At 57.5% G+C, this 115,343-nt stretch carries 90 protein-coding genes, 1 tRNA gene and 1 pseudogene (1 of these 92 running past the window's edge); 53 read left to right on the top strand and 39 right to left on the bottom strand.

The genetic code is table 11. The features are described from left to right. Nucleotides 1-56 precede the first annotated feature (56 nt). The 4 genes from NQ492_RS01475 to NQ492_RS01460 all read right to left on the bottom strand — a co-directional run bounded on the left by NQ492_RS01475 (nucleotide 57) and on the right by NQ492_RS01460 (nucleotide 3,980). Nucleotides 57-917: a S8 family serine peptidase gene (locus NQ492_RS01475; RefSeq protein ID WP_231839881.1), complete on the bottom strand. Its 861-nt coding sequence runs from the start codon at nucleotides 915-917 to the stop codon at nucleotides 57-59. 17 nt (nucleotides 918-934) lie between these two features. Beyond that, a complete protein-coding gene (locus NQ492_RS01470) occupies nucleotides 935-1,390 on the bottom strand; it encodes a tail fiber domain-containing protein (RefSeq protein ID WP_237959070.1) in 456 nt (151 codons plus the stop codon). A 319-nt stretch (nucleotides 1,391-1,709) separates the two neighbouring features. After that, nucleotides 1,710-2,093 (bottom strand): hypothetical protein, encoded by a 384-nt coding sequence (locus NQ492_RS01465; RefSeq protein WP_227042945.1) that lies wholly within the window; start codon nucleotides 2,091-2,093, stop codon nucleotides 1,710-1,712. A gap of 261 nt (nucleotides 2,094-2,354) precedes the next feature. Next, on the bottom strand, nucleotides 2,355-3,980 hold the full coding sequence (locus tag NQ492_RS01460; protein WP_009598569.1) for a tetratricopeptide repeat protein: 1,626 nt from the start codon (nucleotides 3,978-3,980) through the stop codon (nucleotides 2,355-2,357). Between the two features lie 987 nt (nucleotides 3,981-4,967). Here NQ492_RS01460 and mobC point away from each other — a divergent pair. The 11 genes and pseudogenes from mobC to NQ492_RS01405 all read left to right on the top strand — a co-directional run bounded on the left by mobC (nucleotide 4,968) and on the right by NQ492_RS01405 (nucleotide 18,717). Beyond that, a pseudogene (mobC, locus tag NQ492_RS01455) lies at nucleotides 4,968-6,986 on the top strand (conjugal transfer protein MobC). Between the two features lie 102 nt (nucleotides 6,987-7,088). Beyond that, entirely contained in the window at nucleotides 7,089-8,444 is a 1,356-nt protein-coding gene (locus NQ492_RS01450) for a DUF4099 domain-containing protein (RefSeq protein WP_015546639.1), read from the top strand. A gap of 4 nt (nucleotides 8,445-8,448) precedes the next feature. Continuing rightward, the gene (locus NQ492_RS01445) at nucleotides 8,449-8,691 is read left to right on the top strand and encodes a DUF4099 domain-containing protein (RefSeq protein ID WP_015546638.1); all 243 of its coding nucleotides are present in this window, start codon (nucleotides 8,449-8,451) and stop codon (nucleotides 8,689-8,691) included. A gap of 157 nt (nucleotides 8,692-8,848) precedes the next feature. Next, the gene (locus NQ492_RS01440; RefSeq protein ID WP_015546637.1) at nucleotides 8,849-9,871 is read left to right on the top strand and encodes a fimbrial protein; all 1,023 of its coding nucleotides are present in this window, start codon (nucleotides 8,849-8,851) and stop codon (nucleotides 9,869-9,871) included. Nucleotides 9,872-9,933: 62 nt separating this feature from the next. Then, on the top strand, nucleotides 9,934-12,513 hold the full coding sequence (locus NQ492_RS01435) for a DUF4906 domain-containing protein (RefSeq protein ID WP_015546636.1): 2,580 nt from the start codon (nucleotides 9,934-9,936) through the stop codon (nucleotides 12,511-12,513). Nucleotides 12,514-12,533: 20 nt separating this feature from the next. Continuing rightward, entirely contained in the window at nucleotides 12,534-13,109 is a 576-nt protein-coding gene (locus NQ492_RS01430) for a DUF3575 domain-containing protein (protein ID WP_259873585.1), read from the top strand. 136 nt (nucleotides 13,110-13,245) lie between these two features. Continuing rightward, nucleotides 13,246-14,160, top strand: a complete 915-nt coding sequence (locus NQ492_RS01425; protein WP_259872901.1) for a transposase — start codon at nucleotides 13,246-13,248, stop codon at nucleotides 14,158-14,160. Nucleotides 14,161-14,186: 26 nt separating this feature from the next. Next, nucleotides 14,187-16,016 (top strand): DUF4906 domain-containing protein, encoded by a 1,830-nt coding sequence (locus tag NQ492_RS01420; RefSeq protein WP_015546635.1) that lies wholly within the window; start codon nucleotides 14,187-14,189, stop codon nucleotides 16,014-16,016. Nucleotides 16,017-16,031: 15 nt separating this feature from the next. Further along, entirely contained in the window at nucleotides 16,032-17,663 is a 1,632-nt protein-coding gene (locus NQ492_RS01415) for a hypothetical protein (RefSeq protein ID WP_015546634.1), read from the top strand. Nucleotides 17,664-17,807: 144 nt separating this feature from the next. Beyond that, the gene (locus tag NQ492_RS01410; protein ID WP_227042201.1) at nucleotides 17,808-18,548 is read left to right on the top strand and encodes a radical SAM protein; all 741 of its coding nucleotides are present in this window, start codon (nucleotides 17,808-17,810) and stop codon (nucleotides 18,546-18,548) included. 4 nt (nucleotides 18,549-18,552) lie between these two features. Further along, a complete protein-coding gene (locus NQ492_RS01405; RefSeq protein ID WP_009598549.1) occupies nucleotides 18,553-18,717 on the top strand; it encodes a hypothetical protein in 165 nt (54 codons plus the stop codon). A gap of 34 nt (nucleotides 18,718-18,751) precedes the next feature. Here the strand turns inward: NQ492_RS01405 and NQ492_RS01400 are convergent, their stop codons facing one another. Then, nucleotides 18,752-19,372, bottom strand: a complete 621-nt coding sequence (locus tag NQ492_RS01400; protein WP_009598546.1) for a hypothetical protein — start codon at nucleotides 19,370-19,372, stop codon at nucleotides 18,752-18,754. A 60-nt stretch (nucleotides 19,373-19,432) separates the two neighbouring features. Beyond that, on the bottom strand, nucleotides 19,433-20,191 hold the full coding sequence (locus tag NQ492_RS01395) for a DUF2971 domain-containing protein (protein ID WP_227042200.1): 759 nt from the start codon (nucleotides 20,189-20,191) through the stop codon (nucleotides 19,433-19,435). 96 nt (nucleotides 20,192-20,287) lie between these two features. On the opposite strand from NQ492_RS01395, the gene NQ492_RS01390 reads away from it, so the two are divergent. Then, nucleotides 20,288-21,154, top strand: a complete 867-nt coding sequence (locus NQ492_RS01390; protein ID WP_014776102.1) for a hypothetical protein — start codon at nucleotides 20,288-20,290, stop codon at nucleotides 21,152-21,154. A 9-nt stretch (nucleotides 21,155-21,163) separates the two neighbouring features. On the opposite strand, the gene NQ492_RS01385 is transcribed toward NQ492_RS01390, so the two are convergent. The 6 genes from NQ492_RS01385 to NQ492_RS01360 form a co-directional block, all read right to left on the bottom strand. Next, on the bottom strand, nucleotides 21,164-22,432 hold the full coding sequence (locus NQ492_RS01385) for a Y-family DNA polymerase (RefSeq protein ID WP_009598553.1): 1,269 nt from the start codon (nucleotides 22,430-22,432) through the stop codon (nucleotides 21,164-21,166). Further along, the gene (locus NQ492_RS01380; protein WP_009598571.1) at nucleotides 22,432-22,872 is read right to left on the bottom strand and encodes a LexA family protein; all 441 of its coding nucleotides are present in this window, start codon (nucleotides 22,870-22,872) and stop codon (nucleotides 22,432-22,434) included. Before NQ492_RS01380 ends, NQ492_RS01385 begins: the two co-directional genes overlap by 1 nt. Before the next feature lie 101 nt (nucleotides 22,873-22,973). Then, nucleotides 22,974-23,513 carry an ORF6N domain-containing protein gene (locus tag NQ492_RS01375; protein ID WP_015546632.1) on the bottom strand — a complete coding sequence of 180 codons (540 nt, stop codon included), beginning with the start codon at nucleotides 23,511-23,513 and terminating at the stop codon, nucleotides 22,974-22,976. Between the two features lie 11 nt (nucleotides 23,514-23,524). Next, nucleotides 23,525-24,739 (bottom strand): site-specific integrase, encoded by a 1,215-nt coding sequence (locus tag NQ492_RS01370; protein ID WP_009598544.1) that lies wholly within the window; start codon nucleotides 24,737-24,739, stop codon nucleotides 23,525-23,527. Nucleotides 24,740-25,027: 288 nt separating this feature from the next. After that, nucleotides 25,028-25,100: transfer RNA gene (locus NQ492_RS01365), tRNA-Lys, on the bottom strand. Nucleotides 25,101-25,206: 106 nt separating this feature from the next. Then, the gene (locus tag NQ492_RS01360; RefSeq protein ID WP_015546631.1) at nucleotides 25,207-26,505 is read right to left on the bottom strand and encodes a glycoside hydrolase family 2 TIM barrel-domain containing protein; all 1,299 of its coding nucleotides are present in this window, start codon (nucleotides 26,503-26,505) and stop codon (nucleotides 25,207-25,209) included. A gap of 51 nt (nucleotides 26,506-26,556) precedes the next feature. Here NQ492_RS01360 and NQ492_RS01355 point away from each other — a divergent pair, with 51 nt between their 5' ends. After that, complete coding sequence (locus tag NQ492_RS01355; protein WP_015546630.1) at nucleotides 26,557-27,009, top strand: type I restriction enzyme HsdR N-terminal domain-containing protein; 453 nt, start codon at nucleotides 26,557-26,559, stop codon at nucleotides 27,007-27,009. A gap of 75 nt (nucleotides 27,010-27,084) precedes the next feature. On the opposite strand, the gene NQ492_RS01350 is transcribed toward NQ492_RS01355, so the two are convergent. From NQ492_RS01350 to plsY, 4 genes are all read right to left on the bottom strand, one after another. Beyond that, the gene (locus NQ492_RS01350; RefSeq protein WP_015546629.1) at nucleotides 27,085-27,825 is read right to left on the bottom strand and encodes a LytR/AlgR family response regulator transcription factor; all 741 of its coding nucleotides are present in this window, start codon (nucleotides 27,823-27,825) and stop codon (nucleotides 27,085-27,087) included. After that, complete coding sequence (locus NQ492_RS01345; RefSeq protein WP_015546628.1) at nucleotides 27,818-28,888, bottom strand: sensor histidine kinase; 1,071 nt, start codon at nucleotides 28,886-28,888, stop codon at nucleotides 27,818-27,820. The genes NQ492_RS01350 and NQ492_RS01345 overlap by 8 nt, the downstream gene beginning before the upstream one ends. Before the next feature lie 230 nt (nucleotides 28,889-29,118). Then, the gene (locus NQ492_RS01340) at nucleotides 29,119-30,819 is read right to left on the bottom strand and encodes an AMP-binding protein (RefSeq protein ID WP_015546627.1); all 1,701 of its coding nucleotides are present in this window, start codon (nucleotides 30,817-30,819) and stop codon (nucleotides 29,119-29,121) included. 119 nt (nucleotides 30,820-30,938) lie between these two features. Then, the gene (gene plsY / locus NQ492_RS01335; protein ID WP_015546626.1) at nucleotides 30,939-31,640 is read right to left on the bottom strand and encodes a glycerol-3-phosphate 1-O-acyltransferase PlsY; all 702 of its coding nucleotides are present in this window, start codon (nucleotides 31,638-31,640) and stop codon (nucleotides 30,939-30,941) included. A gap of 134 nt (nucleotides 31,641-31,774) precedes the next feature. Here plsY and NQ492_RS01330 point away from each other — a divergent pair, with 134 nt between their 5' ends. From NQ492_RS01330 to NQ492_RS01320, 3 genes are read left to right on the top strand one after another with little or no spacing between them, the layout of a single operon-like run. Beyond that, on the top strand, nucleotides 31,775-32,764 hold the full coding sequence (locus tag NQ492_RS01330) for a YitT family protein (RefSeq protein WP_015546625.1): 990 nt from the start codon (nucleotides 31,775-31,777) through the stop codon (nucleotides 32,762-32,764). A gap of 38 nt (nucleotides 32,765-32,802) precedes the next feature. Continuing rightward, entirely contained in the window at nucleotides 32,803-34,167 is a 1,365-nt protein-coding gene (gene miaB, locus NQ492_RS01325) for a tRNA (N6-isopentenyl adenosine(37)-C2)-methylthiotransferase MiaB (protein ID WP_044054153.1), read from the top strand. 34 nt (nucleotides 34,168-34,201) lie between these two features. After that, nucleotides 34,202-35,680, top strand: a complete 1,479-nt coding sequence (locus tag NQ492_RS01320; RefSeq protein ID WP_259873581.1) for a DEAD/DEAH box helicase — start codon at nucleotides 34,202-34,204, stop codon at nucleotides 35,678-35,680. A gap of 140 nt (nucleotides 35,681-35,820) precedes the next feature. Here NQ492_RS01320 and NQ492_RS01315 read toward each other — a convergent pair whose 3' ends face one another. Next, complete coding sequence (locus NQ492_RS01315; protein WP_015546624.1) at nucleotides 35,821-37,314, bottom strand: catalase; 1,494 nt, start codon at nucleotides 37,312-37,314, stop codon at nucleotides 35,821-35,823. A gap of 254 nt (nucleotides 37,315-37,568) precedes the next feature. On the opposite strand from NQ492_RS01315, the gene NQ492_RS01310 reads away from it, so the two are divergent. Further along, the gene (locus NQ492_RS01310) at nucleotides 37,569-37,907 is read left to right on the top strand and encodes a hypothetical protein (RefSeq protein WP_015546623.1); all 339 of its coding nucleotides are present in this window, start codon (nucleotides 37,569-37,571) and stop codon (nucleotides 37,905-37,907) included. Nucleotides 37,908-38,315: 408 nt separating this feature from the next. On the opposite strand, the gene der is transcribed toward NQ492_RS01310, so the two are convergent. Then, nucleotides 38,316-39,620, bottom strand: a complete 1,305-nt coding sequence (gene der, locus NQ492_RS01305; protein ID WP_022061418.1) for a ribosome biogenesis GTPase Der — start codon at nucleotides 39,618-39,620, stop codon at nucleotides 38,316-38,318. Nucleotides 39,621-39,853: 233 nt separating this feature from the next. After that, on the bottom strand, nucleotides 39,854-41,947 hold the full coding sequence (locus NQ492_RS01300) for a cation:proton antiporter (protein ID WP_015546622.1): 2,094 nt from the start codon (nucleotides 41,945-41,947) through the stop codon (nucleotides 39,854-39,856). Nucleotides 41,948-42,387: 440 nt separating this feature from the next. Between NQ492_RS01300 and NQ492_RS01295 the strand changes: the two genes are divergently transcribed. The 6 genes from NQ492_RS01295 (at nucleotide 42,388) to NQ492_RS01270 (ending at nucleotide 49,246) form a co-directional block, all read left to right on the top strand. Continuing rightward, a complete protein-coding gene (locus tag NQ492_RS01295; RefSeq protein ID WP_022061417.1) occupies nucleotides 42,388-43,539 on the top strand; it encodes an MFS transporter in 1,152 nt (383 codons plus the stop codon). A gap of 11 nt (nucleotides 43,540-43,550) precedes the next feature. Next, nucleotides 43,551-44,147 (top strand): porin family protein, encoded by a 597-nt coding sequence (locus tag NQ492_RS01290; RefSeq protein WP_044054743.1) that lies wholly within the window; start codon nucleotides 43,551-43,553, stop codon nucleotides 44,145-44,147. Nucleotides 44,148-44,154: 7 nt separating this feature from the next. Then, nucleotides 44,155-45,126 carry a PhoH family protein gene (locus tag NQ492_RS01285; RefSeq protein ID WP_015546620.1) on the top strand — a complete coding sequence of 324 codons (972 nt, stop codon included), beginning with the start codon at nucleotides 44,155-44,157 and terminating at the stop codon, nucleotides 45,124-45,126. A 139-nt stretch (nucleotides 45,127-45,265) separates the two neighbouring features. Then, a complete protein-coding gene (locus tag NQ492_RS01280; RefSeq protein WP_015546619.1) occupies nucleotides 45,266-46,723 on the top strand; it encodes an aminoacyl-histidine dipeptidase in 1,458 nt (485 codons plus the stop codon). A gap of 7 nt (nucleotides 46,724-46,730) precedes the next feature. Continuing rightward, entirely contained in the window at nucleotides 46,731-47,717 is a 987-nt protein-coding gene (locus tag NQ492_RS01275) for a diacylglycerol/lipid kinase family protein (protein ID WP_022061413.1), read from the top strand. Nucleotides 47,718-48,016: 299 nt separating this feature from the next. Next, nucleotides 48,017-49,246: a site-specific integrase gene (locus NQ492_RS01270; protein ID WP_259873575.1), complete on the top strand. Its 1,230-nt coding sequence runs from the start codon at nucleotides 48,017-48,019 to the stop codon at nucleotides 49,244-49,246. A gap of 271 nt (nucleotides 49,247-49,517) precedes the next feature. On the opposite strand, the gene NQ492_RS01265 is transcribed toward NQ492_RS01270, so the two are convergent. Both NQ492_RS01265 and NQ492_RS01260 read right to left on the bottom strand, forming a co-directional pair. Next, nucleotides 49,518-50,036, bottom strand: a complete 519-nt coding sequence (locus NQ492_RS01265; protein ID WP_259873573.1) for a DUF3408 domain-containing protein — start codon at nucleotides 50,034-50,036, stop codon at nucleotides 49,518-49,520. Nucleotides 50,037-50,112: 76 nt separating this feature from the next. Next, entirely contained in the window at nucleotides 50,113-50,280 is a 168-nt protein-coding gene (locus NQ492_RS01260; protein ID WP_259873571.1) for a hypothetical protein, read from the bottom strand. Between the two features lie 185 nt (nucleotides 50,281-50,465). Here NQ492_RS01260 and NQ492_RS01255 point away from each other — a divergent pair, with 185 nt between their 5' ends. From NQ492_RS01255 to NQ492_RS01235, 5 genes are all read left to right on the top strand, one after another. Beyond that, on the top strand, nucleotides 50,466-50,969 hold the full coding sequence (locus NQ492_RS01255) for a hypothetical protein (protein WP_259873569.1): 504 nt from the start codon (nucleotides 50,466-50,468) through the stop codon (nucleotides 50,967-50,969). After that, the gene (locus NQ492_RS01250; protein WP_014774758.1) at nucleotides 50,966-51,856 is read left to right on the top strand and encodes an IS3 family transposase; all 891 of its coding nucleotides are present in this window, start codon (nucleotides 50,966-50,968) and stop codon (nucleotides 51,854-51,856) included. The genes NQ492_RS01255 and NQ492_RS01250 overlap by 4 nt, the downstream gene beginning before the upstream one ends. Before the next feature lie 279 nt (nucleotides 51,857-52,135). Beyond that, complete coding sequence (locus tag NQ492_RS01245) at nucleotides 52,136-52,558, top strand: plasmid mobilization protein (RefSeq protein WP_259873567.1); 423 nt, start codon at nucleotides 52,136-52,138, stop codon at nucleotides 52,556-52,558. Between the two features lie 106 nt (nucleotides 52,559-52,664). After that, nucleotides 52,665-53,303, top strand: a complete 639-nt coding sequence (locus NQ492_RS01240) for a relaxase/mobilization nuclease domain-containing protein (protein WP_254886404.1) — start codon at nucleotides 52,665-52,667, stop codon at nucleotides 53,301-53,303. 22 nt (nucleotides 53,304-53,325) lie between these two features. After that, nucleotides 53,326-53,769, top strand: a complete 444-nt coding sequence (locus tag NQ492_RS01235; protein ID WP_229028907.1) for a hypothetical protein — start codon at nucleotides 53,326-53,328, stop codon at nucleotides 53,767-53,769. 261 nt (nucleotides 53,770-54,030) lie between these two features. Here NQ492_RS01235 and NQ492_RS01230 read toward each other — a convergent pair whose 3' ends face one another. The 6 genes from NQ492_RS01230 to NQ492_RS01205 form a co-directional block, all read right to left on the bottom strand. Then, entirely contained in the window at nucleotides 54,031-56,223 is a 2,193-nt protein-coding gene (locus NQ492_RS01230; protein WP_044054729.1) for a HEAT repeat domain-containing protein, read from the bottom strand. 12 nt (nucleotides 56,224-56,235) lie between these two features. Further along, nucleotides 56,236-58,464, bottom strand: a complete 2,229-nt coding sequence (locus NQ492_RS01225) for a HEAT repeat domain-containing protein (protein ID WP_044054120.1) — start codon at nucleotides 58,462-58,464, stop codon at nucleotides 56,236-56,238. Between the two features lie 15 nt (nucleotides 58,465-58,479). Then, the gene (locus NQ492_RS01220; RefSeq protein ID WP_015546539.1) at nucleotides 58,480-60,675 is read right to left on the bottom strand and encodes a HEAT repeat domain-containing protein; all 2,196 of its coding nucleotides are present in this window, start codon (nucleotides 60,673-60,675) and stop codon (nucleotides 58,480-58,482) included. A gap of 64 nt (nucleotides 60,676-60,739) precedes the next feature. Then, nucleotides 60,740-62,326 (bottom strand): DUF6850 family outer membrane beta-barrel protein, encoded by a 1,587-nt coding sequence (locus NQ492_RS01215; protein WP_015546540.1) that lies wholly within the window; start codon nucleotides 62,324-62,326, stop codon nucleotides 60,740-60,742. A 24-nt stretch (nucleotides 62,327-62,350) separates the two neighbouring features. Beyond that, entirely contained in the window at nucleotides 62,351-63,646 is a 1,296-nt protein-coding gene (locus NQ492_RS01210) for a DUF4876 domain-containing protein (protein WP_015546541.1), read from the bottom strand. Between the two features lie 21 nt (nucleotides 63,647-63,667). Then, nucleotides 63,668-66,514 carry a TonB-dependent receptor gene (locus NQ492_RS01205; RefSeq protein ID WP_044054121.1) on the bottom strand — a complete coding sequence of 949 codons (2,847 nt, stop codon included), beginning with the start codon at nucleotides 66,512-66,514 and terminating at the stop codon, nucleotides 63,668-63,670. A gap of 755 nt (nucleotides 66,515-67,269) precedes the next feature. Between NQ492_RS01205 and NQ492_RS01200 the strand changes: the two genes are divergently transcribed. The 3 genes from NQ492_RS01200 to uxuA all read left to right on the top strand — a co-directional run bounded on the left by NQ492_RS01200 (nucleotide 67,270) and on the right by uxuA (nucleotide 70,876). Next, nucleotides 67,270-68,343: a LacI family DNA-binding transcriptional regulator gene (locus tag NQ492_RS01200; protein ID WP_015546543.1), complete on the top strand. Its 1,074-nt coding sequence runs from the start codon at nucleotides 67,270-67,272 to the stop codon at nucleotides 68,341-68,343. Nucleotides 68,344-68,348: 5 nt separating this feature from the next. Next, nucleotides 68,349-69,161, top strand: coding sequence for an SDR family oxidoreductase (locus NQ492_RS01195; RefSeq protein ID WP_015546544.1), 813 nt, complete (start codon nucleotides 68,349-68,351; stop codon nucleotides 69,159-69,161). A 536-nt stretch (nucleotides 69,162-69,697) separates the two neighbouring features. Further along, on the top strand, nucleotides 69,698-70,876 hold the full coding sequence (gene uxuA, locus NQ492_RS01190; protein ID WP_015546545.1) for a mannonate dehydratase: 1,179 nt from the start codon (nucleotides 69,698-69,700) through the stop codon (nucleotides 70,874-70,876). A gap of 72 nt (nucleotides 70,877-70,948) precedes the next feature. Here the strand turns inward: uxuA and NQ492_RS01185 are convergent, their stop codons facing one another. After that, a complete protein-coding gene (locus NQ492_RS01185) occupies nucleotides 70,949-71,572 on the bottom strand; it encodes a hypothetical protein (RefSeq protein WP_015546546.1) in 624 nt (207 codons plus the stop codon). Nucleotides 71,573-71,657: 85 nt separating this feature from the next. On the opposite strand from NQ492_RS01185, the gene NQ492_RS01180 reads away from it, so the two are divergent. Next, nucleotides 71,658-72,041, top strand: coding sequence for an MmcQ/YjbR family DNA-binding protein (locus NQ492_RS01180; protein ID WP_015546547.1), 384 nt, complete (start codon nucleotides 71,658-71,660; stop codon nucleotides 72,039-72,041). Between the two features lie 31 nt (nucleotides 72,042-72,072). Next, a complete protein-coding gene (locus tag NQ492_RS01175; protein ID WP_044054731.1) occupies nucleotides 72,073-72,711 on the top strand; it encodes a 3-keto-disaccharide hydrolase in 639 nt (212 codons plus the stop codon). Nucleotides 72,712-73,692: 981 nt separating this feature from the next. Here NQ492_RS01175 and pnuC read toward each other — a convergent pair. From pnuC to NQ492_RS01145, 6 genes are all read right to left on the bottom strand, one after another. Further along, nucleotides 73,693-74,307 carry a nicotinamide riboside transporter PnuC gene (gene pnuC / locus NQ492_RS01170; RefSeq protein WP_015546549.1) on the bottom strand — a complete coding sequence of 205 codons (615 nt, stop codon included), beginning with the start codon at nucleotides 74,305-74,307 and terminating at the stop codon, nucleotides 73,693-73,695. Nucleotides 74,308-74,496: 189 nt separating this feature from the next. Next, a complete protein-coding gene (locus NQ492_RS01165) occupies nucleotides 74,497-76,785 on the bottom strand; it encodes a TonB-dependent receptor (protein WP_015546550.1) in 2,289 nt (762 codons plus the stop codon). 327 nt (nucleotides 76,786-77,112) lie between these two features. Beyond that, complete coding sequence (locus tag NQ492_RS01160) at nucleotides 77,113-78,168, bottom strand: aldose epimerase family protein (protein WP_015546551.1); 1,056 nt, start codon at nucleotides 78,166-78,168, stop codon at nucleotides 77,113-77,115. A 146-nt stretch (nucleotides 78,169-78,314) separates the two neighbouring features. Beyond that, a complete protein-coding gene (gltX, locus tag NQ492_RS01155; RefSeq protein ID WP_044054123.1) occupies nucleotides 78,315-79,850 on the bottom strand; it encodes a glutamate--tRNA ligase in 1,536 nt (511 codons plus the stop codon). A 41-nt stretch (nucleotides 79,851-79,891) separates the two neighbouring features. Continuing rightward, nucleotides 79,892-80,992 (bottom strand): redox-regulated ATPase YchF, encoded by a 1,101-nt coding sequence (gene ychF, locus NQ492_RS01150; protein ID WP_044054124.1) that lies wholly within the window; start codon nucleotides 80,990-80,992, stop codon nucleotides 79,892-79,894. Nucleotides 80,993-81,227: 235 nt separating this feature from the next. Continuing rightward, complete coding sequence (locus tag NQ492_RS01145) at nucleotides 81,228-82,145, bottom strand: endonuclease/exonuclease/phosphatase family protein (RefSeq protein WP_118406485.1); 918 nt, start codon at nucleotides 82,143-82,145, stop codon at nucleotides 81,228-81,230. 160 nt (nucleotides 82,146-82,305) lie between these two features. Here NQ492_RS01145 and NQ492_RS01140 point away from each other — a divergent pair, with 160 nt between their 5' ends. The 14 genes from NQ492_RS01140 (at nucleotide 82,306) to NQ492_RS01075 (ending at nucleotide 102,240) form a co-directional block, all read left to right on the top strand. Further along, nucleotides 82,306-82,890 (top strand): RNA polymerase sigma factor, encoded by a 585-nt coding sequence (locus NQ492_RS01140; RefSeq protein WP_229028713.1) that lies wholly within the window; start codon nucleotides 82,306-82,308, stop codon nucleotides 82,888-82,890. 115 nt (nucleotides 82,891-83,005) lie between these two features. Then, nucleotides 83,006-84,229 carry a FecR family protein gene (locus NQ492_RS01135; protein ID WP_015546553.1) on the top strand — a complete coding sequence of 408 codons (1,224 nt, stop codon included), beginning with the start codon at nucleotides 83,006-83,008 and terminating at the stop codon, nucleotides 84,227-84,229. A 43-nt stretch (nucleotides 84,230-84,272) separates the two neighbouring features. Then, entirely contained in the window at nucleotides 84,273-87,734 is a 3,462-nt protein-coding gene (locus NQ492_RS01130) for a TonB-dependent receptor (protein ID WP_231839876.1), read from the top strand. Between the two features lie 12 nt (nucleotides 87,735-87,746). Further along, a complete protein-coding gene (locus tag NQ492_RS01125; protein WP_015546555.1) occupies nucleotides 87,747-89,633 on the top strand; it encodes a RagB/SusD family nutrient uptake outer membrane protein in 1,887 nt (628 codons plus the stop codon). 19 nt (nucleotides 89,634-89,652) lie between these two features. Beyond that, nucleotides 89,653-90,135 (top strand): DUF1735 domain-containing protein, encoded by a 483-nt coding sequence (locus tag NQ492_RS01120; protein ID WP_015546556.1) that lies wholly within the window; start codon nucleotides 89,653-89,655, stop codon nucleotides 90,133-90,135. Between the two features lie 51 nt (nucleotides 90,136-90,186). After that, nucleotides 90,187-91,668 carry a calcineurin-like phosphoesterase C-terminal domain-containing protein gene (locus NQ492_RS01115; protein WP_015546557.1) on the top strand — a complete coding sequence of 494 codons (1,482 nt, stop codon included), beginning with the start codon at nucleotides 90,187-90,189 and terminating at the stop codon, nucleotides 91,666-91,668. Nucleotides 91,669-91,707: 39 nt separating this feature from the next. Further along, on the top strand, nucleotides 91,708-93,315 hold the full coding sequence (locus NQ492_RS01110; RefSeq protein ID WP_015546558.1) for a BACON domain-containing protein: 1,608 nt from the start codon (nucleotides 91,708-91,710) through the stop codon (nucleotides 93,313-93,315). Between the two features lie 107 nt (nucleotides 93,316-93,422). Beyond that, on the top strand, nucleotides 93,423-95,639 hold the full coding sequence (locus tag NQ492_RS01105) for a glycoside hydrolase family 3 N-terminal domain-containing protein (RefSeq protein WP_083810191.1): 2,217 nt from the start codon (nucleotides 93,423-93,425) through the stop codon (nucleotides 95,637-95,639). A gap of 209 nt (nucleotides 95,640-95,848) precedes the next feature. Beyond that, nucleotides 95,849-97,267 (top strand): hypothetical protein, encoded by a 1,419-nt coding sequence (locus NQ492_RS01100; RefSeq protein WP_015546559.1) that lies wholly within the window; start codon nucleotides 95,849-95,851, stop codon nucleotides 97,265-97,267. Between the two features lie 4 nt (nucleotides 97,268-97,271). Beyond that, a complete protein-coding gene (rsmI, locus tag NQ492_RS01095; RefSeq protein ID WP_015546560.1) occupies nucleotides 97,272-97,976 on the top strand; it encodes a 16S rRNA (cytidine(1402)-2'-O)-methyltransferase in 705 nt (234 codons plus the stop codon). 20 nt (nucleotides 97,977-97,996) lie between these two features. Next, nucleotides 97,997-99,382 (top strand): TIGR00341 family protein, encoded by a 1,386-nt coding sequence (locus NQ492_RS01090; protein WP_015546561.1) that lies wholly within the window; start codon nucleotides 97,997-97,999, stop codon nucleotides 99,380-99,382. A 14-nt stretch (nucleotides 99,383-99,396) separates the two neighbouring features. Continuing rightward, entirely contained in the window at nucleotides 99,397-100,317 is a 921-nt protein-coding gene (locus NQ492_RS01085; protein ID WP_015546562.1) for a lysophospholipid acyltransferase family protein, read from the top strand. Beyond that, the gene (locus NQ492_RS01080; RefSeq protein ID WP_015546563.1) at nucleotides 100,304-101,320 is read left to right on the top strand and encodes a glycosyltransferase family 2 protein; all 1,017 of its coding nucleotides are present in this window, start codon (nucleotides 100,304-100,306) and stop codon (nucleotides 101,318-101,320) included. The genes NQ492_RS01085 and NQ492_RS01080 overlap by 14 nt, the downstream gene beginning before the upstream one ends. 83 nt (nucleotides 101,321-101,403) lie before the next feature. Beyond that, nucleotides 101,404-102,240 (top strand): hypothetical protein, encoded by an 837-nt coding sequence (locus NQ492_RS01075; RefSeq protein WP_015546564.1) that lies wholly within the window; start codon nucleotides 101,404-101,406, stop codon nucleotides 102,238-102,240. Nucleotides 102,241-102,246: 6 nt separating this feature from the next. Here NQ492_RS01075 and NQ492_RS01070 read toward each other — a convergent pair whose 3' ends face one another. The 3 genes from NQ492_RS01070 to NQ492_RS01060 all read right to left on the bottom strand — a co-directional run bounded on the left by NQ492_RS01070 (nucleotide 102,247) and on the right by NQ492_RS01060 (nucleotide 106,373). After that, nucleotides 102,247-103,461, bottom strand: a complete 1,215-nt coding sequence (locus tag NQ492_RS01070; RefSeq protein ID WP_172633808.1) for a sensor histidine kinase — start codon at nucleotides 103,459-103,461, stop codon at nucleotides 102,247-102,249. Nucleotides 103,462-103,591: 130 nt separating this feature from the next. Continuing rightward, nucleotides 103,592-105,268, bottom strand: coding sequence for a glutamine--tRNA ligase/YqeY domain fusion protein (locus tag NQ492_RS01065; protein WP_015546565.1), 1,677 nt, complete (start codon nucleotides 105,266-105,268; stop codon nucleotides 103,592-103,594). Between the two features lies 1 nt (nucleotide 105,269). Then, complete coding sequence (locus tag NQ492_RS01060) at nucleotides 105,270-106,373, bottom strand: hypothetical protein (RefSeq protein ID WP_015546566.1); 1,104 nt, start codon at nucleotides 106,371-106,373, stop codon at nucleotides 105,270-105,272. A gap of 90 nt (nucleotides 106,374-106,463) precedes the next feature. On the opposite strand from NQ492_RS01060, the gene NQ492_RS01055 reads away from it, so the two are divergent. After that, complete coding sequence (locus NQ492_RS01055) at nucleotides 106,464-107,000, top strand: TrmH family RNA methyltransferase (protein WP_015546567.1); 537 nt, start codon at nucleotides 106,464-106,466, stop codon at nucleotides 106,998-107,000. Nucleotides 107,001-107,034: 34 nt separating this feature from the next. Next, nucleotides 107,035-107,850, top strand: coding sequence for a 3-methyl-2-oxobutanoate hydroxymethyltransferase (panB, locus tag NQ492_RS01050; RefSeq protein ID WP_022061504.1), 816 nt, complete (start codon nucleotides 107,035-107,037; stop codon nucleotides 107,848-107,850). Between the two features lie 76 nt (nucleotides 107,851-107,926). Here the strand turns inward: panB and NQ492_RS01045 are convergent, their stop codons facing one another. Further along, nucleotides 107,927-109,093 carry a TlpA disulfide reductase family protein gene (locus NQ492_RS01045; protein ID WP_015546569.1) on the bottom strand — a complete coding sequence of 389 codons (1,167 nt, stop codon included), beginning with the start codon at nucleotides 109,091-109,093 and terminating at the stop codon, nucleotides 107,927-107,929. 161 nt (nucleotides 109,094-109,254) lie between these two features. Here NQ492_RS01045 and guaB point away from each other — a divergent pair, with 161 nt between their 5' ends. From guaB to NQ492_RS01025, 4 genes are all read left to right on the top strand, one after another. Next, nucleotides 109,255-110,733: an IMP dehydrogenase gene (gene guaB, locus NQ492_RS01040; protein ID WP_015546570.1), complete on the top strand. Its 1,479-nt coding sequence runs from the start codon at nucleotides 109,255-109,257 to the stop codon at nucleotides 110,731-110,733. Beyond that, on the top strand, nucleotides 110,734-110,904 hold the full coding sequence (locus NQ492_RS01035) for a hypothetical protein (protein ID WP_015546571.1): 171 nt from the start codon (nucleotides 110,734-110,736) through the stop codon (nucleotides 110,902-110,904). 13 nt (nucleotides 110,905-110,917) lie between these two features. Then, a complete protein-coding gene (gene guaA, locus NQ492_RS01030) occupies nucleotides 110,918-112,444 on the top strand; it encodes a glutamine-hydrolyzing GMP synthase (protein WP_015546572.1) in 1,527 nt (508 codons plus the stop codon). A gap of 320 nt (nucleotides 112,445-112,764) precedes the next feature. Then, nucleotides 112,765-114,297, top strand: a complete 1,533-nt coding sequence (locus NQ492_RS01025) for a bifunctional GNAT family N-acetyltransferase/carbon-nitrogen hydrolase family protein (RefSeq protein ID WP_147620680.1) — start codon at nucleotides 112,765-112,767, stop codon at nucleotides 114,295-114,297. Nucleotides 114,298-115,201: 904 nt separating this feature from the next. Here the strand turns inward: NQ492_RS01025 and NQ492_RS01020 are convergent. Beyond that, on the bottom strand, nucleotides 115,202-115,343 hold the final stretch of the coding sequence (locus tag NQ492_RS01020; RefSeq protein ID WP_015546573.1) for a beta-glucosidase. Its footprint extends 1,964 nt past the window's final position; only the last 142 of its 2,106 coding nucleotides appear in the window; the start codon falls outside the window, past its right edge; the stop codon is at nucleotides 115,202-115,204.

Below are 115,343 nucleotides of genomic sequence, written 5' to 3'. Positions count from 1 at the left end.
AAAATCCTATAAAAACCAAAGGCGGAGAATCCGATTCTCCGCCTTATCGGTAAAAATTACTGTAAAGAAAGTTCTAATGACGAAGTGAGTTCGACGGTAAAAGGTTGAGTGATAATAATACTCTTGGCGTTGGTAAACGTCAGCTTGGCATTGTTCTTAACGGTTACGTTCGTCGCAGATATTTCGCTGCCCGAAACTACCGTATTCGTGGTAACTGTCTTGTCATTGAAATAGACCGTCGTACTTGCATTTTGAGCTTCCATTACGGCAGCATAGGCGTCGATCAGGCCGTAACCAACTTCTGTATGCCATGTGCCGTTCGGTCTGCCGCTAACCGTCGAATAGCTATATCCGCCGACCTTGCGGGCTGTTTTCTCGATGATCGTGGCTACCTCCTTTTGGGTCAGGTTCGGATTTACCGACAGTATCAAAGCCGCTACTCCGGCAACATGCGGGCAAGCCGATGATGTGCCGTTAAAATTTGGCATATAATCGCCCGAAACATACCCGACACTTCCGGTTCGGTCCGTAGTATAAATAAGAACGCCGGGAGCCATTATATCTAACTGCGTTCCGTAATCACTTCCCCACCAGCCTTCGTTATCAATAGTCGTTGAGGATTTACGTTTACCCGAAAGACTTAACGCTCCGACGACGATAATATCGGGCAACGATCTCGCAGGATAGCCCACGGTATTCGAATCATAATTACCTGCAGAAAAAGTTACGACACACCCCAGACCGTTACGTCCATTTGTCATGGCCGACTGTATCGCATCTTCTAACAACTCCGAGAACGTCGATGATCTCCAAGAATTTGAAATAACAGACGCACCGTTTCTCCAAGCCCAATTAAATCCGTCAGCCCTTTTCTGGGGAGCATCCGATGTTCCCATTAATTGATTGCTGATCGACATTAATAATAATCGTTTAATTATTTTCCAGATTTGAGCGCTTCGATTTCTGCTTTCAGGGTTTCGATCTGGCCGTTAAGCTCCTGAATAGACTTCGTAAGCAGCGGAATCAATGCGCTGTAATTTACGACACGGTGGCCCTCGCAATCCACGGCCACGATGTCGGGAAGTACCTGCTCGATCTCCTGGGCAATGAATCCCATTTCTTTGGGATTGGAAACGCCCGTCGAACGTCGGCTGGTCTTGAAATAATGCGCCTTATCGGCCCATTCGAACGACACGGGACGCAGTTGCGTGAGGGTTGCCGTTGCGCTGCCTAACGACTGGATATTTGTTTTCGACGCAGCGTCGGAGTTCGTATAGACGTTGCGGGCGTACAGGTCGATGAAACCGCCGTTCTCCGTATCGTAGAGTACGAGTTTGTCGGAGTTGCTGGAAACGCGCGAATCTGCGGGGCCGAGGTCGAATTTAATCATTCGATTCCCGAATTTCCAGCAATGCGCCCAGCCCTCCCAGTTGGTCATATATCCGTTGTAACGCTCCATAGCGTTATAAACCAAATAGCCGTTCTGATACTTTAATTGCGCATGGCTATTAAATGCGATGAAACACAATACGATTAATGCTAATACTTTTTTTATGGCCTTGAAATTTAAGTTGGTAGTGATTTTTGTGTGAGCAAACAAAGACGTTACTCACAGAGAGTTTTGGTTTAGTGGATTAGCTGTCAGACAAAAAGTTAGTTGCTGCTTCTGTCATCTATTCGTTTCCCCTTTCTTTGTCCTACATTCTATGTCATTCGATAAAAAAATCGCCTGCGAAAACATTTTTGTCTATTGACAGTTCAATCGTGTAAAATCCCGGTTCCAGTTCGGGGATTGGAATGATACTTTTTCCATTGAAAAGGTCGAAACGTTCACATGCAACCGTGCCAAAGTTGCCGGAAATTATCAACTGCCCCGTCTTGCTCTCTGCGCCCGATGCAATGACCTCTACTATACTCATAGAACTATCATAGAATACGAGCGGGATATTTTCCGATAGGCAGACGGGGCCGCCGCCGACTTTTACCTGTTTGACAATAACTGCCGTCTTGCCGCCGCCATAGACCGAATAAATACCTGCGAATAGCATAAACAAACCGACAATTACAGACATTGCGGGAGAGAACTTTTTCATAGGCTTAAATTTGAAAGTGAGTATGAGATATTCGTACATTTCAAAAGTAGAGCGATTGTTTCCGAAAACCAAGAAATCAGAGCCTCTAAAATTTTTCAACCGCAAAGTGATTTCGACTGAAAAACAAACAGTTACGCACACAAAAAAGCCCGAAAATTTTTCAGTTTTCGGGCTTTGCTTTAACGCATTTTAAATCAGCACATTAGCGGTAAATCTTTGATTTAAACAAGTCTGATTGCTAAAGTATTAGTTCTCTGGTATTTACGAAATAATATTGAGAATCGCATTTTTTGTTGTGATACTCGAAGCCATTATTTTCTTTTTCAAATGGAACTTCCGCATGTATATTGTTTTTAGCGTTTCATTGGTAATGACGCTTATTTGTTGCGGTGAAAATCCGGCATAGAGCAGGCAAAGCAATTCCACGAAACATGGCTTGATTTTCGGATATTCGGACTTGAAATTAGAAATCACATTATCGTATTGTTGATTCAGGGTATTCTCTAAATCCGACATTATCGTTTTATCCAAAATCTTTTCGGATAAAATGCCTTTGACTTTCTTGGTAAGAGCCGGGGAATTTTCAAACTCATAATAGGTCTTTGCAAGTTCTTTCAGGACTTGAAAGCGCGTATTAAGCAGTTCACTAATTTTTGCGGCATCGGGTATTTGCAATTTGGTCTTATTCAGTTCTTCAATCAGCGTCAGATATTCCTCAATTCTTTGTTTCTGCATCTTATTTCTGCGGCGGAAGATATAAATAATGCCGCAGATCGCTATGACTGATACCAAAGCGATAATATAAATTACATTTTGTCTTACGCTGGAGCGGTAGCGTTCAAATTCCAAACGCTCGTTTTTATATCGCAGTTCGGTTTCTGCCGCAGAATTATTCATATAGCTTAAATGTATCGAATCACATAAAGCAAGACACTCCTTTTGCATCGAGTAGGCCGCTCGGTAATCTGCATTCATCGTATAGGTTTCGGCAAGGAGAATTTTAGCTGCCGCATCGTTTTCGCGCGGCCCACCAATATTGGCTGAAATCGCTGCGTTCAAATAATATTCGGCGCTGTCCGGTTTATTGATACGCAAATAATATTCTCCCAAAACACAGTAATCATTCGGCGATAAATCATCCGACAACTGGAGAAAACGACCTACATAATTGTAGGTTTCGTTGGTTACGCCTTTGTTCGAAAGAATCCCGATTAGGCAACGCAGGCAGTACACCTGAAAATCCTCATACCCGAATTGTTCGGATAGATTCAATGCTTCCCGATAATCCCGGAGCGCGTTATCGTTATCGTTCTCCATGTAGTAAACAGCGGCAATGGCAGTTTTAGCGCTGACTTGGTGTTTGGTCTTATTTGCGGCCTGATAGTTTTCGTAGGCTTCTTGGTAATAAAACAAAGCCCTTTGATAATTATTCTGCTTCAAATTCAGTTCTCCTAACACGAAGTTACACACTCCGATCAGGTAAGGATCATCTATTAGGTCCTGATACTCCAGCGCTTTAAGATACGATTCGGTTGCTTTCTGATAATTATTTGCGCTGTATTCCATGCGTCCCAGACAATACCAAGAAAGGAACTTTTGCCGATTCGTGCCTTTCCGCAGAAAATAGTTTACGGCAGGACGAAGCATCGAATCGGAATCTATGGTTTGCCCTGTTTTATCCAACGCCAGCGAATAAAGAAGCCCGTAATGCGCTTTTGTCGATTTTTTGCAAATACTGCCGGGAGCAATAGCTTGCAAGGAGCGTAACACGCTGTCCGGATAATCGTTAATTATTTCCTCCGTTCGATTCAGTTCTTCGGATATGTGTTTGCTTTCGGAACACGAATACAAGCATAGAAAGACACAAACATAAATAAATATTTTCATAATCAGCCCACAATAATATTACCCAATATACGAAAAAATAGCGATTCAACCTGCATTTGGTAAAGCTGACATGACATAATTCGTTACATTTGCTATGAGGACTAATTCGGGAGGATCATACAATTCAAAAGGGTCTGCGCATTGCGCGCAGGCCCTTTTCACTCTCTCTTACACTTAAAATCTTCAAAGAAAAAACTCCAAAAACAATCACCTCACAAAGATATGATGCCTACATCTTTGCTTTTGCACTTGCGTTATTCTTCTAACGAATTGAACAAACCTTTATATAACTTGAATCATTGCAAATATAGCTTTTCAGTTCTATAAATCAAACAATTAGCCATAATTATTATTTATCGGAAGCAACACCCGGATCACCCATGCGAATAACGTTTAATTTGCACCGATAACGATATAATTCATAATAATTTAACGGTCATTCTTCGTATTAGGGCAAGAAAAGAAAAACGCGGGGAACGGCGAAAGGAATCAGGCACGGCAAAGAGCCACGAAACAGACAGCCGAACCCCGCGCCGTAAAAGCACGAAGTTCGACCTGTCCCGCCTGTTTCTCAATCAAATTTTTGCCGTTTCGATTCCTTACTGAACAGGCCGCGAGTATGTGGGCGTACCCTTGTTGCAATGACAAAGGTAGCAAAATATCTTAAAAATGTACGGGGAACAATCTGCGGCAGTCAGGTCGTGGAAAACCCGGAAACAGTCAGACCGAACCCCGCACAAACGATGTACGAAGTTCAGCCGTCCCGCCTGCTTCCCATTCAAATTTCCACGTTTGACTGCCGGGAACAGGCTATGATGAATATTCAGGCATGCACCTTTCGAATATTCGCCTACAAAGGTATAGATTTTTTCCGATTCCAGACATATCCCGTAGCCAATTAGGGCGAACGAGGGCGAACGGCAGCCTACAACGTCGGGAATTGTCGCGTCCGACTTACTTTTGCCGCCGAAACCAAAAACTATATTTATGCAACAAGAAGATGATTTGAGGGCGCTGGCAAAGATTGTCGCGTTCATTTTGGCCGTAGGCATTATCTGCAATGTTACCAACATTTATTGGTTCTGTTACGAATGACTGGCCGACAACGGCTGAACATTCGGGATTATCGACCGTATTCTGCATGGATTCCAGCAGACGACGGGATTCTATTCCTCACCCCTCTACTCAAAACTGTTCGCCTTTCTGCTGCTCCTGATCGCCTGTCTGGGTTCACGGGGCGTTAAATCGCAGAAAATCGGCTGGCCGCATATCATCACGGCGGGCTTCGCTGGCTTCTTCCTCTACTTTTTCAACGATTGGCTTTTGCATATACACGCAATGCCCGGCGTGCGCGTGGCATGGTACACCGGAACTCTGTTCGCGGGTTATCTGCTCATGCTTACGGCCGGAATATGGATATGGCGGCTTCTGCGGCACGACCTCTTGGACGACGTTTTCAACGACGAAAACGAATCCTTTATGCAGGAAACACGCCTGCTTTCGGACGAATATTCGGTGAACCTGCCGACGCTGTTCCGTTATCGGGGACAAAATTTTCGCGGCTGGGTGAATATCGCGGTTTTTCGTAGCTGCATGGTGGTCGGCTCACCGGGCAGCGGAAAATCATTCACCGTAATCAATAATTACATCAAACAACTCATCGAGAAAGGATATAGTCTGTATCTCTATGATTTCAAATATCCGGATTTGAGTATGCTGGCTTACAACCACCTGCTGCGTTTCACGCACAAGTACGAAGTAAAGCCGCAGTTCTGCGTGATAAACTTCGACGATCCCCGCCACTCGCACCGCTGCAATCCCATCAATGCCGATTTTCTGACCGACATTGCGGATGCCTATGAAGCTGCTTACGTCATAATGATCGGTCTGAACCGTTCGTGGGCACAGAAGCAGGGCGATTTTTTCGTCGAATCACCCGTCGTGCTGCTCACGGCGATTATCTGGTTTCTGCGTATCTATCAGAACGGGAAATACTGCACCTTCCCCCACGCAATCGAACTGCTGAACAAGAAATACGAGGAGGTTTTCACCATCCTCATGGCCCGGCCCGAACTGGAAAACTATTTGAGTGCGTTCGTCGATGCTTGGCAGGGCGGCGCACAGGAGCAGTTACAGGGACAAATCGCGTCCGCGAAGATCCCGCTGTCACGGATTATCTCGCCCGCGCTCTACTGGGTCATGTCGGGCGACGACTTTTCCCTCGACCTGAACAATCCCCAAGCCCCGAAAATCCTTTGCGTGGGCAGCAACCCCGACCGCCAGAATATCTATTCGGCGGCATTGAGCCTTTACAACTCGCGCATCGTGAAAACCATAAACCGCAAGGGAAAACTCAAATGCGGCGTCGTGATCGACGAGCTGCCGACCATTTTCTTCAAAGGTCTGGACAACCTCATAGCCACGGCCCGAAGCAACCGCGTAGCCGTATGTCTGGGGATGCAGGACTTTTCCCAACTTACACGCGATTACGGCGAACACGAAAGCAAAGTCATACAGAATATCGTAGGAAACGTTATTGCCGGGCAGGTCGTAGGCGACACGGCCCGCATCCTCTCCGAACGCTTCGGAAAAATCGTGCAGCAGCGGCAGTCGCTCAATATCAGCCGTGAAGATAAATCCACGGGGATAAACACCCAGCTTGACAGCGTGATCCCCGCGTCGAAAATCAGCAATCTTTCGCAGGGCGTGTTCGTCGGAGCCGTGGCCGACAACTTCGGGGACAATATTCCGCAGAAAATGTTTCACGCCCAGATTGTCGTCGATGTCGAAAAGGTCAAAGCCGAAGAAAAACAGTATCGTCCGATTCCCGTGCTCTCCGACTTCACCGACGAAAACGGCAAGGACCGAATGGCCGAGGTTATCGAAGCCAACTACTACCGCATAAAGCAGGAAGCGGCCCAGATCGTAGAGGACGAACTGCGACGCATAGCCGACGACCCGAAGCTAAAACACCTGTTTAAAGGCAACGAAACCGTAGCCAATTAGGGCGAACGAGGGCGAACGAGGGCGTAAAGAGTATCTTTTTGATGATGGCGGCTATACATTCGCAGAGCAAACAGTTTCACATAATAACTTAAAATTCAAATTATGGCAGAAGAACAACAACAGTCGCCCGGTGCTGCGCAGCAGCCCAACGACAATTCACTCAACGAGCCGAGTATCGGCATGATGTACGACAAGGACAAAGACCAGGCAAAGGTCTTTTCCCAGAATCCCGACGGGAGTATCGGTACGGTGGACCCGACCCCGGAAAATGAAAGCCTGTTTTTTGTCATGGACAAGAACATTCCGCTGAACTTCTACAAGAATTTGCAGAAGTATCACAACAACCCCACCATCAACGTTTACGTTCTCCCGCGGCGTGCGCTCGGACGCATGAAAGATGCGCTGAAACGGTATTGGAAAAATACCACCCGCGACGACGTGAAGCTCTATTACAACTACAAGATACACCCGGACGGAAAATTCGAGTGCAAGATGAAAACCCGCGGCATCCCCGTTGCCGAAATGCCGTGGGACACGCTCAACCGTATGGGGTACAGCTTCGGCGGGCTGGAAAAGATGAACTATCTCCAAAAGTTGCAGAATTACGAACAAACGGGGATGCACAAGCTCAAATACCATGACGATATAATCAACTATATCGGCGAGGGTAAAATCCGGCTCAAAAAGAGCGGCAACGGCTACAAAGTCGATGTGAAAAGCTATGCCCGGATTCTCGACGAGGGACTTTTCAATCAGAAATTCACCGAAACGGATATGAAGAACCTCGAAATGTACGGAAACCTCGGCCGCGTGCTGGAAACGTCCGAGGGTCCTCTGCTCGTGTCGCGGGACTTCGATACGCGGCAGTTGGATTACACGAACGCTGAAAATGCTTTTGTTCCCCGATACCTGCGCGGCACGGAACTCACACAGGAGGACATCAACAGCTTCCGTCGCGGTGAAGTGCGCGAAATAGCGATTGTAAACAGGGACGGCAGCGTGAACATCGTGCCCTACCAGTACAACGCCGTTTTCCGCAAACCTATGGAGGTATTGACCATTGAGCAGCGGAATGCGCTGGCAACCAAACTGCGCGAGCAGCGCGACATGGAGCGTATCATTTCCTCGATGCCCGAAACCGCCGACGGGCGGACCCAATACCCGCAGACACCCAAGCAATCGGCAGAACAGACCGCCGAGACCGCCGGACAGGTACAAGCATCCGCAGCCGTGCCGGAGCAGAACCAGCAGGGGCAGGCCGCCGAAACGGCCGGGCAGGGGCAGGCTCCCGCACCTGACCTTTTCGGAGCAGGCAAAACCACGCAAGGCAAAACCCCGGTGCAGGGCCAGACATCCCCGCAAGGTCAGAAACAGCCGGGAGCCGGGCAGAAATCACCGCGTCCGGAAGTAGCGACGCCCGCTCCCAAAGCACAGCGGAAAACAGGTCAACACGTTTAGCGCTATGGAAAGATTCGATGAATCGGCTATCGACTGGGTAGCTGCCGCCAAGCGCGGCATAAGTCGCCGGATGCTCAAAGAATACGGTTTTCTGGAATTGCTGCTGGAGGGCGGCACGACACCCGTAATTCCCCTGACGTTAACCCTCGCGGACGTGACTATAAAACTGGACGCCACGCTTCGACTGACCGAGGACTGCGACAAAAACGTGCGTTTCGAAGTCCTCGGTTACGGCTGGGAAGAATAACCCCCTAAATCCTAAAATATGCGAAAGTGACGATTTTCGCCCGGAGAGCACCGAGGGTGCGGACCGGGACAGGACGGCGCGGCCCTGCCGCAGACAACAAACATAGTATCAAAACTTTAATTTACAGCAACTTACATTTAAATTACACCGACTTAACATGAAAAAGATTCTTTTCGCGGCCTTTGCCGCACTTTCGATGATCGCCTGCAACAAAGACGACGCAACGACTATCATTCCCGACATCGACCACACCCCCGACGGCGCAATCGTCGCCATGAGGTTCACCGACGAAACCCCGACCCGTGCGTTCTTTGCCGAAGCCGCGGCCGCCGAAGCGTGGGAGAAATCCCTTTCCTCGCTCTCCGTGTACGTGTTCAACGCCAAAGGCGACCTTATCACCCTGCGCGACTTCACCGCTTCGGAACTCACGGCCCGCACCGCGACGTTCGCCCTGCCGCACGCCACAGCCGGAACGACCTGCGACTTCTACGCCGTAGCCAACATGTCCCTGTCGAGCGTCACCACGAAATCCGCGCTGCTGGCAAAGTTGGAAACATCCGCCGCAGACTATAACGGCACATTCGCAGAGGTGAGCACCCAAGCCAAGCGCAGCGGCGGCTTCGTAATGACGGCTGGAGTGAGCAAGGCCATCGCCGAGGGCGGCACGACATCCGTAGCCCTGACACTCAAACGCACCGTCGCCAAAATCGCCGTGCAGACCTCCGTCGATGCGTCGTTCAATAGCAAGTATTCCGGAACGCTGACCGTAACGGGAACGAAGCTGCTGCGTGCCGCCAGCCAGACGCCGATCATCGTCCCGGCCACACCGACGCCCGGAGCCATGACCTACACCCATACGCAGGCCCCGGCAACGGCATCCGGCAAGTATAACAACCTTTTCTACATCTTCGAAAACGGAGCTTTGGCCGAAGCGAGCCGCGTCGCGCTGGAGATCACCGCGACCTATGACGCCGACGGGAACGCTTCGACAACGGCCGACCGCATGGAAGTCATCTACACCGTTCCCCTCACGGGCAAGGCCGGGGGTGAAATCGCCCGCAACGGCTACTACCGTGTGGCCGCCAACATTACGGGTCTCGTGGGGCAGGATTGCCAAGTCAGCGTGTCGGTCGCCGAGTGGGAAACACCCGTAACGCAGTCGGTCGATCTGGGCGCATAAACAACCTATTCATTAACCGCCGCCCGCACCTTTCGGGGCGCGGGCGGTTATCATAAATCCCGATGAAACAAACCATATTCATTTTGCTCGCCCTCGCTCTTTGCTGGGGCTGCATTACCGACCGCGAACCGATCGCACGGTCGAAAGTGGCCGTAGAACTGACCGTCAGGTCCGCCCCCATGACAACGACGACCCGCGCGACCGACGAAACGACGATCCGCGACCTGAATTTCTACCTCATGGACAAAGCGGGCCGCGTAGTGGTATTCCGCTATCTCACCACGACGACGCTGCACTTCGAATGTCCTCCGGGCGTCTACCTGATGCGCATTGCCGCCAACGTCGGCCGCAGTCTGGGTGAAAGTGCCGACCTTTCCCGATACATGGTAACATACCAGCAGGATTATGACACACTACCGATGTTTTACGAACAGGAAACGACGATCTCATGTTCGTCCGGCGGCGTAGTGCAGTTACCGCCGATAAACGTTAAACGCTTCGTGTCGAAAATCTCCTACAACCTCACCGCAAAACCTGCCGACATGGAACTCAAATCCGTGCAACTGCTCACCGTTCCCAGCACCGCGGCGCTCTTTGCAGGGGACGGCCCGGCATCCGGCAATCCCGACGACTACACCCACGGCCCGGAAATGCTCCTGACGGGACGGCAGGCCGCAGGCAGCTATTACATGCTGCCCAATCTTCAAGGCGTGAGGACCTCGATCACCGACCAGAAGCAGAAGAATGCCGACAATGCGCCCCCTTGTGCATCGTGGCTGCTTATCCGCGCCACGCGGGGCAGTAAGGTGCTGGCCTACTCGGTCTATCTGGGCGAAAACAATACGTCCGATTTCAACGTCCGGGCCAACTGCCATTACAGGCTCAATATAACCCTGCTGAACGACAACACCGCAGACACCCGAATCGCGGCATATACGGCTGCCGTGTACGACGATTTCGACGACGGCAATATCGGCGGCTACAGCGTGTACGACCCGGATTACAGCCTGCATGTCGATATGGTGAACGAAAACAGCTCGCTCGCTATCAGCGGGCGGCTGGAGGTGACACAAGGCGACAGCGACTATTTCGAATTTGACCGTACCGACTGCAATAACAGCTTCGACTTTGAAATCTATAACCCCAAAGGAGGTAATTACTTTTACCTCGATTACGGCCCGTCCGTTTTCACCAAAGACAATTCAACGCTGGCCTACCGCGTAACGCTGACCGACGAATACGGATTCGCACAGTCTTACGATTTCAAACATACGATGGCAAATATAGTTTACGCCCATACTTCCGCAGGCGGGAGCGTCACGGCAGACAGGTGCCTATATACCCAAACTGCGAACGAGGGCGGCGGCAAGCGCACCGCAGCGTTATGCCACGAGGACGGATGCCGACTGACCGCCGCAGCGACGGGGTCCTATGCTTTCGTGGGCTGGTACGCCGACGCCGCATATTCCCGGCTCCTTTCATCGTCGGAGAGCTACAATTATGTCCCCCGCGATTCGCATGCCGACATATATGCCCGTTTTCGGGTCATGGAAACACCCCTCGACAGTAAGGGAACGGCGAACTGCTACATAGCCCCGGCCCTCGACACCCGCTATTCGTTCGATGCGACGGTGCAGGGCAACGGCAAGAATACGACGAATATCTGGCCGCAGCAGCTTCACGGAGTTGCCGCCCGCGTGCTTTGGGAATCGGGGACATTGAGCGAAACGGTTGTCAAAGATGCGGCATACTCAAACGGCCGTATATCCTTTTCGACGGGAGCCGTGCGGGGCAACGCCGTGATCGGGTTGTTCGACGCTGCGGGAAACTGCATCTGGTCGTGGCATATCTGGTCGGTCGATTACGACCCGGCAACCACGGCGCAGACCTATTCATCCGGAGCCGTCTTTATGGACCGCAATATCGGAGCACTCACCACCGACTGCACGCAGCCCTCATCGCGTGGGCTTTACTACCAATGGGGCCGCAAAGACCCTTTCCTCTACCCGGCAACTTGTCAGGATATAGTCACACGCGCCGATGCGGTTTATGCCGAGGGATTCGAATACGCTGTCAGCTATCCCCGAAACGCCGGGACTGAAAGCCCTTATGACAACATGACCGTGGAGTGGTCGATTGCTCACCCGACAACCTTTATGAGCGATGCCCTGTACGAAGATTGGGAAGAGTGGACATCAGTAGCCGATTGGCTTTATAATCATCATCCGAATCTTTGGGGGAACATCACGACAAGCAACAGCAATATCAGCAAGGTAAGCTACAAATCTATCTATGATCCGTGCCCCGTTGGTTGGAAAGTTCCCAGCCCTGAAGATTTTGTCGGAATCGAGCGGGTAAGTCAGTCGTCGCCCTATTATGTAACGATTCATTACAACGGTAATCGCACCACGAATATCCCGACTGGAGGGACTTTCGTTGAAACACGCTTTATGAATAACGGACAGCTCGGACGGCTTTATACCAATGCGCCCTACAATATGCACTGGGGAACGTGGGCTTGTCGATATGGCGATATTTCCTGCACCTCGATTTTTTTCTCGACGGGTTCCGTACCATCATTTATCGGCACAACAGATTATTACCGCTATGCCGCAAATCCTATCCGCTGTATTCGGGAGTAGGCTTCCAAAGAATTACAACCATGAAAAAAAGACACATCATCACCTTAATGCTCTGCCTACTGGCTTTGTGGGGCAAGCCCCATCGGGTCGCAGCGCAGTTTTTCAGCGCCAAAGTAAACGCGTTGGCCGCACTCACCGCAACGGTGAACGTAGGAGTGGATGCCGCCGTCGCGGACAAGTGGACGTTAGACCTTTCCGCCTACTGGAATCCCGTAAACTCCGATTCGTTCAGTTGTCGGCTGTATGCCGCGCAGATCGGCACGAAACGCTGGCTTTACGAAGCGTTCGTGGGCCATTTCATCGGCAGCCAGCTAACCTATGGAAATTACCTGTACGGCGGTTCCCGACGCTACTACAAAGGCGGAATGGCCGGGCTGGGATTCAGCTATGGTTATGCTTGGCTGCTCTCGAAGCGTTGGAACGTCACGGCCGAAATCGGCATCGGGGTCTTTTACATGAAAGACACCCGCCGCGACCGCATCCCGCCCGAATACGAATCCATCTTCATACACCACTACAAGCGGTGGGTTGTAGGCCCCTCGCGGGCAGAGATCAGTTTTAACTACTTATTCCAATCAGCAGTTGAACTGCTGTGATTTATAAGTTTAACTGAGGTCATTTAAGCCTCGGAATTAGTTGTAAATATTTGAAAATCAAGGGATGAAAATACTTGCAAAATCCTTGGAAATCAGTAACTTAAAGTAAAAAAAATACCCCTATTTTTTGCTTGTTATGATTCCCAAGGACAAAGAGTATAGACTAATAAAAATCTATATGTATATCTGCGATATGTACGAACAAAGCCTCAAATACCATTGCCAAAGATACAGCAATAATTCGAAACCGTTGTTCTCCGACGAGGAAATCCTCACGATTTATTTCTTTGTCGGTCATGAGCAGAAGTACACCCTCATCAAGGATATTCACAACTTCGCTAAAGAGTACTTGCGCGACTGGTTCCCGAACCTGGTGTCCTATCAGACATTCAATTACCGTCTCAACAGGATGGCCGGTGCTGTTAGGGAACTGTCCTCGCAGTTATTAAGGATGTTCAGGCCTTCTGACTGTCAGGATGATACCGTGATTGTTGACTCGATGCCGATAATCACATGCTGCGGAAGAAACCGTACAGGCAAGGTCGCCAGAGATATCGCAGACAAAGGATACTGTTCCACCAAGAACCTGTACTATCATGGACTAAAGCTTCACATGGTAGGATATCGCAGGAAAGGGCATCTTCCTCATCCGTGCCAGATAGCGCTCTCTCCTGCCTCCGAGAATGACCTGAAGGTCTTCCAGAGCGAATGCATGCCGGATCTTTTCAACAAGAAGATCTTCGCTGACAAGATATACCGAAGCAATGACTACTGGGAGCAGGAAAGACGCGATAAGGCCAATGAGTTCTACGCTCCCGTCAAGTCAATCAAAGGGGCTCCTGAAGAAGAGAAGCAGAGAAACAAGGCCGCTGATGACATTTATTCTCAAGCCGTTTCATCTGTCAGGGAACCCATTGAAGCGCTATTCAGTTGGCTGAACGAAAAAACAAATATTCAAAGAGCTTCAAAGTGCCGCTCTACTTGCGGACTGCTAATTCATACGATGGGAAAGGTAGCCATCGCATTTTTATATCTTATTTTCAACTACTGATTCAAATTACTTATTCTAAAAGCAGCATGAAAAAACTTATTTATACCGTCGTCTGCATGATGCTTTTTTGCTGCGCCTGCTCGGATGCGGACATAGAGCTTAATCCGGCGACGCAGGCCAAACAGCAGCTTGCAATGACATTCCGCTGCGGGGCCATGTCCCCGACACGCGCCGCGACGAACGACACCCGCATCGACGACATCAATCTGTACTTGTTCCCCGTAAACGGCGGTCAGGCCCGGCACGTCTATATTGCTCCGGTGCGCCCCGTCGTGCTGGAACTGCCCAAAGGCGACTATACGCTTTACGCCATTGCCAACCTCGGACACGACGCGGGCGAGCGGACGCAGGATTTCGTTCGCTCGCTGCGCGTCGAACGGGAGCCTGCGGCCCTCGCGGATGCTCCCTTTCCCATGTCCGCGCAGCAGGCCGTCACCGTGCGCGGCGACACGCAGATCGCCGTATCTTTGGTTCGCGCCGTGGCAAAGGTCAATTTCAGCTACACCGTGGCTGCTGATTTCGCAAAGTCTTTTCATGTGAAGTCCGTGCAGTTTCGCAGCGCACCCCGTTCGGCGGCTCTCTTTGACTTCAGCCGCGCCGAGAGCAGCGAAGCCGTTGCCGACATGCCGCCCGTAGAAACGTCGGCAACGGCCTATGCCGCGACCTGCTATTTATTGGAGAACAGGCAGGGAGAGGTTGCAGGCATCGGCTCCCAGCAGCAGAAAGATCAAACCCGCGCCCCGGAACATGCCACCTACATAGCCATAGCGGGCGAAGCCGACGGAACGCAGGTTGTGTACCGCATCTATCTCGGAGAAAACAACACGACGGATTTCAATGTCGGCCGCAACCGGGTTTACAACATCGACGCCCGCATCCTCGGTCTGAACACCGTGGACTGGCGGGTATCGACGGCAGAACTCACCGTCACGCCATTTGCCGAAAACCATGCACCGGGGGAACCTGCGACAACCGAACTGCGGCTTACATCCACGAACAACCCCGAAAATGTCTATTACTTGTCCTATCATATCGACGCCGGGACGGGGATAGTCGCCATCGACGGCGTGAATCGGAACCCCGGTACGCCTTATCCGTTCTTTTCGGGCAACGGAACAGTAACGGCCGGTATCAGCTATACGCAGGCAGAGCCGGGCGACGTGCGGCTCCGTCTGACGGTTACGGACAAATACGGATTCAGCATGGAGCGTGTGCTGACAACGGTATTCAAAAACCCGGAACTGACGATAACCTATGCCCAGCAGGGAAATGAACTGACGGTTTATGACCGGGCATATATCGACTATACCGTGTCACAACCCGGTTACTCCGGGAACTACACCGTAAAAGTGGAAGGTGTTCCGTCCGTGTACTATGGTCGTTATGGCTCCGACGTTCCCCTGACGACATTCACCCAATACGGGAACGGCACAAATACATTACGGGTGAAGCCAAATATGCTTGGGCCGAACCCGCTGAAAATAACCGTAACCGACACCGACGGCCACAGCGCGGAGATCATCACATCGGTAATGGGTATTAAGACCACCGCCGACCTCCAACCGACATTCAGCACATCGGGGGGCTTGCTCTATGTTACCGTGGAATCTTCGCAGCCCGTAGTGGACGACCTGACCGTGAAAGTGACGGCCAATGCCGACATATATTCTTTCGGTGGGGCCGTGACAAAAAAGCAGTATATCGTAACGGTGAAGATTGAAGCCGACCATACGACAGGAAAAGGGTCTGTATCATTGAGCGGGTTAGGGAGTTACGCCACGTTCACAGTAACGTCTTATTCCGCGGAATTTAAGCGCACATCGGATAACGGATTGGTCGAATATAAATTGCAGTAGAAAATGAAAAGGATAATGAAAACTATTGCCGTATGCTTGGCCGCGTTGCTTTGCGGCTGTTCGATAACCGGGCATCTGGAGCGTCGCCAATACTGCGCCGACGTGTTGCACGTCAGCCGCGAACAGCGCGAACGCGAGCAGCAGACCTACCAGCCGCCCGCCTTGAAGATCGAATGGGACAGCAACCGTTTCTACCTCGTGCCGACCGAAGTACAGGAGAACGGCGAACGTATAATGGCAATGCAGATTCAGCAGGTAACCATACGCGCCAAAGCCCGAACGCTTCCCGAACGGCTGGGAAAGGTCATAATCGACTTCGTGATCGACATGCCCCGGCAGTTGCAGGGCGCATGCCGGAGCGTCATCGTAACCCCCTATCTGCACAAGTACGGCGAAGCGCATGCTTTGCAGGACATCACCATTCGGGGCGGGCTGTTTTCACGGGTGCAGCAGCGCGACTACTGGCAGTTCGGCAAGTATGTCCGGGCTTTCGCACCCGACAGCAGCGCCGAAGCCCGCGCTTTCGCCCGCTTCGTGAAATATCCCTATCCGGAGGGCGTGCGGCTCGACAGCGTGGCGGCCCATCCCGGCCATATCTCGTACTACTATTCGCAGGAGGTCCCGACAGACGAAACGTCGAAAACGATGCTTGTAACCTTACAGGGCCGTGTCGTGGCCCTCGACGACAGCAGCTACACGCTGCCCCCGTCCGATACGCTGACCTATCACGTTTCGTCGATGCTCTCGTTCGTCGATACCACGACGCGCTACAAAATAAAGGTCATAAACAAGTACGCCACCGTGCAGGACCGCAACTACATTCAGTTTTTGGTGAACGACACCCGTGTACTCGACACCCTCGGCAGAAACACCGCACAGCTCGGTAAGATTCAGGCACGCATGGCCGGACTGATCGCCCAGCAGGAATTTTTCGTCGATAGCGTCGTCCTGACGGCCACGGCATCCCCGGAGGGCAGTTTTACCCGTAACCGTGCTTTGGCACAAGGCCGCGCCCATGCCCTCAAACGCTACCTGCAGGAGCGCATCGGCCCCGAAGTCGATACGCTCGTCCGGGTGCGGTGGGTGGCCGAGGACTGGCCCGAACTGGCGGCCCGCATCCGTGGTGACGAAAGCCTGCCGCACCGCGCCGAAATGCTGGAGTTGATCGCCGCCGAGAAAGACCCCGACCGACGGGAGCGGCTGATCCGCGAACGATACCCGGCGGATTATCGCTATCTTAAAGAAAGCGTCTATCCGTGGCTGCGGGCCGTGACATTGCGTTACGACCTGCGCAGGCAGGGAATGATAAAGGACACCATTCACACCCGCGAGGTCGATACGGCTTATATGCGGGGTGTGGACCTGCTGCAAAAGCGCAGGTATGCGAAAGCCCTTTACAACTTACTTGAATACCGCGACCGCAACACCGTCGTAACGCTCCTTTCGCTCGGCCATGACGCGCAGGCATTGGAAATCCTCGACGGGCTGGAGCAGTCCGCGACGACCGAATACCTCAAAGCCGTGGCGTGCTCCCGGCTCGGTCGCAAGGTAGAGGGCCGCGAACATTTCCTGACGGCCTGCGGCATGGACGAGCGGATGCAGTACCGCGGGAACCTCGACCCCGAAATAACCGAACTTTTAAAGTAATAAGCCATGAAGATAGGACTGGTAGACGTAGACGGCCACCACTTCCCGAACCTCGCCCTGATGAAACTTTCGGCATGACACAAAGCGCACGGCGACAGCGTGGAGTTTGCCGACCCCATGTTCGGGCAATACGACCGGGTGTATATGTCCAAAGTATTTACATTCACACCCGATTATCCGTACGGATTCCCCTGCGAGGTAATAAAGGGCGGAACTGGGTATCGGGACTATGCGACCGTGCTGCCCCCGGAGGTCGAACACACCTGCCCTGATTACGGGCTGTATAACTATCCTGCGGCAATAGGTTTTCTGACCCGCGGATGCGTGAATCGCTGCCCGTGGTGCGTGGTTCCCCGAAAAGAGGGCGCATTGCGGGGAAATGCTGACATAGAAGAATTTCTGGACGGACGCCGCAATGCCGTACTGCTCGACAACAACGTACTTGCGTCCGGGTGGGGACTGGAGCAGATCGAGAAGATTATCCGGTTAGGGGTGCGCGTAGACTTCAATCAGGGACTTGATGCCCGGCAGATCGCCCGGAATCCCCCAATCGCCGAACTGCTCTCGCGGGTGAAATGGATGCGTTATATCCGCATGGCTTACGACAGCACCGCCGTCCGCGACGATGTGCGCAAGGCCATAGAACGGCTGAAAAAATGCGGTATGAAGCCCGCAAAGATGTTTTTCTATGTGCTGGTCCGGGAGGTGGACGACGCGCTGGCCCGCATCGAAGAACTGGACGCGCTGGGATGTCAGCCCTTTGCACAGCCGTACCGCGATTTTGAGAATAAGATACGCCCGACACCCGAACAGCGGCGACTGGCCCGCTGGTGCAACCATAAACCGACGTTTCACACCGTGAACTACAAAAACTACAAAGAATAACGCTATGAAAAGGAAATCATTCGTAAGCATTTTAATCGTGCTGCTGGCCCTGTTCAGCCTGACCCGCTGCAAGCTGGCAGAGGTCGAAACAATCGACGAAATACCGTGCCCCGGAGTGGGAATAGACACGGTGATAATCCCCGGCTGGGACAATCAGCCTGATGACTAAAACAAATGTCCAGCCTTTCAGGGCTGGACATTTGTTATTTGAACGGATTAAGTTTTGCATCGTGTGCTTTTTTTTCGATCAAATTCTGCCTTTCTTTTTCGAGAATTGATAACACATTTGGCTTGATGTTGGCATTGCGTTTTTTGCATTCCTCTTTTAAGAGGTTAATTCTTGTTTTGACTTCTGAAACAAGAAATTTAATATCCTCTTTTACTCGTTCTTTCCATTCATCGCTTAGTGGGATGCGTGTATATTCTGTTATAATGGTTAAGGTTAATCCATTTGCATTTGCACTTCCCTTTATAGGAGCATAGTGTGTATCGGTAGGAGTATTGAAAAAGAAAGTATAATCACCTTGGATTTTGAATTTATAATCGACTGCGACAAAATCATAAAACTCATGGATTGCACCAATTCGTAATTCTGGTCGTAACGCTTCTCGCGAAATGGGCATAAGATAACTAATTGGCTCAACATCTTCTGTTGTAAACTCCGTGTCGCAGATAATGCTATATTGTTGTTCTATTCTGTCCGCGATCTTTTGCAAGTCGCAATTTAATAGCTCATTATCTGTTATTTTGTTAAGTTCGGATGCGATTTTCTTATCGCTTTCATCGAATCGGGTTTGAATGGGAGTATTGTTGAAGAGATACATAATAGGAATGGGTTAGTGTTTCACAAATGTATGAATAATTATTTTTTAAGCTAAAAAGTTTTATTGATTGTTGTGAGAGTATAATTTCTCTGCATATAATCCATAGGTATGTGATTGTTGTCTGAATTTATATACATCAAATTTCTTTTCTTTTGCTATATTGATTATAGTATCTATGTTACCGTCAAATTTGCATCCTAAATACACTCTATTAATCAAGTTACGCATTTGTAATTTTACCGGTTCGTCTAAATTCAGATAGGGATTAGGAGTTTGCCGCAGTATCAGACGATACTCCTTTTCATGTTCCCACCACTTCGCTTTTGTCGATAGAAAACCGTTGATTTCGTTCTGGGCTTTTTTGGATGGGGTGTTATCAATCCGGGGTGTCTGATAGTCAAATGGTACTATATTGATAAGATTTAAATCTGGAAGTTTATTTTTGTATACAACCTTTCTGAATGAGAGGTAACTATTGATTTTATCGTGAAAATGGTTAATTAAAGAGGTATAAATGTCTTTCATATTGACACCTATACACATGCCTTTGTGCTCGTTGTAATAACTCCACATCAAAAAGGTGGTAGCAGTTTCACTTAAACTACAAATTCCGAAATATTTGGTGAGTTCATTTAAGTCAAAGGACACACTAAATTCCGGGTATTTTCCCTGACATTCGTGCGAAAGGTAACAATCGTAAGGGTCATTCAGAAAGCCTGTTCGCCTGAACCATAATTCTTCTTTTTGCAGCATGGATAAACCACCAGTGGTATCAATGTACTTATATAGAATAGCAGGATGTTGGTCTTTATTGGTCATAGTAGATTCTTGCGCTTTAAATCGTTGATAAAGATACAAAAAAATGCCATTTACCATTAAGATATTTTCACTACCTTAATGGAAAATTTGAACGATATGTTTGACTTGAATAACCTTATCGGTCGTCTCCGGCGAATTGAAAATGATCCTGCAGCTCAATTCGAAGATATTGAAGATGCGTTTAATGATATGATAGGGCAGCCGATTGTTGCGCCAATTATAACCATGCCTGCCGGGATATTGGTATTACGCGCTCGTCAGGTAAAATCATTTAATGAAGTTCAGAGTGAAGAACAAATCAGCTATTTGCCGCAGCAACTTTGTGAAAAATTCGGACGGGCGAATATGCCGGATAATCCCTTATTCTATGGTGTTCTTGTAAATCGAGATAACGAAGAAGAAATCCCGCGTCTAACAAATAGTATTATACTGTCGCTATTTGAAGCCTGTCCCTTTTTTCGAGGACCGATGATAGATGAAGAATATCGTGCTGTTGTCGGATGTTGGGAATCATATAAACCACTTGACGGATTGACGATTATAAATCCAGATTTACGTGAAAACAGGTCCGGGATTAATCGTCAGGTAGCGAATGGACTTTCGAATTTCTTGGCAGAAATTGAAGAATTGCGTAGGGCTGGAGCGGATTTCTATTCTGATGACGAAATAATAAATTTTCAACGATATATGCACCATAAATTTACAGATAACGTTAATGCAGACAGAGAGTACTGGATTCCCGCAAAATTTACGTTTGATGTGTTAGTGCAACCCATTATTGACGGAATATTTTACGAGAGTTCACAAGGACGTGTAGACGATCGACTGAAGGATTGTATTAGTGTTGCGCTTAAACCGCAATCAGTAGATACGAAATTGCATTTTCTTGGGGTCTATGATGTTCTGATAAAAAATGATGGGGAGAAAGTTACGATTTCTGCACCTATATTTCGGAACCTTTAATTGTATAAATTACATGGCCTTTACCTGAATAATGTCGTCCCAACTGGTCGTATATCGTTGGGAAAGGTGTTCGCGGTTCATGCGGTAGGGCGGTGTCGCGCCCTGCGTGGCGAGGCTTATCTTGTTTCGGCCGTAGGTCTTGTTCAAGGCGTCCATGACCGCCATGATCCGCGTATGTTTGTCCCGGTCAATCGGGTCGAACATATTGATTTGTACTCCTTCGTTCGACCGAATATCCGAAAGAACCACGCCCGCACGTTTGTAGCCGTAGCCTTTGGAGTACAAGTCCCGCAGTATCTTGCCCGCATATTTTACCAATTCGATGGTGCTGTCTGTCGGGTTGGGCAGTTTCAGCAGCGCATTTTCATAGCTTTGCGGCTTGTCGGGGCGGTGGCGGTTCGTCAGGATGAACACCCGGATTTCCCCGCAGACGGATTGCTGCTTGCGCAGCTTTTCGGCGCTGGTGGCGGTGAAAAGCGCGATATTACGGTGCAGTTCGCCGTAATCGGAAACGTCGTTGTGAAATGTTCGGGAGGTGCGTATCTGCTGCTTGGGCTGCGGCATATCATCAAACCCTATACAAGCTTCGCCCCGCAGCTCTTTCCACATGCGCAGAGCCGTAATGCCGCCCATGTTCAGGCGCACCCACTCCGGGGATAACTGCGTGAAGTCGTATGCCGTGGCGACGTTCGCGGCCAGCAGCTTCTTTTCGAAGCGTCTCCCGATGCCCCATACGTCGCCGATAGGGAACCGCCGCAGTACTTTCTCTATATCTTCCGGGCGGTGCATGTAGCAGCAGCCCGCCAGCTTCGGATATTGCTTGCACAACTTACTGGCGATCTTCGCCAGCGTTTTGGTCGGAGCGATACCCAAGCTGATCGGGATGCCCGTATTCTTTTTCACTCGTTGCACGATCTCCAGCCCGAAGTCCCGCAGCGTGGCCGGGTCGATGCCCGTGAAATCCATGAAACTTTCGTCAATGGAATAGACCTCGGTAGCGGGGGAGTACGATTTAAGGGTATTCATAACCCGCGTACTCATATCCCCGTAGAGTTCCAGATTGGAAGAAAAGACAGCGACATTATTTTGCCGGAGAAATGCAGCCTGCTGAAAATAGGCATCGCCCATCTTCAAACCGAGCGCTTTTGCTTCATCGCTGCGGGCAATGATGCACCCGTCATTATTCGACAATACGACAACAGGCCGCCCGTTTAGATCGGGGGCGAACATTCGTTCGCAGGATGCGTAGAAATTATTGCAGTCCGCAAGGCCGTACATTATTTTTTGACTTTCTTTATTACATACCGGACAACGCCCCACACACGGAAGTCGCAGTCCGTAGTGACCTCGATAGGCTTGTACTTTTCATTGGCAGGGACAAGCCAAACCTGCGCCCCTTTAAACCGGATCGTTTTCAGCGTAAATTCCCCGTCGATAAAGGACACCACGACATCCCCATCGAGCGGATCGGCGGACTTATCGACCGCCAGCAAATCGCCCTCCTCGATATGCGCGTCTTTCATGCTGTCCCCGACAACACGTGCGAAAAATGTAGCGTTCGGATTCGGGGCTACCAATTTATTCAGATCAAGCGGTTGTTCGATGCTGTCGTCCGCAGGGGAGGGGAACCCTGCGTGTACGCCGCTATCCATCAGAGGAACCTCCAACGGTGCAGTAAGGTCCGGTTTAAACCATTCCAATCTTATGTTTTCATTCATAGTCGAAGCAAATGTATATAGATTTTATATTCTAAACAAGCCAGAATATAACGAAAAAAGCCGCCCTGAAATTGCAGGACGGCTATTCGTTTGAGTGTTTGCTATTTCGGTTTGCGGGTGATTGTATGCTTTACTTTCAGCACGACAAGGTTGCACTCGATTGTCGTTTCGGACTGCGTGGTTTCAAAAGCATCGTCCAGCAAATCGCTGATGATACGGCTGCCTTTCTCGGCAAGCCGCTCTTGCAGATGCGGGTCGTTAGGTTCTTGCAACGCCGACATCGTGCGAGACAGTTCTTTCACCTTTGCAAAGGTTTCGATAATTCCGATTGTCGTCTGTGTGGCAACAGGCGATTTCAGGATTGTCGCCAGCATATAAAGTCCCTTTTCGGTAAAGGCTTTGGGGGCATAGCGGACCTTTGCGGATTTTGTGGTCGAAATTTTCGACCGCAAATCTTCCCATTCTAACGGGGTAAGCTGGAGAATGTACCCGTCCGGGAATTTGTCGGGGTTGTTCTTGATCGCTTCGTTTACGCGCTTCGTTTCGACGCCGTAAAGGGCTGCTACGTCGCTGTCGAGAATCACCTGACGACCCTGAACAACGATGATTTTGTCTTTGATTGCTGTCTGAACTGCATCCATAATATAGTAGTTTATTGGTAAAGAGTTTGTAATGTTTGCGTTGCCGTGTTCAAAACATTAATGTCTTTGATGATCTTTTCGGGAAGAACGCGGGCGTAGTGCTGCGTCATTTTCATATTCGCATGTCCCATTGTCTTGGCGATGGTGGCAATAGGAACGCCGAAAGACATGGCGGTAGTGGCATAGGTATGCCGGGCCATGTGGAAAGTCATATTCTTTTTGATGCCGCAACTACTTGCAATTTGCTTCAAGTAGGCGTTTACGTGCTGATGCGGGGAACGAGGTAGTACGTAGCTGTCATTCTGATTCTCGTATTTCTTAATTATGGATTTCGCAATATCCATAACCGGGATGATCGACGGAATATTTGTTTTCTGACGGGTAATTTTAATCCACATATCCCCGTTTTCAGCAAGCGTAATGTTTTCACGTTTTAGGTTCATGGCATCGACAAAAGCTAAGCCCGTAAAACAGCTGAATACGAATAGGTCTTTTGTCGTTTCCAAACTTCGCAATGAAAATTTCTTTTGGATGATTAATTTAAGTTCATCGACCGTCAGGAAATTCGGGTCCACAGGGTCAAACTTAATTTTGTAATCGCTGAACGGGTCCTTTTTCAAAAGACCTTTCTTGATGCAGATTTTTGTAACATGTTTGAATACCTGCATGATTTTTTGAACTTGATTGTTTGAAACCTTATACGTAGTGAATAGATAGTCTGAAAAATCATCGACGAAAGAACCGTCGATCTCCGCGGCGTACATATCCGAACGGTGATGTTTTACCTTGATGAAATCCGCCACCCGGTTATATACAAGGGTAATACGTTTGTAGGTCGAAAGAGAACGGCATTTGCCGATCATATCCTTTTGATGTTGCTTGTACTCTTGGAAAACGCTTAATAGGGTAGTGCTGGAATCATCAATCCCTAAAAAAGCATTTTTAACTTGCTCGGCAGACAGCACAGGACCGCGCAGAAACATTTCCTGATAGGTAGTTCTGATTCTTGCTTCGATATTGCGCAGTTGGCTATTTAGGGAACTTGCTCCCTTTCCATTGATTTTCTTTGTTTTGCTGTCCCATTCCGTAGTTTGCGGGTCAATTTCCAACTGCGTGAAGAATTGTGTCGTCTGCTTATTGACAGTAATACGCCCCATAATGGGCAATAATCCGCTCTTTTTCTGTTGCTTTTTTACATAAAAAAGCACGCTAAATGTGTTTTTCATGGTTACTTTTTTTGGTTACAAAATTAGTCTAATTGTGCCTTAAAACTCTGACAATCAGCGGACAACTGACGGACTTTTCAAGGAATTCGTAACCAAAATCGGGGAAAATTCGTAACCAAAAATATTTTTGGGTTTTGGTTACGAATTAGTAACGATTTTTTGTCGCAGTTTGGCATTCTGCTGTCGTAACCGCAAAAGAAAAAAGCCTTATAGTAGACAACTATAAGGCTTTTACGTTGCTTTGGCCGTTGTTTGGCACTTATTTGTGCCGGCTTTTAGCATTTTCTGTACCCCCTCAGGGGCTCGAACCCTGGACCCCAACATTAAGAGTGTCGTGCTCTACCAACTGAGCTAAAGAGGCATCAATCATTATCTGATTGCGAGTGCAAAGGTAGCTATAATTTTTATATCTCCAAAAATTTTGCCGGAAAAATTTTGAAAAATTTCTGCTTTTCCGGCCTCCGGGGTTATTCCAGCGCCAGTTTGTCGCTGTCCCATTCGCCGCCGGCGTCCGGGTAGATGAAAGGCCGCGAATCGCCGAAACGCTTCATATTCAAATAACTTTCATAGAGGTTGATGCCGTTCGCCGACTGTGTGGCCAGCGCGAAGGCCACCACCGACGGATGGCGCTTCGTGGTGTGGTAACTGTTCTCCGTGCGTTCGAGGTATGCCGGCTGCCATTCGGGGTCGTTGGACGGATTCCCGCCCTTGCGGCGCGACTCCCCGCTGCGGCGGGTGTCGATCGGCGCCTGCGCAATCACGTAGAGGCCCTGCACGTCGCAAAAGTTCAGCAGCGATTCGGGCACAGGCCCCGGCAGCAGTTTTAGCGTGTTGAATCCCTGCTCGCGCAGCGCCGCGATTTCGTTTTCGGTGATCGCCGCGGGGACTTCGCGTACGCGTAGCGTCACGGGGCGTGTGTTCAGCGACATCCGCCCGTCCTGCATCTCCACCGAGCGGAAGCCGAGGCGGAGTTCCAGATATTCGACGTAGCGGCCTTCGTGCTGGGTTTTGAGCCGCAGCGTGTACTGCGTGGGGAGTTCGGCGCTCCACAGCAAGTTGGCGGGAATACGGGCCAGGAACCGCAGCGTGTCTTCGCGGCGCATGTCGAGGGTGACGTCTTTCTGTCCCGCTGCGGCATTTTCGCCCGTCGGCGTGAGCAGCTGGTAGTGGATGCGCGAGGTGCGCGGGTTGAGGGCCTCGCTTTTCACCGCGACGGCGATCTCCGCCGTGGCGTTGCCGTCTTCGCCCATGCGGGTTCTGGTCACGACGTCACGCACGCGCAGCGTGGGCTGGCTCATCAGCCAGGCTCCGCCGATGGCGGGCGCCGGAGCCTCTTTCCAGCTTTCGAGCGGTGCGACGGACGACGGCTGCGCGAGGATGACTTCGAGCATGTTGCGGCCCTCTTTGGCCTGTTTGGTGATGTTGATTTCCGCCGGGTTGTTGCCGTCGGCGTTGCAGGCCACGGGAAGGCCGTTCACACGCACTTCGTAGTCGCCCGACGCCCATCCCAGGTGGAACAGCACCTGCCGGTTGGCCCATGCGAACGGCACGGTGAACGGTGTCGAGAAAACGTTGTCCTTGAGGTTCCATTCCGTCAGACGCGTGAAGTAGCGGTTGTCGCCGCCGTCGGCCGCCGTGGCCGCTTCGGCCGAAGGATAGGCGAGTATCTCGCCGCGCGGCAATTCGCGTCCGTAAGTCGGTGTGTACTCCTGCGCGCAAAGTCCGCAGAGGGAAAAAAGCGCTATGGTCGAAAGGATAGTCCGCATAAGTTCGTATATTTGTCCTCCGTAAAGATACAGAAATTTTTCGATACTGCGATGTCCGGGCTGCCCAAACTCAATTTTCCTGCCATCCGGCTGCGTGCGCGCCGCCGCGGCGACGGCGTGGAGGTCTGGGATTCCCTGCGGGGCATTTATCTCGTGCTGACGCCCGAGGAGTGGGTCCGCCAGCATCTGATCGCTTACCTGACGGCGTATTGCGGCGTGCAGCCCAAACGCATCGTCCAGGAGTATGCCGTGGCGCTCAACGGCCAGCCCCAGCGGGCCGACGTGGTGGTCGTGGGCGACCGGGCCGAGCCGCTGCTCTTGGCCGAGTGCAAGGCCCCGTGCATCCCGATCAACAGCCGGACGCTCGCGCAGGCCGTGCGCTACAATTCGGTGCTGGGGGCGCGCTACGTCATTCTGACCAACGGCCTGCGGCATTACTGCTGCGAATGCCGCGACGGGGAGTATGTCCAGCTCGGCGGCTTCCCGGATCTTTCCGGTGATTGACCGTCCGTTTTCCCCGTCCGTTTCCCCAGTCGTTTCCCTGTACTCGGCGGTCCTGATCTCCGCCCGGCCGGATCGCTACAAATTTCGGAAATTCTTGTCGATATATCCCTGGAAGGCTTCCTTGTAATTCTCGCCAATCGGTACGTACTCCGTGTCGTTGAGGAAGATGCGCCCTTTGACGTAGGCCTTGATCGTGCGCAGGTTGACGATGTACGAACGGTGCACGCGCATGAACGACTCCGAAGGAAGCGCCGTCTCCATGTTCTTGAGCCGGAACAGCGTGGTGATGGTCGTTCCGTCGGCGAGGTGCATGCGCACGTATTCGCCTTCGCTTTCGAGATAGACGATGTCGCTGATCTTCACCAGCGAAACCTTGTAATCGGCCTTCACCGAGATATACTCCTTGTCTTTGGGCAGCGCCTCGGATTCCCCCTCCTGCGGCGGCCGTTGGTTGTGGCGTAGCTTGTAGAGCGAATTGGCCTTGGCCGCCGAACGGCTGAAATCGGCGAAGCTGAACGGTTTGAGCAGGTAATCCACCGCGTCGAGCTTGAATCCCTCGACGGCGTACTCCGAATAGGCCGTGGTGAAAATCACCATCGGGCGGTCGATCAGCGCGCGGACGAAATCCACGCCGTTGAGGTCGGGCATGTTGATGTCGACGAAAATCAGGTCCACCTTCTCTCCCGCGAGCATCTGCTGCGCTTCCAGGGCGTTGTTGTATTTTGCGACGAGGTCCAGATAGGGAATTTTCGAGATGTAGCTTGTCAGCTGACGCAGAGCCAGCGGCTCGTCGTCGATGGCGATACATTTAAGCATTGAGCGTCGGGATTACGAGTTTTACGGTATAGGTCTTCTCCTCCTCGCGGATTTCCAGCGAGTAGTTCTTCGCGCCGTAGATCAGTTCGAGGCGTTTGCGGACGTTCTCCAGTCCGATTCCCGCGGGGTGTTTGCTGCTCTGGGCGGCGTGGTGGCTGTTGGTGAGCGTGCTGGTCACCTGCCCGTCGGCGTATTCGATCTTCAGGCGGATGAACGACGGATGGTTGTAGCTTACGCCGTGTTTGAAGGCGTTTTCGACGAAGACGATCAGCAGCAGCGGCGGGATCGACAGTTGTTCGGGCAGGTTGCCGGGCGACTCCACGCTGATATTCACGGCGTCGGTGTAACGAATGCGCATCAGTTCGATGTAGTTTTTCAGGAACTGGATGTCGCGGTTGAGCGAAATGATCTCGCGCCCCGACTCGTAGAGCACGTAACGCATCATCTTCGAAAGCTCGATCACGGCGTTCTTGGCCGACTCGGTGTCGATGTCGATCAGCGCGTGGATGTTGTTGAGCGTGTTCATAAAGAAGTGCGGGTTGATCTGGTATTTCAGGTAATCCATTTCGGCCTGAAGGTTCTGGCGCTTGAGCGCCTCCATCTGCTGTTCGTCGCGCATCGACTGGTATATCAGCTTGATACCCGTGTTGGCTCCGGTCATGAAGAATCCCAGCACCACGTTCCAGTACATCTCCAGATTGGAGAACGACGCTTTGCGGTAGGCGTCGAGCGCTTCGGGATCGTTTTGTTTGAGGAGGTGGTCCGTGAGGTGGTCCTCGTAGATCTGCACCAGCCAGAAGACGCTGATGATCAGCGCCAGGTTGCTCGCGAGGTATTTTCCGTATTTTCGCCGGAGCATGTAGCGCGGGGCGATGATGGCATTGTGGATGAGAAAGATGATCAGATAGGGGGCGATATACCTCCAGGCAGTCAGCACGTTTTCCAGGTTGACGTGCATTTCGGACATCATCTGCGAGTTGAGGACCGGGACCAGGATGATGGCCGTCCAGACCATCACGTAGAGCAGGTTTTCACCGATAGCTTGTTTTTTCTGGATTTTCATGCTTCAAATATAGTGAAAGTCGCGGGCAAAGCCAAACTTGTTTGAGCTTTGCCGCGACGCATCGAGCTTTGCCCGCAATGCGCCGATTCAAAAAACACCCGGCTCTTCGGAAGCCGGGTGTGAAAGAAAGCAGGTAACCGTACTAATTAGTGACGCCTCATTGTTAGAATGGATTCAGTGACTATGAAGAATTTTGGGATAGAGAATCCAATTGGTTACCTGCCTGTGCCTTATTTGTTCAACAGCGAGGGTTCGTATAGATAGCGTTTGATGCTTCGTTTCGGGGTTTTTTCGAACTCGTTGGGGTAGAGTGCGATGCCCGAGATCCGCTCGTAGGCGGCCAGCTGCGCGTTGAGTTCCTGAAGGTTGTTCTGCATGATCTGCGGCAGGTCGGCCTTGTCCACGCCCTCGGCCTCGGCCTGTTCGTAGTCGGGGACCACGAGGGCCTTGATCTTGCCGTTTCCGGCGTCGAGCACCAGCGATTCGAGCACGAGGTACATGTTGTTGAGCTTGTCCTCGATCTCCTCGGGATAGATGTTCTGGCCGTTGCCCGAGAGGATCATGGTTTTCGAACGGCCGCGGATGTAGAGCGTGCCGTCGGGGTCCATCGTGGCCATGTCGCCCGTATGGAGCCATCCCTCCTCGTCGAGGACCTTGTGGGTGTCCTTGTCGTTTTTGTAGTATCCCTTCATAACGTGCTCGCCGCGGACGAGGATTTCGCCGGCCACGCGCTGCGGGTCTTCCGAGTCGATCCTCACTTCGAGCAGTCCTTTCAGGAACCGGCCGCACGAACCGGCCTTGAACTCGTTGTCGGGGGTGAAGCTGATCAGCGGGGCGCATTCGGTCATGCCGTAGCCGATCGTGATCGGGAACTTGATCTTCATCAGGAACGATTCGGTCTCCTGGTTCATCGGCGCGCCGCCGACGATGAAGATTCCGACGTTGCCGCCGAAGGCGTCCATCAGTTTCTTGCGGATCACCGAGTAGATGGCCGAATTGAGCAGCGGAATCTTCATGGCAATCGACATGGGGCCTTTCTCCAGCATCGGGAGCACCTGCTTGCGGTAGACTTTTTCGAGGATCATCGGCACGCAGCAGATGATCGTGGGTTTCACGACGGCCATCGCTTCCAGCAGGATTTTCGCCGCCGGAATCTTGCCCAGCAGGGTGATGTGTCCGCCGACGGCCAGCGGCGCGAGGAAGTCGAACGCGCAGCCGTAGGCGTGGGCCAGCGGCAGGAACGACAGCGTGCGGCCTCCTTTCTGGAAGTACCGCTGTCCGGTCTGGGTGTTGATTGTCGTTGCGGCGAACATCACGTTGCTCGTGAGGTTGTTCACCGTGAGCATCACGCCCTTCGAGTAGCCGGTCGTTCCCGAGGTGTAGTTGAGCAGGACGACCTGGTCGTTGGGTATTTCGGGATATTTGATGTCGTTGACGCTGAATCCGCGCGGATACTTGGTGCGGTAGTTCTTCACGATGTCGCGCTGGAACTTGGTGAGCGACTTGCCGTCGCGCTCGTAGATCGCGTGGAAGTCCGTGAGCGAGAATACGGCTTCGATCTGCTTGATCTGGTCCTCCTCGATCACGTCCCAGAAGTTGTCGCCCAGGAACAGCAGGCGGCTTTCCGAGTGGTTGATGATATGGATGATGTCCGCAGGGGTGAAATCCTGAAGGATCGGCACGATCACTGCTCCGTAGGTGATGGTTCCCATGTAGGTGATGCACCAGCGTGGGTTGTTGCGGCCGATGAGTGCGATTTTGTCGCCTTGCTTGATCCCGGCTTTCTTGAAAAGCAGGTGGATTTTCGCAATCTCCTTGGCCATTTCATAGTACGAAAAGGTCTCGCCCTTGAAATAGTCGGTCAGCGCCGACATCTCCCGATTTTCCCGAAAACTCGTTTCGTATATTTTCAGCAGGTTTTCCTGTAACATGACGCTTGCTTTAGGTCTTTATTGCGGCGCAAAGATAACGTAAAAATTTATTTTGCCGTATGCCGGCCGCAGGATTTATCCTTTTATGCGGATAATTTCGTCGAAAAGTCCGGAGCCGGTTATTCCCGATCGTGCTCTTTGCCGCTCTTTTTCCGCTCCTCGTCGTCGAGTTTCACGCGCCGCGGCTTCCAGATGAAGGTCTTCGACTCGGTTCCCGCCTTCAGCCGTTCGATGTTCTTGCGGTGGGTGTAGATCAGCAGGATGGCGATCACGAACGAGAACACCACGAAGGCCGTCGATCCGTTGACTTTGGGCGATATGAGGGTGAAGACGGGGAAGCAGCATCCGGCGACCATCGAGGCCAGCGACACGTAGTGCGAGACCATCAGCATCACCAGCCACACGCCGAAGCACAGCAGCGCCACGGGGGGATAGATGCCCGTCACGGCGCCCACGAGCGTCGCGACGCCCTTTCCGCCGCGGAATCCGGCGAAAATCGGGAAGATATGGCCCAGCACGGCGGCGAACACGGCGACGATCTTGAGGTTTATCAGGTCGTTCTGTCCGATCAGGTCGTCGTACTGCATCAGTTCGATGATCGTCACGGCCACGAATCCTTTCAGGAAATCGAGCGCGAAGACCGGCAGGGCGGCCCGCCGGCCCAGCACGCGGAGCATGTTGGTCGTTCCGGCGTTCTTCGAGCCGTGCTCGCGGATGTCGATGCCGTAATATTTCTTGCCGATCCATACGGCGCTTGGAATCGAGCCGAGCAGATAGGCGATGATAATCATGGTGGTAGCCGTATATATCGTCAGAATCATCTTTTTCGCGTGTTAACTTGTTCATGCAAATATAGTCAAAAAATCCGTATGTGGAAGCCGGGGGCGAAAAAACCGCCGCCGTATCCCGCATTTCCGGAGAATTTAGTATCTTTGCATTCTAAATGAATTAATGTATGAACACAAAGGCTTTGCTCGAACCGATGGGCTCGTGGGCGTGGTGGCGCTCGTGGTTTCTGATTTTCCTCGGCTGCTCGGTCATGGGCGCGGGGTTCGTGCTCTTCGTCAATCCCTACAAGTTCGTGCCGGGCGGGGTCTACGGCATGGGTATCGTGCTGCATAACATCTTCCCTTCGGTCCAGGTCGGTACGTTCGGTTACATGTTCGACATTCCGCTGATGCTGATCTCCATGCTGGTCTTCGGCGGCGGTTTCGGCACGCGCACGGTGCTGGCGGCGCTCTATACGCCGGGCTTTATGAACGTGCTCACGCGGCTGGTCTACCCGAATCCCGAGGCGGTCGAGTCGCTGGACCCTTCGCTGCTGCTGGGCGGGCGGCTGGACCTCTCGAACGACCTGCTGCTGACGTGCGTCATCGGCGCCGTGGTGATCGGCATCGGGCAGGGTATCGTCGTGCGGCAGCAGGCGACCACGGGGGGCACGGACATCGTGGGCATGCTGTTGCAGAAGTTCGCCGGGATCAAGTTCTCGACGGGCATCCTGCTGGCCGACGGGTTTGTCGTGCTGTCGGGACTGGCCGTGATCGGCTTCGGAATCGGCACGGGCGAGGCGGCGGCGAACGGCTGGATGCTGACGCTCTATTCGCTCATCACGATCTACATCTCGTCGCGTGTGATCGCCTACCTGCTCGACGGCGCGTCGTACGACAAGCTGCTGTTCATCATCAGCGACCACCACGAGGAGCTGAAACGGTTCATCATCGACGACCTCGACCGCAGCGCCACCTACATCAAGTCGAAGGGCATGTACACCGATTCGCTGCGCGACATGATCTTTCTGGTGGTGAGCCGCAAGGAGGTGCGCCTTGTGCAGCACAAGATCAAGGAGATCGACCCGAAGGCATTCGTCGTGGTGACGGATGCCTACGAAACCTTCGGGGAGGGCTTCAAGCAGTTCCCCGAGAAAAACGAGATACAGGCGGAATAGGCTCCGCCAATTAAGAATTAAAAATTAAGAATTGAAAATTGGGATTTAACGTCAATACATTACGGCCTTTGGAGGGCGCCGGACGCAAACTTTTCATCGAGACCTACGGCTGCCAGATGAACGTCGGCGACACGGAGATCGTCGTTTCGCTCATGCAGCGCGAAGGCTATGTCTATACGGACCGCATCGGCGAGGCCGATGTCATCCTGATCAACACCTGCTCGATCCGCGACAACGCCGAGCAGCGCATCTGGGGCCGTCTGGCCGAGATGAAACGCTACCGGCGCGCGAATCCGGGTCTTGTCGTGGGCGTCATCGGCTGCATGGCCGAACGCCTGCGCGAGAAGCTGGTCGAGGGACCTGCGGGCGTCGATGTCGTGGCCGGGCCGGACGCCTACCGCGACCTGCCGCGCCTGGTGCGCGAGGCCGAGGCGGGCGGCAAGGGTGTCAACGTGCTGCTTTCGACCGAGGAGACCTATGCCGAAATCGCCCCCGTGCGCCTCGACCGCAACGGCGTGAGCGCCTTCGTGGCGATCATGCGGGGGTGCGACAACTTCTGTTCCTACTGCGTGGTCCCCTACACCCGGGGCCGCGAGCGGAGCCGCGATGCGGAGACCATCGTCGCCGAGGCGCGCAGTTTGTTCGAAAACGGCTACCGCGAGGTGACGCTGCTGGGGCAGAACGTCAATTCCTACCGTACGGGCGACGTCGATTTCCCGGAGCTGGTGCGCCGCGTGGCGTCGGTCTCGCCGCTGCTGCGCGTGCGGTTCGCCACCTCGCATCCCAAGGATATGAGCGACAGCCTGCTGGAGGTCATGGCCTCGATGCCCAACGTCTGCCGGGCGATTCACCTGCCGGCCCAGTCGGGCGCCACGTCGATGCTCGGCCGCATGAACCGCAAATATACGCGTGAATGGTATCTCGACCGCATCGCCGCCATCCGCCGCTATCTGCCCGACTGTGCGATCACCACCGACCTGATCGCGGGCTTCTCGGGCGAGACGGAGGAGGAGCACCTGCAAACCCTGTCGCTGATGCGCGAGGTGGGCTATGATTTCGCCTACATGTTCAAGTATTCGGAGCGTCCGGGCACTTTTGCCGAAAAGCACCTGGGGGACGACGTTCCCGAGGAGGTGAAGTCGCGCCGGCTGTCCGAAATCATCGCCCTGCAAAACGAGCTGGGCCATGCGAGCAACCTGCGCGACGTGGGCCGGGAGTTCGAAGTGCTGGTCGAGGGCGAGTCGAAGCGCGACAGGAACCAGCTGTCGGGCCGCACTTCGCAGAACAAGGTGGTGGTTTTCGACCGCGGGTATCATCGGGTCGGCGACTATGTGAGGGTTCGCATCACGGGCTGCACGCCGGCCACGCTATTCGGAGATGTCATTTCCGGACCGTGCAATTAAAAGTGAAAAATTAAGAATTAAAAATTTCTGTTTTATGCGTTTCGATGAACTCGACCTGGAGGATGAAATCCTCGACGGTCTTGAGGATATGAATTTCCACGAGATGACTCCCGTGCAGGAGCACACGATTCCGGTGATTCTGGAGGGCCGCGACATTATCGGCTGCGCCCAGACCGGTACGGGAAAGACCGCGGCCTATACGCTGCCGCTGCTGAACAAACTGCTCATCGAGGGCAACCCCGACAACGTGGTGAAATCGCTGATCATCGTGCCGACGCGCGAGCTGGCGCAGCAGATCGACCAGCAGTTCCAGGGCTTCTCCTATTATGCGCCCCTCTCGACGACGGTGGTCTACGGCGGCGGCGACGGCAAGGGCTGGGACATCCAGAAAAACGGCATGCTGAACGGCGCCGACGTGGTGATCGCCACTCCGGGCCGCATGATCGCCCACCTGCAAAACAGCGGCGTCGATCTTTCGCACGTCGAATACCTGATTCTCGACGAGGCCGACCGCATGCTCGACATGGGTTTCTCGGACGACATTATGAAGATCATCTCCTACATGCCCGCCGAACGGCAGACGATCATGTTTTCGGCGACGCTGCCCCCGAAGATCCGCGAACTGGCCAAGACCATTCTGCGCAATCCCGCCGAGGTCAACATCGCCATTTCGAAACCCAACGAAGCCATCGACCAGTCGGCCTACATCTGCTACGAGCGTCAGAAACTGGGCATCATCCGCGAGCTGTTCGCCGAGCCGACCGACTCGAAGACGATCATCTTCTCGTCGTCGAAACTCAAGGTCAAGGAGCTGGCCCATACGCTCAAGCGCATGGGACTCGACGTTGCGGCCATGCACTCCGACCTGGAGCAGGCGCAGCGCGAGGAGGTGATGCTCAACTTCAAGAACAACAAGGTGAAAATCCTCGTCGCCACGGACATCGTCGCGCGCGGTATCGACATCGAGGACATCGGCCTGGTGCTCAACTACGACGTGCCGCACGACCCCGAGGACTACATCCACCGCATCGGCCGTACGGCCCGCGCGGCGGCTTCGGGCGCCGCCATGACGTTCGTCAGCGAGGAGGAGCAGGGCAAGTTCCACCAGATCGAGAAATTCATCGAGCGGGACATCCGCAAGGCCGAACTGCCCGAGAGCGTGGGCGAAGGCCCGAAATACGCTCCCGACGAGAACCGCGGCCGCTTCGGCCGGGGGCGCGGGGGTCGCAGCGGGGGAGGACGTTCCGGTTCGGGCCGCGGACGCGGCGGACGGGGCGACCGTTCGGGTCGTAACGACCGGGACCGCCGCAGCGAACGCCCGGCGGCTGCGACTGCGGCTGCGGCTGCGGCTGCGGAACCTGCCGCGGCACAACCCGCTTCGCCGGACAGCGACCACGCTTCGGGCCGTGGCGAAGGCAACCGCGGGACCCGCGACCGCCGCCGTCACCGCGGAGGCCGCAATCGGGGCCGCGGCAACAAGCCGCAGGGCGGCGAACCGACGCCGCAGGCATAAATGCCAAAAATTCCCGTCGAACCAACGACGGGAATTTTTGTTTACCTCCGTTTTACCGGGCGTGATCACATACGCTAATGTACCGCCGTCCGGAGCGTATGCCATCTCCCTCCCTGAAGGAGGGCTGGGATGGGGCGGATTTATCTTTTATCCCACGCGGGATGCGCGGGGTCTTCGGCCGTCAGGGCTTCGGCGAGGCTGATGCCCAGCGCCCGGGCCACGCCTTCGCCGTACGACGGATCGGCGTTGTAGCAGTTGCGCACGTGCCGCTGCTTGATGAACAGTTCCGAATCGCCCATGGCGCGCGCCGTGTTTTCGCATGTCGCCTGCTGATCTGCGGGCGTCATCAGCCGCCACAGCTTGCCCGGCTGCGTGTAATAATCGTCGTCGAATTCGCGCTCGTCGTAGTTGTAGACCGCGCCGTCGACGGCCAGGGGCGGCTCCTTGAGGGCCGGCGTGTCCTGCCATTCGCCGTAGCTGTTCGGCTCGTAGGGCGTCGTCGCGCCGTAATTGTCGTCGGTGCGCATCTGCCCGTCGCGGTGGTAGGCGTGGAACGGACAGCGGGGCTTGTTCACCGGAATCAGGTTGTGATTCACGCCCAGGCGGTAACGCTGCGCATCGCCGTAGGAGAAGAGGCGTCCTTGCAGCATCTTGTCGGGCGAGAAGCCGATGCCCTCGACAATGTTCATCGGGTTGAAGGCGGCCTGCTCGACTTCGGCGTAGAAGTTTTCCGGATTGCGGTTGAGTTCCAGAATGCCCACGTCGTGCAGCGGAAAATCGCCGTGATACCACACCTTCGTCAGATCGAACGGATTGATTTTATAGGTCCGGGCCTGCTCCTCGGTCATCAGCTGCACCTGCATCAGCCAGCGCGGATAGTCGCCGCGTTCGATGGCTTCGAACAGGTCGCGCTGGTTCGATTCGCGGTCCTTGGCGATGATGGCCTCGGCCTCCGCGTCGGTCAGGTTCCTGATCCCCTGCTCGGTGCGGAGGTGGAACTTGACCCACGTGCGTCGGTTGTCTTTGTCGTAGAAGCTGTACGTGTGGCTTCCGAATCCGTGCATGTGGCGGAAGGAGGCCGGAATGCCGCGCGGCGACATCGTGATGGTCACCTGATGCAGCGCCTCGGGCAGCAGCGTCCAGAAGTCCCAGTTGCTGTTCGGGCTGCGCAGTCCGGTGCGCGGGTCGCGCTTGATGGCGTGGTTCAGGTCGGGAAACTTCAGCGGATCGCGCAGGAAGAAGACTGGGGTGTTGTTGCCCACGAGGTCCCAGTTGCCGGCGTCGGTGTAGAACTTGATGGCGAAGCCGCGGATGTCGCGTTCGGCATCCGCCGCGCCGCGTTCTCCGGCCACGGTCGAGAAGCGCACGAAGCACGGGGTCTGCTTGCCCACCTCGGCGAAGATCGACGCCCGGGTGTATTTCGTGATGTCGTGCATCACGGTGAATGTTCCGAAGGCTCCCGATCCTTTGGCGTGCATGCGCCGTTCGGGGATGACTTCGCGGTCGAAGTGGGCGAGTTTTTCGAGGAACCACGGGTCCTGCAAGGTTACGGGGCCGCGTTTCCCGGCTGTCTGAATGTTCTGGTTGTCGGCGATGGGCCGGCCGTTTTCGGCTGTCAGTTTCTTTTTGTCCATATGGCTTTTGTTTTTGGTTGTGACGGATTCCCTGCTTGTAAATGTATGATATAATTCTGTGAATAACAAGCGGATAATATTGATAGTGCCATAACTTAAACCTATAATGGCCAAAATCGTGCCCGGACGGAACGGCGTGCGTACTGAAAATTTCCGGCCGAATGTGCGGATATTTCGGTCCGGGGCGTTATCTTTGAGAAACGGAACGGCGGTTCCGGGAATCGGGACCGTTCGCTGAAACAGTTTAGCCTGCAATGATTGATTTGAATTTCAGCCGTGAGTTTTTTGCGGCCATGCTGGTCACGGAGGTGGAGAAGGTCGGGTTCGCCGTCCTGATCCGGACATTTCCCGATGCAATGGAATTGCAGCACCCCGCTGTCCTGATCCGGGGTATCCGGGAGTTTGCTTTTGATATTGCCGAAGGCTGCTTCGTCCGCCTCGGGGCGCGTTGCGACGGGAAGATAGAGGCCCTGCGGTCCGGAATCAGCAAGTCCGGGGACGAAATCCGGTTCACGGCGGTGGATTACGTGTACCGGGAGTCCGAGTTCCGGAAAAAATATGTGAACCGGGTCGTCAATCCTTTTTTGACGTAAAACCGGTCGACGGCCCTGCGGAAAGCATAACGTGAGGCAGGCACGGCGTCCTTTCAAGGAGGGGTTTGGAGTGGTTGTCAGCACAGGATTTTTCGGGGTTGGCCGCCGCTTGGGCTGTAATCCCGTCCGGAAACCTACTTCTGCCGGAAGAAAATCTGCACCGGGAGTCCCGTAATGAAAGCCCCTCCTTTCAAGGAGGGGCTTGGGGAGGTTGTCAGCACGGGATTTTTCGAGGTTGGCCGCCGCTTGGGCTGCAATCCCGTCCGGGAACCTACTTCTGCCGGAAGAAAATCTGCATCGGAAGTCCCGTAATGAAAGCCCCTCCTTTCAAGGAGGGGTTTGGGGAGGTTGTCAGCACGGGATTTTTCGGGATTTTCAGCCGCTTGGGCTGCAATTCCGTCCGGAGACCTACTTCTGCCGGAAGTAAATCTGCACCGGGACTCCCGAAAAATCCCAGTGGTCGCGCATGTTGTTTTCGAGGAAGCGGCGGTAAGGCTCCTTGATGTACTGCGGCAGGTTGACGAAGAACGCGAACTGCGGCGTCGGCGTCGGAAGCTGGGTCACATACTTGATTTTGATATACTTGCCCTTGGTTGCGGGGGGCGGGTAGTTCTCGATCAGCGGCAGCATGTAGTCGTTGAGCTCCGAGGTCGGGATGCGGCGTTTGCGCGACTGGTAGACGCGGATGGCGGTTTGCAGCACGTCGAAGATGCGCTGTTTGTTCAGCACCGAGGTGAAGATGATCGGAATGTCGTTGAACGGAGCGAGTTTCTTTCGGAGGAACTCGGTCCACTCCTTCATCGTGTTGCTGTCCTTCTCGATCAGGTCCCATTTGTTGACCACGATCACGCATCCCTTGCGGTTGCGGACGATCAGGTTGTGGATGTTCAGGTCCTGCGATTCGAGTCCCTGCCGGGCGTCGATCATCAGGATGCAGACGTCCGAATTTTCGATGGCGCGTATCGAGCGCATCACCGAGTAGAATTCGAGGTCCTCCATCGTCTTGCCCTTCTTGCGCATGCCGGCCGTGTCGACGAGGTAGAAATCCATGCCGAATTTGTTGTAGCGGGTGTGGATCGAGTCGCGGGTGGTCCCGGCGATGGAGGTCACGATGTTGCGCTCCTCGCCCAGCAGGGCGTTCGTGAGCGACGACTTGCCGACGTTGGGACGCCCCACGATGGTGATGTGGGGCAGGTCTTCGTCCTCCTCGGAGGCCGTTTCCACGGGCAGTGCGTCCAGAATGGCGTCCATCAGGTCGCCCGTGCCGCTTCCCGACATCGACGAGATGCAGTAGGGATCGCCCAGTCCCAGGGCGTAGAACTCGTGCGAGGAGTAGATCTGGTCGTTGTTGTCGACCTTGTTGCAGACGAGGATCACCTTCTTCGAGGTGCGGCGCAGGATGTCGGCCATCAGCATGTCGAGGTCGGTGATGCCGGTGCGTACCTCCACGAGGAAGAGGATCACGTCGGCCTCGTCGATGGCCAGCAGGACCTGACGGCGGATTTCGTCTTCGAAAATATCCTCCGAATTGACGGTGTACCCGCCCGTGTCGATGATGGAAAACTCCTTGCCGTTCCAGTCGGTCTTGCCGTAATGGCGGTCGCGGGTGGTTCCGGCCGTCGCGTCGACGATGGCCTTCCGTTCGCCCACGAGGCGGTTGAAGAGGGTGCTTTTGCCGACGTTCGGACGGCCCACGATTGCTACAAGGCTCATATCTTATCTTTTTCTTATTCTGCTGTTTGCTCCGTTTTACAACTCCGACCGCTGTAGTCGCGGCCTATGGCCGCGTTTACAAATTGGACCCACCCTAAATCCCGGCCTTGGCGGGGACTTGTCGCATCGCGACCGGGATTCTGACCGGAATGCCGCTACCATGAATCACTTGCAAAGATAGCGCAAATCCGCGAAGGGAAAAACTTTTTCGGGTATTTTGTACTTCCGAACCGTCAGATATAGCGGCTTTCGGTGTCGCCCGCCTGCACGGGATAGAGCAGTACGGAGCTGTATCCGGAGAAGAAATGTTCGAGGTAGGCCGGGATACGGCTCATCACGGGGTTGTACGAGACGCGGTCGCGGCGGCTCATCACGAACCAGAGGCAGTCGTCGGCGCGGATGTCGTGTTCGAGCGACGGCAGGTCGTCCCATTGCGCGAAGGGCACGAAGTCGATGTTGGCCGGGTGCTTGCGGCCTTTGGGGCGGAGGTATTCCAGCGTGGCCTCCGGGGCGAACACGATGATTCTGGCCCCCGAGTTTTCGGCCAGGCGGCGGATGCGGCGCTGCCACATCTGGAATCCCGCCTCCTGCTCGGCCTTTTCGGGTACGACGATCAGGTGGCGCTTGATGGTGTTCAGCGGCTGCACGGGGTTGTAGATGAAGGTCGTGACGTTGCTCTGTGCCAGCACGTCGGCGGCCATTTTGCCGATGCCGGGACCCGACGCCCCGGGGATGCCCGTCAGTCCCGGCACGGCCGGGGAGGCGTGGTGCATGCCCATCACGATGTCGGTGATGTTCCGTTCGCGGACGACGCTGACGATGGCGTTCGAGATGTTCACGTCGTAACGCATCAGCTCCTGGAGGTAGATGTCGCCCGCCGCAGCCGCCGTCGCCGCCGCGTCGAGGATCTTCTGGGCGCGTTTCTCGACGTTCGGGTCCTCCACCTTGTTGTCGATGGCGTGCAGGGCGTATAGTCCGTTCGGCTCCTTGGCGCGCTTGAGCATCGAACTCAACCATACCAGTTCGTCGGCCGTGCGTTCGTCGGCCACGGGGATCAGGATGTGGTCCTCCTGCCGCGGCTGCCTGTCTCCGGTGTCCTGGGCACTGCGCATGGCGATGTTGTGGGCGCCGCGCTGCGTGGCGAAGGTCGACACGGTGCAGGTGGCCAGAATCATCAGGATCGTGCCGTTGAGTACGCTTTCGCTCAAGAGGCGGATCGGCTCGCCGTCGGGCGTGTGGCCCAGGATGATGTTGTAGCCGACCATCACGGCGGCCAACGTCGCGGCCACGTGGGCCGAGCTTAAGCCGAAGATGACGGTCCGCTGGTCGGGCGAGAGTCGGAAGGTCTTCTGCGTGAACCATGCGGCGACGAATTTCGCCGCCGTGATCAGCACGATCATAATGGCCGCCACTTCGAGGCTCTCCCAGTCGCGGAAGAAGGCGCGGTAGTCGATCAGCATGCCCACGCCGATCAGGAAGAAGGGGATGAAGATGGCGTTGCCGACGAACTCGATGCGGTTCATCAGCGGCGAGGTGCGGGGGATCAGGCGGTTGAGCGCGAGTCCCGAGAGGAACGCGCCGATGATCGGTTCCAGCCCGGCCATGTGGGCGAGGTAGGCCCCGAGGAAGACCATCGCCAGTACGAAAATGTATTGCGAGACGTTGTCGCTGACCTGCTTGAAGAACCAGTGGGCCAGCAGCGGGAAGAGGAAGACGATGATGGCGATGCAGAGCGAGACGGAGCCTGCGAGCCGCCACCAGAACATGTCGTCGACGTTGCCCGTGGCCATGCCGACGATCACGGTGAGCAGCAGCAGGGCCAGCGTGTCGGTGATGACCGTGCCGCCGACGGCGATCGTGACGGCCTTGTCGCGGGCGATGCCCAGTTTGCTGACGATGGGGTAGGCGATGAGCGTCTGCGAGGCGAACAGCCCTGCGAGCAGGATCGACGAATAGATCGGGAAGCCGAGGATGTAATAGCCGGCCAGGATGCCGAAGGCCAGCGGGACGCAGAAGGTGTAGCCTCCGAAGATGAGGCTCCGCCAGCTGTTGCGGCGGAAATCGGACATGTCCATGTCCAGTCCCGAGAGGAACATGATGTACAGAAGTCCGGCCGTACCCGAGAGGATGATGCTGCTGTCGCGCAGCACGAGGTTGAGGCCGTGGGGTCCGATCACCGCGCCTGCGATGATCAGCCCCAGCAGATAGGGGATTTTGAGTTTGTTCAGCAGGAGCGGAGCCGCGAGGATGATGACCAGGATCAGCAGGAATTTCAGGATCGGGTCTTCGAGCGGCAGCGTCAGGTTTATGTGTGCGAAGAGCAGCATGGGCGCAGGTTGTTTTTTGTAGCCGGGGCTACGTAAAGGCCGGAGGCGCAAAACCGAATCCGAAGCGGTTCGGCGGGGCTTTCCGACGGATAAAGTGTCGTAACGACACCAAATATAATAAAATCTGCGTTCCCGTCCAAACGGTGCGCGGCGTTTTCTCGCGCGGCGGGCTGATCCGTCGATTCGCTGGCCGCTTTTTCGCGTGCGTGTGGCATCCCCGCGGCGATGGATACGGCGGCTTCCGCGGCGGGTGGGCGGTCCGGGCTGTCCCGTTGCGGCCGGTTCCGCCGCCGCTGCGTATCTCGCACGTTTTTTGTTTATTGGATCGTGTCCGCCGCGCGGCGGTGAGGGGCAATTGTGAAATAATCGCCGCCGGAAACGCGTTTTTTGCGGAAAAAAATGTAACTTTGAAAAATTTGGAACCCGAAATTTCGTCTCGGATGAGTGTAGACAAAGTAGACAAACGATTGCTCGGACCCGTGCTTGCGGGCTTCTTCATCATGGGTTTCTGCGACATGGTGGCCCCGATCACGGGCCGCATCGCCGCCGAATTCCCGCCCGGACAGCAGGCCGCCGTGAGCTTCCTGCCGACGATGGTTTTCCTCTGGTTTCTGGTGCTCTCGACTCCGGTCGCGGCGCTGATGAACCGCTGGGGCCGCAAGGCCACGGCGCTTCTGGGCTACGGCTTCACCGTCGCGGGGCTGATGACGCCCTATGCCGCCGGCGCGGACTGCGCCCTGGGGTGGTATTTCGCGGGCTTCGGCCTGCTGGGCGTCGGCAACACGGCGATCCAGGTGGCCGTCAACCCTCTGCTGGCGACCATCGTTCCCGGCGAAAGGATGACCAGCTACCTCACCGTGGGTCAGATATTCCGCAACACTTCGCTCCTGCTGCTGGCTCCGATCGTCACGGGGCTGGTCGCCGCGACGGGTTCGTGGCGGCTCCTGCTGCCGATCTATGCGGGCCTTACGGTGGTCGGGGGTCTCTGGCTGCAACTGACTCCGGTGCCGGAACCTGCGCAGAGAGAACGCTCCGCGGGACTCGCCGACTGCTTCCGCCTGTTGAAAAACCGTGCCGTGCTGCTCTCGACGCTGGGCGTGGCGTGCTTTATCGCCGCCGACGTGGGCATCGGCTTCTTGTCGGTGCGGCTGATCGACAATCCCTCGTCGATCCTCACCACCACGGGCTTCTACGCCTGCCGCATCGTCGGTACATTGATCGGCGCGTGGGTGCTGGTGAAGGTCTCCGACGTGAAATACCTGACCTGGAACATGACCGGGGCGCTGGCGTTGTGCGCGGCGCTGCTGTTCGTGCGCAACGAGGCCGCCATCTACGCCGCCGTGGGAGTGCTGGGCTTCGCCATGGCGTGCGTCTTCGCCACGTTCTACGCCGTGGCCACCAAGGCCGTTCCGGAGAACGCCAACGAGGTGGCCGGGCTGATGATCATGGCCATCTCGGCCGGGGCGGTTTCGGGACCCGTCTGCGGTGCGATCGTCCGCGCCTGGGGCAATCCGCACCTGGGCATGCTCTTCGTCGCCGCGTGCGTGGCCTACATGCTCTGGGCGTCGATACAATTGAAAATGAAAAATTAAGAATTAAAATGATGCTTCGCAGAATCGTACTGACCCTTTTGTTTGCAGCCATTGCGGCGGGCGCCGCCGCACAACGGCCCCGCGCGCGGGTGGAGTGGGGCGTGGTCGGCGGTATCAATATCCCCGACTACACGACCAATATGAGTGAAACCGACGTGAAGAACAAGCTGGGCTGGCAGGCCGGTATCACGACGGCCGTCAATCTCGGGGCCTTCGCCATCGAGCCGCAGATACTCTACGTCCGCCAGGGCCTCCGTATCCGTCCCGAGGGCGGGAGCGAGATCAACCTCAAGTCCAATTCGATCGACGTTCCGGTGCTGGCGTCGCTGCGGCTGCTCAATCCCGTGCGGATCTATGCCGGTCCGGTCTTCACGGTGATGAACGACTGCAAGCAGAAGTCGGGCGGCGACCTGCTGGACTTCGGCCGCGTGCGTCCCTCGGTGTCGTACACCGTGGGTGCGGGCATCGTGCTGATGCGCCACCTGCTGATCGACCTGCGCTACAACGGCCAGTTCCGCTCGAAACACGACGTGGTGCTGCCCGACGGGCGGCAGCTCGACAAACTCCGTACGTATAACGTGGCGCTCAGCTTCGGCTATTTATTCTGATCGGTCTATGACGGAAACTGTCGGAAAGGAAATCATGCTCGAAGGCGTCGATCCCCGCGAACTCTACGGGGCGCAGGACGTCTACCTCGAACAGATCAAATCGCTGCACCCCACGCTGAAGATCGTCGCGCGCGGGCAGTCGCTCAAGGTCCTCGGCCCGGAGGCCGACACGCAGCGTTTCGCCAAACGCATGGAGGGGCTTGCGGCCTACTATGTCAAATACGGCCACGTCTCGGCCGAGGTCATCGAACAGTGTTTCGCGGGCGGCATCGCGCAGGACGACGCCCCGGTCGACAAGGACGTGATCGTCTACGGCAACAACGGCACGATCGTCCGCGCCCGGACGGTCAACCAGCAGCGGCTCGTCAAACTCTACGACAGGAACGACCTGCTGTTCGCCGTGGGGCCTGCCGGCTCGGGCAAGACCTATACGGCCATCGCGCTGGCCGTCCGCGCGCTGAAGGAGCGGCAGGTGCGGCGCATCATCCTCACGCGTCCGGCCGTCGAGGCGGGCGAGAAGCTGGGTTTCCTGCCCGGCGACATGAAGGAGAAGCTGGACCCCTACCTGCAACCGCTGTACGACGCGCTGAACGACATGATCCCGCCGGCCAAGCTCCAGAAACACCTCGAAGAGGGGACCGTGCAGATCGCCCCGCTGGCCTACATGCGCGGCCGCACGCTGGACAACGCCTTCGTCATTCTGGACGAGGCGCAGAACACCACCCTGTCGCAGATCAAGATGTTCCTGACGCGCATGGGCCGCAATGCGCGGTTCATCGTCACGGGCGACGTGACGCAGATCGACCTGCCGCGCAAGTCGGACAGCGGTCTGGTGCGCACGATGGAGATTCTGCGGGGCGTCGACGGCATCGGCATCGTGGAGTTCGACAAACGCGACATCGTCCGCCACCCGCTCGTGAAACACATCGTCGAGGCGTTCGACAGGAGTGTCGAAAAGGACGGGACCGGGGACCGTTGACCGCCGCCGGCCCGGAGCGGCGGACCTGTCCCTTCCCGGGGGCCGCTGACCGGCTGCGACAGCGGCCGCCGGAACGGAAGAGACGGAGAAAGAGAGAGATTTGAACGATATGGATATATAACACTTAAACTTCAATATTATGGACCGTAATTTGGTCGCGCTGAAACCGGCGCTTGTCTGGAAACATTTCGCGGAGATCGTCCGCATCCCGCGCCCCTCGTCGCACGAGGAGAAGATCCGCCGCTATATTCTCGATTTCGCCCGCGCGCAGGGCCTCGAATCGAAGGAGGACGCGGCGCACAACGTCTATGTCCGCAAACCCGCCTCGAAGGGGATGGAGGACCGCAAGGGCGTGATCCTGCAAGCCCACCTCGACATGGTTCCGCAGAAGAACAACGACAAGGAGTTCGATTTCACCAAGGACCCCATCGACGCCTACATCGACGGCGGCTGGGTGACGGCCGACGGCACGACGCTGGGCGCCGACAACGGTATCGGCGTGGCGGCGATCCTCGCGGTGCTGGAGGACCGGACGCTGAAGCACGGGCCGCTGGAGGCCCTGTTCACGGCCACCGAGGAGACCGGCATGGACGGTGCGAACGGTCTGGAAAAGGGGCTGCTGCACGGCGACATCCTGCTGAACCTCGATTCCGAGGAGGAGGGCGAACTCTACGTGGGCTGCGCCGGAGGGCTCGACGCCAATATGACCTTCGGCTACAAGGCCGAGCCGACACCCGCGGGCGGTTATACCGCTGCGAAGATCAGCGTCAAGGGGCTCAAGGGCGGCCACTCGGGCATCCAGATCGTCTGCCAGCGCGCCAACGCCAACAAGGTGCTGTTCCGCTTTTTGAATGCCGCGCCGTGCGACGTGCTGCTGGCGTCGGTGGACGGCGGCGGACTCCGCAACGCCATCCCGCGCGAGGCCGAGGCCGTGGTGCTGGTCGAAACCAGGGACTACGACGAGTTCGCCGCTGCGGTGAAAGCCTACGAGGAGACCGTAAGAGCCGAGTACGCCGGCATCGAGGACGCGGTGTCGGTCAAGGTCGCGGAGGTCGGAAAACCGGCCGAAATGCTGCCGAAGGAGGTTGCCGGAAATCTGATCAAGGCCGTTGCGGCCTGCCCCGACGGGGTGCAGCGGATGTCGGTGGCCATGCCCGGGCTGGTGCAGACCTCGACGAACCTCGCACGCGTGGTGTCGGACGGCAGGACGGTGAAACTCCAATGCCTGCTGCGCAGCTCGGTCAACACCGAGAAGGAGGCGCTGGGCGAGTCCATCGCCGCCCTCTTCACGCTGGCCGGGGCCAAAACGGAACTCACGGGCGCCTACAACGGCTGGAACCCCGACATGGAGTCGCCGATCCTGAAGGCCATGACCGCCTCCTACGAGGCGCTGTACGGGAAGAAGCCCGCCGTGACGGCCATTCACGCCGGGCTGGAGTGCGGCATCATCGGCAGCGCCTATCCCGGGCTGGACATGATTTCGTTCGGCCCGACGATCTGCTACCCCCACTCGCCCGACGAGAAGGTGGAGATCGCCTCGGTCGGGAAGTTCTACGACTTCCTGGTCGACACGCTGCGCAACGTTCCCGAAAAATAATCGCAGCGTGGCGGCCGATTCCGGAAAATGGTTCGTCATCGTCAATCCCGTGGCCGGAAGCGGTCGCGGGCTTGACCATTTTCCACAGATTTCGAAACACCTGCGCGATGCCCACATCCTCTGCGAACCGGTCTTCACGGAGCACAAGTTCCACGCCACGGAACTCACCGTCACGGCCGTGCGCGAAGGCTACCGCCGGATCATCGTCGTGGGCGGCGACGGGACGCTGCACGAGGTGGTGAACGGGCTGTTCATCCAGCAGGAGGTGTGTCCCGACGAGGTGCTCGTGGCCGTGGTGGCCGTGGGCACGGGCAACGACTGGGTCCGCACGTTCGGCATCTCGAACCGCTATCAGGACGCCGTGAAGGCCATCAGCGAGGGGTATTCCTTCCTGCAGGACGTCGGGGTGGTCTCCTACGAGGAGGCGCACTACCGCCAGAGCCGCTACATGGCCAACGTCGCCGGGGCGGGGTTCGACGCGCATGTCGTGCGCAAGCTCTCGCACCTGAAAAAGAAGGGTCACCGGAGCCGCTGGCGCTATACGTGGTGTCTGGTGAAGAATTTCTTCCGCTACAAGTCCACGGGCGTCAAAGTCTGGGTCGACGACCGGCTGGTCTACAACAACCTGCTGCTGTCGGCCGCCATCGGCATCTGCAAGTTCAACGGCGGGGGCATCCAGCAGCTGCCGGCGGCCGTGGCCGACGACGGCATGCTCGACCTGTCGCTGATCCGCCCGGTGCACTTCTGGCACCTGCTGTTCCGCTTCCACTACCTGTTCAACGGCGGCATCTACCGCATCCGCCACATCCTCCAGGAGCGCGGAAGCCGCATCCGCATCGAATCTTCGCCCGAGGTGTCGGTCGAGATCGACGGAGAGCCGCTGGGCCATACGCCGCTCGAATTCTCGATTCTCCACCGGGCCATCCGCATCGTCGTGGCCCGCGATTTCTACCAGCGGTGCGCCGCCGTCGGGGCGGAGACCCCGGCCGGGTAGCGCGCAGCCGGAAAAAGAGAGGGCCGGACCCGTGTAGGTTCGGGTTTTGTAGGGAAAGAGAAGCGCAGGAAAGAGTAAATATCATGTTTACAGGTATTTAATTCTCTGTTCTGCATATGCTCCGAGCAATAGAATTGCACATTCGGGCAGGATTAACGGTGAGTTTCGTTACTTATCCGTTACCTGCCCGAAATGCTTTTGTTTGCATTAAGGCGTTTGTTTTCAGTTTGTTGCATCGGATTTCCGCATAACAAATAACTTGACTTAACGTTTAACCCATCCACAAAGTTCAAGTTATTATGCAACGCAGCACTTTCAAAGTCCTTTTCTATGTAAAAAGGCAGTCGGAAAAACACGGTCAGGTTCCCGTTATGGGCCGTATCACCATCAATGGCACGATGTCGCAGTTCAGCAGCAAACTCTCCGTTCGTTCCAGCCTTTGGGATGCCAAAGCCAACAAAGCCTCCGGCAGAAGTCTTGAAGCCCAGCGTCTCAATGAAAAGTTGGAGAACATCAAGACCAATATCGGCAAGCAGTACCAACGTCTCTGCGACCGTGATTCATACGTTACGGCTGAAAAGGTCCGCAACGCTTTCCTCGGTATGGGTGACGACTGCCGCCTGCTGTTGCAGACCTTCGACGAATATCTTGCAGATTTCCGCAAGCGCGTGGGCAAAGACCGCGCTTATTCGAGCTATGACAATTACCGCAAACGCCGTAACCGGCTTGCCTCTTTCCTCGAATACGAATACCGTGTAAAAGATATTCCTTTCAAAGAGCTGAAGCGGGATTTCATCGAAAAGTTTGTGGTCTACCTCTCCTCGGTACAAGGGATGCGTTCCGGGACGATCCATTCGACTATCAAGAAACTGAAGCTGATGACCTACACGGCGTATAAGAACGGCTGGATTGCCGTCGATCCTTTCGCCGGGTTCTATGTCAAAGCGGAATACGCTGAACGACGTTATCTATCCGCTTCGGAATTGCAGGCCGTGATGGATGTCAGGCTCCCCAACTACCGGACGGGCATTAACCGGGATGCCTTCGTTTTCTGCGCCTTTACGGGCCTGAGCCATGCGGACGTAGTGAAACTCACCCACGCGGACATCCATACGGACGATAACGGGGAGCGCTGGATTATCGACAGGCGTCAGAAAACAGGTACGCAGTTCCGTGTCAAACTGCTTCCCGTTGCCGAAATGCTTTACGAGCGTTATAAGGATATGCATCTCTCAGGCGACCGGGTCTTTCCGCTCAAAGGCACTTATAATACGCTGAACATGTCCTTGCGGCATGTTGCCAGACATGCCGGTCTGTCGTTCAACCCCACGATCCACCTCGCACGGCATACCTTCGCCACGACGGTTACGCTCACGCAGGGCGTACCTCTGGAAACGGTCAGCAAGATGCTGGGGCATAAGCGGATCACCACGACCCAAATCTATGCTAAGATCACCAATGATAAAATCGGACAGGATATGGCGGCATTAAGCGAGAAACTGAACGGTATCTTCAAGGTCGCGCAGTAATCCGGCGCGATCCCGGAATATCATATCCCAGTCATTTATTTCCACCGGCAGGAAATTAAACGCCGGAGATGAAAATACGCAAGGCCATGCGAATCGCCCAAAGGGCGAGCCTTGCGTATTTCCATCTCCGGCATTTTGCTGAACGCTACCGTCGGAAAAGGCGATATTCTGCGGCTCCTGACGATCCGGTTCTGATGTTCAGCCGCGAGCGGCCTGCTCGTTCGACGGCCCCTTCCGTCCTGCTATCTGGCGTCGAAATGCCTCCGCTTTTTCAAAACGGCCGTCTTTTATTTTTCTTTTCATGGAGATAATTCAGCTCGTCGCGGTAAATGTCCATGACGAACCGCAGCATATTGTCGACCAATGCCGTAAGCCTTGTACTCTCATTCCCTAACAGGTGGAGTATTTCCGATACTTTGTGCTTGGTTCGGGCGCTGACATAGATTGCCGAGCGGTTACGGCAATCCACCGGCGCGAAGAACGTGCGTTCGAAATCCGGCAGCGCGATCTTTTTACGCCAGAATCCGGCCGACTCCTTTCCAGTAGTCGTTTGGATGTCGACGTCTGTTTTCTCAGCAGTCGGTGCCGATGCTCCGGATACCGTTTCCGATGTGTTTCCCTCGGGAGTGTCCGTATCTTCCTCTTCCGGTTCGGGAATCCTGCGGACGACTTTCGAATCCAAAGGGGCCTGTCCGGCGATCATCTGACGCATCAGCTCCTCGTCGACTTCGATACGGGGACGCTTAGCAGGATTGGGTGCGGGGTTGTCTTTTTCCTTTAATGAATCCATGGTGCAACGTTGTTGAGATTGATTGTCAGCCATACGGGCATAGAGCATGTATGTCTGGTTTATTGGGTTAAACCATTCAAAATACCGTTTTCCGTTTAATGAAGTTTATAGCGGGATAACGGCCGGCGAATCCATAGGAACCAGTCCGGCGATCAGTCCGGTGCATCTGTTCCTCCTCGGCCTCGATACGGGAACGTTTCGGAGGATTGGGTGCAGGTTTGTCTGTTTCTTTCAATGAATCCATGGTGCAACGTTTTTGAGATTGATTGTTAGCTATACGGTCGTAAAGCGTGTATGTTTGGTTTTATGTTTTAAACCATTCAAAATATCGTTTTCCGTTTCATGCGGTTTATATCGGGATAATGAACGGAATAAGAAAACCGACCTTTCATGCTGCAAGATACAACCGGGTGAAATACCTTGGTTCCGATGTCCGCTCCAGACCGCTCCAGTCCGCACCGATGGATTTTTTTTGCCCTGTCCCGTCCTGAAAAAGGTTTACAGAAAAGAGTAAATCTTATGCAGCAAACAACGAATTCAGACTTATCGCGTCATTATTTACCGCGTCAGTTGCGTCATCTGATTTTACAGGAGTATTTGAGCGGAGTCAAGACGGCTCGCCAACTCTCCGAAGAACATGGTATTCCCATGTCTACGATTCATAAGATGGGTCAGCGCTGGAAAGCGAAAAATAGTTGTAGCTTTGTGAGTACCCCTAATCCTTATCCGATCATGTCCCGCGTTACGAGTGAAGAAGCCAGTGAATTATTATCCGAGAACAAAGCCCTTCGGCGGCGCTTGGAAGAGGCTTTATTACGTCTGGAAGGCTATGAGATCATGGGAGATATCCTCCAAGAAGAATACGGTATCGACCTGCTAAAAAAATCCGCAGCCGGACAGTCCAGCGTCTCAAAGAAAGACACACAGCAATGAGCCTGTCGTTTCTGTGCGGGTTGTTCGGCTATACCCGTCAGGCCTATTATAAACATTTACGGCGTAATAGGGAAGGATCCTTGTCCGACACCCTTCTTTTGGAGCGGGTGGGTTACTACCGGAAACTGATGCCCAGGCTCGGCGGTCGTAAACTGTGGCATTTGCTGCAACAAGACGGATTTCCGGTCAGCCGGGATCGGTTATTTACGCTGCTTTCGGAAAACAATCTTCTGGTCAAACGTCGGAAGAAATACAGCGTTACGACCTGCTCGCGGCACTGGATGCGTAAATATCCGAATCTGATCCGGGGTTTCGACCTCGAGCGGCCGCATCGTTTATGGGTCGGAGATATTACGTACATTTCTTTGAAAGAAGGATTTGCATATCTGGCTTTGATAACGGATGCCTATTCCAAACGGATCGTAGGCTATGATCTGAATACGACATTGGAACGGGACGGAGCGCTCCGTGCACTGAGGATGGCCATAGACCAGACTCCGCAGCAAAAACGGCAAGGGTTAATCCATCATTCGGACAGAGGATGCCAATATTGTTCGAAAGAATATGTGAAATTGCTGACCGATAATGGGATTCGCATCAGCATGACTGAAAAGGGCGATCCGTATGAGAATGCCGTTGCCGAACGGGTGAACGGTATTCTGAAGAGCGAATGGATCGACGAGGAATGTTTTGAAAGTTTTCAGGCAGCAAAAGAACGCATCGACCAGATCGTTATCCTTTACAATTCACTCAGACCTCATGCCAGCTGCGATTGGCTTACGCCCTTGGAAGCGGAACTTAGAACCGGGAAACTCAAACATCATTGGGGCCGAAAGACGGTTGTTCGGAAGGCATATGTAAACTTATATCAGGACAATATTTTTTGAACCAAAATGTTTATCTTTAATTATCAATCACTGTAAACCTTTTTCAGGACGGGACACCCCGAAACGGTTGTAATATTGCACCGGGAACCGACCCGGCTCCGGAAGCCGCAACGGAGGATTTTCGAAACTTTGGTCAGAGATTCTCCGGCGCGGATTTTTGTTGTCGCCAGACAACAGCGAGCTGTACCTTTGTATGCCGAAAAGTTTTTCGGCATATAAAGGTGCTCGCTCTGCGAGGCTGGGCGTTCTCCCGAGTCGCGACCCTTTTTTAAGCCATATATGGATACCAATCGTAAACAGACAAACAGAAATGCCCGGAAGCCTGAAACTGCGAGTTATAAGTACTCTTTCCGGCTCAATGAAGAGCAAAATATTCGCTTCAAGGAGTTGCTTTGTAAAGCCGGATCGGAGCATAACCGCAGCCGTTTTATCGTCAAAAGAATCTTCGCCGAGGAGTTCGTTGTCGTCAGACGCGATCCGTCGAAGACGCAGTTCGTCGCCCGGCTGAACGATTTTTATTTCCAGTTTCAGAAACTCGCCAACAACTATAATCAGATTGTAAAGGTCATCAATGCGCACTTCTCCAACATTGCAATCCCGCATCAGATCGCCGCATTGGAACAGCGCACGAGGGAATTGAAAGCCTTGAGTATGGAGATTCTCAACCTCGCAAAACAAGCTAAGGAGTGGTTGCGAATATAAGATCGGGTTCCTCGCCCGGTGGAGCGTTGTATTATAACAAGGAGAAAGTGGATAAGGATGAAGCCGAGGTGCTGCTTTGGCAGAAGATGCTCGAACCATACGATAAATGCGGAGCCTCGATATTGACGCCTGCATGGAGAGTTTTATGCCGTATCTCGAAGCCAACAGAAGGACTACCAATACGGTGTTCCATGTTTCGCTCGACCCCTCGCCAGAGGATAAGCTGACCGACGAACAGCTCAGGAAAATCGCCTGTGAGTACATGGAACGCATGGGTTACGGCAAACAGCCTTATATTGTTTTCAAGCACAAGGACATTTCCAGAGAGCATCTCCATATCGTGTCGCTGCGGGTCGATGAGCAGGGCCGCAAACTCCCGCACGATTTCGAAGCCCGGCGCTCGATGGAGATTCTGCGTGACTTGGAGCGCAAATACGGCCTGCATCCGAGTGTCAAGGGAGAGGAGCAGGCCGACAAAGTGGGATTGCATAGGGTAAACTACAGAGAAGGCAATGTCAAGCAGCAGATCTCGTCCGTTGTGAGGTCGTGCCTGCGAAATTACAAATGCTCGTCCTACGGAGAGTTTTGCACACTGCTGGAACTGTTCAACGTCTCGGTCGAGGAACGCACCGGAACGATCGACGGAAGAAACTATGCAGGTAGTGTCTCGGGCTCTGACCGACGACGGCTACGGCATCGGCACGCCATTCAAGTCGAGTCGTATCGGAAAGGATGTCGGCTATAAGGCCCTTCAAAAGTATTACGGGATGTCGAAAGACAACCTGAAAAAGCCGGGCGCGCTCGATCGTCTGCGGCAGACGGTCAAAGACGCCATGAGCCCGCATAACACACGGGACGAGTTCCGACAATTGCTCAAAGCGGAAAGTATCAACACTGTTTTCCGGATCAACCCCGTAGGAAGGGTTTACGGCGTAACGTTTATCGACCACACCAATGGCATTGTCGCCAACGGTTCGGTGCTGGGAAGGGAGTTCTCGGCCGGTGTTTTCAACGAGCTGTTCCCGACCTCCCGAAAAGAAACACTGCATACCGCAGAACAGCACGCGGAACGCCAATACGAACAACGAAGCCGCACGGCAAATCCTGTCTCAGGAGTTGTCGACACGTTGTTGGACTTGGTCGATGCGCGGGCTTTCGAGGAACAGCAAAGAATCCAGCGACGGCGGAGAAAAAGGAAACTGCATCGATAATAACTAAAATTGAATTCTGATTAGGCAATCAAACCGTAATGTATAAATAGTCAAGACTTATTCTGACAGTTGAATCACTATCGGACAAAAACTGTCGGATTAAGTCTTGACTAATTCTCGTTGAGTATAATTATTACTCGTTGTTCCTATGCTGTCACTGTCATGCCATGCATTGGCGAGTAATGGAAACCCTCCGGCATTTCATCTCATAAAGAACCGAAAGCTGCGCGGATTTTCTGGGAATTTACCATTATTCGCTTTTTAATAAGCTTCTAACCGTTTAGATGTGCGTTGGGTCTGTTCAAAAATTGTTCGGGGCTGTTCACTTTGAAGCAGCCGTTCGCACATGGCGGAGATTATGGGGCGCTGATAGGATCGTCCGAACCATCCCAACGCCTCGACGGCCGCTACGCGCAGCGGCTCTTCGAGCGCGGCGTCTTCGGCCAGGGCGATCAGTTCGGGTACGCAGTAGTGGTGGCGGTAGAGGCGGAAATAGGTGATTTCGCTCAGGCGCCGCTTCATCTTGTTCTGCGGGTCGCGGATGAATTTGAACGTTTCCGTCTGTTCGGCCTGCTTGTCGGCTATGCGCTTCAGCCGTTTCTGTAGCGACTCTTCGTTTTGGTAGAGTTCGTGTTTGGCCGCGGACTGACGGCGGAGCTCAGCGCTCACGGCGTCGGGATTCATGAACATCATGTTCTCATCGGCATGGTAGGCCACGCGCAGCGAGAGTTCGTCGTCCAGCAGCATCTCGACGGCTGCGGGAACCAGCTCGTCGTCGCCGCAGTCGCCGATCCACTGCGACACCAGACGGCGCACCAGTTCGTAGCTGTCGCCCGCCGCCTGCACCAGCATCGCGTTGAAACGCGGCGAGCGGCTGGTGCTCATCAGCCTGAGGGCTTCGAGACGCACCAGTCCGTAAGGAGATTCGGCGACCCGTTTTTCACACAGGTCGGCGGTCTTGTCGTAACCGTTGTCGGCCAGCTTGCGCAGGGCGATGGCCTGCACGTCGGCGGGCATCGTTTCGGCGGCCATCCGGAGCCAGTATTTGTTGTCCGATGCTTTTGCCGTGAGTGCCGTGTTTAGGTCGGTGCCGGGCAGCGCCCGGTTGATGAAACGGTAGGTCGGGTCGCCGATCAGGTGTGTTTCGAGGTAATGCACGTGGCGTCCCCACTGTCCGATGCGCACGCCGCAGTCGAGCAGTCCAATATAGCGGTCGGGCCATTTGTCCTGCAGGGCGTTGACCGAATTGCCCTGGGTGACGATGCAGTCGCCCGGACCGAAGATATAGCTCGCGGCGATGCACTCGTCGAGGTGGAACGAGCCGTTGTAGCAGGCGTCGAACATCACCATACGGGGATTCATCGGCCGGTTGTAGAGGTCTTCGATGTGTACGTCCATGGCCTGGTCGAGCAGCGAATCGGCCGTGTGCAGCGAATCGGAGAGCTGGCACCACGCTTCGGGCACGCCGTAATAGGCGATCAGCTCGGCCTTGCGTTTTTCGGGGTCTTTGTGTCCGTCGATTTTGCTGCGCAGGAACCGTTTGATGTTCTCGATCGAAACGTTCATGCCCGAACCGTTTCGGTATCCGTTCAGGTATTGCGTGTCGGGAGCGCCGTGGTGGTGGCACAGGGCGACATCGACGCCTTTGCGGGCCATCTTCTCCAGCAGGTAGGGCTTCATGGGCCAGCGGCTTTCGAAATCATAGAAACGCACGGTGCTGCCGGTGCGGAAAAGTGCGGGCAGCTGTTCGCGCAGCGCGATCTGCTCCCCGGCCCAGGCTTCGGGAGCCTCGGAGTTGTAGCCGTGGCCGCGGAAAACGAACAGGTTGTCCAGCTCGTTCTGTTCGGCATGGGCCTTCACTACCTTGCGCAGGTAGGCACGCAGCAGTTCGTCGGAATCCGCGCCTTCGCGTTTGGGCGGCTTGATGCGGGCCGAGTAGATCGGCGACGCGATGTGCTGGCGCGATTCGGGCGAGAGCGAATAGTAGAAATAAAGCGGTTCGTCGGCGTCGCGGCGCAGGAACTCGAATTGCAGTTCCGGATCGTCGTAATAGCGGTCGGAGGGGACCGACGAATCTTTCCAGTCGCGGTCCTGACTGCTCTTGAACGCCGATGTGAGATGCTGTCCGTCGCGGATCATGGCAATGGGGATGTCGCCGACGAACACCACGCCTTCGAGGGGCGGCTGCGCCTCCGTCATCCGGATGATCTCGCTGCGCACGCTTTCGGGGTTCTGCCACTCGTCGATGAGCAGGTAGGTCCCCAATCCGTCGCGCTCCACGGCGGCGCGGTAGGCGTCTACCTCGGCGGCTGCGGCTTCATAACTCCGGCTGTCGATGAAAATGGCGAACGTCGTGGGGCTTTTCACGCCGGGACGGACGATCCGCGGTGCCGCTGCAAGCGACAGGGCCTGCAGGCAGACGGCGATCAGTAAGACGATTCTTTTCAATTTCATGGTCATGTCGGATTATCGGGTCGGTACGGATACGGTGCTTTCGAGCCGGATCGCGGTTTGCGTCAGCTCGTCGCGGAGCTCTTTCTCCAGGTTTTTGTCGGCGGCTGCCTGCCGGCAGGCGTCGATGATCTCGGCACGGCGCGGGGTATGCGCGAACCAGCCCAGACACTCGGCCGTGTTGACCCGCAGTTCGAGGGGCTGCGAAGCGTCGGCCACGAGTTTCAGCAGCTCGGGCACCAGTTCGTGGTAGGTGTTGTTGCGCATCGAACGGATGGCCGAGATGCGGCTTTTGAGCGTTTTGCCGTTGAAAAGCTGATTCCGCTGCCGCTCCTTCATCGCTTGTTCGCCGGCGACCTCTTCCCAGAGCTCGGTGAATTTTGCCTCGCTGTCCGCATACGGCGAAGCCTCGACGGCCGTGCGCAGCGCCTGTTCGACCTCTTTTTCGGGGAACAGCTCCAGCCCCTTCATGACAATGTAGGCTACACGCTTCGATTCGCTGTCGTTGACATAAGTATCGGCCAGCGCGGGCAGCAGCTCCAGACGGCTCGACTGCCAGGCATAGGTCGCAGCGTTGCGGCGCAGCAGTTCATAACGGTCTTTCAGTCCCCGGATGATGGCTTGCGCGAAGATCTCCTCGTCGCCGAAGCGTCCGATGAGTTTGAGGCACTCCATACGGGTCGTCGCCAGCGGCGACTGTTTCATGAACTCCAGCAGTTCGCCCGCCGAGATCGCACCGGCGTCGGTCAGCATGCGCAGCGCGAGGCTCTGCACGTCGGCCCACGGGCTTGCGAGCAGGCTGCGCCAGTAGGCGGCGTCTCCCTTGCGGGTTGTCATGTCGGTGGCCAGCGTATTCGGCTCGACGGGCTGGAACCGGAAGGCCGGGTCGCCGATGATGTGTCCTTCGAGCGATGCGATCAGCCGGTTATACTGCCCGACACGCACGCCGTGTGACAGCAGGCCGACCAGCTCGTAGGTCCAGCGGTCCTGCAGTACGTTGACCGTATTGCCCTGCGTGGCCACCGTGCGGCCCGGGCCGAAGATGTAGTAGCCCGTGATGTAGCCGGGTTTGTGGAACGAACCGTTGTAGCAGGCGTTGAGCATCACGAAACGCGGCTGTGCGGCCAGCGTCTCGAGGTCCTCGAGGCTGACGATCGTCTGGTCGCCCTTGGCCTTCGTGTCGTCGTCCGCCTCCGTCTTTTTCGTTTCGAAGAAGGCGTCGGTCAGGTGGTATTTCTCCTTGAAATACTGTTTGGCGCCCTCCACGTCGGCTTTGTCGCCCTTGCGGCGTTCCATATACAGGGCGATCATGACTTCGGCTTTGAGCTGGCTGTACTGGCCGTCGAAACTGTCGGGTTCCGTCGTATAACTGCCGACGTGCTGTTTGTCGGGCGAACCGTGCTCGTTGAAGAACATGGCATCCACCTCCGGGCGCACCAACTCGTCGAAAACCCGGTATTTCATGTAATCGTCCATCCGGAAATTGAGCTGGCGCAGGTTTCCGGCCTTGCGGGTGTCGGTCAGCGGGAAATTTTCGTCGATGGCAACGCGCTCGTCCATCCAGCAGACCAGACAGTCGGAGTTGTATCCGTCGCCGGCGTAGGTCACCAGATTGTCGAGTTGGTCGACTTTGCCGCGTTCGGCGACGACCTTTTCCAGATAGCGGGCAATCCCTTCGTATTTGTCGCCTCCGAGCTGTTCGGGATAGCGGATGCGTCCCGAATAGAAGGCCGGGTCGAGCCGCTGCGGCGAGTCGCAGGCGAGGTTGAAATAGGAGAGCAGACGGTCGGTCGTGTCGCGGGCGATCAGCTCGAACTGCAGGTCCGGGCAGTCGTAGTAGCGGTCGGAGGGGACCGACGACTGAATCATCGGGAAATTGTCCTCGTCCATTTTGAACGCCGTGGTCAAGTGCTGGGCATTGCGCACCATGGCGATCGGAATGTCGCCCACGAAGACCACGCCTTCGAGCGGCGAGCGTTTGGCGGTTTTGCGCATCAGCGCGATGAGTTGTTCGCGCACCTGCTCGGGGGTCTGCCAGTTGTCGCGGAGAATGTAGGTCGAGAGTCCGTCGGCCTCCAGGACATCGCGGTAGGCATGAATCTGGGGCGCCGTTTTGTCGTAGGTCGCCTGATCGACGACGATTGCGAACGCCGTCGGCTGTTTGCTGCGGGGCTTTTCGACTGCGACTTTGGCTTGCAGGATGAATGGCAGCAGCAGGACGATTGCCAATAAATATCTTTTCATAGCTTTCATTACGGATTATTTCTTGGATTCTACGCGGTTAATCATGCGCTGCACCTCTTTGGCCAGTTCCGGTGAACAGTTGCCGCGGGCGAGCAGTTTGCGTCCGGCATCGGCGATTTCATGGCGCCGCACCGAGAGGTTGAACCACGCCAGCGCCTCGGCCATCCGCACACGCAGAATCTCGGGAACCTGCTCGTCGCCCAGCAGGGTGAGGTATTCCGTGACGTGCTGGTGATAGGGGCGGTTCTTGAGGAAACTGATGCGGGCCTGCCGCCAGCGGGGCTTGCCCTGGGGGTCGAGAATCTCCCGCGTCGAGGACTCGCCGGGCGAGAGCTCGTTGCGCTCGATGAGTTTGTCGAGCAGCTCCTGTTTCTCCTCCCGGGCATGGTAGAAATTCTTGTCAGCGAAATAGGTCTCGATTGCCTTTTCGACTTGCTGTTTGTCGAAGCAGCGGATCGCCTCGCTGATGTTGAAAACGATGCGGGCGGCATTGCGGTCCCTGACATATACGTCGATGAGCACGGAGATGAACGCCTCGTCGCCGATACGTCCCATGCGTGTGACGGCGATACGGCGCAGGAACTCGAAGCGGTCGTAGGCGGCCAGCATCAGCGCCTGCTTGTATTCGGGGCCGTTGAGCGACTCGAGCAGCCGGAAGGCGTTGTAACGCACGACGCTGTAAGGCGACTCGGAGCACTTGTCGAGCAGGATGGCGGGCAGCTGCGGGTAGTCGTTTTCCCAAAGCCGGATCATCGCCAGGTTCTGGATGTCGGGTATGGCATTGTCGAGTTGTCCGAGCCAGAAGCCGTTGTTGCGCTTCAGCGCCATCGAATTGATGTCGAGTTCGGGATGGGCGGCCTTGAAGCGGTAGGTCGGGTCGCCGATCACGTGCGACTCGAGGATGTGGATGTTCTTGGCCCAGGCGCCGATGCGCAGCCCTTCGCCCAGCAGTCCCAGCAGGTCGAAAGCCGACTTGTCCTGAAGCACGTTGACGCTGTTGGCGAACGTCGTGACGCAGCGTCCCGGAGCCATGATGTAGTGTCCTGCGATGAAATCGTCCTCGCGGTAGTCGCCGTTGTAGCAGGCGTCGAAGACCACGAAGCGGGCATTCGGGGCGATGGCTTCGACCTCTTCGAGGATGATGCCCGTGCGCAGGTCGGCGATCGAGTCGAGACGGAGCATTTCGGGCTCCTCGGCCCGGTTGTACCACGTGGAATCGAGTCCTTTCTCCGCGGCGCGTTTGGCGGCCGATTCCCGGCCGCTGCCGGGACGGCGGGCCAGTTCGCGCAGGCTGCGCTGCATCTCGGCGGCGGCATCTTCGGCCGATTCCACATAGGGCGTCCCCGAAAGGTACTGCCGGTGGGGCATTCCGTGTTCGTGGAAGACCATCATGTCCACGTCGTCGCGGCGGACCTCGCGGATGAGCGACTCCTTGACGAAGGGCTGCATCGAGTAACGCAGGAATTTGGCGTTGTGGGTGCGGCTGAACACGTTGCCGAACTGCTCGTCGAGCAGCTGCTGTTCATCGCGCCAGGCGATGAGCGAATTGGAGTAGGAGCCGTGGCCCGTGTAGGAGACGAACTGGTCGAAAGGCGTCGCGTCGCGGTGTTCGGCCACGGCTTTCTCCAGGTAACGGGCAATCTGTTTGTAGGGATCGCCGTAGGCTTTCTGCGCCTTGATGCGGCCCGAATAGATGTCGCAGGAGATGTACTGCGGCGAATCGGGCGACATTTCGTAATAATGAAACAATCCCTGCGAGGGAGTGCCCTGCGGGACGAACTGCAAATCGAAATCGTCGTAAAAGCGGTCCGAAGGAACCGAGGTTTCGTGGAGCGGGTGGTCGCGTTCGTCCATTTTGAAGGCCGAGGTGAGGTGCTGCGCCTTGGTGATCATGGCGATGGGCACGTCGCCGATGAATACGCATCCCTCCAAAGCGTTTTCCGCATAAAGTTTGCGCAGGACGTCACGCACCTGTTCGGGCGTCGTCCAGTCGTGCGAAACGATGTAAACGGGCAGTCCTTCGGCTTCGAGCGTCTGTTTGTAGGCTGTCATTTGGGGCCGGCATTCCCGGGCGGTTCGGGAGTCGGTGATCACGGCGAAGGAACTCGATCCCTGTATGGAGGGGTTTTCGAACGTCTGCGATCGTCCCGGCGCGGCCGAAAGCAGCAGAACTCCGGCCAGCAGGACAAAAAACGGTTTTCTATAATTCATATGGAGCAGTTATTTGAAACCCTCCGGGGAGGATATGTGTCGTCCTCTCCGGAGGGTTCCAGTTTTAAAACATCAGTCCGATTTTAAAATTGGCGTAAAAGCGGCGGTCGAACAGGTCGCGGTGGTCGTCGGCACGCACATAGTCGCCCGAGGCTGCGGCAAAGACCGAACCGCGGCCCTTGAACAGCCGGGCGAACGAATAGGTGATTTCACCGCCGAACGCAGCGTATCCCGACCCGAGGTAGTAATAGTCGCGGAGCGTGAAATCGGTGTAGCATTTCGTGTCGGCCTTGTAGCCGTTGTAGTCGATGTCGCTGCTGTTGTTCATCTTGTAGGAGGCGCGTATTCCGACGAGCAGCGAGTGCTTTTCGTTGAAGATGAAATTCTTGCGTCCGAAGATGCCGATCTTGCAGTTTTCGATGTCCTGGGTGCTGCGCGGGAAATAGTAGATGTCGCTGAGCTTCTCGGTGGAGAATTCGACGCCGGCAGTCCAGTTGTAGGAATCGCCGCGGGTGGTGCGCATATACTGCAAACGCCCCTCGAAACCGGCCTTCGAGCTGTTCGAACGGACGGATTTCGATTTTATGATCCACTTGGCGACCTCGAAGGAGTTGTCCCACTCCTGTACATACTGGATGCCGTCGATGCTGCGGTCGCCGTAAGCGGCATTCAGGAAGAACGTATTCTCCTTCGAAGGCTTGTAGACGGCGTTCAAGCCGATCGACCAGCGTTCGTCCCGGGTCGTGCCGACCATTTTGGGCGTCGTGTAGCTGTTGGTGACATCCTCTATTTCCCGGGTGTACTTGCCCGATACGAGCAGGCGCAGTTTTTGGGTCGTGAACGAGTACTGGCCGCCAACGCCCATGCAGTTGGCGTTGTAGATGCGCTGGTTGTCATCCGTGCTGCTGGAGATGGAGGCATCGACGTAGAATCCCGGGAAGTTGAAAATATAGACCGGGTTGGTGCTCATCGAGATTTTATTCGAGGCGGTTCCGTCTTCGCGCCGGGAGTAATACTGGTAGTTAGCGCCGATGGCGTGCTTGCCCAGCGTGACGGTCACACCCGGTTTGATCTCGAATTTCGAAAGGCTGACCAGCGGACGCGGGTCGTGCTGTTTGGCGCCCTGGCCGTTCTGATAAGTGGCTTCGATTCCGAAGATCAGGCGGTCCCACAATTTGGGCGCCGCAGCCTTCACGGTCATGTCGTAGAGCTGGTTGATCCATTTGCTTTTGTAGGTGTCGGCGATGAAGAAGGGCGTGCCGCGCAGCGGGTCGATCAGCGAGGCGTTGTACTCGGCATCGCGCAGCTGGTCGCGCGAATATTCGAAACTACCCCAGATGAAAGCGCCCTTGAGGGCCTTCATCGTGCCGCCGCCGTCGGTGAAGAAGCGGTACCCGGTGTTGTGTTCCCCCTCCTGCGCCCGTTTGAACGAACCTTTCTCAATATCGTATCCCAGTCCGACCTGGCTGTAGTAGTCCATCTGGTCGAGCTGGATGCCCGACGCGTTGTCCGAGTAGCTGAACTGGAGACTCTCGCTTTTCAGCCGTTCGACGGAGGCCTCGGTATTGATCCGCTGCGCCGAGGTGCAGAGCGGCGCAAGGGCCGCAGCCACGAGGCATCCCGTCAGTTTGATGTAGCTATATTTTATCATAACTCATTCGATTTAGGGGGATTATTATTTCAGGGACCAGTTCCAGGCGGGCATCTTTTCGCCGTTGCGGCGGAACTGCGGGACCTGCGTTTCGAAATCTTCCGTCGAGTTGTTCGTGTCCTGGTAGATCGGGGTGCCGTCGGGCCGTTGGCCGATCACTTTGCGGCACACGCTCTTGCCGACGTAAATTTTCTCCGTCGAAGCCGCTCCGGCGTCCACGAATCCGGGAATACGCTTCATGTTGAGGCTGTTCGATGTCGGGAGCATCTCCACGCCGTCGATCAGCTGTTCGGCCGGAATGCGGACGTACTCCTGCGTTTTGCCCACCTGTCTCTGGGTCGTCTCTCCCACCACGCCCGTATTGATGGTCGGGAATTCGAGATGCTTGCCGGGCTGGTAGATGCAGAGTCCCGGACCGCTGACGGTGTTCAGCCACTGCAAGGTCACGATGTATCCCGACCAGAAAACGTACTCGAGATCAGGAACGTCCGGGTTGACACGCTGCGGATTGCCGGCCCACGTTTCGAATTCGGACAGCGAAGTGTCGATCAGTCCGCCGTATTTGCTGTGGTCGGCATGGTTCGCGGCCTCCTGGGTGATGATGAACGATTCGCCCGGCTTGAGCGGGTAGTCGGTTCCGTTACCCGGCAGCTGCCAGACCGTCACGGCATAGACGTAGTTGTTCAGTCCGTCCTCGGCGGGCCATTCTGGGAGCGTCGCCGTTGCGAATTCGGGCACGAGACGCGCGAAACAGAGGTGGTCGAGGTAATAGGTCTCGTCGCCGTTGTTGTAGATTTCGTAGAACTGGTCGCGGAAATAGGTCGCCTGCGTCTCGGGATTGGTGCTTCCGCAGTAGAAGATCTGGCTGAAGCAGAGCGGGCCCACCATGGCGGGACGGATGGCGATCGAGAAGTCGTTCGACGCCTCGGCCTGTTCCGGCGTGATGTCTTTGGTGATGGCTTTGTTCTGCACCGATCCGTTCAGGTAATAGGTATTGCCTTCGGATTCAGATTCGCCGAATACCGAGATCGTGTAGTTGCCCGGTGCGACCTCGGTTTGTGCGATGCCGTTCTCGTCGGTCAGCGTTTCGATGACGGCGTCCTCCTCGAAATTGGTGAAACGGACGGTGAGCCCATCCACCGGGAAATCCGTGTTGATGGTACCGTTGCCGTCGGCATCCACAAAGCCGGTCACGGCCTTGACCTTGAAGGAGACGTTCAACGGATTCACAACATCGGCCTGGCTGGCGGAGTCCATCATCTCGATGCACGAACAGAGCCCTGCAGCGGCCGTCAGTATGGCTATATATGTCTTTTTCATGGTTGTACTTGCGTTGTAGGGTTATCGAATCTTGACAGACAGCGCAGCTCCGAAAAAGAAGGTCTTTGCGTTGCGCCGGGTGTACTTGCCCGGATAGACTTTGCTCTCCCAGATCGGCGTGCTGCGGAACATATTGTTGGCGAAGAACGAAATGCGCATGAAATTGCGGATTTCCTTGGTCAGATTGATGTTGATACAGAGTATCGGGGGCATCGAACTTTCGGGAATCAGCCGGCGTGCGTCGAGGCGCCCGCGCATGTCGAGGGCCTGGAACTCCTCTTCCCCGATGCGCGAAGCGTCGAAATCATACACCTGACCGTCCAGGCGCGAGATGTATTTCACAGGGATCGAGTCGTTGCCGTAGGTGGTGTACTCACGCTCCTTCCATTTGACGCTGGCTGTCAGCGTGACGACGAAACCGATTCGCGGAATGTTGTGCGTGATACGCAGGTTGGTCGTCGTTGACGACGAATGCTCCGCCTTGTTGCCCGGTTCGAAGACGCCCATGTGGGGATAGGAACCGGCTACGCTGCTGCCTGTCGTATGGTTCGTGAACGTGTAGTAGTTCTTCCACGATTTGTACTGCGTCCAGCTTCCGTTCAGTCCGAACGAGGTGCGGATGGAGTTGATACGTCCGAAATCGATGTCGAACTCGACGCCCCGGCTGTTATAGGCAAAGTAGTTGGTCGGGATCGAATACTGGAGCAGGATTTTGTCTGACGACTTGAGCGACAACTCGGGCATATCGGTCTCATTGGCCGGTTTGGCCGCCGAATACTGATTGTAGTCCACGCATTTGAAGGTGTCGAACGTTGCGCTGGTCATGTAGCCGTTGCGGGTCTTGTCCTCGTAATAGGTGACTGAACCGCGCACCTGCCCGATCTTGAAATCGACGCCGACCTCCCATTTGGTGGTTTTCGCCAGTTCGAGATCCGGATTCTCCGCCGAATAGACGTGCGTCGTGGCGATCTGGAATTTCTGGGCGTCGCTGAAGCCGCTCGCCGTGGTGTTGTCGAAGTTCAGGATGTCGAAATAAGCGTTGTCGGGATAGAGATAACCCAGCGAGGGGGCTTTGTACGTGATGCCGTAGCCGCCGCGGACGCTCAGTTTCTCGGGAATCAGGTCGTAGGAGGCGTTGATACGGGGTGCGACGCCTCCGTCCATGTTGTAAATATGGTCATAGCGGACGCCGGCGACGATTTCCAGCTTGCGGCGCAGGATGTCCATCGAGAAATACTCCTCGGCGAAGAGGCTGAACTGGTGCATGAACGGCACGTCGCTGAAAGCGCGTTCGCGCTGGGTGGTGAAGTTGGTGTTGACCGAGCGGCGCGGCGGAGTCTCCGGATCGAAGACCTTGCCTTCGCCCAGGTTGCCCGTGGCGCGGTACTCGCCGCCGATGATCAGCCGGTGGTGAGTGCGTCCCAGGTCGCCGGCGAAATTGGCCGACAGCTGCGCGAAGGTGTTGAGCTCCTTGCCGTACAGGTTGTATATGGCCGTATAGTCCGACGGCAGGCGCCAGGCTTTGCCGTTCTTGTCGGCATCGGGGATGTTCGTGATTTTCGTACCGTCGGCCAGGTAAATATCCTGTCCGGGCATGCTCGAAAGAATGGCTCCGTCGGTTTTCGAGGTGGAGTAGGTCCAGTCGGAGTTGGTGGCGAACTCCTCCCGGTACGTTTTTTTGTTCGTATAGTTCGCCGAGACGGTGTATTTGAGGTTTTTGAGCCAGTTCTTGTTGAAATTGAACGACCCGTTGGTGTTGAAGCGCAGGCCCAGGTCGCGCTGGGTCATCAGGTCCAGATCCCTCGCGTCGTCGGGATTCGGTTCGGCCTTGTCCTTGGTGTAGAACAGGTTGAACGAGGTGTTGGTGGACCATTTGCCGACGGTGTTCGAGTAGCTTACGCGTCCCGTCACACGGTTGTAGGTGTCGTATCCTTCGGTCGGATCGTATTGGGCGAAGGTGTAGTCTACGCCGTAGTTGAGCACGCCGGCTTTACGGCCGAGGCCCACGCCGTGCGATACGGAAGCCATGTAGACATTGGGATTGACATCCAGCTGGATCGACAGCGGCGTGCGTCCCGCCTTGCTGTTGACAATGACGGCGCCCGAAGCGATGTCGCCGTACTGGGCCGAGGCAATACCCCGGATCACCTCTACCGATTCGATGTTGTTGGTGGTGATGGTTCGCATGTCGACGCCCGAGTTGGGGGTCGATATGCTGGGCCCTGCGCCGGCTCCCAACGCCAGCGACAGGGTCTGCATGTTGGCGTTGTTCGAAAGGGGAGCGCCGTCCATGATGATGGCCGTGCCGAAGCTCTGGCCGTTGCGGACGGAGAATGTGCTGACTTTCTTGAGGGCGATCTCTTCGGCCGTGCGTGTGCTGGCGCCCGGAAGGAGCGACATGATGTCGGCCAGCGATGTGGCCTGAATGTGCTCCATGGCCGATTTGGAAATCTTCGAAGCGGTTGCCGCACCGGTCTTTTTCGACTCGGCCGACACCACGATGTTTTCCAGATAGAACGAGGTGGCCTTTAGGGTGAATTTGAGCGAGTCCCGTGCGGGAAGCTGGATGGTCTGAGACAGCGGCTCGTAACCCAGAGAGCTGATCTCGACCTTGTATTTCCCCGGATTGGAGAGTTGGATTTCGAACCGGCCTTTGACGTCGGTGGTCGTTGCTACGCCGATTTCGGGCAGGGAGACAACGGCGTAGGCCAGCGGAGTGATCTTAGAATTTCCCCCCCCCTCAGTTTCCGAGGCTTGGACCGTGCCGCTGAACGAGATCTTACCTTTGCCCTGCGCCCACACGGAGGTGGCACCGTAAAGCAGCAGCATACTCGTTAACACACTTAATTTGGCGAAAAAAACCTTCATAAGCAGAATGTTTTGGGTTAATAAATGATTCTTAAATCTTCCGGATGCAAAATCTTAGCAATAGAACGGATTGTATGCAGACTCCGGAGGGGCAAGAATTTTGCGATTTTCGCGATGCCAATATAATGAATTTTTTTTAATAACTGCCCGAATGGACTATTTTTACCAACAAATAGGTATGTTTGAGAGCGTCATATGGCACATTTTTTCGCACTCTTTTTATAATGAATAAATTTTCCCTCTATTTTGCAAAGCTCCTTTTTCTGCTCAGGGCGGGGTAGATTATGATACCGCTGGTGTGTCTATTTGCAGGAGTAGCCGATGGGAGAGAGTCGACGGACTTTACAGTGCCATGTTCGATCATGTTTTTTGATGCTGAATAACTTCAATTTGTCCTCGGACGAAAGAACCCGACAATTGTACGTTGCCATGACAATGGGCTCCATGGGTTAGAATGCCGCCCTTTTTAGCAAATTTGTCAAATCCGTATTTTTTTCGTATCTTGCAATTAGTTATTTGAAATGCGGTATTTGAGCGCAAAAAGCTGAAAATAAACCGTTACCTTCTCGTTACCTATTCTCCTATATGAAAGTTGTAACGACCCGATAAATCGAATCATTACAGCTTTTTAATCCCGTTCCCACTTCGGGTCCGGTCTTTTTTGGCTCGAATCGTCAGGTGTGTGCGCACACACTTGCTATTTTCGAAAATTTTGCATAGCTTTGCCGATGTAACGCCGAAGAACAGCGCAAACCATGTCCGACAACGAACATACCACGGTCCGCATCGTCGACATCGCCCGCATGGCGGGGGTGTCGGTGGCGACGGTCGACCGCGTGATCCACAACCGCGGCAAGGTCTCGGAGGAGAACCTCGCGCGCATCAATGAGGTGCTGCGGCGGGTCGACTACCGTCCCAACCTGATCGCCCGCTCGCTGGCGTCGGGCCGCAGGTACACGCTCTGCGCGGTCATGCCCCGTTTCGACCCGGGAGAGTACTGGGCCGATTTCGAGGCCGGAATCGCCCGCGCCGAGGCCGAGGCCGTGCGTTACAACGTCACGGTCCGCCGTTTCTGCTTCGACCAGTACGACCGTTCGTCGTTCGAAAGCCTGCTGGAGACGCTGCGCCGCGAGGAGTTCGACGGCGCGGTGATCGCCACGCTCTTCGCGGAGATGGTCGAGCCGTTCACCCGCGAACTCGACGCCCGGGGAGTGCCCTATGTCTTCGTCGATTCGGACATTCCCGCCTGCAACCGGCTGGCCTATTTCGGCACGTCGTCGTTCGACGCCGGGGCGGTCGCCGCACGGCTGCTGTTCGACCGCCTCGATCCGGGAGCGGACATCGTCGTGGGCCGGATCGTTCACCGGGGCGACGCCGGTTCGAACCAGTGGCGCAACCGCGAGGCGGGATTCCGCAGTTACCTCGAAGCGCATGCCTTCCGGGGCCGGCTGCACTACGCCGCGCTGCGGCTGGACGACGAAGCCTGCAACGGCCGCGTGCTGGATGAGATGTTCCGCGAAAATCCGTCGATTGCCGGGGCCGTGACCTTCAATTCGACGTGTTACATCCTTGCGGGCTATCTGGCGGCGCGGCGGCGCGATGGCGTGCGGCTGGTGGGCTACGACGTGATCCGCCGCAACGGGGAGATGCTCTCCGCGGGCGTGGTGACGGCGCTCGTCGCCCAGCGTCCCGAGGCGCAGGGCTACCGCGCGGTGATGGCCCTGTGCGAATGGCTCGTCGAGGGCCGCGCTCCGTCGAAGGTCAACAACATGCCCATCGACATCCTGCTGAAAGAGAATATACCGTATTATAAAAACAACATCATCTGAAAAACATGAAAAATCTCTTTGACATCCGGGGCCGTGTCGTCGTTGTGACGGGTGGGGCCGGGATTCTGGGCCGCTCGATCTGCGTTTACCTCGCAGAGCAGGGTGCACGCGTCGCTGTGCTCGACCGCGATGAAAAGGCGGGCGAAGCGCTTGTCGGCGAAATCCGCGCTGCGGGCGGCGATGCGCTCTTCTTCGCAACCGACGTGCTGAACCGCGAGGTGCTCGTGTCGAACCGCGAGGCGATTCTCGGGGCCTGGGGGCAGATCGACATCCTGCTGAACGCCGCGGGCGGCAACATGGGCGGTGCGACGATCGCTCCCGACAAGTCGTTCCTCGACCTGGAGATCGAAGCTTTCCGCAAGGTCGTGGACCTCAATCTGTTCGGCACGGTGCTGCCCACGACGGTCTTCGGCGAGGCCATGACGGCCCGCAGGAAGGGTGTGATCGTCAACTTCTGCTCCGAGTCGGCGTTGCGTCCGCTGACCCGCGTGGTGGGCTACGGAGCCGCCAAGGCCGCCATCGCCAACTACACGAAGTACATGGCCGCCGAACTGGCCATGAAGTTCAGCCCCGAGATGCGCGTCAACGCCATCGTCCCGGGCTTTCTGCTGACGAACCAGAACCGCGCGCTGCTGACCAACGAGGACGGTTCGTACACCGACCGTGCGCGGACGATCATCGCCCACACGCCCGCCGGACGCTTCGCCGAGCCGGAGGAGCTGCTGGGTACGATTCACTACCTCGTCAGCGACGCTTCGTCGTTCGTGACGGGCGCGCTGGCCGTCGTCGACGGCGGGTTCGACGCTTTCTCGATTTGATCCGCCGCGGGAGCCGTCTCTTCGGCGGGGTCTGACGGGCACGGCATCGGGCCGGGATCGTTCGCGGCCAGCGGCAACGTGCAGGAGGTGCAACCGCCGCATTCTCGCTTGCAGCGGAGAAAGGACAACCGCGGTCTTCGCCCGCGGGGTACTTTGTACTTTTTGACCGCAAAAAGTACCAAAAACTCCCCGGCAGATGCCTTCGCCTACTTCGTCCCGTCTAACGTTCGAAACGGGCGCCTATTCGCGGGTTTGCAAGCAAACCGGCCCCGTTTCTTGCCACTTTTAGCCGGGACTTCGTTTCACGGCTCCGGCATCGGGCCGGGATCGTTCGCGGCAATTCCGTCTTTTCGGCCGGGTAAAGAAGCGAACACGCGAACATGCGAACATGCGAACAGGGGCGAACATCTCTTGTTCGCTTGTTCGCGGAGAATCCCGGCATCGCCCCTGGAAGCGGTTTTAAACCGCCGCATTCTCGCTTGCAGCGGAGAAAGCACCGTATGTGAAAAATTTGAAAACCTAAAAACAATACATCCATGTATCTTTGCAAACAATCCTGGCGCTGGTACGGTCCGAACGACCCCGTAAGCCTCCAGGACATCCGTCAGGCCGGGGCCACCGACATCGTGACCGCCCTCCATCACATTCCCAACGGCGAGGTGTGGACCGTCGGGGAGATCGAAAAACGCCGAAAGACGGTCGCCGACGCGGGCCTTCGCTGGTCGGTCGTGGAGAGCGTCCCCGTCCACGAGCATATCAAGACCCGCACGGGCGATTTCGAGCGCTATATCGAGAATTACAAACAGTCGGTCCGCAATCTGGCCGAATGCGGCGTTAAAGTAATTACCTACAACTTTATGCCCGTGCTGGACTGGACGCGCACGAACCTCGCCTACGAGCTGCCCGACGGGTCGCGCGCCCTGCGCTTCGAGCGTGCGGCGTTCGTGGCCTTCGATCTCTTCATCCTGAAGCGTCCCGGCGCGGAGAAGGACTATTCCGAGGCCGAGCGCGCCGCTGCCGAGGCCCGCTTCGGGCGGATGGACGCCGCGGAAAAAGAGCTGATCACCCGCAACATGATCGCGGGCCTGCCCGGCTCGGAGGAGAGTTTCACGCTGGAGCAGTTCCAGCGGGAGCTGGACCGTTACAAGGATGTCACGGCCGAGACGCTGCGCGCGAACCTCGTGGCGTTCCTGCGCGAGGTGGCTCCCGTGGCCGACGAGGCGGGTGCGGTGCTGGCGATCCATCCCGACGATCCTCCGTTCCCGATCCTCGGTCTGCCCCGCATTCTCTCCACCGAATCCGACTTTCAGAAATTGGTCGAGGCGGTCCCCAACCCTTCGAACGGGCTGTGCCTCTGCACGGGTTCGTTCGGAGTGTCGGCCGCGAACGACCTGCCGGGAATGATGCTGCGGCAGGGCGACCGGGTGAATTTCGTCCACCTGCGCTCGACGCAGCGCGATGCCGAGGGCAACTTCTACGAGGCCAACCATTTGGAGGGCGACGTGCCGATGTACGACGTGATGAAAGCCCTGCTGGAGATTCAGCAGCGCCGACGCATCTCGATCCCGATGCGTCCGGACCACGGCCACCAGATGATCGACGACCTGAAGAAGAAGACCAATCCGGGATATTCGTGTCTGGGCCGCCTGCGCGGGCTGGCCGAACTGCGGGGACTGGAGCTGGGCATCGCCCGGTCGCTGTTTGCCGATAAATAGGGCAGTCTTGCACATGACGAATCGGTGCGCCTCGTGAGGGGCGCACCGATTGTGTCAGAACGGGTTCCGGAGCTATTTTTTGGCCGGGGCCGCCGGGGTCTGCGCCGTGGCCGCCGGGGTCGCCGGAACGGTCTCGATCACGTCCACCTCGGTCACCACCCAGCTGAAAAGGTCGTTCGCACACTGGCTCTCCAGCCGGCGGATCTGCGACATGTCGCTCGTGTCGGCCAGAATGGCGTTGAAGAACTGGTCCATCGTGGCGTACGTCGCATTGACCTTCGCCGCGAAGCAGTTGTAAAAGGCTTTCTGCTGCTCGTGGTCAAGCCCTGCGGGCAGCACGCCCTGCGCTACGAGGTAGTTGTAGGGGTAGATGTGCCGCATGTTGCGGGCGTCGGCGTTCAGTTCGTCGACGATCGTCGAGACGACCACCATGTCCACCGTGTCGTCGACGCCCTGCATCTGGACGAACTCCATGTAGACGGGATAACTGTTTTCGAGCTGCCCGGCCACTTCGTCGGAGAAGAGCACGAACTCGGCGTCGTTCAGGTCGTCGAGGTACACCATCTGGCGGTAGCTGCGCAGCGCCTCGCGCATCGCCTTGCGCTGTTCGTGGTTCCATTGCCGCTGCTGCGAGCAGCCGAAAAATCCTGCCGCGAAGATTGCCAGCAGAGGTACACAGAGGAGAATTTTTTTCATTTTTTACCCTGATTTTGGTTTTACTTCATTTCGGAACGCAATAGATGTGCCAAAAAAATCATATCTTTGGGGAAAAGAACCCGTTATGGATGTTTTGAGTTTCCGCGACTACTGCCTGTCGCTGCCCCTCACGGAGGAATCGACGCCGTTCGACGAGACGACGCTGGTCTACAAGATCGGCGGGAAGATGTACGCCTGCGCGGATATGAACGATTTCGGGCAGGTGGCCGTGAAGTGCGACCCCGACGAGGCGGTCCGGCTGCGCGAGCGGTACGAGGAGATCGGCCCGGCCTACCATTTCAACAAGACGCACTGGAACGGCATCCGCACCGCGGGCGACCTGCCCGACGCCTTCATCCGCGAGCAGATACGCAACTCCTACCTGCTGGTCGTGCGGCGCAGCGTCACGCCCAGGAGCCTGCGCGAGGAGATTCTGCGTCATGTCGAAGAGCACGGGCTGCCGGAATGAACCTTCAACCTCCGAAAACGATACGATGACGATGAGAATGCGATTTCTTTTTGCGGCGCTGACCCTTGCGCTGGCAGCGGGTTCGTGCAGCCGCGAGCCGCGGACCGAACTTTTCAACGGCCGGGACCTCGCCGGATGGGTGTGCGTCACCGACCCGGAGGGCGTCGGCGACGCCCGGGATGCCTTCTCCGTGCAGAACGGGAATATCCGCATAGCGGGCAGTCCGTTCGGGTACATGCGCACGGAGGAGACCTACGACGATTACCGGCTTCACGTCGAGTGGCGTTGGATCGGCGAGGCGACGAACAGCGGCATTTTCCAGCGCGTGCAGGCCGGCGACCGGCTTTGGCCCGAGGCTGTCGAGTGTCAGTTGCAGGCGGGGCGCGCGGGCGACCTGCTGGGGCTGGGCGGCGCGAAGATCGCCGGGGCGGAGAGCAACGGAAGGGTCTTCATCAAGCCGCGCAGCGGCGGGGAGTGCGAGCGGCCCGCAGGCGAATGGAACTGTGCCGAGATCGTCTGCGTGGGCGATCATATCGCGGTCTGTGTCAACGGCGTTTTGCAGAACGAGTGCACCGGATCGGTCCGCAGCGGGTATATCGCGCTTCAGAGCGAGGGCGGTCCCGTGGAGTTCCGCAACATCTGGCTGACCCGCTTGAGACGCGGGATTTAGGTTGCGGCTGGCGGCTTCGGCTTGCTCTCGTCCCGAACGCACGAACATGCGAACAAGGGGTGTTCGCCCATGTTCGCATGTTCGGGCGTTCGCGCAGAATCCCGCCATCGCCTGCGGAAGCGGGTTTTAAACCTCCGCATTATCGCTTGCAGCGGAACGAGGACAACCGCGGTCTTCGCCCGCAAGACTTCTTTGTACCTTTTTTCCGCAAAAAGTACTGATCGCAGTCTTCGACTGGCGAGTCGTTCGCCGCGAAACGCGGCGAGAAAAGTCCGCATTCTCGCTTGCAGCGGAACAAGAACAACCGACAGCCCGCGTGCCCGGAGCGGGAGGCTGCATAGTCTTGTTCTTGCTGCGCCCGCTCAACGCGGGCCGGAGGTTGTTCCCGCGAAAGCGACATGCGGATGGTTTTGGTACTTTTAACTTCGCTACGCTCGTTTTCCTCCTTCTGGCATGGCATAGCCCGCAAGCGGTCTCTGCTCGTGCTGCGTGCGTCGGTTGCCATCAAAAGTACAGAGAAAGCCGCGACATCGTCGCGGGTGTTTTGTACCTTTTTTCTGCAAAAAGGTACCCAAAAACTCCCCGGCAGATGCCTTCGCCTACTTCGTCCCGTCTAACGTTGGCTCCGGGCGCCCGCCTAAAAGGCGGGTTTAAGGGGCGATGGGCCGCAGAAAGGATCATATCCGATACGACGCTCTCACTCTTAAAACCGGCGTCTTACGCCGGCGCTCGCGCTTTTAGCCGGGCCTTCGTTTCACGGCTCCGGCATCGGGCCGGAATCGTTCGCCGCGGAACGCGGCGGGAGGAGGTGCAAAATGGCCCCTTTCGCAACCTGAAACCCCGGTTCTTAACCGGGCGCAGAACCGGGCGGAGAGCGGGCCGAAGCTGCCAGTCGCAATGCAAATCCCGGTTCTTAACCGGGCGAACGCGCGAACAAGGGGTGTTCGCCCATGTTCGCGTGTTCGCAGGTAAAACGGATTTTTAAGCCCGGGCCTGCCGCCGCCATCGGAGGTAACCCGCCACGGCCAGCGCCGAGTAGAGGGCGTAAAGCCCCGCGGTGTAGGGCAGGTCCTTATAGAGGTAAAGCCCGACGGTCACCAGATCCACGACCAGCCACACGAGCCATTGCTCCACCAGCTTGCGCGACAGCATCCACATCGCCACGACCGACAGCGCCGTGGTCCCCGCGTCCCAGAAGGGTACGGTGCTGTCCGTGAAGCGGGTCAGCAGCAGGTACAGCCCGATGTGCGCCGCGGCGTAGACCCCTGCGAGCGCCGGGACCGTCCGCAGGGGCGTGTGGCCGATGCGCAGCGCGGCGGCCCGCTTTGCGCCCTCCGCATCTTCAGGGCCGGTCAGCCCGGCGTCCGTTTTTCGGCCCCTCCTGCGCCACACGAGCCACCCGTACAGCCCCGCCAGCACGTAGTAAGCCTGCATCGAGCAGTCGGCATACAGCCCCGATTTGTAGTAGAGCGCCCCGTGGATCAGAGGCATGACAAGCCCCACGATCCACAGCCGGATGTCGGCGCGGTATTCGAGCCAGAGGTAGAGCAATCCCAACAGGACGCCGGCGATTTGCAGGAGGAGTTTTATGTCCATTGTTTCAACATTCGTATTGTCATTCCGAAGAGGACCGAAGGTCCGACGTGGGAATCTGCTGGAAGCGTTGTAAGGTCACGACTTTCGCCCGGATTGCCACGGCATCTGCGACGCCTCGCAATGCACGAAGTACAATTATTTAGTTTTCAGAGCTGAAATTCGGTTTCAGCGGCGTTGAAATCGCGCGTTTTAAAATTTCACCGTGACGTTCGCCAGCACGTTCAGCGGCGCCTGCGGGAAGTAGTAGGCCTCGTCGATGCGTACAGGCGCGGGTCCGCTCCACGTGTCCATGTACGAATACCCGTAGCCGTTGCTCTCGTATTCCGCATTGAACAGGTTGTTGATCAGCAGGCCCAGCCGAACGCTGCGCGCCGAACGGGTGCGGAACGTATAGGCGAGGTTGAGGTTGGTCACGCAGTAGGCGTCCAGCGACAGGGCGTCGTTCTCGTTGTTGGTGAAATACTGCTTGCCGACGTGCTGGGTGTGGAACACGGCTTCGAATCCGCGGTGGTGGAAATTCAGGAAGGCGTTGGCGATGACGTCGGGCGAATAGGCGATGGTCATGTCGCCCAGCTCCTTGCCGTAGGTGGGGCTATCCTTCAGTGCGTCGACGTAGTTCTCGATGCGGTTCTGCGAGAAGGTGGCGTTGGCCCCCACGGTGAACCACCCGGTTGCGCGCCACGAGGCCGACAGCTCCACGCCCCGGCGGTAGCTGTCCGGGACGTTGGTGTTGAGGGCGTTGCTGTCGTCGTTCACCATGCCCGTCGGCACGAGCTGGTCCTTGTACTTCATGTAGTAGAGATTCACCCCCAGCGAGAGGCGCGGCGCCGTGTACTGGTAGCCCAGCTCCCAGTCGTAGAGCTTTTCCGACGAGGGGTAGGTGTCGTCGGCCGCGAACTTGTAACGGTCGGTGAAGTCGCTGCGCGTGGGTTCCTTCTGGGCCACGGCGAACGAGAGGTAGAAGTTGTTGCGCTCGGCGAGCGTGTAGCTCACGCCGGCGCGGGGATTGAAGAAGTGGTACTGTTTGTCCACGTCGATGGGCTGCATCCCGACCTCCTCCGAAACGTAGTTGTCGTTGACGCCCCAGGCCTGATAGCTGACATAGCGGTACTGGAGGTCCGCAAAGAGCCTCAACCCTTTGGCCACGGACCAGTTGGCGCGAGCGAAGAGGTTGGCGTCGTGCTTGTCCACGTCGTTGTCGTACCAGCGGCCGCCGATCTGGCTGCCTTCCAGTCCGTCCACCCAGTCGAGCACGCCCCAGTGGGGGCAGGAGTAGTAGCTGTACGAACCGCCGAAGGCGAGGTCGAGCTTCCGCACCGAGTAGGCCGCCGAGGCGTTCAGACCTCCGAGGTGGTTGCGCATGATCTTCTCGCGGACGAGGTCGGCCTCCTTTCCGGCAGCGACGTCGGTCGGGATATTGAGGTATTCGGAGAGCGTGCGTGCGTCCTTGTACTGCTTGTAGAAGCCGTAGCCATAGGTGTAGAATCCCGTGGCGTTGAGGGTCCACTTCTCGTTGAAACGGTGGGAGAGCACCAGCTGGTTGTTGATTTGCAGGTAGTTGTCCGTCTGATCGTCGTAATAGTCTACCGTGGCGCGCTGCCGCTCGCCGTCCTTCATATAATAATAGGAGTGCGGTCCGTTCGAGGTGTAGTACATGCCCTCGGTGTGGAACCTCCGGCCGTTGAGACGCATCTCCTCTTTCGTCGCGCCCGTGTAGGTGAGTCCCGTTTTGGCCTTGCCGCCGAACGAAATCAGCTTGAGCATCGTGTTGCCGTTGTAGTAGCCGGCCTGGAACATGTAGGATTTGAGGTCCGTGGCTCCGCGGTCGATGTAGCCTTCCGAGCCGATGTGCGTCAGCCGCGCGTCGAGGGTCCAGTGGCCGCCCATCAGGCCCGAGGAGATGTGCACGGCCTGCTTGTTGGTGTTGTACGAGCCGTAGGAGAGCGACGCGTCGCCGCCGAACTCGGTTTGCAGGGCGTCGGTCGACATGTTGACCGCTCCGCCGAAGGCTCCCGTGCCGTTGGTCGAGATGCCGGCGCCGCGCTGCACCTGAATGCTTCCCACGGCCGAGACGAGGTCGGGGGTGTCGTACCAGTACATCGAGTGCGAGTCGGGGTTGTTCATCGCCACGCCGTTGATCGTGACGTTGAGACGCGTCGGGTCCGTGCCGCGCAGGCGCACGGCCGTGCCGCCGATGCCGATGCCCGTTTCGTTGGTGGCGATCATCGAGGGGGTCAGGGCCAGCAGCGTGGGGATGTCGGTTCCGTAGCTGTTGCGGGCGATCTCTTCGCGCCGGATGTCGGAGTAGGCCACGGGGGTGGTCGGGGTTGCGCGCGTGGCGGTCACCTCGACCTCCTGCAAGCGGTACATTCTGACCGAATCGCCGGCGTTTTGGTTGGCGGGCTGCTTCTCTTCAGCCCGCAGCTGTGCGGCCGAGCAGAGCGCGGCGGCCGCAAGTGAAAGAAAAATCCTTTTCATCGTTAAACTTTTTGAGTTAATGGACTGAAAAGGGGTATGTGTTGTTGATTACGCTTCGTCCCGGTCTCGGCATTACCCGTCTCCGGTTCAATGGGTATAATCTCAGCCTGACAGTAAGGCACCCCTTTGAAATATCGGGTGCAAAGGTAAGTAATAAAAATTAAAAATTAAAAATTAAAAATTAAGAATTAAAAATTGTCGGAAAGGATACCCGTAAATTTCGATGTATCTGGTGCCGAAAATAAGTTCGGTCCTCCAATTTGTCGAAACGCACAGTGCGATTTTCCGCAGGTAATTTTTAATTCTTAATTTTTCATTTTTAATTCCTTAGAACGTTCCGAAGCGGAAAACGATCTTCTGGCAGTAGGTTTCGCCGGGGCGGAGCAGCGGCGAGGGGAATTCGGGATGGTTCACGGCGTCGGGGTAGTTCTGGCACTCCATCGCCACGCCGTCGTAGTCGGCATAGCGGCCGCCCGACTTGGTTTCGGGGCATCCGCCCGCGAGCCAGTTGCCCGTGTAGATCATCACGCTGGGCTGCGACGAGAGCACCGTCACCGAACGGCCCGACCGGGGTTCGCGCAGGGTGCCGACCTCGCCCAGAATATTGGGCTTCCAGCCGTCGACGACGAAGGGATGGTCATAGCCTTTGAAGTCGCGGATGTGGTTGAACTCCGACGAGATGCCGGGGCGGAAAGAGCGGAATTCCCGAAAATCCTGCGGGGTTCCGGCTGCGTCCAGAAGCTTGCCCGTGGGGATCTGGCGTTCGTTCATTTCCAGAATCTTCGAGCTGTTCAGGCGCAGTTCGTGGTCGAGCACCGACCCGCTGCCTTCGCCCGCGAGGTTGAAATAGACATGGTTGGTGAGGTTCACCACGGTCGTCTTATCGGTCCGTGCGAGGTAGGTGATCTCCAGCGCATTGTCGTCGTCGAAATCGAATACGGCCTCGACGCACAGCTCGCCGGGATAGCCCTGGTCGCCGTCCTCCGAGACGAGCGACATCACCACGCGGTTGGTCTCCACGCGGCTCTCCCAGATGCGGTTGGCGAAGTTCTTCGTTCCGCCGTGCAGGTGGTTCACGCCGTTGTTGACCTCCAGCCGGTACTCCTTGCCCTCGACGGTCATCTGCCCGAAGGCGATGCGGTTGGCGCAGCGTCCCACGCTCTTTCCCGAGGCGGCTCCGTCGAAGAAGTAGCCTTCGGGGTGTTTGTATCCCAGCACCACGTCGGCCATGCGGCCCTCGCGGTCGGGCATCTTCACCGAGACAATCGCCGCGCCGTAGTTCGTAAGCTGCACTTCGGCTCCCGAGTCGTTGCGCAGCGTGTAGCGAATGATTGCCTCGCCCTCCGGGGTCATGCCCCAGACGTGTTGTTCGATTTGTACCATAGTTTAATATAAGTTCGACGGGGTTAGGTTGTTTTCAGATCGGAGCGATTTTGTCTATGAACCCCCATCGAACTTATATTACGGCATTTTTAACGCCGGGGCTCATGTTGAAAATCCCTCTGAATCGCCCTTTGAAAAGGGCGACTTTACTCTATTGCGGGTTTTAGATTGGTCAGCAGATTATCGATGCGGCGCAGGGTCTCCTCTTTGCCGATGAACGACGTTACGTCGTACATGCCCGGGCCTTTTCCGGCGCCCACGAGGGCCAGCCGCAGGGTGTTCATCACCTGGCCCATGCCGTAGCCTTTCTCCTCGATCCAGGCGTGGACGATGCGTTCGGTGTTCTCCAGCGAGAAGTCGTCAATTCCCGCCAGCACGTCGCGCAACTCCCGCAGAATGGCGGGATTCTGCCCCTTCCAGTACTTGCGCACCTGCTTTTCCTCGTACTCCCGGGGAGCCTCGAAGAAGAACGACGTGAGGTCCCACAGATCGGTCGTGAACGTCGCGCGCTCCTTCATAATGCCCGCGGCTTTGCCGGCCACGGCGTCCGAAACCTCGATGCCGTGGCTGCGCAGGACGGGCTGGTAGAGGGCCGCCAGTTCGGCGTCGGTCTTGTGGTGCATGTACTGGGCGTTGAACCACCGGGCCTTGTCGGGCTGGAATCGGGCGCCCGATTTCGAGACGCGGTCGAGCGAGAAGCTGTCGATCAGCTCCTGCATCGAGAAGATCTCCTGCTCCGTGCCGGGGTTCCAGCCCAGCAGCGCCAGCATGTTGATGAACGCCTCGGGGAAATAGCCGTCCTCGCGGTAGCCGTGGGCGGTCTCACCCGTCGGAGAGGTCCAGAAGAGCGGAAATACCGGGAATCCCATCTTGTCGCCGTCGCGCTTCGAGAGCTTGCCGCCGCCCGTGGGTTTGAGCAGCAGGGGCAGGTGGGCGAACCGGGGCTGCACGTCCGTCCACCCGAAGGCTTTGTACAGGAGGTAGTGCAGCGGCAGCGACGGCAGCCACTCTTCGCCGCGGATGACGTGCGACACCTCCATCAGCCGGTCGTCGACGATGTTCGCCAGGTGGTAGGTGGGCAGCGCGTCGGCCGATTTGTAGAGCACCTTGTCGTCCAGCGTCGAGGTGTTGACCTCCACGTGTCCGCGGATCAGGTCGTCCATCGCGACCGTTTCGTTTTCGGGCATCCGGAAGCGGATCACCCACTGGTCGCCGCGGTCGAGGCGCGCCTTCACCTCCTCGGCGGGCAGCGCCAGCGACGTGGCCAGCTTTTCGCGCACCGCATAATTATAGGCGAACGCCTCGCCGCGCGCCTCGGCCTCCCTGCGCAGGGCGTCCAATTCCTCGGCCGTGTCGAAGGCGTAGTAGGCCCAGCCCGCCTCGACGAGTTGCAGGGCGTATTTGAGGTAGATTTCGCGCCGCTCGCTCTGGCGGTAGGGGGCGTGAGGCCCTCCGACGCCCACGCCTTCGTCGATCTCGATGCCGCACCATTTGAGCGATTCCAGAATGTAATCCTCCGCTCCGGGGACGAACCGCTGCGAATCGGTGTCCTCGATGCGCAGGATCATCGTTCCCTTGTGCCGGCGGGCGAACAGGTAGTTGTACAGTGCCGTACGGACGCCGCCGATGTGCAGCGGCCCGGTGGGGCTGGGCGCGAAGCGCACCCGAACTGGTCTTTCCATAGCTGTATTCTTTAATTTTTTTACGATCCCGGGTTGCGGCGTCAGACGTTGAACAGGAAGTGCATGATGTCGCCGTCCTCGACGACATACTCCTTGCCTTCGATCGACAGTTTGCCCGCATCGCGGCACGCCTTCTCCGAACCCAGGGCGGTGTAGTCGTCGTACTTGATCACCTCGGCGCGGATGAACCCCTTTTCGAAATCGGTGTGGATGATGCCGGCCGTCTGCGGGGCTTTCATGCCGCGCAGGTAGGTCCAGGCGCGGGTCTCGTCGGCCCCGGTGGTGAAGAACGTTTCGAGGTTGAGCAATTTGTAGGCCGATTTGATCAGGCGCGCCACGCCCGACTCCTCCAGCCCCAGGTCTTCGAGGAACATCTGCCGCTCGTCGAAGTCTTCCAGTTCGGCGATGTCGGCCTCCGTGGCGGCGGCGATGACGAGCATTTCGGCCCGCTCGCCGGCGATGGCCTCCCGGACGGCCTCGGTGTAGGCGTTGCCCGTCGCGGCGCTCTTTTCGTCGACGTTGCAGACGTACAACACGGGCTTGTCGGTCAGCAGGTTGAGGTCGGCGACCAGTTTGCGGTCCTCCTTGTCGAGTTCCACGGTGCGGGCCGAAAGCCCCTGTTCCAGCACCGCCTTGTACTGCAAGAACAGCTCCACGGCGCGCTTGGCCTGCTTGTCGCCGCCCGAGGTGGCCTGCTTCTGGGTCTTGGAGAGCCGGTTCTCGACGGTTTCGAGATCCTTCAGCTGCAATTCGGTGTCGATGATGCCCTTGTCGCGCACGGGGTCTATCGAGCCGTCGACGTGGGTGATGTTGCCGTTGTCGAAGCACCGCAGGACGTGGATGATCGCATTCGTGTTGCGGATGTTGCCCAGAAATTTGTTGCCCAGACCTTCGCCCTTCGAGGCGCCCTTCACGAGGCCCGCGATGTCGACGATTTCGATCGTCGTCGGGACCACGCGCTTGGGGTTGTCGATCTCCGCGAGGCGGATCAGCCGCCGGTCGGGGACCGTGATCACGCCCACATTGGGCTCGATGGTGCAGAAAGGAAAGTTTGCCGCCTGTGCCTTTGCATTGGACAGACAGTTGAAAAGGGTCGATTTACCCACGTTCGGCAAGCCGACGATGCCGCATTGTAACGCCATTTATTCGTTTCGTTTATGTTGCTGTCAGACAAATTGCGCTTATCGTGAAACAAGCCCACAAAGATACGAATTTCTTTTCAATAATCGGAGACGCTCGCGGGTAAAAGCGGAAAGGGGGATGGTTTCCGGCTCTGGGCGCGGAAAAAAGCGCTTCTGTCCGTTCCGTTTATCCCTTGGCAAATAAAACCTCTTCGCCAGTTGGCGAAGAGGTTTTATTTGCCGGCAGCAAGGCTGGCTATTCGGCCAGCGACCATTCGATCACGACCGGGAAGTGGTCCGAGGGGTATTTCCGGTTGTAACTGTTGTTGACGATGCGCCACGAAACGACCTTCGTGTCCTTCGGCGTGACGAAGACGTGGTCGATGCGCGACGCAGCGGCGGGAGGCGTCGAGATGTATTTGTAGCCGTTGTAGGTGGGCCAGTCTCCGTTGGTCTTGGACGGACAGCGGACGTAGCTGTCGGCAAGGATGCCTGATCCGGCGATCGTTTTGTAGGCTTCGGTGTTTTGGTTCGAATTGAAGTCACCCGTGCAAAAGGCCGGTTTGCCGCCTGCGATCTCCCGGACCTTGGCCACCAGCAGTTTGGCGCTCTCGGCGCGGGCCGTGGTCCCTATGTGGTCGAAGTGCGAATTGAAATGGTAGAATTCCCGTCCGTTCGCGCGGATGCGGAAATGCACCCAGTTGCACATGCGGGGCGAATAGGAGTCCCAGCCTTTGGACCCGGGGGCGGAAGGCGTTTCGGAGTACCAGAACGATCCCATATCCAATACTTCGAATTTGTCCTTGCGGTAGAAAACGGGGTTGTAGTGGCGTCGTTGGGCCGTTTTGTCACCGATGACGTTTTCTCCGACCCAGGTGTATCCGTCGAGGAACGGCTCGATGTCCTTGATCTGGGTCAGATAAGGCTCCTGCGCTCCGAAGATGTCGAACTTCTCGCTCTGGAGTAGTTGGCGAAGCAAATCCCGGCGGGTCGTCCATTTGTTGTCTTGATCGGAAGAGTTGTCGTACTGGATGTTGTAGGTGGCGACGCGAATCGGATCGAGCCACTCTTTTCCAGGTGCAGGGGCGGGTGCGGGATCGTCGTTTCCCGAACTGCACAGCGAGAAGAGCGGCAGGCAGAGCAGGAACAGACTGAAATACGGTTTTCGTATCATTTTTCCGAAAGAGATTGGTTTCGAATTTAAGACGAACTGTTTCCGGTTTTGTCCCCCGGGGAGCGAAAATTTGCTATTTCGCATTTTTTATTCGATTTTTACCGCTTGCAGGGGGACAAACCGGACGGTTTTCCGTTATATCGAATGACCGACCAAACCAATGAACCGAATGTTTCGGCAACGCAAGTACGACACCCGACGAATCGACCGGCAGTATGCCGAAGAGACCGACGTATATGTTATGTTGTATAACAGTTACGCCGATGCGCTCTATGCCTACGGCATGGGGTTCGGTTTCGACAACGAAACGGTCAAGGATGTCATCCACGACATATTCCTCGACATTATGACCCGCCAGGTCGACCTGGGCCGCATCGTCAACATCAAGGCCTACCTTTTCCGGATCGTTCACAACCGCCTGGTCGACCTGCACCGTTCGCGGGTGGACAAATGCGACCTTTCGGACCGGGAGCCGGGATTGCGGGTGTCGCTGACCTCGCTCGACGCGATGATCGAATCGGAGCACGTGCTGCGCATCCGCCAAACGATCGAGTCGCTGCTCAACCAGCTCTCGCCCAAGCAGCGCGAGGCGCTGCTGCTGCGCTTCGTCTACGAGATGGAGTATGACGACATCGCCGTCATACTCGACGCCACGCCCCACGCCGTCCGCAAGTTCGTGTCGAAGGGGCTGGGCAAACTTCGGAAGGGCAGGGAGTGCGGCAAGACGATGAAAATAGCCACTTGACACGGCGGACGCTGTTTTTTGCGGTTCGAGGGGGACAAAACGGCGGATTCGCCGTCATAGGGGAGAGCGCGGCGCCGCAGCCGCAGCATGCAGTTTGAAGATTACGTTGGAATCAATGATAAAACCGGACGATATTAAGAAGCACACGGCGGAGTTCTTCACCTCCGACCCGGACTTCGTTTTGTGGTGTCTCGATCCCGAGCGGGCGCAGGACGGCTATTGGTGCGGTTACACCGAACGCCATCCGCAGGACCTGGTCGAATTCGAGCGCGCCGTGAGCCTGGTGCGCCGTGTGGGCAAGACCCATCCCGCGCTGCCGTCCGTGGAGAAACAGTTGCTGCTCGACCGCATCCTGACCGACCATTACGCCCGGCGCCGTTTTGCAGCCCCTCCCCGCCGCCGCAACCGGACGGCGCTCTTCGCCGCCGCTTCCCTGCTGGTCGCCGGCGTCGTGGCGGCCCTGTTCTGGAGTGCGGATTTCACGGGTTCCGGGCTGCCTTCGGCCGAGGCCTATGAGAACATCACGCTCGTGACCCGCGAAGGCAGCCGCGAGGTGTACGACGACATCGCCCGTATCAGCCTTACGCCCAAGGGCGAAATCCTGATCGACGGCAAGGAGAACGAAGGGGCGGAGACCGATCGCAGGACGCCCCGGCAGGAGGTGCGCGTGCATACGAGCGAACTGGTGGTCCCCAAGGGCAAGCGCGCACATCTGCAACTCTCCGACGGGACGCGGGTGTGGATCAATTCGGCGTCGGTGCTCCGTTTCCCGTCGGCGTTCGGTGACACGCGCGACGTCTTCGTCGAGGGCGAAGCCTATTTCGAGGTGGCGAAGGATGCGAACCGTCCCTTCATCGTGCACACCGACCATTTTGCGACCCGCGTGCTGGGCACGTCGTTCGACGTGACGACCGCGCCCCGGGCCGACGGTTCGTCGGCCGTGGTGCTGGTCGAAGGCTCCGTGGCCATCGACGTGGCCAACGGCGAATCGGTGACGCTGAATCCTTCGGAACGCTTCTCGATGAAGGACGGCAGCTATTCGGTCTACGAGGTCGATCCCTATAAATACATCAGTTGGAAGGACGGACTGTTGTTCTTCACCTCGAACACGCTGTTCGAAGTCCTGCAAAAGGTGGCTGCGTTCTACAAGATCGAAATAACCTGCTTCGGGGAGATCGGGAGCCGGAAGTGTACCGGCAAGCTGATCCTGTTCGACGACCTGGACGGCACGCTCGACGTGCTCTCCGACATTTTCCGGATCGCCTACGTCCGGGGGCCCGACGGCTCGGTGGCGGTGAGGCCTGCCCCCGACGATTGCGCCGACGCCGTATATCGCTGACAACCAATTCCAGTCTTAAATACTAACCTTAATACTGTTACTTATGAAGAAACTTTTCTTTGTGAGGAGTGGCTCGACATGCCGTATGCTGCGGATTCTTGCGGCGGTGATGCTGTTGCTTCCGGTGAATCTCCAGCCCGTCCGGGCCTCCCGGCAGGACGCCGGGGCCAAATCGTCGCTGACCGTGAAGATGAAGGACGCAACGCTGTCGAGCGTCTTTGCCGAGGTCGAGCGGACCAGCCGCTACGCCTTCATTTACACCGACGACGTGCGGCCGCTGCTCGACCGCCGGGTTTCGGTTTCGGTCAGGTCTGCGACCATCGACGAACTGCTGTCCGCGGTCCTCAAGGGAACGGAGCTGACCGGACGGGTGCGCGAAAGCCAGGTGATCATCTCGAAAGCGCCCGCCCGGAAAAACGCCGCCGTCACCCCCCCCCTCCCGGCTGCGAATTCCGGTAGGGAAATCGTCTTGCAGGGGACGGTGATCTCTTCGGCCGACAACAAGCCCATCGTCGGTGTTTCGGTCTATGTCGAGGGGACGACCGTCGGCGCCACCTCGGACATCAACGGCAACTACACCCTCAAGGTGCCGGCGGGAACGAAACACGTCACCTTCGCTTTTCTGGGCTACGACACCAAGAAGATCGCCGTCGCCGATGTCGAACTGTTCAAGCTCGTGACGCTGATCGAGGCGTCGAACGTCATGGACGACGTGGTGGTCGTGGCCTTCGGCACGCAGAAGAAGGAGAGTTTGGTGGGAGCCGTGCAGGTCGTGCGTCCCAGTACGCTCAAGGTGACGTCGAGCAACCTCTCGACCTCGTTCGCGGGCAAGATCGCCGGCGTCATCTCGACCCAGTCGTCGGGCGAACCCGGCGCCGACGGTGCGAATTTCTGGATTCGCGGCATCTCGACCTTCGGGGCCAACAAATCGCCGCTGCTGATTCTCGACGGCGTGGAGATCGTCTCGGAGATGCTCAACAACATTCCGCCCGAGGCGATCGAGTCGTTTTCGATCCTGCGCGACGCCACGGCCACGGCGCTCTACGGTTCGCGCGGCGCCAACGGCGTAATGATCATTACCACCAAAAACGGCCGCCAGTCGGAGAAGATGGCGATCAACGTTCGTCTCGAGTCGGGCATTTCGATGCCGACGCGCGTGCAGGACATCGCCGACGGCGTGACTTACATGGAGAACTACAACGAGGCGCTGCGCACCCGCACCCCGGCGGGCGAAACTTATGTGCAGCACTTTTCGGACGAGAAGATCACGGGCACCCGCAACCGGCTCAATCCCTACGTCTATCCCGACAATGACTGGTATTCGATGCTTTTCAAGGATTTTACGGTCAACGAGAACATGAATCTCAATGTGCGGGGCGGCGGCAAGGTGGTCGACTATTTCCTCAATGCTTCGATCTTCAACGAAAACGGTATCCTGAAGAAGCCCGCGGAGTCGAAATTCAACACCAACATCAATTCGCAGAAATACCTTTTCCAGGCCAACGTCGGCGCGCAGCTCACCCGAACGACCCGCGTGAGTCTGAAGATGAACACGCAGCTGCTTTTCTGGCACCGTCCCGTCGAAGAGGTGAAAGACCTGTTCTACTATACGATGCGCGCCAATCCGGTCGCTTTCCCGGCCATCTATCCCAAAGGCTCCGTGGAGGATCTCGACGATCCGATTTTCGGAAATGCCCCTTCGTGGGACGGTGGTTCTACGGACATCAATCCTTATGCCCTGTTGAGCCGCGGATACGGACAGCGCCATACGCAGTACATCACCACGACCTTCTCGGTGGACCAGGACCTCGATTTCGTCACCAAGGGACTGAAGGTTCGGGGCATGGTCTCGTTCTACAACAAGACCTATGCGGCGACTTACCGTTCTTTTTCTCCCTATTATTACGAAATGACCGACTATACCGACAACGGCGACGGGACTTTCGACTACAACCTGCAAAGCATCGGCACGCCCGGATCGTCCTATCTGGGAACCTCCACGGGGCGGAACGGTTACCGTGAGATCTCGTTGCAGGGGCAGATCGAATATTCGCGCACGTTCGGCAAACACGACGTCAACGCCCTGTTCGTCTACCACCAGAAGGAGAAGGTCGACAATCAGCCCGCCAATGATGAGTACAAGGTGCTCCCTTACCGCGAGCAGGGCCTTGCCGGACGTTTTACCTATGGGTATGACAACCGCTACCTGATGGAGTTCAACTTCGGCTACAACGGCTCGGAGAACTTCATATCGGGTCGTCGTTTCGGGTTTTTTCCCTCGATCGCCGGAGCGTGGGTCGTGTCGGGCGAACCGTTCTGGGAAGGTATCCGCAGCAAGGTGAACCTGCTGAAAATCCGTGCTTCGTACGGTCTTTCGGGCAACGACTATCTGGCCGACAGCAGCAACAACATCGTCCGTTTCCCCTATCTCACGACGGTCAACATGAACAAGGCGCTCTACGTGTGGTTTTCGCCCAACTTCGTCAAGCAGACCGGACACGAGATCAAGACCGTGGGCAATCCCCTGGCCACGTGGGAGGAGAGCACCAAACTTAACGTAGGACTTGAACTGGGACTGTTCGACGCCCTGACGCTGAACGTCGACGTTTACAAGGAAAATCGTACCGGCATCTTCATGCAGCGGCGTTCGCTGCCCTCGACGATGGGCCTTTCGGGCGTCACGCCCTACGGCAATCTGGGTGAGGTGGAGAACCGCGGCGTCGATGTTTCGCTCGAATACAACAAGGCGTTCAACAAGGACCTGCTGGTCTCCGTGCGCGGAACGTTCACCTATGCGCACAACGAGGTGAAGGCCCGCGACGAGGCGAAATACCTGCCCAACAAATACAACTCCGTGCTGGGCAAACCCGTCAATTCGGTTTACGGACTGGTCGCCGACGGCCTTTTCGCCTCGCAGGAGGAGATCGACAACTCGCCCCGGCAGACCTTCATGCCCGATTATCTGCCTGGCGACATCAAATACCGCGACCTGAACGGCGACGGCGTGATCGACGCCAACGACCGCACGTCGCTGGGTTATCCCACCGTGCCCGAGATCTTGTACGGCTTCGGCGCCTCGGTCAACTACAAACGCTGGGACTTCTCGTTCTTCTTCCAGGGCACGGCGCGCGTCTCGCTGCGCATGTACGACATGCACCCGTTCCGCGACAATCAGTATTCGGGCTTCAACATGACGCAGTACGTTGCCGACGACCACTGGTCGGAAGCCGATCCCAATCCCAATGCCGCCTATCCGCGCCTGGATTACCGCTACAACGCCAACAACACGCAGACCTCGTCGTTCTGGATCAAGAACGGCAGCTACCTGCGCCTGAAGAGCGTCGAACTGGGTTTCACGTACAAAAGCCTGCGCGCCTATCTGGCCGGCACGAATCTGTTCATCATTTCGCCCTTCAAATACTGGGACCCCGAAATGGGAAGCGGCAACGGCTTGAAATACCCGTTGCAGCGCGTGGTGAAACTCGGCCTTCAGTATAACTTCTAAAATTCGAGCGACATGAAAAAAATCATATCCATTTTGCTGTTTGCGTGCGCCGGAGCGCTTGCCGCGTGCGATTTCCTCGACGTGGTTCCCGAGGGGCAGGCGACGCAGGAGGACATCTTCAAAACCTCCAAGGAGGCCCGCAAGTACCTCAATACGCTCTACACCTACGCCCCCAACATCGCGGCCTACCGCTACATGCCCGACTTCTGCGCCGGCGACGACATTATCACCGCCACCAACGGCCAGACCCGTTATTTTCCCTACAAGAGCATGCTCTACAACGAGGAGAACGCCAGCCAGACCTACTACGGTCTGTGGGACGCGACGACCTCTTCCCCGTCCGGGCGCACGAACTACGACATGTACAAGGGCATCCGCTACTGTTACATTATGATCGACAATATCGACGCAGTCCCGGGCATCTCGCCGTCCGTGGCCGACGAGTTCAAGGGCGAAGCCTATTTTCTGATCGCCTATTACCACTGGGTGCTGCTGACTCACTACGGCCCGGTCATCCTCGTCAGGGGGCAGCTGGACATGGGGCTTCCCGAGGAGCAGGTCTATGTGGCCCGCAGTCCGTTCGACGAATGCGTGACGTTCATCGCCGAGACCTACGACCGCGCGGCCGATTTGCTGCACGGGTATCCGACGCGTCCCGATGCCGACCTGGGGCGCGCCACCTCGGTGGCGGCCAAGGCGATGAAGGCCCGGCTGCTGCTCTATGCCGCCAGTCCGCTCTGCAACGGCAACACGGAGTTCTACGCGCGTTTCCGCAACAACGACGGCACGCCGCTGATGAGCCAGACCTACAATCCCGAAAAGTGGAAGTGGGCGCTCGACGCCTGCCAGGAAGCGATCACGCTGGCCGAGGACAACGGGCACAGGCTCTACGAAAGCCCGAACGCGACTGCGGCTGCAACCGCTGCCGAGCGCGGCGAGATCAACTACCACGACTGCTTCGTCGAACCGCTCTGGAACACGACCGAGTACCTTTGGGCAATGGGCGACCAGACCGGCATCGGGCACTTGCAGCGTTACGGAGGCGCGCGCCTGAAGCTGCCGTACAGTACCGACGGCTTCTGCATCAACATCGTTCCGACGTTCGAGTGCGTGGAGATGTACTACACGCACAACGGCCTGCCGTGGGACCGAGACCCCGAGACCATGCATATCGACCCCTATGCCTATAATGCCGAAAAGGAGACTGTCAACCTTCATGTCTACAAGGAGCCGCGCTTCTATGCGTCGGTGGGCTACGACCGCGGCAAGTACGCCATCAACGGCGAGGAGTTCATTCTCAAATGCCGCGCCGGCGAGATGCAGGGCAGTGTGCTCGACGCCTCGAAGGAGTACCAGAGCTGTACGGGCTACATTCTCAAGAAGTGGATTCACCGCCAGTCGGCCTTCAACTACGACACCAAGTCGTGGACCTACCGCAAGTACGCCTATCCTTACATCCGCCTTGCGGAACTCTACCTGAGCTATGCCGAGGCCGATTTCGAATACAACGGGTCGTTGAGCGACGCGAGCCTCAATTACCTGAATCTGGTCCGCCGCCGCTCGGGGCTGCCCGATTTCAAGGATTCGTGGGCCTTGGCCGGGGGCATTCCCACCGGCGACGAACTGCGCAAGGTGCTGCACCGGGAGCGTTCGATCGAACTGCTGATGGAGGGCATGCGCTACCACGACCTGCGCCGTTGGAAAGAGGCGGGCGAAGCGATGTCCCGGCGTCCCAAGGCGTGGAATCTCGACGGCAGGACGGCGGCCGATTTCTACCGGGTCTCCACGATGAAGGAGAGCGGCGTCCGCACGTTCGAATCCCCCAAGACCTACTGGATGGCCATTCCGTTGAGCGAAATCAATATCAACTACAACCTCGTGCAGAATCCCGGTTACTAACCTTAATAATCCGATTGCGATGAAGAATCTTGCGATATGCCTCCTGCTTCTGCTGGGAGCCGTAGGGTGCGGCGACGATTACGTCGTCTACGAGACGGTGGACACTATGGTCTGCATCCCGAAGAACGATTTCCAGGTCCTCGAATACGATGCCGCTTCGGGCCAGGCGTGCGTTTACGATCTCTATCTTTACAAGGGCGGTTACAATGACGACGGAATCACCGTGAAACTGGTGGTCGACCCCTCCGTGCTCGATGTCTATAACGTGGAAAACGGACTCGAACTGAAGGTGATGCCCGACAGGTATTTCGCCTTCGACCCCGAAGTGCGCTTGTCGGGGGACAGGGTCATGGACCGCGCCGAAATCCGCTTCGATGCCGCTTCGATGCTTGCCGACGGCATTGATTCCTCCTATGTGCTGCCGCTTTCCGTCAGGGCCGATGATCAGGGCAAGGTGCGTTCCGAAAAGAACAGCGTAATCATCCGGGTCGTGATGAAATAACAGTGATGCGGAGGAGGTCCGGCCTCCTCCGCATCCTCAATGCAAAAAAATATGTCAAAATTCTACATGCGGCTTCTGTCGGTGTGCCTCGCCGCCCTTGTCCTGGCGGCCTGCTCCTCCTCGGAGGGCGGCGGTGACGACGGCCCGACCGCCGGACAGATTCCCGATAAGGCCGGAATGACGGTGAAGGGAATCGTGAAGGACAGCGCCGGCAATGGCATTGCCGGGGTGGTGGTGAGCGACGGCCTGGAGGTGACGGCGACCGACGAACGGGGGATTTACTATCTGGCCTCCGACCTCGCGCGGCGCAATTTCGTCTTTGTCTCCGTGCCTGCCGACTGCGAGATCCCCGCCACGCAGGGCTGTCCGCGGTTCTACCGCAAAATCGACCGCAAACAGGCCGTCAACCGGGCCGATTTTACGCTGACACGACGCAAGACTCCGTCCGACCGCCATTCGCTGATCGTTATGGCCGACATTCAGCTGGCTGCCGATAACACGTCGGTGGATTCCTATCTCGGTCATGTCGTTCCCGATGTGCTGAAAACCGTGCAGGGGCTTCCGACGGAGGTTTACGGAGTCAGCCTGGGCGACCTGGTCTGGAACGATATGTCGCTTTTCCCGAAGTACCGTCAGGGGCTGGAGACGCTTGGCTTCACGACCTTCAGCCTGCCGGGCAACCACGATCACGATCCGGCCGAGTTGACCGATTCGCTCGCCTTGCAGAGCTACGAACGCTATTTCGGTCCGGCGAACTACTCGGTGAACATCGGGAAAATCCATTATCTGTTCCTCGACAACATCCTTTTCGACCATGCGCCGACCGCCGAAGAGGAGTATACGATCGGTCTTACGGACGAAATTTGCCGTTGGATCGAAGCCGATTTGCGCTACGTTCCGGCGGGCAGCACGCTCGTCGTCTCGTCCCATTGCCCGATTCTCTGCCACACGAAGAACACCGCAGCGCGCAACCACCGCAATTTCCAGCGTTTCCTCGATGCGATAAGCCCCTATAAGGTCCATGCCTTCGGGGGGCACAAGCACTACCATGACATTTACCGTTACGACGACGGACGCAAGGTCATGCACTGCATCGCCCGCACGCCGGGCGACCTGTTCATCAACGGCGACGTCAACTGCGACGGCACGCCGCGCGGCTATGCCGTGGTCGAGGTCGATGGCGAACGGCTCTCGTGGTATTACAAGCCGGCGGGCGGGAAGCGCGATATGCAGATGCGCCTCTATGCACCCGGACGCACCAATTCGGCCTGTGTCTATGCCAATGTCTGGGGTTATGACACGGCCTGGAGCGCCGTGGAGTGGATTCCCGCTTCGGGCGGGCAGGCGGTGGCAATGGAGCGGACGCAGCGCACCGATCCCTATTACGAGGAGGTGCTGGCGACGGGTGTGCGCGGAGGGATGCCGACCAATACGTGGCATATGTTCCGGGGCGATCCGGGCAGCGAGCGGGGCGGCATGGTGCGGGTCACCGACAGTTTCGGGCATACCTACGAATCGTCCGTGTCCTGGTAAATACGACATTCGAACAAAACCTTAAATACAACTTCAACGATGAAGAGACTTTTTCTTTTTCTGACCGTCGCGGCAGCCGTTTGCTGTGCGGCGTGCAGCGACGATCCCGAGGTCGCCGAATCCAACCTTTCACTGCTCGAGGATAACGTGACGTTCGATATGTTCGGAGGGCGCAGCGTCCTTGAAATCACGGCCGATTCGCCGTGGACGGTCTCCTGCGACGACGATTGGTGCCGCACCAACGTCGCTGAAGGTTCGCACACGAAGAAGATCGTTCTGACGGTCGACCAGAGTTTCCTGCCCGAGGAGCGCACGACCGCGGTGCGTTTTTACGCCGCGGGCGAAGAGAAGCACACCGTGACCGTGACGCAGGAGAAGTTCGAGCCGATCCTCGTGCTGGCGGAGAACGGCGCCGATATAACCGTCTACGGCGCCGGGAGCGAACCGGCCCTGAACCTGCGTGCATCCGTGGCATGGAAAATCGAGGGTGCGACCGACTGGTGCGCCGTGTCGCAGTCCGAAGGGACGAAAAGTTCGGTCGTGAAACTGTTGCTGACCGACGACGGCGAGGGCGTGCGTCCGCGCAGCGCGACGCTGACCGTCTCCTCCGAGATGGAGGGCGTCGAACCGCAGCAGGTGACCGTCGTGCAGCGGTCGACCGGAGCGAATACGGTCGTGGTCCGGGCGGGTGAAACCCGTGCGTTTCCGGCGCGGCGCACCGACGGCGCGTATGTGAAGGGCGTTGCGGCGGACTGGGTCTGGACCACCGACGCAGAGTTGCTTTCGGGGCTTGACTACGACGCTTCCCGGAATGAAATCATCTGCACTGCGGCCAAGTCGAAGCAGGGCAGCGGGCTGGTCGCGCTGTTCGACGCCGAAGGCGCGGTTGTCTGGTCGTGGCTGGTCTGGGTCGTGGACAAGATGCCTTCGGACGTGACCGTCGGCGGTATCGCCTGGCAGGACCGCAATGTCGGGGCCGAATACCATTCGACCGATCCGAAGGCCTGTGTGCAGGATTTCCGCTCCTACGGACTGTTCTATCAGTGGGGCCGCAAGGAGCCGTTCATCGGCGCGAAGATCCTCTCGAAGAACAAATATTACGAGGGGCATGCGGAGTATCCCGATGCTTTCGGCGCGATGACGCGCGAGGTGGTTTTCAACGCCTCCCGCACCGCCGGCTGGCAGATCAGCGGCGAGGAGATGACCACCGCAACGGCAAACGGCAATCCGACGACGTTCTATACCCGGTCGTCCGCAGCGATGTCCGAAGGCTGGACCGAGGGCGGCAAAGGGCTGAACGATCCCTGCCCGGTGGGATACCGGGTGCCGACGGCGGCCGAATGGCAGTCGCTGCTTGCCTACGTGGACGGCAACGCCGCCAAGAACCAGGACTCGGGCGACACGTACAGCCGCTGGTATGCGCTCAATTCGGGCGGAACCCTCATCGGCCCGTCGACGATGTTCCGCAAGGGCGATAACGGCCGCATCCACTATCCGGGGCGTTCGGCAGCCTATTGTTCGTCGACGCTCGCCGGCGGCAAGCCGCTCCCGATGTACGACTGGAAGGCGGGCGACGCCACGGGCGAGGGGACCTATTACGAACGGAAGATGACCACAGCCTACGGCATGCGCTGCGTGAAGGAGTGACGCCGCTGCGATCGCGGGGGCTTCGGGCGGGAGTGAGTTTATTCCGTCCGAGGCCCTTTTTTTGCGGTATTTTCATTACCTTCGCATGTCTTTTCAAACTTTTACCGATGAAAAATAGCATCTTTACCGTATTGGCGGCCCTCGTGCTGTATCCCGCCGGGGCGCAGCCCGTCACCCCGCAGGACCGGCGGCGCGCCGCGGAACTGGTCGAACGCATGACGCTCGACGAAAAGATCGGCCAGCTGGTCCAGCAGCGCGGAGGCGGCGCCGTCACGGGACCCGACAAGACGGAACTTTCCGTCGAACGGCTGGTCCGCGAAGGGCGCTGCGGCAGCGTATTCAACATCAAGTCCTTCGAGGAGACCGAGCGGTTGCAGCGGATCGCCGTCGAGGAGAGCCGGCTGGGCATCCCGCTGCTGATCGGCGCCGACGTGATCCACGGTTTCCGGACGATCTTCCCGATCAACCTCGCCGTCGCCGCCTCGTGGGACCCTGCCGCCGCGGAGTCGCTGGCCCGCGTTTCGGCCCGCGAAGCCTCGGCCATGGGCATCCATTGGACCTTTTCGCCGATGTGCGACGTTTCGCGCGACCCCCGGTGGGGCCGTGTCTCCGAGGGCGCGGGCGAAGACCCCTATCTGGGCGCGCGTGTCGCCGAAGCGATGGTGCGGGGCTATCAGGGCGACTTGTCCGACCCTTCGTCGGTCCTTGCCTGCGTGAAGCATTTCGCCGCCTACGGCGCTCCGCAGGCCGGGCGCGAATACCATGCGGTCGATATGTCCGAGCGGGTTTTCCGCGACAGCTACCTGCCGCCTTACCGGGCGGCGCTCGATGCCGGGGCCGCGACGGTGATGACCTCGTTCAACGACCTCGACGGCGTTCCGGCCACGGCCAACCGCTGGCTGATGCGCGACCTGCTGCGCGACGAACTGGGCTTCGGCGGATTCGTGGTGACCGACTACGGCACGATCGGCGAACTGAAAGCTCACGGCGTGGCGGGCGACGATGCGCAGGCTGCCGAACTGGCCCTGCGCGCCGGGGTCAACATGGACATGATGAGCGCCGCCTACCTGTTCCATGCCGCCGAACTGGTGCGGGAGGGGCGTATCCCGGAGTCGCTGATCGACAGCCTTTGCCGCGAGGTGCTGGCCGTGAAGTTCCGCCTAGGGCTGTTCGACGATCCTTTCCGCTACCAGGCGAAGGAGCGCGAGAAGTGCTATTACGCCCCGGAACATCTCGATGCCGCGCGCCGCGTGGCCCGCAGTTCGATGGTGCTGCTGGAGAACCGCGGCGGCGTGCTGCCCCTGAAAAAGGGGAGCCGGATCGCGCTGGTGGGACCTTTCGCCGATTCCCGGTGGGACCTGATCGGCTCGTGGGTTCATTTCGCCGAGGCCGGCCGGACCTCGACCTTTCTCGACGGACTGCGGGCGCGTTTCGGAGCCGACCGTGTGACCTATGCCCGCGGATGCGACCCGCACAAGGCCCTCGAAGGCGGTATTTCGGAGGCGGTGGCCGCAGCCGCGAAGTCGGACGTGGTGCTGGTCGCGCTCGGATTGAAGGCGGGGGAGAGCGGCGAGGCGGCAAGCCTTGCGTCGCTTGCGCTGCCCGACGCGCAGCGTGACCTGCTGGAGAGCTTGAAGCAAACCGGGAAACCGGTTGTCGTCCTGCTGGTTACGGGCCGTCCTATGGAGCTGGCCCGCGAAGCGGAACTTGCCGACGCCCTGCTGCTGACCTGGTATCCGGGCACGATGGCGGGCGAGGCGCTGGCCGATGTCGTGTCGGGCGACTACAACCCTTCGGGGCGTTTGCCGATGACCTTTCCCCGCACGGTGGGGCAGATTCCGATCCATTACGACAAGAAGAGCACGGGACGTCCGGCCGACGAGTCGGGCAAGCCCAACAAATACACTTCGCGCTATCTCGACGTACCCAATTCGCCGCAGTATTGTTTCGGCTACGGGTTGAGCTACACGACGTTCGGTTATTCGGACCTGCGGGTGCTGACGCCCGAAACCGCCGTCGGCGGCGAGGTTCGCGTGTCGGTCCGCGTGACCAACACGGGCGGCCGCGACGGCGAGGAGGTCGTGCAGCTCTACGTGCGCGATCTGCTGTCCGGTGTGACGCGTCCGGTTCGTGAACTGAAAGGTTTCCGGAAGGTCATGCTTCGCGCCGGGGAGAGCCGCGAGGTGACCTTCACACTGACGCCCGACGACCTTTCGTTCTGGCGTCTCGACAAAAAGTGGGGCCAGGAGCCGGGCGACTACCATGTCTGGGTAGGGCACGACTCCGACTGCACGCTCGGCGGCAGTTTCCGGATCACCGAATGATTCGTCTCTCCGGCACGGCGGCCGACGCCGCGGGTGCGGGACAGCTGCAAGGGAGCAGCGGCTTCGGCCGCCGCTCCCTTTTCCGTGCCCGGCGGGACGGTCCGGATGTCCCGGAAAAACCCGTTCGGAGATGTTTCGGACAAAAGGTTCCGGGGAATGGCTGGGCTTTCGCAAATTTTTTCTACCTTTGGAGGTCAAAACAGTACGCAATGATGGATTTGAAGACGATACGTGCCGAACTGCGCAAGCTGACCGCGATTGTCGACGGCTGGGTGCCTTCCGGGGATATTCCGGCCCTCGAACGCGACCTGGCGCTGGAAAAACTGCGGACGCTCTACGATGCGGTGCGCTTTACGGAGGTGGAATCCCTTCCGGAATCCCCGGTTGCGGAGACGGAGCCTGCGGCGGCTCCGGTGCCCATCGACCTCGGGGCGGTGCTTTCGCTCGACCCGACGGACGAAGCCGTGTTCGAACCCGGTCCCGATGCCGTTTCCGGACCCGCGTTCGATGCGGAGGCGGAACCCGCAGAGCCGTTTTCCGAACCCGATACGACGGTCGCGGCCGATTCTGCCGGGGCGTTTGCCGGGGGGAAACCCGATACGGAGACGCCCGGAATGGCGGAGCCTGCGGCGTCGGATTCCGAGCCGGAACTTGAGGGGGAATCCGGATTTGAGCCTGATCCTGAAGCGGCGTCCGAAGCCGCATTCGTCGCCGGAGAATCCGAACCGGCCGCCGAATCCGGGCCGGTCGCTGCGCCTGAATCCGAGGCTGCGGCTGAACCGTCTGCGAAGCCGGTCGCTGCGCCCGGACCTGCCGCTGCGGCTGAATCGGCCGTCGTTCCGGAACCCGCTCCTGCGCCAGCTCCGGAACCCGCTCCTGCGGAGAAACCCCAATACATCGCGCCCACGCTGTTCGGGCTGGAGGAGGAGACCGTCCGCCACCGTCACAAACAGCGCGTCATCATGTCGCTCTACGATACGCCCGCGCCCGCCGAAAAGCCCGCAAGGCCCGAAACGGCGGAAAGACCGGCGGAGCGTCCCGAACCCGCTGCCCGCCCCGAACCCGCTGTGACGCTCGAACCCGCTGCCCGTCCCGAACCCGCTGCGACGCCCGGACCGACTGTCCGTCCCGGGTTTGCCGCGACTCCCGAACCGGCGGCTGCGCCTGCGTCCGCAGGTCCCGGGCCGCAGTCCGGAACGTCCGTGCCGCAGTCCGCGGCGGAACCCGTCACCGTTTCGGAAGCGCCTGCCGCCGCCGAGCCGGAGGAGGCCGAATCCGGAGCGAAGGAGGTTGCGGTCCCTGTCGGGGCCGTGCTGGGCGAGGTGATCAACCACGACGTGCAGACGCTGGCCGATACGATCGCTCCGCGGCGCGACATGGCTTCGGAACTGCGCCGCGGCGAACCGGTCGCCGACCTTCGCAACGCCATCGGCATCAACGACAAGTTCCTGCTGATCCGCGATCTGTTCGGCGGCGACGGCGAAGCCTATGAAGAGGCGATCGCGACGCTCAACGCCTTCGACGATTTCGACGAGTGCATGATCCACATTGCCGAGAACTACGCCTGGAATCCCAATTCGGACGGCGCGAAGTTTATGATGGAACTGCTCGAACGCAAATTCGCCTGACACGATGGCCAAACTCTATATCGTACCTACGCCGATCGGGAATCTGGACGACATCACGCTGCGCGCGGTGAACGTCCTGCGCGAGGTGGATTTCATCCTCGCCGAGGACACGCGCACGACGTCGTTCCTGCTGAAGCACCTCGGCATCGAGCAGAAACTCCGTTCGCACCACAAGTTCAACGAGCACGCCACGGTCGAAATGGTCGCCGGGGCGATCGCCGCGGGACGCAATGCCGCCCTGGTGTCGGACGCCGGGACGCCCGGCATTTCGGACCCCGGGTTCCTGTTGGTGCGCACGTGCGTCGAGGCGGGGATCGAGGTCGAGACGCTGCCCGGCGCCACGGCGCTGATTCCGGCGCTGGTGCAGAGCGGGTTTCCGTGCGACCGTTTCTGCTTCGAGGGCTTCCTGCCCCAGAAGAAGGGGCGGATGAAGCAGTTGCAGGCGCTTGCCGGCGAGGAGCGCACGATGATTTTCTACGAATCACCCTACCGCGTGGTCCGGTGTCTCGAGCAGTTCGCCGAGGTTTTCGGTGAAGACCGCCGGGTTTCGGTGTCGCGCGAGATCACCAAGAAGTTCGAGCAGACCGTGCGCGGAACCGTCGCCGAGGTGCTCGGGCATTTCCGCACGACCGAACCCAAGGGCGAGTTCGTGATCGTCGTGGCCGGAAAACCCAAAGTCCGCCGCGTCCGGGAGGACGGGGAGGAGTAACTCAAATCGAAACGCAATTGATGGAAGAGAACCGTACAGACGATACACAAAAGGTAAAACGTTCGTTTTCGGCGTGGCTCGGGGAGCTGCGCGAATTTATGAAGGGCCGTTTCAGCCTCGACGAGGACAAGGCGCAGCGCGACGAGGTCGTGGCCTCCGTCTCGAAGGGCGTGGAGTTCCGCGGCGTCAACCTCTGGGTGCTGATCTTCGCCACGATGATCGCCTCGCTGGGCCTGAACGTCAATTCGGCCGCGGTGATCATCGGCGCGATGCTCATTTCGCCGATCATGGGCCCGATCATGGGTGTCGGCCTCGCGCTGGGCATCAACGATTTCGAACTGCTCAAGAAGTCGCTGCGCAACCTGGCGCTGATGTTCATCGTCGCCATCATCACCTCGACGGTCTATTTCTTCATCTCGCCGCTCTCGTCGAACAGCAGCGAGCTGCTGGCGCGCACCGTGCCTACGACCTACGACGTGCTGATCGCCCTGTTCGGCGGCCTGGCGGGCATCGTGGCGCAGACGCGGCAGGACCGCACGTCGACCGTCATTCCCGGCGTGGCCATCGCCACGGCCCTCATCCCGCCCCTCTGTACGGCGGGCTTCGGACTGGCCACGGGGCAGTTCCGCTTTTTCATCGGCGCCTTCTACCTCTTCTTCATCAATTCGGTGTTCATCGCGCTGGCGACCTATGCCATGGTGCGTTTTCTGCAATACGAGAAGAAGGTCTTCATCGACAAGGTCCGCGAGCGCACGGTCAAGCGGCTGATGATGGTCATCACGCTGGTGACCTTCATCCCGAGCGTCGTCATCGGGTTCCACATGGTCCGCGTCTCGTTGTTCGAGGCCGTGGCCGACAAATACGTGTCGCAGGTCTTCAACTTTCCGCATACCCGCGTGATCGAGTGCAACAAACACTACGCGCAGGGCAAGAACCCCTCGCAGATCGAGCTGCTGCTCGTGGGCGAGCCGCTGGGCGAGGAGGTGATCGAGAATGCCCGTACGCAGATGCGCAATTTCGGGCTGGAGGAGGCCGAACTGGTCGTCCGGCAGGCCAATACGGAGGACAAGGTCGACGTGGTTTCGCTCCAGAAGAGCTATCAGGAGCTGCTGGAGGAGAAGAACCGCCGGATCGGCGAGATGTCCTCGCAGCTGAAACGCTACCGGGTGACCAACGTCGAGGTGAACGACATCTCGCGCGAAGTGGGGGCCATGATGGACAACATCGGGGCCATTTCGCTGACCAAGGGCATCACCTTCGACGTCGAGGGCACGCCCGGCGATACGACGCTCGTGTGCGTGGTGACGCCCCGGGATTCCGCGCTTCCGGTCGACCGTGAAACGCTGATCCGCTGGTTGAGAATCCGCACCAAGGTCGAGAACGTCAAACTTTTCGTGGAACCCTAATCCGGGCGGCAGGCATGAAACGAACCGATCTGACCATTTTGCAGCGCTTCTGGCTGGAGACCCTTTGGCTGGGCGCACGCGTGTTCGCCGTGATGCCTTACTGGTTCAAGTACTACGTCGTCGAAAACCTGCTTTTCGTCCTGCTCTACTACTGCCTGCGCTACCGCATGAAGGTCGTCAAGACCAACCTGCGGAACTCGTTCCCCGAGAAGAGCGAACGCGAACTGGCCGTCATCCGGCGGCGGTTCTACCGCACGCTGTCCGAAATCTTCGTCGACACGATCAACATGGCCTACATGAACGAGGAGAAGGGCCGGACGGTGCTCACGGTCAAAGACGTGGAGAAACACGTGGAAGCGGTGCACGGCCGCGACTGGATCGCCATGACGGCCCATTTCGGCTGCTGGGAGTACTGCTCCTACTGGGGGCTTTACGAGCGGTCGCAGATGCTGGTCGCCGTCTACCATCCGCTGCGCAGCAAGGTGATGGAGGAACTCTACCGGCGGCTGCGCAATTACGAAAATTCGATGACCGTCTCGATGAAGGAGAGCCTGCGTTTCTACCTGCGCAACCGGACCGGAGGCATCGCCGGCAAGAACCTCGTGATGGGGCTTATCGCCGACCAGAATCCCCCGCGGCGGCCCGACAGCCGTTGGTTCCGCTTCCTCAATCAGGATACGATCTTCTTCGACGGCGGCGAGAAACTGGCCCTGCGCTGCAACCTCCCGGTCTACTTCGTGAAGATGAACCGCCTGCGGCGGGGACGCTACGAAATGTCCTTCGAACTGATTTATGACGGCAAAGAGGAGGTCGCCGAATACGAAATCACGCAGCGTTACGTTCGTAAGTTGGAGCGGATGATCTGCGAGTGTCCCGAACTGTGGATGTGGTCGCATCGCCGCTGGAAGCACAAACGAACTCATGCCGGTCGCTAAAATCATCATACTCAACTGGAACGGCGCGGACCACCTGCGTCGTTTCCTGCCGTCGGTCGTGGCCGCGGCTCCCGCCGGCGTCGAGGTCATCGTCGCCGACAACGGTTCGACGGACGACTCTCTCGCGGCGCTCGCCGCCGGGTTTCCGTCGGTCACGGTCCTGCGCATGGACCGCAACTACGGCTTTGCCGGAGGCTACAACCGCGCATTGGAGCATATCGAGGCCGACTATTACCTGCTGCTGAACTCCGATGTCGAGACCCCCGAGGGGTGGCTTGCGCCGATTCTCGACTGTCTGGACCGGAATCCCGACGTGGCGGTCGCCGCGCCGAAGCTGATCTCCTGCGCCGACCGCACGGAGTTCGAGTATGCGGGGGCTGCGGGCGGTTTCATCGACTACCTGGGCTATCCCTTCTGCCGGGGGCGCATCCTGCGCTGCGTGGAGAAGGACCGGGGCCAGTACGACGACGAGCGCGACGTTTTCTGGGTGAGCGGCGCGGCTTTCTGCTGCCGGGCCGACGTGTTCCGCGCGCTGGGCGGCTTCGACGGCGATTTCTTCGCCCACATGGAGGAGATCGACCTCTGCTGGCGGATGCAGCTGGCGGGTTACCGGGTGCGGATCGTGCCCCGGAGCAGGGTCTACCACCTGGGCGGCGGCACGCTCCAGACCGATTCTCCGGCCAAGGTCTTCTACAATCACCGGAACAATCTCGCCATGCTTTACAAGTGCGCCTCGCCCGCACAGCGGCTTTGCGTGGCCGTTGCGCGCCCGGCGCTCGACCTGCTCGCCGCGCTGTCCTACCTCATGCAGGGCCGCCGGGACAACTTCCGCGCCGTGTTCCGCGCCTGGCGCGACTTCATCCGCTGGCACGGGGCGCTGGCCCGCAAACGGCGTGAGATCCGCGCGAACCGCAAGGGTTCCGCCGCGGAAAACATCTACCGCGGCTCGGTGGTGCTGCGCTACCTTTTCGGCCGGCGGACCTTCGGCGGCATGATGCGCTGACGCGGAGCCGATGTCGTCGTTTTCGCAACGGGACTTGTGCAATCTTCGTTTTTTGCGTATCTTTCTGAAAAATACCCTCGCTTATGATACGTGCGGCTCTTCTGCTGTCGGCAGTCGTGTGTTTTTTGCAGCCTTTTCGCGCGTCGGCGACAGGGCAGGCTGCCGAACGGCTTGTCGTCGGGTGCGATACGATGCAGTTGTTCGCACTGCCGCTGGCGACGGCGGATTCCGCCGTGCTCGCCCGGCTCGAAAAACGGCTGGACGAACTCGATGCCTCCGGCTCTACGGCTTGCTGGCGTCGGTGTATCGGTGTCTGGCGGCTGGACGACGAGGGCATCTTGTGGCTTGAGTGCGTGAACACCGAGGACGGCGACGTCGTATTTTCCGGAGCGGAGCTGGTTCCCGAATTTGCAGCGGGATCACGCGCCCGTGCCGGCTGGTTCAGCGGAGAGATCCGCTATGGCACGGGGAATCTGGTGTATTACCAACACGATGGATTTATGCGGAATCTCGAACGCGAATGGGTGGCTGCGGTGTCCGAGGGGCGCGTGAGTGAGACGAAAGCCTACCGGAACCGGCTGTATGAAAGAGGTGCGGATGCGACGGACAATGCACAGCGTGTGGCCGCGGCGTTCGACAGCCTTCATGTCGGAAAGTCGCCCGATCTGCTGTCGCTGTATGTGGTCTTTGCAGCCGATTCCACAGGGCGGGTGGTTCGGATCGACCGGGCGCGACTGTTGTCGGAAAAGGGAAGTCCTGTTGTCAGCGATCCGGCTGACCCGCTGTTGCAGGCAGCTCTGCGGGCGTTTCGCTCGGTGTCGCGCTGGGATGCCTGGTGGGTCGGAGAGACCTGGAAGGAACAGGCGTATTTTATTCCGCTGCGCAGGGCCGGGAGGGTTTGGAAACCGCGAAGAGGATAACGATGCTTATTGCTCCGGCTTGCAGGGGAGCGTGAACCAGAAGGTCGAGCCTTTGCCCGGTCGGGATTCGACGCCGATGCGGCCGCCCATCGTTTCGACGATCGACTTCGAGATCGCCAGTCCGATGCCGATGCCCTGCCTGAACGATCCCGCCTTGACGAAACGTTGGAAAAGCTGTCCCCGGTGTTCTTCGGGGATGCCGGCTCCCGTGTCGGCGACGTAGACGTAGAGTTCCCCGCCGCGGATTTCGAACCCGAAATCGACGGAACCTTCGGAGGTGAATTTCACGGCGTTGCTCAAAAGGTTGGCGATCACCTGAATCAGCCGTTTGCGGTCCGTGCGGATGTAGCGGACGGGATATTTTCTGTGGAAGGTGATCCGCACCGGGCTGTTCTCCGGCTGCCGCATGCGGAAACCGCCTTCCAGCTCTTCCATGACGGCATTGAGTTCCACGTCGCTATATTCGTAGCCGAGGGTTCCGGCTTCGATCTTCGAGAGATCGAGGATGTCGCTGAGTTGCTGCATCAGTACCTCGCCGTTGGAGCGGATGATGCGCATGTACTCCTGTTTCTCGGTCGGGGCGGGGTCGTCCATGAGCAGTTCCGAGAATCCGATGATGGCGTTCAGCGGCGTGCGCAGTTCGTGGCTCATGTTGGCCAGGAAGCGTGATTTCATGCGGTCGGACTCTTCGGCGCGAACGCGGGCTTTCTCCAGTTCGCGCTGGGTGCGTTTCTGGGCCGAGATGTCGCTCACGGTCAGCACCACCCGGGGTTGTCCTGCGACGGTGAGGAAATTGCCCGCCACGCTTACGTCGCAGTCGACGGTCTCCGTGTGGTCGTCGGAGGTGTAGAGCACCATCGGGACCTCCAGTCCCGAGAAGCCTTTCTTCGTCCGGAACACCCCGGTGATGGCCGCGCGGACGGGACAGTCGGCGCACAATTCGTGTGTGCCGCAGATGCCGGCGTCCTCGCCGTTCTTGCAGCGCAGCTGGTTGCCCACCTTGGGCGGTGCGGCTTTCGGAGCGGTTCCCGTCGTGGAGCGGTAGTTGGTTTGCAGAACGTTGAAATCGGGGTCGATCAGCAGCAGGTAGGCGGCTACGTTGCGGAATATGCAGTCGTTGATCCGGTCGCTTGTTCGGATGTACCGGCGCTGGTAGCAGATACGGACGGCCAGGAGGACGCAAAACGCCGCCAGCACCCCTGTTCCTATTACGTATAACAACTGCATCCGATTATTCCGTTTTCGTTTCCGATCCCAAAGGTAGGTAAAATCCGGTGAAATAGGAGGGTAAATGATAAAAAAAGACATCCGGAATCGTCCGGATGTCTTTTTTTGTCGGTGGGGGATCTTTCTATTTGTTGATCTTGGCCCACGAGTCCTTGAGCGTCACCGTGCGGTTGAACACCAGATGACCGGGGGTCGAGTCGGTGTCGGGGCAGAAGTAGCCCACGCGCTCGAACTGTACGGCCCGGCCTACGGGGATGTCGCGCAGCGACGGTTCGAGGTAGCCTGTGATTTTGATCATTGATTCGGGATTGAGGTTGTCCTCCCAGGTCTGCCCTTCGGCCACGTCGTCGGGGTCCTCCTTCGTGAAGAGCGGGTTGAACAGCCGGATTTCGGCCTCCACGGCATCCGCGGCCGACACCCAGTGGATGACGCCTTTCACGCGGCGGCCGTCGCTCGACGAACCTCCGCCCGACATCGGATCGTAGGTGCAGCGCAGTTCGGTGATGTTGCCCCCCTCGTCCTTGACGACCTCCTCGCACTTGATGAGGTACGAATAGCGCAGGCGCACCTCGCCGCCCGGCGAGAGGCGGAAGAACTTCTTGGGCGGATTCTCCATGAAGTCGTCGCGCTCGATCCAGATCACCTTCGAGAAGGGAACCTGCCGCGTGCCGGCGGCTTCGTCCTCGGGGTTGTTGATCGCCGTGAACAGCTCGGTTTTGTCGTCCTCGTAGTTCGTGATGACCACCTTCAGCGGATTCAGCACGGCCATGCGGCGCTGGGCGACCCGGTTCAGGTCTTCGCGCACGCAGTATTCCAGCTTCCCGAGGTCGATCACGTTGTCGCGCTTGGCGACGCCCACCATCTCGGCGAAGTTGCGCACCGAGGCGGGCGTGTAGCCCTTGCGGCGCAGGGCGCAGATCGTCGGCATGCGGGGATCGTCCCAGCCCATCACGGCGCCCTCCTGCACGAGCTTCAGCAGTTTGCGCTTCGACATCATCGTATAGGTGAGGTTCAGGCGTGCGAACTCGTACTGGTGCGAGGGGAAAATGTCGAGCGCCTGGATGAACCAGTCGTACAGCGGACGGTGCACGTCGAATTCCAGGGTGCAGATCGAGTGGGTGATCCGCTCGATCGAGTCGCTCTGGCCGTGGGCGTAGTCGTACATCGGGTAGATGCACCATTTGTCGCCCGTGCGGTGATGCTCGGCGTGGATGATGCGGTACATGATCGGGTCGCGGAACAGCATGTTCGGATGGGCCATGTCGATCTTGGCGCGCAGCACCTTGGCTCCGTCGGGGAACTCGCCGTTCTTCATTCTCGTGAACAAATCGAGGTTTTCCTCCACCGAACGGTCGCGCCACGGCGAGGGCGTTCCCGGCACGGATACCGTACCGCGGTTTTCGCGGATCTCGTCCTGCGTCTGGTCGTCGACATAGGCCAGCCCCTTCTTGATCAGTACGACGGCCCATTCGTAGAGCTGGTCGAAATAGTCCGACGCGTAACGCTCCAGCTCCCACTGGAAGCCGAGCCACTGGATGTCGCGCTTGATCGAGTCGACGTACTCCACGTCCTCCTTGACGGGGTTCGTGTCGTCGAAGCGCAGGTTGCACTTGCCGCCGTATTTCTTCGCCAGTCCGAAGTTGATGCAGATGCTCTTGGCGTGGCCGATATGCAGGTAACCGTTCGGTTCGGGCGGGAAACGGGTCTGTATGCGCGTTTCGCCCCCGGCGATCGACTCTTCGATGATCTCTTCGAGGAAGTTCAGCGACTTCTCCCGTGTTTCGTTTGTTTCGCTTGCCATATTATTTTTTATGATTTTTGCTGTTGTAAACGGTTTTGAGCAGTTTCACCCCCACGACCAGCATTTGCTGGGTTCCCAGGGCCGTGCCGTCGTGGTGGGCGGCGAACTCCGCGCGGACCGAGACCGTGTCGTTGAAGAACGAGCGGCGGTAGGAGAGCGCCGTGCGGCTGTACACCTTCTGGTCGGTGCGGAAGAAACTCTCGGCGGGGTACAACTCGCGGCCGTAGGGGAGCGGTGTGCCGTCTTCGAGTTCATGTCCGTAGAAGAAGGGGTGGATGTTGTCGCCGACATAGAGGCGTTCGTCGAGCGACAGTCCCCAGCGGCTGATCCGGAAGGCGAACTCGCCCATGCAGGGCTTTTCCCACGAGTGGCCGAAACTGCGGTCGCGCTGGGCCGTGAGCAAAGCTCCCAGTTTGATGTCGAAATCGAAGAAGGCGTTGAACCGCACGCCGACGCAGGGGTTGAGCAGTTGCAGGTCGACGACGTTTTCGATCGGCGCGCCCTGCTGTCCCGCATAGTGGAACATCGAGTAGTTGAACCCGTAGTAGAACGTGTCGAGGTAGTGGCGTCCGGCGAGCAGGATGCGGAACTTTTCGCGCGAGAGGGTGGAATACATGCCCTCCCAGTCGCAGACGAACTCGACGTAGGAGTCCCTTTTGCCGTTGTACTGCGCCAGCACGCCGTTCATGCGGTTGTGGAAGAAGCGTTCCGACTCGGAGAAGAATGCCGTCGAATAGTCGTCGTCGTGCATCATGTCGCGCGTGAAGATACCGGCTGCGGCCGTCACCTTGGGCGTCTGGAACTGGTAGTAGAAGACGGGTTTGATCTCCGAAAGATAGGCCGATTCCTGGGTTCCGAAATTCTTGATCATGTCCGCGGCGATGACCAGCGTGTTTTTCTCGTCCCACCGGATGCCGACACGGGGCGTCAGCCGGGCTGCGAAGTCCGTGCCCGATTCGATGTCCAGCCCCGGCACGGCGAACTCGTTGCTGCCGAATTCCTTGTTGTCGAAATACATTTTGAAATCGGTTCCCAGCAGAATCTCCTGTGCGTGTCCTGCGGCGACGCATCCGGAAAGGGCGAGCAAGAGTAAAAGTTTTTTCATAGGTGTCAACGGAATATAGCTGACAAAAGTAAGGAAAAGATTTTAATTTTATTTACTTTTGCCCCCGAAATCAATCGTTCCGAACCCATTATGCGCAAAATCACCAACGAAGAACTCGGCAGGCCTTCGGCCGAGGAGTTCGCCGCGATGGAAAAGATGCCTGTCACGGTGGTGCTGGACAACGTTCGTTCGGCCCAGAACGTCGGGGCCTTTTTCCGCACGGGCGACGCTTTCGCCGTGGAGCGGATCGTCCTGTGCGGCATCACCGCCACTCCGCCCAGCCGTGACATTCACAAAACGGCTCTGGGGGCCGAGATGACCGTGCCCTGGAGTTATTGCGCTTCGACCGTCGGGTGCATTGCGCAGCTGCGTGCCGAAGGATATGCGGTCTACGCCGTGGAGCAGGTCGAGGGGGCCGTGATGCTCGACGCGTTCCGTGCCGCGCCGGGGGTGAAGTATGCGCTCGTCTTCGGCAACGAGGTCGACGGCGTGGGGCAGGAGGCCGTCGACCGGTGCGACGGGGCCGTCGAAATCCCGCAGGCCGGGACCAAGCATTCGGTCAACGTCTCGGTGTCGGGCGGCGTCGTTTTATGGAGTTTCTTTTGCCAAATCCGTCCGAAGCGTTAACTTTGCCGCGTTGTAAAACTTAAAATCTGAAAAAATGTCAGTAGAAAGCACCGTCCGCGCGGTAACGACTTACCGCCTGACGGAGATGAAACAGCGGGGCGAGAAGATCGCCATGCTCACCTCTTACGACTATTCGATGGCGAAGATCGTCGATGCCGCGGGTATCGACGTGATTCTCGTGGGCGACTCGGCCGCCAACGTGATGGCCGGTTACGAGACCACGGTTCCCATCACCCTCGATATGATGATCTACCACGCCCGTTCGGTCGTGCGTGCCGTGGAGCGGGCGCTGGTCGTCGTCGACCTGCCGTTCGGAACCTATCAGGGCAACTCGAAGGTGGCGCTCGATTCGGCCATCCGCATTATGAAGGAGACCGAGGCCGACGCCGTGAAGATGGAGGGCGGCGAGGAGATCCTCGAATCGGTCCAGCGCATTCTCTCGGCCGGCATTCCCGTCATGGGACACCTCGGCCTGACGCCCCAGTCGATCCACAAGTTCGGAACCTACGCCGTCCGCGCCAAGGAGGAGGCCGAGGCCGAAAAGCTGCTGCGCGACGCGCACCTGTTGAGCGAGGCGGGCTGTTTCGGCATCGTGCTCGAAAAGATTCCCGCGGCGTTGGCCGCGCGCGTGACCGCCGAGATTCCGACCCCGACGATCGGCATCGGCGCCGGCGCGGGCTGCGACGGCCAGGTGCTCGTGATCCACGACATGCTGGGTATCAACAAAGGGTTCTCGCCGCGCTTCCTGCGCCGCTACGCTGACCTGCACACGGTGATGACCGGTGCCGTGGAGCAGTATGTCAGGGATGTGAAGGAGTGCGATTTCCCCAACGAAAAGGAGCAGTATTAGTCCCTGATTCCTTATACACGCAAGCCCCGGCTGGAATGTTCCAGCCGGGGCTTGCGTTGCAGAAGGCTAAAGAAGGCTATTGGATCGTCTTGTGCAGGGCCTCGTAGAAATCGGGTCCTTCGCCCGCGTATTTTCCGATGATGAGGCCGTCGGGACCGATGATCACCTTGGTGGGGTATCCGCTGACAGCATATTCGACGGAGATGTCTTCCGCTGCCGGAACGTCTTTCGGATTGTAGACGTTGATCCACGGCAGCCGGTGTTCTTCGACCGCGGCGAGCCATCTCTCCGGAGTGTCGTTGCAGTCGATGCCGACTATTTCCAGTTTGCTTTTATAACGGTCGTAGTATCTCTTCATCTTCGGGATTCCTTTGATGCACCATCCGCACCAGCTGCCCCAGAAGTCGAGCACGACATACTTTCCGCGAAGCGACGAGAGGGTGAAATTCTTATCGTCGGCGGTTTTCAGCGTGAAGTCCGGAGCGGGGCTGCCGGCGACGATCTTCGCTTCGGCCAGCCGGATCAGGCGGTATTTTCCGGCTTTGGCCAGCAGCGGTTCGAGCAATGGCCTAAATATCGAGTTGCGGGCCGCATCGGCGAGTCGTTCGTGGTATGTTAAAACGCTGTCGATGGGTATTTTCGTCAGGCAGTATCCTGCGAGCGGGTTGTCCGGATTGGCGTCGATGTAGTCCATTTCGCAAGCCCGGCGGCGGGCCATCACCTGCCGGAACCGCTCGTAGAGCGCTTCCTGTTCCGCGCGGCTTTTTCCGGCCATGGCATCCTGCAATCGCTGGCCTTCGATCCAGAAGGGCCGCAATTCCTGATAATGGCGGCTGTGATCTTCGTTGAGACGTGTGCCCGAAAGCGTGCAGTTGAAAACCGTCGAGTCGATCCGGCCCTCGATTTTCACCTGTTCGCCCTTGTCGAGGAATAATTTCATGTCCGAAGTGCTGGTCGAATGGCGTCTTCCCTGATCGAATTCCATGAGCTGCATGGGGATGATGATGAATTGTGTCGGCAGCTCGACGGGCATGTCGTATGCAAATCGCCCGTTGGCGGCGACGATCGTGTCGTAGGTGATCCGTTGGTCGTCATCTCCTTTGAGACCGGGCATATCTTCGATCGCGCAGTGCACGATGCAGAGTGAATCGTTGGTCAGGTTGTCGATATGCCCCGTGATCGTATGTCGGGGTGCGCAGCCGGCGACGGCGGCCGCAAGCAGGAGGAGCAGGTCTCTTTTCATTTCGGAATGGTGGATTGATTCTGCATTCAAAGATAACACAAAAAGTCTTACGCCGAACCTATTGATAGAATGTTGATAAAAAAATCGGCGGATAGGTCCGGAAATTAGGCCGTTTCGAAAAAAATCACTACATTTGCGAGCAACAAAAATCCACGTTCATTATGTCTTTTATCAATGAAAGGGTTCAGCCCGAAGGACTTACCTTCGACGATGTGCTGCTTATACCCGCCTATTCGGAAGTGTTGCCGCGAGAGGTCAATGTCCAGACCCGTTTCTCGCGAAATATCTCTCTCAACATCCCCATTGTGTCCGCCGCCATGGACACGGTAACCGAAGCGCCGCTGGCCATCGCCCTGGCGCGGGAAGGAGGAATCGGCGTGATCCACAAGAACATGACCATCGCCGAGCAGGCCGCGCAGGTCCGCAAGGTGAAGCGCGCCGAGAACGGCATGATCTACGATCCGGTGACCATTTCCAAGGACCACACCGTCGGCGACGCGCTGAACCTGATGAAAGAGAACAAGATCGGAGGCATTCCGGTCGTGGATGCGGACAGGATGCTTATCGGCATCGTCACCAACCGCGACCTGCGTTTCCAGCGCGACATGTCGCGCCGCATCGAGGAGGTGATGACGCCCGGCGACCGCCTCGTGACGACGCACAATCCCGAACTGGCCCACGCCCAGGAAATACTGCTCAACAGCAAGATCGAAAAGCTCCCCGTGGTGGACGACGCAGGCCGTCTGGTGGGGCTGATCACTTATAAGGACATCACCAAGGTGCAGGATCACCCCAATGCCTGCAAGGACGCGAAGGGCCGCCTGCGCGTGGCGGCCGGCGTCGGCGTTACGCCCGACGCGATGGACCGCGTGAAGGCGCTGGTCGCCGAGGACGTCGACGCCGTGGTGCTCGACTCGGCGCACGGCCATTCGGCCAACATCGTTTCGATGCTCAAGCGGATCAAGGAGGTTTATCCGTCGCTCGACGTCGTGGTGGGCAACATCGCCACGGGCGGGGCCGCGCGCTACCTGATCGAGAACGGCGCCGACGGCGTGAAGGTCGGCATCGGTCCCGGTTCGATCTGCACGACGCGCATCATCGCGGGTGTGGGCGTTCCCCAGCTGACGGCCATCTACGACGTGGCCTGCGTGGCCCGCGAGAGCGGCGTTCCGGTGATCGCCGACGGCGGACTGCGTTATTCGGGCGATCTGGTCAAGGCGCTGGCTGCGGGCGGCGACTGCGTGATGATCGGTTCGATGTTCGCCGGCACGGAGGAGGCTCCGGGCGAGACGATCATCTTCAACGGCCGCAAGTTCAAGAGCTACCGCGGCATGGGCTCGATCGACGCCATGAAGGCCGGGTCGGCCGACCGCTATTTCCAGAAGGGCTGCGAAGGCAACATCAGCAAGCTCGTTCCCGAAGGCATCGCCGCGCGCGTGCCGTTCAAGGGCTCCCTTTCCGAGACGGTTTACCAGCTCATCGGCGGCGTCCGTTCGGGCATGGGCTACTGCGGCGCGAAGGACATCGAGACGCTCAAGCAGGCCCGGTTCATCCGCATCACGGCTTCGGGCATGCAGGAGAGCCATCCGCACGACGTAGCCATCACGAGCGAGGCGCCCAACTATTCGAGCGAACGGTAGATGGGACTCCCGGTTTCGAAATACGACTGGTGGATTCTGGCGGCGGCGTTCGCACTGTTCGCCGCATGGCTGATCACCCGCCTCCCGGTGCTGCGTACGCTGGTCCTTGCGGCGGCGTTGGGTTATCTTCTCCGGCGCGTGTGGGTGGGCTATCGAAATTTTGGAAAGTAATTGAACGACTGATATGGAAAAAATCCTGATTCTCGACTTCGGATCGCAGTACACGCAGCTGATCGCACGCCGTGTCCGCGAACTGAACGTCTATTGCGAAATCCACCCCTTCAACAAAATTCCGGCGATAGACGCGTCGGTGCGGGGCGTGATTCTTTCGGGCAGTCCCTTCTCCGTGCGGGACGCACAGGCCCCGACTCCCGACCTTTCGGCCATCAAGGGCAAACTGCCGCTGCTGGGCGTCTGCTACGGCGCGCAGTTCCTCGCCTCGGCTTTCGGCGGCGAGGTGCAGCCCGCGCCCAGCCGCGAATACGGCCGTGCGATGCTCACCGTGGGCGACGCCTCGGATGCGCTGATGCGCGGCCTTCCGGCCCGCACGCAGGTGTGGATGTCGCACGGCGACACCATTACGCGCGTGCCCGACAACTATGAACTGATCGCCAGCACCGAGGACGTGCGCGTCGCCGCCTTCCACGTCGGGGGCGAGCAGACGTGGGGCATCCAGTTCCACCCCGAAGTGTACCATTCGACCGACGGCACGCAGCTGCTCAAAAACTTCGTCGTGGACATCTGCGGCTGCGGGCAGTCGTGGACCTCGGAGGGTTTCGTGGAGGCTACCGTGCGCGAACTGCGCGAGAAGCTGGGCGACGACAAGGTCGTGCTGGCGCTTTCGGGCGGCGTGGATTCGTCGGTGGCGGCCGTGCTGCTGCACAAGGCCATCGGCAAGAACCTCTACTGCGTCTTCGTCGACTCGGGCCTGCTGCGCAAGAACGAGTTCGGGGAGGTGCTGGAGTCCTATAAGCACATGGGGCTGAACGTCAAGGGCGTGAATGCCTCGGCCAAGTTCCTGGGCGATCTGGCGGGCGTTACGGACCCCGAGCGGAAGCGCAAGATCATCGGCCGCGACTTCGTGGAGGTTTTCAACGAGGAGGCCATTCAGATCAAGGACGTCAAGTGGCTGGCGCAGGGTACGATCTATCCGGATGTGATCGAGTCGTGTTCGGTCAACGGCCCTTCGGCCACGATCAAGTCGCACCACAACGTCGGCGGGCTTCCCGAGAAGATGAACCTGAAGATCGTCGAGCCGCTGCGCCTGCTGTTCAAGGACGAGGTGCGCCGCGTGGGCCGTTCGATGGGCATTTCCGAACAGCTGATCGGCCGCCATCCCTTCCCGGGACCGGGCCTTGCGATCCGCATTCTGGGCGACATCACGCCCGAGAAGGTCGAAATCCTCCAGAACGTCGACAAAATCTATATCGACTCGCTGCGCGCCGCCGGGCTGTACGACCAGGTGTGGCAGGCGGGGGCTGTCCTGCTTCCGGTGAAGAGCGTCGGCGTGATGGGCGACGAGCGCACCTACGAGAGCTGCGTGGCCCTGCGCGCCGTGACCTCCACGGACGGCATGACGGCCGACTGGGTGCACCTGCCCTACGAGTTCCTGGCCAACGTGTCGAACGACATCATCAACAAGGTCAAGGGGGTCAACCGCGTAGTCTACGACATCTCCTCCAAACCGCCCGCAACCATCGAGTGGGAGTAGGGGGATTCCCGTTATGAAAAAGGACCGCATCCGCGGGAAATTCACTGTTGTAAACGAGGTTTCGGTTTCCAAGCCGTCGCCTCGTTTGCTTTTGTTTATATGCATCGTTCTGAACTGCAATCCGCAGCGGGCGTTTCGCGTATTCCGACCGTCGTCATGGAAATTCCGGAAGAGGTCCGCTCCTTCAAGGAGTGCCGCAGCGTGTCGGATCATCAATGACAGGCTGCATTCTGTAATTCGCCGGTACTGGTGAAAAAGAACTTGCCGTTGTTTTTTCACAGGCATTATTTTCATACATTTGTATCCCCAAAAACGAATTTATGGAACCGTTGGAAATTAACAAAGTAGAGATCCGCAACTTGCAGCGTGAAGATTATGACCAGCTGGCCAGCTCATTTACCCGCGTCTATGCCGATGGAAGCGACGTTTTTTGGACGCCGAAGCAAATCGACAAACTGATTCGCATCTTCCCGGAGGGGCAGATCGTCGTAGTCGTGGACGGCAAGATCGTAGGCTGCGCGCTTTCGATCATTGTGAATTACGATGACGTGAAGAACGACCACACCTACGCCCAGGTTACGGGGAATGAAACATTCGACACCCACACCCGCAAGGGTAACATCCTCTACGGCATCGAGGTCTTCATCCATCCCGACTACCGGGGACTGCGGCTGGCGCGGCGCATGTACGAATACCGCAAGGAACTGTGCGAAAAACTCAACCTGAAAGCCATCATGTTCGGGGGCCGTCTGCCCAACTACCATAAGTATGCGGAACAGATGCGCCCCAAGGAATATATAGACAAAGTGCGCCAACGTGAAATTGTCGATCCTGTGCTGTTGTTCCAGCTCTCGAACGATTTCCATGTCCGTAAAGTAATGCGCAACTATCTGCCCAACGACGAGGAGTCGCGCCACTACGCCTGCCTGCTTCAGTGGGACAACATCTATTATCAGGCTCCGACCGAGGAGTACATCCTGCCCAAAACCACGGTGCGCGTAGGCATCGTACAGTGGCAAATGCGCAGCTACAAGACCCTTGACGACCTGTTCGAACAGGTGGAGTTTTTCGTCGATTCCGTGAGCGGCTATCAGAGCGATTTCGTTCTTTTTCCCGAATATTTCAACGCTCCGCTTATGGCGCGGTTCAACGATGTCAGCGAATCGGAGGCCATTCGCGGGCTGGCGCAATATACGGATGAAATCCGGGACCGGTTTATCGCATTGGCCATTAAGTTCAACATCAATATCATCACGGGCAGCATGCCCCAGATCAAAGACGACGGGCAGCTTTACAACGTGGGGTTCCTCTGCCGCCGTGACGGAACTTACGAAATGTATGAAAAATTGCACGTTACGCCCGACGAGATGAAGTGCTGGGGATTGAGCGGCGGCAAGACGATCCGCACGTTCGAGACGGACTGTGCGAAGATCGGCGTATTGATCTGCTACGACGTTGAGTTTCCGGAACTTTCACGCATTATGGCCTCCGAGGGGATGCAGATTCTCTTCGTGCCGTTCCTCACGGATACGCAGAATGCCTATTCGCGCGTGCAAGTCTGCGCCCATGCCCGCGCCATCGAGAACGAATGTTTCGTGGTGATCGCCGGCAGTGTGGGCAACCTGCCCAAGGTGCACAACATGGACATTCAGTATGCGCGCTCCGGAGTCTTCACGCCCTGCGATTTCGCTTTTCCGACGGACGGACGGCGTGCGGAGGCGACGCCCAATACGGAGATGATCCTTATTTCGGACATTAACCTGAACCTGTTGAACGAGCTGCACACCTACGGCAGCGTCCGCAACCTCAAGGACCGTCGCAGCGACCTGTACGAGGTGCGGGTGAAAAAATGAAGGACACGGTGACGGGCTTGAAAACGGGGAGCGCGTGCGGGCCTTGATTGTCGGGGCCTGATGCGGCCGGGCATTATGCCGCAGTGTACGCGCATTTTTTGTTTAGGACGGGCTATGGAAAAGCCCTGGGCGGCGATGCCCGATATAGATTGTTTCGCTGTAAACAGCATGCATGGCTTTTTGTGAATCTTCTTGCCGCATGGCTAAATAATGAGCCGGCGCAGACGGTAGACGTAATGGTCTACGGCATGCAGTCCGGCAGCGAAACCTTTTCTGTGCACCCTTGCAACGAGTCCGGAAACGCCCGAAATACCGTATGTGACGCAACACATTGATAAAAACGCAGCACGCGAGCGCCCTTGGGCTCCGTGCTGGAACATGGATACGGACGTGCGTGCTTTTTCGCACTCCTGCAAGACACCGGTAAGACTTAAATCGGAATTATAGACGTATTCGCATTGCCATTGGTCGGCAAGTAAATTCCCCCCCCCACGGGTTAGGAACGTTTCATTCGTGAATTTCCATGGAGTGTCCGGCCTGTTCCCCGACTCCTTGCAGAGCAGGCAGGCCGTGAAAACCGTTAGCAGTATGAATACCGATTTACGCATTCCGATAAACTGAATCTATTACAAAATTAACTGTTCGTATGGAACCGGCAAATTTTCCGGAGATATATACCGGAAACGGAGATGAATCCGTCCGAATGCAGCATATTGCCGTATGCTTCGATCGGATTCTGTTCGGGAATGGGCGAGAAGGCGAGAGACTGCATGTTGTCATTCAGTATGATGCGCAATGAAAGGCAAAAAAAGTAAACGAGGCGATGGCCTGGAAACCGAAACCTCGTTTACGATAGTCAATAGTGAACTCTCCGCGGATGCGGTCCTTTCTTGCCGCTGCGGGGTTATTTCACCGAGACGGGCAGCGTGGCGGCGATGTCGGCCGACGAGGTTCCCAGCGAAAGGGTGTATTCGCCCGGGTTGACCTTCCAGCCGCGCGACTGCGTGTCCCAGAACGCCAGCGCCTGCCGGTCGAGTTCGAACTCC

It is taken from the genome of Alistipes shahii WAL 8301, from assembly GCF_025145845.1.
In the GTDB taxonomy this organism is placed as follows: Bacteria; Bacteroidota; Bacteroidia; order Bacteroidales; family Rikenellaceae; genus Alistipes; species Alistipes shahii.
Note: the sequence above shows the minus strand (reverse complement) of the source record. Positions and strands in the feature narration are given on the sequence as shown.

What these genes read in the sequence shown, in the direction of transcription:
- NQ492_RS01475 (WP_231839881.1), bottom strand. Translation starts at nt 917, where the DNA reads ATGTCGATCAGCAATCAATTAATGGGAACATCGGATGCTCCCCAGAAA.
- NQ492_RS01470 (WP_237959070.1), bottom strand. Translation starts at nt 1,390, where the DNA reads ATGATTAAATTCGACCTCGGCCCCGCAGATTCGCGCGTTTCCAGCAAC.
- NQ492_RS01465 (WP_227042945.1), bottom strand. Translation starts at nt 2,093, where the DNA reads ATGAAAAAGTTCTCTCCCGCAATGTCTGTAATTGTCGGTTTGTTTATG.
- NQ492_RS01460 (WP_009598569.1), bottom strand. Translation starts at nt 3,980, where the DNA reads ATGAAAATATTTATTTATGTTTGTGTCTTTCTATGCTTGTATTCGTGT.
- NQ492_RS01450 (WP_015546639.1), top strand. Translation starts at nt 7,089, where the DNA reads ATGGCAGAAGAACAACAACAGTCGCCCGGTGCTGCGCAGCAGCCCAAC.
- NQ492_RS01445 (WP_015546638.1), top strand. Translation starts at nt 8,449, where the DNA reads ATGGAAAGATTCGATGAATCGGCTATCGACTGGGTAGCTGCCGCCAAG.
- NQ492_RS01440 (WP_015546637.1), top strand. Translation starts at nt 8,849, where the DNA reads ATGAAAAAGATTCTTTTCGCGGCCTTTGCCGCACTTTCGATGATCGCC.
- NQ492_RS01435 (WP_015546636.1), top strand. Translation starts at nt 9,934, where the DNA reads ATGAAACAAACCATATTCATTTTGCTCGCCCTCGCTCTTTGCTGGGGC.
- NQ492_RS01430 (WP_259873585.1), top strand. Translation starts at nt 12,534, where the DNA reads ATGAAAAAAAGACACATCATCACCTTAATGCTCTGCCTACTGGCTTTG.
- NQ492_RS01425 (WP_259872901.1), top strand. Translation starts at nt 13,246, where the DNA reads ATGATTCCCAAGGACAAAGAGTATAGACTAATAAAAATCTATATGTAT.
- NQ492_RS01420 (WP_015546635.1), top strand. Translation starts at nt 14,187, where the DNA reads ATGAAAAAACTTATTTATACCGTCGTCTGCATGATGCTTTTTTGCTGC.
- NQ492_RS01415 (WP_015546634.1), top strand. Translation starts at nt 16,032, where the DNA reads ATGAAAACTATTGCCGTATGCTTGGCCGCGTTGCTTTGCGGCTGTTCG.
- NQ492_RS01410 (WP_227042201.1), top strand. Translation starts at nt 17,808, where the DNA reads ATGTCCAAAGTATTTACATTCACACCCGATTATCCGTACGGATTCCCC.
- NQ492_RS01405 (WP_009598549.1), top strand. Translation starts at nt 18,553, where the DNA reads ATGAAAAGGAAATCATTCGTAAGCATTTTAATCGTGCTGCTGGCCCTG.
- NQ492_RS01400 (WP_009598546.1), bottom strand. Translation starts at nt 19,372, where the DNA reads ATGTATCTCTTCAACAATACTCCCATTCAAACCCGATTCGATGAAAGC.
- NQ492_RS01395 (WP_227042200.1), bottom strand. Translation starts at nt 20,191, where the DNA reads ATGACCAATAAAGACCAACATCCTGCTATTCTATATAAGTACATTGAT.
- NQ492_RS01390 (WP_014776102.1), top strand. Translation starts at nt 20,288, where the DNA reads ATGTTTGACTTGAATAACCTTATCGGTCGTCTCCGGCGAATTGAAAAT.
- NQ492_RS01385 (WP_009598553.1), bottom strand. Translation starts at nt 22,432, where the DNA reads ATGTACGGCCTTGCGGACTGCAATAATTTCTACGCATCCTGCGAACGA.
- NQ492_RS01380 (WP_009598571.1), bottom strand. Translation starts at nt 22,872, where the DNA reads ATGAATGAAAACATAAGATTGGAATGGTTTAAACCGGACCTTACTGCA.
- NQ492_RS01375 (WP_015546632.1), bottom strand. Translation starts at nt 23,513, where the DNA reads ATGGATGCAGTTCAGACAGCAATCAAAGACAAAATCATCGTTGTTCAG.
- NQ492_RS01370 (WP_009598544.1), bottom strand. Translation starts at nt 24,739, where the DNA reads ATGAAAAACACATTTAGCGTGCTTTTTTATGTAAAAAAGCAACAGAAA.
- NQ492_RS01360 (WP_015546631.1), bottom strand. Translation starts at nt 26,505, where the DNA reads ATGCGGACTATCCTTTCGACCATAGCGCTTTTTTCCCTCTGCGGACTT.
- NQ492_RS01355 (WP_015546630.1), top strand. Translation starts at nt 26,557, where the DNA reads ATGTCCGGGCTGCCCAAACTCAATTTTCCTGCCATCCGGCTGCGTGCG.
- NQ492_RS01350 (WP_015546629.1), bottom strand. Translation starts at nt 27,825, where the DNA reads ATGCTTAAATGTATCGCCATCGACGACGAGCCGCTGGCTCTGCGTCAG.
- NQ492_RS01345 (WP_015546628.1), bottom strand. Translation starts at nt 28,888, where the DNA reads ATGAAAATCCAGAAAAAACAAGCTATCGGTGAAAACCTGCTCTACGTG.
- NQ492_RS01340 (WP_015546627.1), bottom strand. Translation starts at nt 30,819, where the DNA reads ATGTTACAGGAAAACCTGCTGAAAATATACGAAACGAGTTTTCGGGAA.
- plsY (WP_015546626.1), bottom strand. Translation starts at nt 31,640, where the DNA reads ATGATTCTGACGATATATACGGCTACCACCATGATTATCATCGCCTAT.
- NQ492_RS01330 (WP_015546625.1), top strand. Translation starts at nt 31,775, where the DNA reads ATGAACACAAAGGCTTTGCTCGAACCGATGGGCTCGTGGGCGTGGTGG.
- NQ492_RS01320 (WP_259873581.1), top strand. Translation starts at nt 34,202, where the DNA reads ATGCGTTTCGATGAACTCGACCTGGAGGATGAAATCCTCGACGGTCTT.
- NQ492_RS01315 (WP_015546624.1), bottom strand. Translation starts at nt 37,314, where the DNA reads ATGGACAAAAAGAAACTGACAGCCGAAAACGGCCGGCCCATCGCCGAC.
- NQ492_RS01310 (WP_015546623.1), top strand. Translation starts at nt 37,569, where the DNA reads ATGATTGATTTGAATTTCAGCCGTGAGTTTTTTGCGGCCATGCTGGTC.
- der (WP_022061418.1), bottom strand. Translation starts at nt 39,620, where the DNA reads ATGAGCCTTGTAGCAATCGTGGGCCGTCCGAACGTCGGCAAAAGCACC.
- NQ492_RS01300 (WP_015546622.1), bottom strand. Translation starts at nt 41,947, where the DNA reads ATGCTGCTCTTCGCACACATAAACCTGACGCTGCCGCTCGAAGACCCG.
- NQ492_RS01295 (WP_022061417.1), top strand. Translation starts at nt 42,388, where the DNA reads ATGAGTGTAGACAAAGTAGACAAACGATTGCTCGGACCCGTGCTTGCG.
- NQ492_RS01290 (WP_044054743.1), top strand. Translation starts at nt 43,551, where the DNA reads ATGCTTCGCAGAATCGTACTGACCCTTTTGTTTGCAGCCATTGCGGCG.
- NQ492_RS01285 (WP_015546620.1), top strand. Translation starts at nt 44,155, where the DNA reads ATGACGGAAACTGTCGGAAAGGAAATCATGCTCGAAGGCGTCGATCCC.
- NQ492_RS01280 (WP_015546619.1), top strand. Translation starts at nt 45,266, where the DNA reads ATGGACCGTAATTTGGTCGCGCTGAAACCGGCGCTTGTCTGGAAACAT.
- NQ492_RS01270 (WP_259873575.1), top strand. Translation starts at nt 48,017, where the DNA reads ATGCAACGCAGCACTTTCAAAGTCCTTTTCTATGTAAAAAGGCAGTCG.
- NQ492_RS01265 (WP_259873573.1), bottom strand. Translation starts at nt 50,036, where the DNA reads ATGGATTCATTAAAGGAAAAAGACAACCCCGCACCCAATCCTGCTAAG.
- NQ492_RS01260 (WP_259873571.1), bottom strand. Translation starts at nt 50,280, where the DNA reads ATGGATTCATTGAAAGAAACAGACAAACCTGCACCCAATCCTCCGAAA.
- NQ492_RS01255 (WP_259873569.1), top strand. Translation starts at nt 50,466, where the DNA reads ATGTCCGCTCCAGACCGCTCCAGTCCGCACCGATGGATTTTTTTTGCC.
- NQ492_RS01250 (WP_014774758.1), top strand. Translation starts at nt 50,966, where the DNA reads ATGAGCCTGTCGTTTCTGTGCGGGTTGTTCGGCTATACCCGTCAGGCC.
- NQ492_RS01245 (WP_259873567.1), top strand. Translation starts at nt 52,136, where the DNA reads ATGGATACCAATCGTAAACAGACAAACAGAAATGCCCGGAAGCCTGAA.
- NQ492_RS01240 (WP_254886404.1), top strand. Translation starts at nt 52,665, where the DNA reads ATGCGGAGCCTCGATATTGACGCCTGCATGGAGAGTTTTATGCCGTAT.
- NQ492_RS01235 (WP_229028907.1), top strand. Translation starts at nt 53,326, where the DNA reads ATGTCGAAAGACAACCTGAAAAAGCCGGGCGCGCTCGATCGTCTGCGG.
- NQ492_RS01230 (WP_044054729.1), bottom strand. Translation starts at nt 56,223, where the DNA reads ATGAAATTGAAAAGAATCGTCTTACTGATCGCCGTCTGCCTGCAGGCC.
- NQ492_RS01225 (WP_044054120.1), bottom strand. Translation starts at nt 58,464, where the DNA reads ATGAAAAGATATTTATTGGCAATCGTCCTGCTGCTGCCATTCATCCTG.
- NQ492_RS01220 (WP_015546539.1), bottom strand. Translation starts at nt 60,675, where the DNA reads ATGAATTATAGAAAACCGTTTTTTGTCCTGCTGGCCGGAGTTCTGCTG.
- NQ492_RS01215 (WP_015546540.1), bottom strand. Translation starts at nt 62,326, where the DNA reads ATGATAAAATATAGCTACATCAAACTGACGGGATGCCTCGTGGCTGCG.
- NQ492_RS01210 (WP_015546541.1), bottom strand. Translation starts at nt 63,646, where the DNA reads ATGAAAAAGACATATATAGCCATACTGACGGCCGCTGCAGGGCTCTGT.
- NQ492_RS01205 (WP_044054121.1), bottom strand. Translation starts at nt 66,514, where the DNA reads ATGAAGGTTTTTTTCGCCAAATTAAGTGTGTTAACGAGTATGCTGCTG.
- NQ492_RS01200 (WP_015546543.1), top strand. Translation starts at nt 67,270, where the DNA reads ATGTCCGACAACGAACATACCACGGTCCGCATCGTCGACATCGCCCGC.
- NQ492_RS01195 (WP_015546544.1), top strand. Translation starts at nt 68,349, where the DNA reads ATGAAAAATCTCTTTGACATCCGGGGCCGTGTCGTCGTTGTGACGGGT.
- uxuA (WP_015546545.1), top strand. Translation starts at nt 69,698, where the DNA reads ATGTATCTTTGCAAACAATCCTGGCGCTGGTACGGTCCGAACGACCCC.
- NQ492_RS01185 (WP_015546546.1), bottom strand. Translation starts at nt 71,572, where the DNA reads ATGAAAAAAATTCTCCTCTGTGTACCTCTGCTGGCAATCTTCGCGGCA.
- NQ492_RS01180 (WP_015546547.1), top strand. Translation starts at nt 71,658, where the DNA reads ATGGATGTTTTGAGTTTCCGCGACTACTGCCTGTCGCTGCCCCTCACG.
- NQ492_RS01175 (WP_044054731.1), top strand. Translation starts at nt 72,073, where the DNA reads ATGAGAATGCGATTTCTTTTTGCGGCGCTGACCCTTGCGCTGGCAGCG.
- pnuC (WP_015546549.1), bottom strand. Translation starts at nt 74,307, where the DNA reads ATGGACATAAAACTCCTCCTGCAAATCGCCGGCGTCCTGTTGGGATTG.
- NQ492_RS01165 (WP_015546550.1), bottom strand. Translation starts at nt 76,785, where the DNA reads ATGAAAAGGATTTTTCTTTCACTTGCGGCCGCCGCGCTCTGCTCGGCC.
- NQ492_RS01160 (WP_015546551.1), bottom strand. Translation starts at nt 78,168, where the DNA reads ATGGTACAAATCGAACAACACGTCTGGGGCATGACCCCGGAGGGCGAG.
- gltX (WP_044054123.1), bottom strand. Translation starts at nt 79,850, where the DNA reads ATGGAAAGACCAGTTCGGGTGCGCTTCGCGCCCAGCCCCACCGGGCCG.
- ychF (WP_044054124.1), bottom strand. Translation starts at nt 80,992, where the DNA reads ATGGCGTTACAATGCGGCATCGTCGGCTTGCCGAACGTGGGTAAATCG.
- NQ492_RS01145 (WP_118406485.1), bottom strand. Translation starts at nt 82,145, where the DNA reads ATGATACGAAAACCGTATTTCAGTCTGTTCCTGCTCTGCCTGCCGCTC.
- NQ492_RS01140 (WP_229028713.1), top strand. Translation starts at nt 82,306, where the DNA reads ATGAACCGAATGTTTCGGCAACGCAAGTACGACACCCGACGAATCGAC.
- NQ492_RS01135 (WP_015546553.1), top strand. Translation starts at nt 83,006, where the DNA reads ATGATAAAACCGGACGATATTAAGAAGCACACGGCGGAGTTCTTCACC.
- NQ492_RS01130 (WP_231839876.1), top strand. Translation starts at nt 84,273, where the DNA reads ATGAAGAAACTTTTCTTTGTGAGGAGTGGCTCGACATGCCGTATGCTG.
- NQ492_RS01125 (WP_015546555.1), top strand. Translation starts at nt 87,747, where the DNA reads ATGAAAAAAATCATATCCATTTTGCTGTTTGCGTGCGCCGGAGCGCTT.
- NQ492_RS01120 (WP_015546556.1), top strand. Translation starts at nt 89,653, where the DNA reads ATGAAGAATCTTGCGATATGCCTCCTGCTTCTGCTGGGAGCCGTAGGG.
- NQ492_RS01115 (WP_015546557.1), top strand. Translation starts at nt 90,187, where the DNA reads ATGTCAAAATTCTACATGCGGCTTCTGTCGGTGTGCCTCGCCGCCCTT.
- NQ492_RS01110 (WP_015546558.1), top strand. Translation starts at nt 91,708, where the DNA reads ATGAAGAGACTTTTTCTTTTTCTGACCGTCGCGGCAGCCGTTTGCTGT.
- NQ492_RS01105 (WP_083810191.1), top strand. Translation starts at nt 93,423, where the DNA reads ATGAAAAATAGCATCTTTACCGTATTGGCGGCCCTCGTGCTGTATCCC.
- NQ492_RS01100 (WP_015546559.1), top strand. Translation starts at nt 95,849, where the DNA reads ATGATGGATTTGAAGACGATACGTGCCGAACTGCGCAAGCTGACCGCG.
- rsmI (WP_015546560.1), top strand. Translation starts at nt 97,272, where the DNA reads ATGGCCAAACTCTATATCGTACCTACGCCGATCGGGAATCTGGACGAC.
- NQ492_RS01090 (WP_015546561.1), top strand. Translation starts at nt 97,997, where the DNA reads ATGGAAGAGAACCGTACAGACGATACACAAAAGGTAAAACGTTCGTTT.
- NQ492_RS01085 (WP_015546562.1), top strand. Translation starts at nt 99,397, where the DNA reads ATGAAACGAACCGATCTGACCATTTTGCAGCGCTTCTGGCTGGAGACC.
- NQ492_RS01080 (WP_015546563.1), top strand. Translation starts at nt 100,304, where the DNA reads ATGCCGGTCGCTAAAATCATCATACTCAACTGGAACGGCGCGGACCAC.
- NQ492_RS01075 (WP_015546564.1), top strand. Translation starts at nt 101,404, where the DNA reads ATGATACGTGCGGCTCTTCTGCTGTCGGCAGTCGTGTGTTTTTTGCAG.
- NQ492_RS01065 (WP_015546565.1), bottom strand. Translation starts at nt 105,268, where the DNA reads ATGGCAAGCGAAACAAACGAAACACGGGAGAAGTCGCTGAACTTCCTC.
- NQ492_RS01060 (WP_015546566.1), bottom strand. Translation starts at nt 106,373, where the DNA reads ATGAAAAAACTTTTACTCTTGCTCGCCCTTTCCGGATGCGTCGCCGCA.
- NQ492_RS01055 (WP_015546567.1), top strand. Translation starts at nt 106,464, where the DNA reads ATGCGCAAAATCACCAACGAAGAACTCGGCAGGCCTTCGGCCGAGGAG.
- panB (WP_022061504.1), top strand. Translation starts at nt 107,035, where the DNA reads ATGTCAGTAGAAAGCACCGTCCGCGCGGTAACGACTTACCGCCTGACG.
- NQ492_RS01045 (WP_015546569.1), bottom strand. Translation starts at nt 109,093, where the DNA reads ATGAAAAGAGACCTGCTCCTCCTGCTTGCGGCCGCCGTCGCCGGCTGC.
- guaB (WP_015546570.1), top strand. Translation starts at nt 109,255, where the DNA reads ATGTCTTTTATCAATGAAAGGGTTCAGCCCGAAGGACTTACCTTCGAC.
- NQ492_RS01035 (WP_015546571.1), top strand. Translation starts at nt 110,734, where the DNA reads ATGGGACTCCCGGTTTCGAAATACGACTGGTGGATTCTGGCGGCGGCG.
- guaA (WP_015546572.1), top strand. Translation starts at nt 110,918, where the DNA reads ATGGAAAAAATCCTGATTCTCGACTTCGGATCGCAGTACACGCAGCTG.
- NQ492_RS01025 (WP_147620680.1), top strand. Translation starts at nt 112,765, where the DNA reads ATGGAACCGTTGGAAATTAACAAAGTAGAGATCCGCAACTTGCAGCGT.